Source organism: Kaistia hirudinis (genome assembly GCF_014196455.1).
GTDB lineage: Bacteria > Pseudomonadota > Alphaproteobacteria > Rhizobiales > Kaistiaceae > Kaistia > Kaistia hirudinis.
This window is the reverse complement of the sequence record NZ_JACIDS010000003.1, coordinates 396,207-511,549: the sequence shown is the minus strand read 5'-3', so window position 1 is coordinate 511,549 and position 115,343 is coordinate 396,207. Positions and strand designations below refer to the sequence as shown.

The window sequence follows — 115,343 nt, the reverse complement described above, 5'->3', positions numbered from 1 at the left end:
CTCCGGCGGCACGTCGGGCCTCTCCATCGGCCATGTCGCGCCGGAAGCGGCCTCGGGCGGCGCGATCGCCCTGGTCGAGCCCGGCGACACGATCGAGATCGACATCCCCAATCGCTCGATCCGCATCGTGATCTCGGACGAGGCGCTGGCCGCCCGCCGCGCCGCGATGAACGCCAAGGGCAAGGCGGGCTGGAAGCCGGCGGCGCCGCGCAAGCGCAATGTCTCGGTGGCGCTCCGCGCTTACGCCGCCATGGCGACCAGCGCCGACAAGGGCGCCGTCCGCGACGTGACGCTGCTCGAAGACTGAGCGCCCGATAACGCATCCTGAAAGGGCAGGCTCCGGCCTGCCCTTTTTGTTTGGGTCACAGGCTGCAGTCCCCATGGGCTGCTCCAGACAGACGACGACACAGCGGCCAGCCCGATGCACCCCGCCGGCCTTGGCCGCAGGGTTGTGAACGAAGAGGTCGCGCGGGGCGGCCGAGTGCCTGCGCGCGGGCAGCGCGCCGGCTGAAGATGATGGATGAGGTGCCCGAGCCGCCCGTCTGCGGCAGCCGGCGCCCCGCGCCGACGAGATCTGCGGCCGGTACCGATGGACCGTGGGTGTTTCGTTGCTGGGTCACCCGGCGGCAAGTCCCGCGTCCGGATCTCCCCTTGCGGAAAGCCCGAACGCCCGCCGCTGGCCCGCGTGTACGGACCCGGCGCATCGGAGTTCCGGCCGCCCTTCGGAACGAGGCTCGTGACCCCTCGCCCCCAAGGCCCGCCGAGCCCCACCCGCAAACGGAACGACCGGTTCGCCCTCTTCGGTGGGCGGGGATGAAAGGAGTATGCGCCCGGCGAGAGGGGGCGGGGATAGATTATTTTCCTGGCTCGCCCGGCGCGCACCGGCCTGCCCCCTCTCCCGCTTGCGGGGGAGGGTTGGGGAGGGGGCGTCGAGGCCGAGGCTGTGGGAATTGATAGAGTTCAGGGCTGGCGCCGAAGCTTGCAGCGATCGTGCAGGTTGGCCCCCTCCCTCGCCCTCCCCCGCTTCGCGGGAGAGGGAATGCGCCAACGCCGCCTACCCCTCCCCGAGGAGGAGAAGCGACCCACCGCTATTCCGCGATGATCTTCACCTTCTCGCCGACGGCCGGCAGAGACGCGCCGGGCTTGATGTCGTTGAGGACGCGGAAGAGATCGAGCGGCCGATCGACGCCGCGCATGCGGCCGGCGAGACTCTCGACGGTATCGCCCTGCGCCACCGTGATGACGCGCACGCGGAGCGGCTTCAGCGCCGCGATCTGCTGCGGCGTCAACTGTCGGAAGCTCTGGATCGTCGCATCGGCGGCCGCCTGCAGGCCGGGCGTATCGCTCTCATTGGCGAAGATGAAGCGATAGGTCGCGCTCGGACCGACGCGGATGACGGCGATGCGGAAGACCCAGCCCTTGGCCTGCGCCTTGGCGGATGCGGCCTCCAGCCCGTTCACCTGGAAGGTCTTGATCGACGCGGCGTCGAGCCCGTTGACCCAGCCGGAGGCGATATAGGTCGCGAGCGACGAGCCGGCCGGCAGATTGGCGCCGTCGAAACGCAGCGCCGTGCCATCCGGCCCTGTGGCAAGGACGGCATCGCTCGTATTGTCGAGCACGAAGCCGTCGGGAACCGCGAAACCGATGCCGAGCGTGGGGTGCAGGAAGGTCTTGCCGCGCACGAAGCCCTGCGAGGGATCGTCGCCGAAGACGATGCCGTCGATGCCCTCGAGATAGCGGTTGCGGTCGACCTCGCCGATGCCGGGCGCGCCGAACTGGCGGGCCGCGCGGATGGCGAATTCGACGCGCTGCGGCGTCGCCGGGTGGCTCGCCAGGAAATCGGGACGCTTGTCCTGCACCTGGCCGGCCTGCTTGTACTCGGCATAGCGGCCCATCAGGTCGAGGAAGCGCGCCGCCGCGAAGGGATCGTAGCCGGCCTTGCCGATGGTGCGCACGCCGATCGCATCGGCCTCCAGCTCCTGCTGCTGCGAGAAGGCGGCGAGCGTGCGCTGGCTGGAGGCGAGCGCGAGCTGGCCCGCCTCGCCATCCTGCAGCACATCGGAGACGACGCGGCTGACGATCACGGCCGCGCGCGCCTTGTTCTGGCGCTGCATGGCGTGGTTCGCGGTCACATGGCCCATCTCATGCGAGATGACCGCCGCGACCTCGGACGAATCATTGGCGAGTGCGAGCAGGCCGCGCGTCACATAGAGATAGCCGCCGGGCAGCGCGAAGGCGTTGACCGAGGGGCTGTTCAGGATCGTGATGCGATAGGACTGCGAGGGGTCGTCCGATGCGGCGACGCAGCGGCCGACGATGCGCGCGAGCGTCTTCTCGAGCTTGTCGTCATGATAGACGCCGCCATAGCTCGCGACGATGCGCGGGTGTTCCTCGGCGCCGATCCGCGCCTGGGTGGGATCGACCGCGGGCGGGGTCGTGGCGCCGGCGACGGTCTGCGGCGGCCCGTAGGTTCCTTCGAGCGCAGTCGTGCAGCCGGCGAGGAGCAGCCCCGCCAGCACCACCAATCCCGTGCCGCGCCACCACGGCCTGCCGCTCCGGGGGCTCACCGCACCCGCCGCGCCTTCGCTCATCGTCCACCATCATCCAGCAGTTCGAGCTGTTCGGGATGCGTCACCCGGATGCTCGGACCGCCGCGCTGCTCGATCCATCCTCGCACGCGCACGCGCCGCCCTTGAAAATCGCCTGCCTTCCAGCCGCTCTCGGCAAGCGCGGCCATGGCCTCGCTCGACAGGACCACCGTGAAGTCCGTCGACCAGGTAAGCCCGAAATCGAGATAGACGATAGGACCGCGTTCACCGACGGAAAGAACACGTCCTTCCACCAGATCATAGCTGTCATGCCGACGCGCAAGACCAGGCTCGGTCGCGGCGTAGATCACGTAATACGGATCGGCCCAAAGGCCAAGTGCAGAACGGCGCGCTGTACGCTCCGCCTCGATCAGTGCACCGACGCATTGTCGATTGTCGGCGAAGGAATAGACCCGTGCGAGCCCGGCAGCCACCATCTCGCGCTGCAGCCAGGTCTCGCCGCCATCCTCGGAGATCACGAACAATTGCGCGAGCGCGCGGCCATAGCGGTCGCGGCGCGCGCCGCCATAGCGCAATTCCACCGCCTGGCCGAGCGCGAGGCGCTCCAGCGCGGCCTTGGCCACATCGGCGAGCGGCCAGGCGACGAAGCCGGGGCGGTCCAAGGGCAGTTTCGGCGCTTGCGTGCCCGCGAGGCGCACTTCGAGGCCGCTGTCGAGCTGCACCGTATCGCCATCGATGACGGAGGCGACAACGCCGCCCTCGCCGGCGACGAGCGCACAGCCCGCGCCGCCCAGAAGCCGTTCGCCGCCGGGATCCGCGCTGCCGACCGTCGCGCCCGTCCGCGTGTCGCCCGCCAAGTCTCCGCCGACCGCTGCTTCTCCACTGACCGCCATGGCGACCATGATGCCGAAGAGCATGGCAAAGGCATGGCGGGCACGACCGTTTCCGCCCGCCCCGCGACAGGACGGCCGCGCGGCGCCACGAGCCTGATTCCGGTTCCCCCGAGCCATGCAAACAGGGTGGCACGGGCGCGGGCGAACATGCTAGAGGAGGCACGGCCTCAAAGGCCCTCGCGGCCCATTCGGCTGTCCCGGTAGCTCAGCAGGATAGAGCAACGGTTTCCTAAACCGTAGGTCAGGGGTTCGAATCCCTTCCGGGACACCACCTTCCGATCCAGCATGGTCCGAGGCCGTCATTCTCGGCCGATAGATCGGCGGATCTGAGCCATTCTGCATTCATGTTTGTCCAACCACGTCCGGTGCAGTCCGACGCATTTGTTGGTGTTTTGTTGGATTCGAAGCGGCGCGGCCGAGCGCCATACCGACAGGCACGATAGCTATCCGATCACTGACTTAGCGATCCGTAGCGCAAAGCGGCGAGAGAAGGCCTACAAGGTCTCCGATTCCGGTGGCCTACACCTTCTGATCAATCCAGGCGGCTCGAAGCTGTGGCGCCTCGCATATAAGGTCTCGGCCGGGTTGGTGCCGACCGTCGCCGTCGTCAGATTGCCGGCCGCGTCGTAGCTCCGCGTCGAACCAGCGATCGAGGTCGGCGCGTACGGCCGCACCGCGCTGGCGCGCTGCGCCGGATAGCTATAGCTGCCGATGGCCGAATTTGTCGCGATCGAGCCGGCGGCATTGTCCTGCAGGTCCGGCGGGTACTCGTATCGGCGCTGTTCGTCGCCGTCAGCAGCCGGTCGAGCGTGTCATAGCCATAGCTCCAATTATCGCCCGACGGCGTCGAGACCATGTAGGTGAGGCGCGCCAACCGCGCCCCTTCTGGTGCCTTCGGAACATTTCCAAGGCTCAGGGCTTTGGCTCTCGTGGTCGTGAGCCTCGTCCGATCGCAGGACGCGCCGAGATCCATAGAGGCCTGAGGCACTCGCCATCGTGGCGGGGTGTCAAGAAGGACGGTTCGGTCGGAAGCGCTGCCCGTTGACGCCGCATCCTGCTGCGCCGCGCGAGCGCCGTCCTCAAGGGAAGGCATTTCCTTCCGCGCGCCGGGGCGGACGGCAGACTGTGTCGCCGGCTGAGTCCTTTGCGACGGAGCACAAATTCTCTCATCGCGGACACCCATCCGGGAAATTCGATGTGGTTTTCGATCAATCCGCAGAATCCCGATCGGAGGTGCGGCCGCTGTTCGGAAGAAAGAGCATTTCTCCCGGAAAGCAGGGATCAGAAAATTCTATTTTGTAGATCGATTTGATCGTCTTTAGCCTCCAGCCAGGATGGCGAAGCGCTTTCGCGGCTTCGCAAGGCGACAAGGCGACCCATGGCCGAACGACAAATCTGGTACACACGCTGCCCCGTGCCGACGGCGCTCGGCCTTGCGGTTCAGCGCGGCACGCTGCATGAGGCGATCGCGCCGCTCGGACGGAGCCTCGCCTCGATCCAGCAATCAGGCGACCGGGCGACTCAGGCGTCGCACTTCACCCATCAGCTCGCGAGCTCGATTCGTCATGGCGGCAATACACCCGCCATCTTTGCGCGGTCGGAAGGCGCCGATACCCGCATCGTCGCCCTGTCCTGGACGCCGACGCCGCATCCGATCCTGGTCAGGCCGGGTTCGGGCATCGAGACGGTGCGTGATCTCAAGCGCAAGCGCCTGGCGCTGTCCCTCCGCCAGAACGACGTCATCGATTTCTGGCGCGCGGCGGCGCTCCGTGCCTATGAGGCGGCGCTTGCGAGCGAAGGGCTGACGCTCGACGACGTCACGCTGGTCGATCTGCCGGTCGCGCGCAGCTATCTCGACGACAGCCGGCTCATCCGCAAGCCGCGCGGACCTGCGGGGCTCGCCACCGGCGGTGGCCTGCAGCGCGAGGAAGTCTTCGCGCTCATCCGAGGCGAAGTGGACGCAATCTACTCGCAGTCCTCATTCGCCTCCGAGCTCGCGAGCTTCGTCGGCGTCGAGACGCTCTACGACGTCGGCCAGCACCCCGATCCCCTGGAACGCGCCAACAATGCGCTTCCGGAGGCGTTCACGGTCTCGGCGAGCCTCATCGAGGAGGACTTCGAGGCAGTCGCGACGATCCTCGCGGCCTCGATCCTCGCTGCCGACTGGGCGCGCGATCATCACCGCGAGGCGGTTCGCATCGTCGCTTCCGAGCAGCGTGTGGCTGAGGAAGCCGTCGAGGTCGCCTATGGCCCGACCCTGACCGATCATCTCGACATCGCCCTCTCGCCCTTCCGCGTCGAGGCGCTGGGGCGGCGCAAGGATTTCCTGCTGCGCCACGGCTTCATCCGCGCCGATTTCGACCTCGACGGCTGGATCGATCCGCGGCCGCTGGCGCGGGCCGAGGAGATCGTCGCGGCCTGGAAGGCTGCCGGAACGAGCGGGACGGCGGACATCCGTTCCGTCGCGTGACACGACCCAAGATCGGGAAGATCATCATGAATATCCATGTCGATCCCATCGGCGAACTGGCAGCCGAGGGCTTCGATCCGAACACGGTCCTGCCGGCGGCGTCAGTCGATCCGGCGGCGCCGCTGCGCTTCGCCGAGGCCTTCGGCGCCGCGCTGGCCAAGGTTGCGACGGCACGGGAACAGGCCAATATCCGGCCGACGGCGGAAGTCGCGATCCTGAAGTCTTCGGGTCTCGTCAACCTCCTCATTCCCGAATGGTTCGGCGGGCTCGGCGGCAGCATCACGACGGCGTTGAAGATCCTCGTCGCGCTCTCGCGCGGCGATGCCTCGATCGGCGCGCTGCTCGGCTACCACTATACGAATTCCGGCGTCGCACGCCTCTTCGATGTCGAAGGCGATGCCGAGGCGGTCGAACGTCTTTCTGCCGAAGGCCGCTGGTTCTGGGGCAATGTCAGCCAGCCCGGCGCACGCAGCCTTGCGGCGACCCCGGACGGACAGGGCTTCCGCCTCAATGGCGTCAAGCACTGGAACACCGGTCCCTCGCTCGCCGACGTGACGACCGTGCTCGCCAATCGCGACGACGTCCCCGAGCTTGCCTATGGCTATGTCCCGATCGACCGCAAGGGCCTCGTCTTTTCCGGCACTTGGGATCATCTCGGCCTGCGCCGCGCCGAAACGCTCTCGCTGGAGTTCCACGATGTCGAGCTGAAGGCGGACGAGGTGTTCCGCTCCAGCTTCGGGCCGGTGACGAGCTTTCCGCCGCTCTATGTGCCGATCGGCGAGCTTTATTTCGCGAGCTATTATCTCGGCTCGCTTCTGGGGGCCATCGACGCCGCCGCCCTCTATACCCGCCAGGAAACACGGCCGGCTCCCGGTTCGGGCGTCGCCAGCGCGACGCTCGACCCCTACGTCCTGCACCAGTATGGCGAGTTCTGGACCGAGGCTGAGGCAGCCCTCGCCTTTTTCCTCTCGGTCGGCCGCGAAGTCGAGGACGGCTTCGAACGCCGCCGCAGCATCACGGCGCGCGAGCGCGCCGAACTCGGCGTCAAGGCCAACGCCGTGCGCGCCTTCGTGACGCGCGCCGGGCTTTCCGTCACGCCGCGCATCTACGAAGTCACCGGGGCGCGGGCGACGCGCAACGATTTCGGCTTCGACCGCTTCTGGCGCGATATCCGCACGCACACGCTTCACGACAACCAGCACTACAAGCTGCGCACCATCGGCGATTTCGCGCTGAACGGCGTCGCGCACGAGCCCCCCTCCTTCGCCTGATCAGACCGGAATCATGACCGCCGTCAGCCCCATCAAGATCGCCGCGCGCCCCCAAAAGGCGCCGGCTTCGCTCGACTATCTGCGCGCCCGTTCGCTGTTCGATCGGCCGCATTCCGCTCTCGAGGAGAAGTGGCTCGCCATCGCGCGCGACGTTTCGGCCGAATTCGCGAAGACCGCCGTGGAGGGCTATCGCACGCGACGGCCGCCGCGCGCCGAGATCGCCCGGCTCAAGGAGACGGGCCTTTCGACCTTGCTCATTCCGGAGGAATTCGGTGGCGGCGGCGGCGACTGGCGACTGGTGGTCGAGGTGATCCGCGAGATTGCGGCCGGCAATGCCTCGGTCGGCGTGCTGCTCACGCATCATTATTTCGGCATCGAGGGGATCGGCTCGCTGCCCGAGCCTGAGCGTGTCGGGGCCTGGAAGGACGCCGTCGCGACCAAGCATTTCCGCGGCGTCATCGCCAATCCGCGCGATCCGGAGATCGTCGCGACGCCGATCGGCAACGGCAAGTTCGCGCTCAATGGACGCAAGAGCTTCTGCACCGGCGCCGCCTTCGCCGACCAGATCGGGGCGCAGGTGCGCCGCGCCGATACGCAGCAATATGTCCTCGCCATCCTGCGCCCGCCGCTGGAAGGGCTGACGCATCTTGGCGACTGGGACAATATCGGCCTGCCGCAGGGCGACAGCGGCTCCTTCGTGCTCGAAAACGTCATCGTCGATGAGAAGGATCTGCGCGCCTTCGGGCCGCCGCCGGAGGATGGCAAGCCGAACGAGCCGAATCTGGGGCCGCTCGGCGTGCCTTCCGGCAACCTAGCCTTCTCCAACGTCTATCTCGGCACGGCCATCGGCGCGCTCCGCGCGGCGCGCGACTACATCCAGACCGAGACGCGGCCCTGGATCCTCTCCAAGGCCGAACGCGCCGCCGACGATGATCTCATCATCAATGGTTACGGTGAGCTCTGGCTGCAGCTCGAGCAGGCGCTCGCGGTTGCCAATCATGCGGCGGAAAAGGTGCAGCAGGCCAAGAACCTGCCGCCCGAGGCGCTGACCGAGGATCTTCTGGGAGAGCTCCGGGTTGTCGTGGCGACACTGAAGGTGACGGCGACGCGCGCCAGCGTCGACATCACCTCCACGATCTTCGAGCTGATGGGCGCGCGCTCGACCGCGAACCGCTACGGCTTCGACCGGTTCTGGCGCGACGCACGCACCTACACGCTGCACAGCCCCGTTTTCTACAAGGTGCGGGAACTCGGCGAATGGGGGCTCTCGGGCGCCTATCCGCCGGCGACCTTCTATACCTGAGCGGGGGAAAACATCATGAACGCCCCTGCAGCACCGCTCGCCGCCGCGCGCTCCATCGATGCCGATGAACGGCGCAGCCGTGCGAGCACCTATCGCGGAAGCTTCACGCCCGACGGCGCGACGCCGATCCTCTTCGATGCGGACGAGGCCGTCGCGGTCGCCGAGCGCTTCGCCGAGGAGATTCGCGAAGCCTCCGCCGATCGCGCCATCGAGGCCATTCCCCCGCTCGTGGAACTCGAACGCGCTTCGGCGCTCGGCCTCACCAGCCTCTTCGTTCCGCGCTCGCATGGCGGCCCGGAGGCGAGCTACTGGACGCTGGCGCGTGTCATATCCGCGGTGGCGCGGACCAACCCGAGCGTCGCCCAGATCCTGATCGCGCAATATTCGCTCGGCGACGTGATCACCGACCAGGGCACGGCAGCGCAGAAAGACCATTTCCTGCCGCTGATCCTCGCCGGGGCGCGGGTCGCCAATGCCCTCACCGAGGCCAAGACCCGCTCGGCCGCCGACATCACGACGCGCCTTTCGCGGACCGGCGAGGGCCGCTACCGGCTCGACGGCGAAAAGTTCTACACGACCGGCTCCTATGTCGCGCATTACTTCCCCGTTCTGGCCAGGGACGATGACGGCGCGGTCGTTTACGCCTTCATCGCCCGCGATGCCGAGGGACTGACGATCCTCGACGACTGGCGCGGCATCGGTCAGCGCGCGACGGTCAGCGGCACCGCTCGCTTCGACGGCGTGGCGGTCGAGGAGATCGCCGTCATCCGCCCGTCGGGGCCGCCGCGGCCCCATAGCGGCAACACGTTCGCGCAGCTCCTGCATGCTGCCGTGGATGTCGGCATCGCCGCAGGTGCCCTCGATGAAGCCGTGCGCTTCCTGAACACCAAGGCACGCGCCTGGCCGGAAGCCGCCGTCGAGCGGGCAGCCGAGGAGCCCCACACCATCCGCACCTTCGGCGAACTGAAGGTGCTCGAAGAGGCGGCCGACGCTCTCGTCGAACGGGCAGCCGGCGTGCTCGCTCTTCTGCGCACCGATCCGGATTCGCCGACGCTTCAGACGAAGGCCGTGCTCGCCGTCGCGGCAGCCCGTGCCGCGGCGGATCATGCGGCGCTTACGGCCTCCAACGAGATCATCGCGCTCGGCGGCGCCCGCGCTTCGCTGGAGACATGGAATCTCGACCGCTTCTGGCGCAATGCCCGCGCCCATACCGTGCACGACCCCATCCGCTGGCGGCACCACGCGATCGGCAATTACCACCTCAACGGCGTCATCCCGCCGGACAATGCCCGCTCGGCGGCCGCACGCACCGTTTCCTCCCAGTCCCGTTCGGAGATCGCAACATGAGCCTCGCCCCGCCTGCCGGCGCGCGCGCCGTCGATACCATCTGGTATACGCGTTGCCCGGTCCCGACCGCCTTCAGCCTGGCCATCCATCTCGGGCTGCTGAAGCGCGAATTCGCGCCGGATGGCATCCGCATCGCCTCGCTGCAGCAGGCCGACCGCACCAAGCTGCAATCGCATTTCGACCACAGCCTCGACGACAGCTTCCGCTATGGCGGCAACATCCCGCCGATCTGGGCGCGCTCCGAAGGCGCCGACACGCGGCTGATCGGCCTGTCCTGGATCGACGCACCGCATGTGATCCTCACACTGCCGGAATCGGGTATCCGCAATGTGCGCGATCTCAAGGGAAGGCGGCTCTCGGTGCCGCGCCGCGTCAATGACCAGATCGATTTCTGGCGCGCCGGCGCGATCCGCACCTATGAGGTCGCCCTGGCGAGCGAAGGCCTGACGCTCGACGATGTCGAACTCGTCGATGTCCCGATCGAGGCGGCCTACATCGATCCCGCGAATACATCGGCGCTCACCGGCTCGATCTTCTCGCAGGCGCGCCGGCGCAGTCCCCTGAGCGGCGACCTTGCCGCGCTCGTTCGCAGCGACGTCGACGCCATCTTTTCCGAAAGCTCCTTCTCGGTTCACCTGCAGAGCTTTCTCGGGGCGCATGTCGTCTATGACGCACATACCCATCCCGACCCGCTGGTCCGCCACAACAATGCGATCCCGCAGGCCTTCACTGTGAGCGCCAGCCTGCTGCGCGACCGGCCCGATCTCGTGGCCCGTGTCCTGGCACAGACGATCGCTGCCGCCGAATGGGCGACGACCCATCGTGAGGAGGTCGTCCACATCACGGCGCTCGAGGCCAACGTCTCCGAGGAGATCGCCGACTCCACCTATCCGTTGCTCGAGCAACAGCTCGCGACGGGCTTTTCGGAGCAGGCCCTCGAGGCGCTCAGGCGGCGCAAGCAGTTCCTCCTCAGCCACGGCTTCATCCGCAAGGATTTCGACCTCGGGAGCTGGATCGACCGGACGCCGCTCGAAACAGCCCTCAGCCAGGGCGGTCGCTCGCTCGCCGCCTGAACCCCCAAGCCAATTCTTCGGGCATCGCGCCCGACCATCGTGAAAGCCGGACCATGACCTTCTCGCCGATTACAGCCCTTCGGGTGCCTCGCTTCCTCGCCGCCGCCGCGCTCGCCATCACTCTGCCGCTCGCGGCCTCCTTCGCTCAGGCCGAAGACAATCCGGCCGGTGTCGCCGAGGCCGAGGCGATCGTGAAGGCGCATCTGGGAACGCCGGAATTCTGGGCGCCGCCCAGCTTCGATTCGACGCCGGCGCGCGGCAAGACCGTTTGGTGGATCTCGGACTACAAGACCAACATCCTGAAGCAGTGGGCCCTTCTCGGCGAAAAGGCGGCTGCCGATGGCGGCCTCAAGTGGCACCTCTATGACGGCGGCGGCTCGGTCCCCGAGCAGGTGCGCGGCTTCGAACTCGCCATTGCCGCCAAGGCGGATGCGATCGTCCTCGGCACCGGCTATCCCGCCGCCGCCTTCGCGGCGCAGGTGGCCAAGGCCAAGGCGGCCGGCATTCCCGTCTTCAGCATCAACAGCCATCCGATCGGTCCGGACGCGCCGGCCAAAGTGCCAGGGCATGTCGCCGACATCAGCTACAACTATCCCGATGCCGGCAAGCTGCTCGCCGACTGGTTCGTCGCCGATTCCGCCGGCAAGGGCCATGTCCTCCTTGTCGACATCACCGGCCTTCCGAGCGCCGGCTGGACGCTGGACGGTTTCCGCGCCGAGGTGAAGCGCCTCGGCGTCGATGCGAAGATCTCGGAAGCGGCGACGAGCCTCGGGCCGTCCGTCCAGACGGACCTGGCGAATGTCGCGAGCACCGCGGTGCTCCGCGATCCGTCGATCGGCTACATCATCCCGCCGTTCGACGATTTCGCGCTCTTCGTACAGACCGGGCTGGCGCAGTCCGGCGCACGCGGCGCCAAGGTGAAGACGGCCGGCTTCAACGCCGTTCTGACCCAGGTCACCAATCTGAAGCGGGGCGGCACGCCGCTCAAGATCGATCTCGGCGGCCCGAATGCCTGGTTCTCCTACGCCGTCATCGACGACGTGTTGCGTGTCCTTTCCGGACAGCCGGCAATCCACGATTACAAGATCGGCTACAAGATCTTCGATCACGAGAACACGCAATCGATCGACACGACCAAGGAGGTCGATACCGATTGGTATGGCGTCGACTACCCGGCGAAGTTCAAGGCGATCTGGGGCGTGAAGTGACCGGAACGGCCGCCGCTTCCTCTGCCCCGGCGGCCCTCAGCCTCGGCGATGCCTCCATCGCATTCGCCGGGGTTACGGCCCTGAGGCGGGTCTCGCTGACGGTGGCGCCCGGCGAGATCCGCGCGCTGGTCGGCAAGAACGGCTCGGGGAAGTCGACCCTCATCAAGATCCTCTCCGGCTATCATCGCCCAGCGTCGGGCACGACCCTCGCCATCGGCGGCGAGCATTTCGCCTTTCCCCTTTCGCCCGAGAAGCTGCGGACCGCCGGCCTCGCCTTCGTCCATCAGGATCTCGGCCTCGTCGCCGAGGCGAGCATCCTCGACAATGTCCTGGTCGGGCGCTTTGCCGGCGGTCGTGCGGCGCCCATCGCCTGGCGGCGTGAACGCGAGCGGGTGCGTACGACGCTGGCCCGCTTCGGTCTCGACCTCGATCCGTCGCGCCCGGTCAGCGCGCTCTCGCCTTCCGAGCGGGCCTTCGTCGCCATTGCGCGCGGCTTCATCGACGCCGGGGGACCGGCAGGCCGCGTGATCGTCCTCGACGAGCCCTCCGCCTTTCTTCCCGAAGCCGATGTCGCCCGCCTTTTCGCCGGCATCCGCTCTCTCGCGGCGTCTGGCCGTGGCGTCATCTATGTCAGCCACCGGCTGGACGAGGTGCTTGAGATCGCCCATTCGGTCACCGTGCTGCGCGACGGCGCGCTGGTCCATGAGGGCCCGGTCGCCGGGCTCGGCGAGGACGATCTCGTGCGGCACATCCTCGGCGAGGATGTCCGGACTTTCTATCCCGCCCTGGCGCCGGCCCGCGAGGAACTCGCCCTCTCGGTGCGCGAGCTCGACGGCGAGACGGTCAGCGGCGCCTCGTTCACGGTGCAGCGCGGCGAGATCGTCGGGCTCACCGGGCTCGCCGGCGCCGGCCACGAAGAACTGCCCTATCTCATTGCCGGCGCCAGCCGGGCCGCCGGTGGCGTCGTGCGAATCGGCGAGCGGAAATATGACGCGCGCCTCCTCGACCCGATCGCGACCCGCGCAGCCGGCCTCGCTCTGCTTCCTGCCGACCGGCAGAAGGCAAGCGGCGCGCAGGAGGCGAGCGTGCGCGAGAATGTCAGCCTGCCGGTGCTCGCGCGCTTTGCACGCTTCGGCACGATCCGCGCGGGCCTGGAACGGGTCGCGGCGGAGCGGCTGCTGCATGCCTTCGACGTGCGCCCGGCGCGCGCCGAGGCGCCGCTCCGCACCCTCTCCGGCGGCAATCAGCAGAAAGCGCTGCTCGGCAAGTGGATGCAGACGGCGCCGTCGGTCCTCGTGTTGCACGAACCGACGCAAGGCGTCGATGTCGGCTCGAAGCAGGACATTTTCCGCCGCATCGAGGAGATCGCCGCCTCGGGCGTCGCGGTTCTGATCGCCAGTTCCGAAACCGAGGACCTCGCGCGTCTCTGCCATCGCGTCGCCGTGCTGCGCCGCGGCCGCATCGCCGGCGTGCTGGCCGGCCCCGACCTTACCGAAACGGCGATCGCGGATCTCGGTTTCCGTGATCGCGACGTCCTTTCCGCCGATGAGCGCCAGGGAGCGCACGCCGCATGAGCCAGAATCAGAGCGCCGAAGTCGCCATCGCGATCCCAGAGTCTCGGCCGCGCCTGAACCCGCTCGCGGGCCTTCTCGACATCGAGCGCTTCGGGCTCATCTATGTCTGGCTGCTGCTGATCGCCGGCTACTCGCTGTTCGTCCCCTCGTTCTTCTCGGTCTCGACCTTCCAGATCGTGCTCGGTTCGCAGGCGACGCAGATCGTGATCACGCTTGCCGTCGTCGTCGCGTTGCTGGGCGGCGAGTTCGATCTGTCGGTCGCCAATGTGATGGCGGTAGCGGCCACCGCGGTCGTGACGCTCAACACGGACTATGCCTGGCCGATCGGTTGGACGATCCTCGCCGTCATCGCGGCGGCGCTCGCCTTCGGGGCGCTCAATGCCTTCATCTCTGTCCGGATCGGCGTGCCCTCCATCATCACGACGCTGGGCTCCGGCACGCTGCTGATGGGCGCGGCCAATGGCTGGGCGGGTTCTGCGCCACGGGCGGGCGTCGACCAACGGCTCATCGACCTCGTCTCCCTCGATGTCTTGGGTGCCCCCCTCGCGATCTACGTGACCTTCGCGATCGGCATCGGCATCTACTACGTGCTGGAGCACACGCCGGCCGGCCGCGCCTTCGTATTCAGCGGCCAGAATGCCGAGGTGGCGCGTCTCGCCGGCATCCGCGTCGCGCGCATGCGCTCGGCATCGCTGATCTGGTCATCGCTGCTTTCCTCCGTGGCCGGCATTCTCCTCGTCGGCATCACCGGGGCCTCGGTGCCCGCGGTCGCGAGCGGTTATCTGCTGCCGGCCTTCGCCGGCGCCTTCCTCGGCTCGACGGTGATCCGTCCGGGACGCTTCAACGTGGCCGGCGTCTTCATCGCCATCTATTTCCTCGTCACCGGCGTCACCGGCCTGCAGCTTCTCGGCTATACCGGCTGGGTGAACGACGTCTTCTACGGCTTCTCGCTGGTGCTCGCGGTCGTCCTGACGCAGCTTATTGCCAAAAGCCGCCGCTCATCCGGAGCCCGCGCGCCATAAGGCGCGCTCGCATGCTGGCCTGCCACCGGTCATGCTCGCTGTCGGCGCTCGTTCGCAGCGAAGGGGAGTGTGGCCTGCCGCTTTCGGCCGCTGCCGCTCACTCTCGTCGAAGCCCCGTCATGTCGCGCTTCGCAAAGAGCCGGCCGAGAATTCCGAATCCAACGACGCCGCGATAATCGCAATCTGATTCCTGTTCGGCGGGGTGAGGACCGGATAGCTCATACGTGTCTCCATCCTTCTGGTGCCGCCATGGGTCTTCCCGTCAAATCGCTGATTGCTGCCCTGTTCGCCTCCGCCTTCGCGCTCACTGCGCATGCCGAGGACAAGAAGCCGTTGCTGGTCTATGTGACCGGCCCGATCGGCGTCGACAACTTCCTGAAACAGGGTTGGGAAGGTGCCCAGCGCGCTGCCAAGGAACTGGGCGGCACCGCCCGCCTCTATGAGAGCCCCGACCCGACGACGAAGCGCCAGAACGTGGAGGCGGCAGCGCGTGCCGGTGCCGATCTGGTCGTGACCATCACTTATGAATTCGACGACATCCTCGCCGAAGTGGCCAAGGCCTACCCGAACATCAAGTTCCTCGATGTCGATGCCTGCCCGAAGGACCCGGCGCCCAACGTCACCTGCGTCGGCTTCCGTGAGCAGGAAGTCAATTTCCTCGCCGGCGTCGAGGCTGCGCTGACCTCGAAGACGGGCACGATCGGTGCGATCGGCGCCCTCGACATCCCCTTCATTCACCGCTGGACCGATTCCTTTGCGGACGGGGCGAAATACGCCAAGCCCGACATCAAGGTCCTGAACACGCTCTGGGTCGGCGGCGACAATCCGTTCTCCGATCCAGCCCGCGGCCAGCAGCGCGCGGTTTCGGTCCTTTCAGACGGCGCTGACCGCCTGATGGCGGCGGCATCGGCCAGCAATACCGGCATCTTCGCCTCGCTGCCCGACTTCCCCGGCGTCCTGGCTTTCGGCGTCGACGTCAACCAGTGCCCGGAGGCGGAGGGCTTCATCCTCGACAATGTCGAGAAGAAGACGGATGTGGCGACCCATGCGACGGCCCTCGCCGTGATCAAGGGCGAGGCGAAGCAGCACACGGTGCTGGGCCTCGCGGAGGGCGGGCTCGATCTGACCGGTCTCGGACCGGACGTTGCCGCATCGAAATGCGTGATCGCGGAGTATCCCGACGTCATCGCCAAGGTTCGGCAGGTCAAGCAGGACATCATCGACGGCAAGGTCGCCGTTCGCGATCCATTGACCTCTCCCTGACCGTCCATGGCGGCAGCACTGGAAGTGCGGGGCATCGTCAAGCGTTACGGTGCCCTGGTCGCCAATGCCGGCGTGGATCTCGTCGTCGAGCGCGGCGAGATCCACGGCATCATGGGCGAGAACGGCGCCGGCAAGTCGACGCTGATGAATATCCTCTACGGCGTCACCCAACCTGATGCCGGCGAGATCCGGCTGGGCGGCGCGCTCGTGCGGCTGCGCTCCCCGCTCGACGCGATCCGCAACGGGCTCGGCATGGTCCATCAGGCTTTCCGCCTGTTCGACAGCCTCTCGGTCTGGGAGAACATCGTCTTCGGCCGGGAGCCGGTCCGCGGCTGGGTGGTCGACGGCCGCACGGCGCGGGCCGCTGTCGCGGAACTTGCCGAACGCTTCTCGCTCTCCGTCAATGTCGATGCGCGCGTCGGCGACCTGTCGGTCGGCGTGCGCCAGCGCGTCGAGATCCTGAAGGCGCTCTATCGCGAGGCCCGGATCCTGATCCTCGACGAGCCGACCGCGGTCCTGACGCCCCGGGAGGCGGACGCGCTCGCCGACGTCATGCGCGCGCTCGTCGCCGACGGACGCAGCATCCTGTTCGTCACGCACAAGCTGCGGGAAGTCCTCGACGTCACCGACCGGATCACCGTGATGCGCCACGGCGCGGTTTCCGCCCGTTTGGAAACGGCCCGCACATCGGAACAGGAGGTGGTGCGGGCCATGGTCGGTCGCGCTGTCTCTCTCGATATCCAGCGGCCGGACGTAGCAACCGGCGATGTGGTCCTTGAGGTCGATCACCTGTCCGTCAAGATGGAGCACGGTCACAGCGCCGTGTCGGATGCCGGCCTGACGGTGCACGCCGGCGAGATCGTCGGCATCGCTGGCGTCGCAGGCAATGGGCAGAGCGAACTGATCGAGGCAATCGCGGGCCTCCGCCGCCATGCCGGCGGGACCATCCGTCTTCGAGGCACCGAGATCGGCGGGCTCTCGGTCGGGGCGCGCCGCCGTCTGGGGGTTGCCTATATTCCCGAGGATCGCGCGACAGTGGGGACGGCCGGCCGGGCCTCCGCATCCGAGAACCTCATCCTCGGCTTCCAGCGCCGGCGGGAGTTCCAGCGCTGGGGCCACCTCCTGCACGAGCGCGTTCTGGGCTGGGCGCAAAGGCTGATCGTGCGCTACGACGTCCGCATCCGCGATGCCCAGACGCCGGTCGACACGCTATCCGGCGGCAATCTGCAGAAGGTCGTGGTGGCCCGCGAGCTCGAACACCAGGCCGCGCTGATCATCGCCGAGCAGCCGACGCGTGGCGTCGACATCGGCGCGATCGAATTCATCCACCGCAAGCTCCTGGAAGAGCGCGCTCGCGGCCGGGCGATCCTTCTGGTTTCGGCGGAACTGTCGGAGATCCTGGCGCTCAGCGACCGGATCCTCGTCATCTACGAAGGACGGATCGTTGCAAACCTGCCGAGCCGGGAGGCGAGCGAAGAGCGGATCGGCTCCCTGCTGGCCGGCGGCTCCGGCGATGCGCCGCCCGTTGAGGCCGGCCCGCTCCGGGCACCGAGCCCGGCCCCGTCGCTCTCCGACGCCAAGCTCCGCGATCCATGACATGAGTTTCACCTTCCCCCATCTGAGGCGCGCTCACCGGAGGCTGCCGACCGCGCTCTGGTCCATTCTCGCCTCCTTCGTGGTCGGCGGTCTGGTCCTGCTGTCGACCGGCAACAACCCGCTCACGGCGTATCGGGCCCTGGTCTCCGGGGCGCTCTCGCTGCCCAATCTGCCGGATACGCTGAACTGGGCGATGCCCGTGGTCGGCATGACGCTTGTGGCCGCGATTCCGCTCCGCGCCGGCATGCTCAATCTCGGCGGCGATGGTCAGCTGGTGGTCGGGGGCCTCGTGGCCGCAATCGTCCCGCTCCATCTGCCCTTCACCGGGTTCGCAGCGATCATCATCAGCATGGCGGCGGCTATCATCGCGGCCGGCCTCTATGCCCTGCTCGCCGCCTGGGGCGAGATCAGCCGCGGCATCCCGATGCTGATTTCCAGCCTGCTGCTGAACTATCCGGCCGTCGGCGTGGCGTCCTATCTGGTGCGTTTTCCCCTGCGTGACACGACGTCCAACCTGCCGCAATCGGCGATGATCCCGCTCGACGACCGCCTGCCTGCCCTGGTCGGACCGCTGAATGTCGGCGCGCCTGTGATGATTGCGGTCGCGCTCGCCTATGTCTGGTTCGAACGCCGGACCGTCGGCGGGCTCGAGCTGCGTCTCAGCGGCATCAATGCGCGATTCGCGCGCTATGGCGGCATTCATCTCGCGCGGCAGGCCTATGGCGTCATGTTCGTGAGCGGCGGGATCGCCGGCCTTGTCGGCTCGATCATCGTGCTGGGCTCGCATTTCCGCTTCATCGACGACGGTCTGCTGGCGCCGTCCTTCGGTCCCACGGGCTTCATGGCAGCGCTGCTGGCGGGTGGCCAGCCGCTGGGCAGCGTGGCGGCCGGGCTGTTCTTTGCCGCGATGCAGATCGGCGGCGTAGGCATGCAGCGCGATACCGAGGTGCCGCGCGTCCTGACCATGGTGCTGCAGGCGATCACGATCCTGCTCATCGCCCTTTTCCGTCGCCAGCGGACGGATCGCGAATGAGCAATCTGTTTTCCGTCATCCTGCTGCAGGCAACGCTTCAGGCCATGACCCCCATCCTGCTGGCGTCGCTGGCGGGTGTGCTCTGCGCGCGGGTCGGCGTCTTCAACATGGCGCTGGAAGGACAGATGCTGGTGGGCGCGTTCTTCGCGGTCGTCGGCAGCTATTATGGGGGAAGCGCGCTGGCGGGCGTTGCCGCAGCGCTCGTTGCGGTGCTGGTCTTCACCTTGCCGCTGGCGCTCGGCACCACATGGTTGCGCGGCGACAATATATCGATCTGCATCGCGCTCAATCTTCTGGCCTCGGGCCTGACCAGCTTCCTGCTGCGCATCGTCTTCGGCGTCAGCGGCACCTTCTCCGATCCGGCGATCCTCCCGATCGTCAAGCTGCGCTGGCTCTGGCTGCGGAACATTCCCGTGGCGGGCATCCTCACCTGGGCGCAGACGCCGATCACGTTCCTGTCCTGGGCGCTGATCGGTGTGGTGTGGTTCCTCCTGTTCAGGACACCGATCGGCCTCCGCCTGCGCGGGGTCGGCGAGCGGCCGGATGCTGCGCAGGCGCTCGGCGTCGACGTATCGCGTTACCGCATCGTGACGGTCCTCGGCTCCAGCCTTCTGCTCGGCCTTGCCGGCGCGCAGCTTTCGCTTGGAACGGTCAGCGTCTTTTCCGAGGACATGACCGCGGGCCGGGGCTGGATCGCCCTCGTGGCGGTGATGCTAGCCCGCAGCGATCCGCTCTGGGCGGCTGCCGCGTGCCTCCTCTTCGGCTTCACCGATGCAATCGGGCTACGCCTCCAATCCATCGGCCTGCCCAATCAATTGACCGACATAACGCCCTACGTGATCACGCTCATCGTCATCGTGCTCAATTCCGGCCGATCCAGCATCCGCCTCAGGATGCGCTGAGCCTTGCCTCCAGGAACGAGAAGGTGAAACCCATGACCGAAAAGCGCCGCATCATCCTCGATGTCGACACGGGCGTCGACGACGCGATGGCGATCCTCTACGCGATCAATCGGCCCGGACTGACGCTCGAGGCCTGCACCACGGTCTTCGGCAACACGGAGATCGAGAACGCGACGCGCAATACGCTGCAGATCCTGGAACTCGGTGGACGAGCGGACATTCCGGTCGCCGCCGGTGCCGCGCGCTCGCTGCTTCATCCTTTCATCAAGACCGCCGGCCATGTGCATGGCGACAACGGACTCGGCGAGATCACGCTGCCGCCGCCGCGCAGCAAGCCACTCGAAGAGCATGCCAGCGATCTGATCATCCGGCTCGCGCGCGAGAATCCGGGCGAGATCACGCTGGTGCCGGTCGGGCCGCTGACCAATGTAGCCCTCGCGATCGCGAAGGACCGGGCGATCGCCGGTCTGCTGCGCGAGATCGTGGTGATGGGAAGCACCGTCTTCCACCCCGGCATCGGCGGCACGCCGCGCCCCATGGTCGATGCCAATTTCCTCAATGATCCCGAGGCGGCACATATCGTCATCAACTCGGGTGCACGCATCACGTTGGTCGGCATGGACGTCACCATGCGGACGATGCTGACGGCGGACAGGATCGCGCAGATCACGGCCGAGGGCGGCCCCGCCGGTCGTAAGCTGATGGAGATCACCAAGTTCTATCTGGATTTCTACAATGAATCGGCTGGTTACGAGATCGGCGCGGGCATGCACGATCCCCTGGCCGTCGCCATCGCCGAGGATCCGAGCCTCGTCACGAAAACGCCGATGCTCGCCACGGTCGAACTGAACGGCGAGTGGACTCGCGGCCAGTTCATCGCCGATCGTCGGCGTCAGGCCGAGGGCCGCGAGAATGTCGATGTCTGTACTGACGTACAGGTCGACCGGTTCATCGACCGCTTCGTCGAGACGATCAAGACCGTCGGTCTCTAGAGCGCTTTCAAGCGAAGCAGTACCGGTGCACGTGAAAGACCGTGCGAGCGACTCGTTCAGCGCTTGCATTGCGGCCGACGATCGCGTGCGGCAGCCTATGTTCCGGCTCCCTGCGCAAAGGACGCAGCCGACCGAACGGCCGCGTCCTCTGTGGGGCCGGAACGGGCGAGAAGGACGAGCGGCGGGGTTTGGGGCCGGGCCGCTCGTCGTGTCTGCGTCAGGCTACGCCGCACCAGCGTGCGGCGGAGCGGGCGAGGATGCGTGCGGCGTCGGCGACTTCGGAGAGGTTCACGAACTCGTTCATCGAATGCGCGCAGCGCAGATCGCCCGGCCCGAAGATCACGGACGGAATGCCTTTCTGCTCGATGAAGGCGGCGTCGCAGCAGGCGTTGAAGGCCGCCGTATCCGCGAGGCCGGCCGGCGGCGCTCCCAGAACGTCGGCCCGCGCGCGCACGAGGCTGCGCACCAGCGGATGCTCCGGGTCCGTGTCGGAGACCGGCCAGTTGCTGTCCCAGCGCAGCACGGGCGGGTGCTGGCGCAGCCACGGATCCATCTCGGCGGCGCGGCGGACCTGCGCCTCGATCTCGGCGCGGATCTCGGCGGCGGTGTTCTGCGGCGGATACCAGACGAGGTAGCCGATCGTCGCGCGGTCGGCGAGATAGCCGACGCTCGGCACGCCCGCATCGCCATGCAGAACGGCAGGACACAGCGTGAAGAAGCCCGCCGGAAAGGCCGGATGCACCTTGGTCGTGCCCCATTCCTGCTCGAGCTGCTGCAGCGCCTGGACGACGAGGATCGCCTTCTCGACCGCGTTGACGCCGACCGCCATGCCGCCACCGCCCGCCCGGATCGACGGGCCGCGATTGCCGCCATGGCTGGCGAGGCCCTGGACCTCGATATGCAGGTTGAAATTACCGGCCCCGACCGGCGACACCGTCAGCGGCACCGGCTGCGATGTCGGCTCGACCACGATGCCGCCCTCCGCGACATAGCCGGCTTCGAGAACGGCCGACGTGCCGAATGCATGGCTCATGGTCTCCTCGCCCACCACCGCGTGGATCTGGAGCTCGCCCTTGAGGCGGATGCCGGCGGAAGCGAGCGCGGCGGCCGCCAGCGCCGCCGAGACGAGGCCGCTCTTCATGTCAGTCGATCCGAGACCGTAGAGACGCCCGTCCCGGATCTCGGCGTTCCAGGGGCTGCCGGTGGACCAGAGCTCGGATTTGAACGGCGCGACCGTATCGACATGGCCGTTGATCAGCAGCGAGCGCCCGCCGCCGGCCCCCTTCAGGACCGAGACGCGATTGACCCGTTCGGGGTCCGGCGCGACCGCATGGCTGTCGAGGCCGAAGCCGGACAGAAATTCGGCGAGCATGCCCGTGACCTGCGTCTCGCCGCCGATCACCGCCTCACGCGCGATGCCGGGGAAGAGCGGGTTCACGCTGTTGGTGGCCACCATGCGCTGCAGGAGATCGACGGCCTTCGGCCACAGGGCGTCGATCGCCCGCTCGACGGCCTCCGTCTGAGCGGCAGTGAGAACGGGTTCGCTGGTGGTCATGATCGGCTCCGAAGGCGCTGGACACGGAGCCATAGCAGACGAGTTGTCTTACATCTGTCAAGAGCGCTCACTTGCGCAGGAAGCTGAATGCGTAGCGATCGCCCCTGTGATAGTCGATCGCATGGAGCACCGGCGGACCCGAGTCCCGATAGGCCGTCTCCTCGATCACGAGCGCCGGTCCGAAGTCGCGAAGGTCGTGCCGCGCCGCGACATCATCCGGCAGGAACGTCGCGCGGACGCGCGCCTGGGACATGCTCGGCCGGGCGCCATAGCGGGCGAGCGTCTCGATCAGCGAGCCCGACCAGTCCACATCGAAGACACGGTCGCTGATCGCGTCGCGGCGGATATGGTCGAGGCAGTAGAGGACCGGCTCGCGATCGTTCAGCCGAAGGCGTTCGAGCCGGATCACGGTCTCGCCTTTCGCGAGATTGAGTGCCTTGGCAATGTCGGCCGCCGGACGCTCCTCGGATACGGAAAGTATTTTATTGACAAGATTATAGCCGAAATGGCGGGCCATCTCGGTGACGCTCTCGAACGTCGTGATCGGCCGATCGATGCGGATCGATCCGGCCGCCGTGAGGAAGCGTCCCCGCCCGTGCTCCGCGCGGATGACGCCGTCCTGTTCGAGCAGCTTCAGCGCTTCCCGGATGGTGGGCCTCGCGCCGCCGAGACGCTCCTTGAGCTCCGCTTCGGTCGGGATCTGATCGCCCGGCTTCAGGCCGGATTCCGCCAGAAGGCGCACGATCTCCTCGTGCAGCTGCTTCGTCCCGACACGGCGCGCTTTCGGCTCCGGCTCCATGCATGCTCTCCTGAATGAGGAGCAAATCTGCCACAGGCATTCCCGGTCGACAATGTCAGACCTCTCGCGGCCAAACTGGCGCCGGATGCCTGGCCACCCTTGACAGCGCCGGGCAACATGACGCAAGCCTGTTGTCAGATAAATCCTCGATCCAGGGAAGCATGATGCTGAATTTCGACGAGACCCGATTTCTGGGCATCCAGTCGGGGGCCGTAGCCCTCGCGGGAGACATCGACCAGTTCGTCGGCGAATCGCTCCGGCAGGGCATCACGAACATTCACATCGTCGGAACGGGCGGCGTAGCGATCCTGCTGCAGCCGGCCGTGCAGCTGCTGCGGCGGCTGTCGACCTTTCCCGTGTTCTCCGATTCCGTTTCCGAGACGATGGCCGCCGGCTCGGCCAATCTGAACGCCGGCTCGCTGGTGTTCCTGGTATCGCTGTCCGGCACGACCAAGGAAAGCGTCGCCTTCCTCGACTTCGCCAAGGCGCGGGGCGCGAAGGTCGCGACCCTGGTCGGCCATGCCGACACGCCGCTCGGCCGCGGCGCGGATCGCGCCTTCGTGAACTTTGCCGCCGACGACACGTCGAGCGAGAGCTTCTACATCCAGTCGCTGCTGATCGCGCTCTCGGTGCTCGGCCATCGCGGGGAACTCGGCGCGCTCGGCAGCTTCGCAAGCCTCGTCGACGGCATGCAGGCGCTGCCGCGGTCGCTGCTCGCCATCAAGCAGGCGATCGAGCCGAAGGCCGCCGATTTCGCGCAGATCATCGCCGGGTCGGACTGGCACATTTTCGTCGGTGCCGGAAATGTGTGGCCGCAGGCCTACTACTATGCCATGTGCATTTTGGAAGAGATGCAGTGGATTCGCACGCGTCCCGTCCATGCGTCGGATTTCTTCCACGGCACGCTGGAGCTGGTGGAAAAGGGCGTGAGCGTCATCCTGTTCAAGGGTGAAGACGATTGCCGGGCGCTGGCCGATCGCGTCGAGCGCTTCGTCCCCAAGGTGGAGGGTGATTTGACGGTGCTGGACACGGCCGACTATCCGACGCCGGACCTCTCCCCCACCCTGCGGGCGCTGCTCGCGCCGGCCCTCCTCGCCACGCTGCTCGAGCGCATCTCGGCCCATCTCGAGAAGCTGCGCAATCACCCCCTGACGACGCGCCGGTATTATCGCCGTGTCGAATATTGAGCGTCCTCTCAGGCTTGCTGCCGTGGGCGACAATTGCGTCGACATCCTGCGGCCGGCAGGGCGGCGCTTCATCGGCGGCAACGCCGTCAATGTCGCGGTCCAGTTCGCGTCCCTCGGCGGCGTCTCGGCCTATTTCGGCGCCGTCGGCGAGGATGAGAATGGCGCGCTGACCGAACAGAGCCTCGTTCGCAACCGCGTCGACATATCCCGTCTCGCCCGCCGCGCCCTGCCGACCGCCTATACGCAGATCGATGTCGCAGAGAATGGCGAGCGGAGCATCGGGTTCGAGGATTTCGGCGCCTGCGCCGGCTATGTCCCCGACGATGACGCGATGGCGGCGCTGCTCGGCTTCGACCATGTGCATATCGGCTGGCTCGATGATGGCGGTGCCGTGCGGCGACATCTCGCCGCCGCCGGCATCTCCGTATCGCAGGACACGACGGTGAACGCGCGCCCCGAGAACCTCGGCGTCGACGGACTCTCGATCGCCTTCGCCTCGATCGACGGTTCGCATGACGCCGCCCGCCGTGCGGCCCATGCGCTGTTTGCGCGCGGCGCACGCGGTGTCGTCGTCACTCGCGGATCGCAGGGCAGCTCGGTCTTCGTCGACGGCTTCGACGCGGACATTCCCGCCCGTCCGATCGTTCCCGTCGACACGACGGGCGCGGGCGACAGCTATATCGCCGGTTTCCTTCACGCGCTGCTTTCGGGCGCGTCGCCAGACGTCGCCGGCGAGAAGGCCGCGGCCCTCGCCGCGGCGACCTGCCTGCATGAGGGCGGCTTCCCCCAGCAGCCCGTCGAGACGACAGATTCGTGATGGATCCGCTTCGTCCGGAGTGCCTGGCAGAGGGATCGCGGCGCGACGAAAATTGGCGCGGGCGGCGTTGCGGCGCCGTCGCGGCTATGCTGAGTTAGTCATCTGACAAGGTGAGCGAGCCCATGGCGCCCTATCGCGGACCCGTTATCGACGCCCATCATCACCTGTGGGCCTATGGCCTTGGCAAGCACAGCTGGCTCGACAAGCAGCCGGCGCCGGACGAGGCCGGCCTGCCGATGGGGGACCTTGCCCCGCTGCGGCGCGACTATCTGGTCGAGGACTATCTCGCCGACGCGGCGGGCCAGAACGTCATCGCATCGGTCCATGTCGAAGGCGGATGGGCGCATGATCCGGGCGGCGAGGAGTCTGCCTGGCTCGATACGCTCGACCGCTCGATCGTCGCCGCGCGCCACGTCTTCCATGTCGCGCTCGACGCGCCCGACGCCGCGACGCGCATCGCCCGCGAAGCGGCCCATCCACGCGCGGCCGGGCTCAGGGATATCGTGGCATGGCACCCCGATCCGGCGCGCTCATTCGCGGCGCGTCCCCATCGCATGTCGGACCCATCCTGGCGTCGCGGGTTGGCCGCGCTGACCGAGGCGAAGCTGCCTTTCGATCTGATGCTCTTCCCGCACCAGATGGAGGAGGCCGCTGAACTCGCGCGGGACTTCGGCGATACGGTCTTCGTGCTCAACCATTGCGGCAGCCCGACGGATCGAAGCGAAGCGGGCATGGCGGCCTGGCGCGCCGGCCTTGCCGGCCTCGCGGCCCAGCCCAATGTCTGCATCAAGATTTCCAATCCGGTCGCCTATGACCACGACTGGACCGAAACGAGCCTCGGCTCTGTCATCAGCTATTGCTTCGACTGCTTCGGCCCCGACCGTTCGCTGTTCGGCAGCGATGCCCCGGTCTCGGGTCTGCAGGCAGGGTTCGGTCCATTGCTCGACGTCTATCGCAACATCCTGGCGGATCGACCCGAAGCGGCGCAGCGCGCTTTCTTCCGGGATACCGCCGCGCGCATCTACGGGCTGGAAGGATAGAAGATGACGACGAACGTCACCCTCGCCGATGACTGGACGGGCTGGATCGATGATCGCTGGCGCGGCTTTCCGACCGGCTATGCGCCCTTGCCGATCGCCCAGATCGCGGGGCGCGGCTGGCGGCCGCAGGACGGGCAGATGGCGCTGCCGCTGCTTTCGCTCGATCTCACGACCTTCGATCTCAATATCGAAGCGGTGATGCGCTATCTCGCCACCGAAGGCGCGCTGATCGCGCCGCATGCCAAGACGCCGATGTCGGTGGCCATCGCGCGCCGCCTGGAAGAGGCAGGCGCCTGGGGCGCGACCGTCGCGGATGCGCGGCAGGCTTCCGTCATGCTGGAGGGCGGGCTGAGCCGCCTCATCCTCGCCAATCAGGTTGGCGGACGCGGCGGCGCGAGCCGTCTCGCCGCGCTGCTGTGGCACCATCCATTGGCCGAGGTGCACGTCTTCGTGGATTCGGTGGAGGGCGTCGATGCGCTCGCCGCTGCCTGGCAGGCCGAGAGTACACGGGGCAAGGGCATGCCGCCGCTGGGGCTGATCATCGAGCTCGGAGGCGGGCGCGCCGGCGTCCGGGACGACCAGTCTGCGCTGGATCTCATGGAGCGCATTCTCGCCCTCCCCCCCGATAGCGGCCTGCGCCTCTCCGGCGTCGCCGGCTATGAAGGCGCCGTCGTCGTCGCCGATGCCAAGGAAAGCCGGGACCGCGTCGATGCGCTGATGCTCCGCATGGCGGCGCTGCACGCCGCCATGCGCGATCGCGTTGGCCCGGCGGCGCCGCTGATCCTGACGGCGGGCGGGTCGCTGTGGTTCGACCGCGTGCTGGCAAATCTAGGCCCGGCCGCGGCGGCCGATGGGCGAACGCGCCTCATCCTGCGCAGCGGCGCGCTGTTCTTCTCCGACCATGGCGTCTACAAGCGCGGACTCGCCGCGATGGAAGCGCGGGGCATCGGCCTCGCCGGGCGTATCGCGCCCGCCTTGCGGCTCTGGGCCGAGGTCCTTTCGACGCCCGAACCCGGCCTCATCATCTGCGGCCTCGGCATGCGGGATGCGGCGAGTGACCAGGGCGTTCCCATGCCGCTGCGGATCTGGCGCGACGGCCAGGAGCTCGGCGCCGGCGATCATCTCCTCATCGAGAAGTTCAACGACCAGCACGCCTTCGTCCGCGTCACGGGTGACGGACCGGCCCCCGCAATCGGGGATGTCATCGAATTCGGGCTTTCGCATCCCTGCACGAACATCGACCGGCATCAGTTGATCTGGGGTCTCGACGAGCAGCAGCGGGTGATCTGCGTGCTCCCGACATCGTTCGGATAGCGCCCTCATAACAAAAAAGAACATTATTGATCAAAAGCACACGTTTTGGGCCTGACAAGACGCTGTCGCCGAGGCATGCTGGCGGGGCAATTGGTCGATGGCACCCCGGCTGACGCTCCATTCTCGGGAGCGCGACAAGGGGAGCCGATCGTTCCGCTGATTTCGTGAGTTCATCCCGTGTCTCCCCTGGCCAGTCACCGACCCATCATCGCGCCCTCCATCCTGACGGCCGACTATGCCCATCTCGCGAGAGAGGTTCGCGCCGTTCACGATGCGGGTGCTGAGTGGCTCCATCTTGATGTCATGGACGGCGTCTTCGTTCCCAACATCAGCTTCGGTGCCGACGTCGTCCGCAAGCTCCGCCCGCACAGCGCGGCTGTATTCGACCTACATCTCATGGTCCTCGATCCCGCAGCCATGATCCCCTCGATCGTGGCGGCCGGCGCGGATCGCATCACGATCCATGTCGAGGGAACCATTCACCTCCACCGAATCATCGGGCAGATCCACGATGCCGGGCTCAAAGCCGGCGTGGCGATCAATCCCGGCACGCCCGTCGCCGCGCTCGAGGCCGTCACGGACATCGTGGATCAGGTGCTGGTCATGAGCGTCAATCCCGGCTTCGGCGGCCAGAGCTTCATTGCCAGCAGCCTGGACAAGGTCGCAGCGCTGCGGGAACGACGCGGGGCGCGCCAATACCTCATCTGCGTCGATGGCGGCGTCAAACCCGACAATGCGGCCGCCCTTGTCGAAGCGGGCGCCGACATGCTCGTGGCCGGTTCGGCGGTGTTCCAGGGCGCCGGCACCTATGCGGAGAATATCGCCGCGCTCCGGGGTTGATAATTTCTGTTCGAAATATGTTTGAAAATGTTTTATTCTGATTCTACGATCCGTCGACCACGTGGAGAGCCAGCATGATTTTCGAGTTTTTCGGCAACAAGAAGAAGGCCGTCATCGCGATGGCCCATATCGGCGCCCTGCCGGGAACTCCGCTCTATGACGCGGATGGCGGCATGGAGAAGCTGATCGAGGGCGTTGCCAAGGACGTCGAAGCGCTGCAGGCCGGCGGTGTCGATGCGATCATGTTCGGCAACGAAAATGACCGCCCCTATGTCTTCGACGCGCCCAAGTCCGGCGTTGCGGCGATGACGGCCGTCGTTTCGGCCATCCGCCCGATGCTGAAGGTGCCGTTCGGCGTTAATTATCTCTGGGATCCGGAAGCCTCCGTCTCGATCGCGGCCGCAAGCGGTGCGAGCTTCGTGCGCGAGATCTTCACCGGCCTTTTCGCCTCCGACATGGGCGTCTGGGAGCCGAACGCCGCCAAGGCGCTGCAACTGCGGCGCAATCTCGGCCGGCCGGATCTGAAGCTGCTCTTCAACATCAATGCCGAATTCGCCCATTCGCTCGATCAGCGTCCAATCGCGCTCCGCGCCAAGAGCGCCGTCTTCTCCTCGCTGGCCGACGCAATCCTCGTCTCGGGCCCGCTGACCGGCGAGCCGGCCGAGTCCTCGGCGCTCAAGGCCGTGTGCGAGACGATCCGCGATGTCCCGGTCTTCGCCAATACCGGCGTCAATATCGACAACGTCACCGAGGTCATGAGCCTCGCCTCCGGCTGCATCATCGGGACCCATTTCAAGCATGACGGCATCACCTGGAACGCCGTGGATCCCGCGCGCGTGAAGCGTTTCATGGACAAGGTGAACGGTCTGCGCTGAAGGGCGGGGAAAAGACATGTTTCTCGGCCTCGACATCGGCACGACCTCGACGATCGGCATCCTGATCAAGCTGCCAAATGAGGTGGTGGGTATCATATCGAGGCCGGTGACCTTCTCCGCGCCACGGGTTGGATGGGCGGAAGAGGACCCACGGGAATGGTGGGAGAACGTCCGCGCGATCGTCGCGGCTTTCGCTGAACGCGGCGTCGACCTCGGCGCGATCGAGGGCATCGGCGTCACCGGCATGCTTCCGGCCGTGGTGCTGCTCGACAGCGACGGGGAGCTGATCCGCCCGTCGATCCAGCAAAGCGACGGGCGCTGTTCCGCCGAGGTCGAGTTGCTCAAGAGCGAGGTCGATCCCGACTGGTTCCTGCGCACGGCCGGCAACGGCATCAACCAGCAGCTCGTGACCGCGAAGCTCAGATGGATCGAGCGCAACGAGCCGGAGAACTTCGCGCGCATCGCGACGGTCTTCGGCTCCTATGATTACATCAACTGGCGCCTGACCGGGCGCCGTGCCGTCGAGCAGAACTGGGCGCTGGAAGCCGGCTTCGTCGATCTCGGCAAGATGGAGATCAGTCCGGACCTGGTCGCGCTCGCTCATATCCCGCTGGACGCGCTGCCCCCGCGTTCGGTTTCGCACGCGATCCTCGGAGCTGTCACGGCCGAGGCTGCGGCGGCGACCGGTCTCGTCGAGGGCACGCCGGTCGTCGGCGGTGCGGCGGACCTCATCGCCTCGGCACTCGGCGCCGGTCTCGCCGCCGAAGGCGACGTGCTGCTGAAATTCGGCGGCTCCGTCGACGTCCTCGTCGCAACCGACAAGGTCGCGCCGGATTCGCGCATGTATCTGGACCATCACCTGGTCCCGGGCCTTTGGGTTCCCAATGGCTGCATGGCGACGGGCGGCTCGGGCCTCAACTGGTTCGTGCGCACCTTCGCCGGAGCGGAAGCCGCCATCGCGGCCGAGAAGGGCATGAGCCCGCACGCCTATCTCGATCTGCTCGCGGAAGAGACACCGCCGGGCGCCGACGGGCTCCTCGCCCTCCCCTATTTCCTCGGCGAGAAGACCCCGATCCACGATCCGCTCGCGCGGGGCATCTTCCACGGCATCTCGCTGTCGCATGGCCTGGCGCATTTCTGGCGCGCGCTGCTCGAGGGCTATGCCTATGCCGTCGCGCACCACATTGAGGTCATGCGCGACATGGGCCACCAGCCGGAGCGCTATCTCGTCTCCGACGGCGGCTCCAACAGCCGGCTTTGGATGCAGATCGTGGCCGACGTGATTCAGGCGCCGCTGCAGACGCTGACCGGCCATCCCGGCTCCTGCCTCGGGGCGGCCTGGACTGCGGCGATCGGGACCGGCGCCACAGCCGAGTGGGACGGCGTCGCCGCCTTCGTCCAACGCGGCCCTGTCGTCGAGCCGCGGGCGGAGCAGCGCGAGCTCTATCGCGCCGGCTATGCCCGCTTCCGCAAGCTCTACAGCGACAATTTCGCGAGCGCCTCGTCATGAAGGCGATCCGCGCCGTCGCCTGGGATATCGACGGGACACTGATCGACAGCGAACCGCTGCATGAGGCGGTTCTCGTGGAGGTCTGTGAGCTTCACGGCGCCGATCTCTCGGATCTCCCGCAGAACCATTTCCGCGGCGTCCACATGCCCGACGTCTGGAAAGCCCTGAAATCAAGGCTTCCCGAAGGCCTCGAAGAAGCCGCATGGCTCGACGCCATCGTGGAGCGCTACATCGAGCGGGCGGGAGAACTGCAGCCGCTGCCCGGCGCGATCGAGGTGATAGAGACACTCGCCGACGCCGGTGTCCGGCAGGTCTGCGTCTCCAATTCGAACAGAAGCGTGGTCGACGCCAATCTGCGCGCGCTCGCCATTCTGGACCGGATCGATTTCTCGATCAGCCTCGACGACGTCGTTGCGGGCAAGCCCGAGCCGGAGCCGTATCTCGCCGCAGCGCAGCGCCTCGGCTTCTCGCCGGACGAGATGGCCGCGATCGAGGACAGCGTCGCCGGCGCAACCTCGGCCCGCGCGGCGGGCATGCGGGTCTTCGGCATTGCGCCCCATGGCGACGGTCATCTGGAGCCGGCCGAGACGACGATCCACCGCCTGCTCGATCTGCCCGAACTCATTCTGCGGCCTCTGCCCCTCGGGGCGAGGTGAAAGGACTGGCAATGGTCTACAAGATTACCGCCGAGGCTGACCGACAGTATATCGAGGAATTCCGCGAAGCTCCGATCACGCATCACCGGTCTCCCGGCCTGCAGCGTGTCCTGAACGTCATGCGGCTCTATCGCGGCGGCGACCAGTACATCCTGATCGCGCGCAAGGAATTCCAGGATTATGTGATCGGCCGCATGCCGCCGCTCCGCGACGAACCCATCGTCATCGAGGACGATCTGGTGTTACCGAGCCGGGAAGCTGCGGAATGGGAACTCTTCCGCCGGCGTTGGCACCAGATCACCGGCGAGACCATCGCCTTGAACTACGAAGAAAAGCCGGCTTGACCGGCTGCGCGAGGGACGAGGCATGCTCAAGATCACGGGTTATCCCGACCGCTATTCCGCCGAGCCCGGCGAGACGATCGCTTTCAAGGTGTCACTGGAGGAGAATGACCGCTTCGAAGCGCGGCTCGTGCGCGTCATTCACGGCGACGCCAATCCGCAGGGGCCGGGGCTGAAGTTCCGGCATATTCCCAGCAACGCCGACGGCTCCCATCCCGGCTTCGCGCAGTCCATCGACGCCGGCAGCTATATGAGCGTCGAGAATTTTCCGCCCCTCGACGCCGCTTTCACCTTCTACACGATGATCTGGCCGACGCTGCTGCGCCGCGACGACCAGACGATCCTCGCCCAGTGGGACGACAAAAGCGGGACGGGCGTCCATATCGGACTGAAGGCCGGCGGCTATGTGACCGTCACGCTCGGCGGTCCCGAGGGGGTCACGCAGGCCGTCGCCCCGAAGGCGATGGTCGAGCGGCAATGGTACGCGCTCGCCGTCGCGATCGACCCCGCGCGCGGCACGGTTCGCATCGATCAGGCGCCCATCATCCCCTATGCGATGAGCGACGATCGCGTCGCGGCGGACTTTGCCCTCTCGCCGGCCCATGCGGCTTCGGGCCTCATGCTGGCCGGCACGCGACTCGCGGACGGAACCGTCGGACGGCACTTCGACGGCAAGCTCGACAGCCCGATCCTCCTCAGCGGCCTTCATCCGGCGAGCTTGCAGGACCGTCTGATGCGCACGCCGCGCGACATCGAGCTTGGGCGCTCGCTGATCGCGCACTGGAATTTCTCGCGCAAGATCGACACGGCGGAGACCGTGGATACCGGCCCCTACTGCTTCCACGGCAAGCTCGGCAACCTGCCGACGCGCGGCATGAAGGGTTGGAACTGGACCGGCGAGGACCATGCCTGGACCCGCAAGCCGGAGCATTACGGCGCCATCCATTTCCATTCCGACGATCTCTATGATGCCGCCTGGGAAACCTCGGTGGCCGTGACGCTGCCGGACGACCTTCCCTCAGGCCCCTATGCCCTGCACGTCTCCTGCGGCCCGAGCGATGTCGATGCGACGCGCGAGGACTATATCTCCTTCTTCGTGACGCCGCCGCGCGACGCGGCCAAGCGCGGCACGCGGCCGAAGCTCTGCTTCCTGGCCCCGACCTGCTCCTATATCGCCTACGCGAATCATGCCGAGCACATCACCGCGCGCGGCGTCGAGATCCTCATGAACCGCATGGTCCATTTCGGCCATTCGGACCTTTGGATGTACGAGCATCCCGAGCTCGGCGGCTCGCTCTATGACACCCATGCCGACGGCTCGGGCGTTGCCTATTCCTCGCGGCTGCGGCCGGTGCTCAATTTCAAGGCGCAGTATCATTCCTGGCTCGGCGGCCATGGTTCGGCCGTCTACCAGTACAATGCCGACACCCATCTCTTCGACTGGCTCGAGGAGAAGGGCTTCGACTACGACGTCATCACCGATGAGGACCTGCATCGGGACGGCCTCGCGCTGATCGAGCCGTATGACGTCATCATGACCGGCACGCATCCCGAATATCACTCGACCGCGATGTGGGACGCGATGAAGGCGTGGATCGACCGTGGCGGTCGCCTCATGTATCTCGGCGGTAATGGCTGGTACTGGCGCGTCGGCTTCTCCGATCACTGGCCGGGCGCCATGGAGCTGCGCCGGGCCGAGGACGGCATCCGGCCGTGGATCGCGGAGCCGGGCGAGTACTACCACTCGTTCACCGGCGAATATGGCGGGCTCTGGCGCCGTCTCGGCCGCGCGCCGAACGTCATGGCCGGCGTCGGCTTCATCGCCCAGGGCTTCGATTTCTCGTCCTACTACCAGCGGGCGCTCGATGCGGACAATCCGCGCGCGCGCTTCATCTTCGAGGGCGTGCCGGACCAGATCATCGGCAATTTCGGCCTCGTGGGCGGCGGCGCCGCCGGCATCGAGCTCGACTGCATCACGACGGATCTCGGCTCCCCGACCAACATGCTGCGCCTGGCAAGCTCCGAGGGCCATTCCGGCTTCATGCTGCTGGTCAACGAGGAGTTCGGGCCCGTGCCGCCCAATCTCGGCGGCGACCAGAACGATCGCGTCCGCGCCGATCTCGCCTTTGGCGAAACCGCGGCCGGCGGTGCGCTCTTCGCGACGTCATCGATCGCGTGGTGCGGGTCGCTCTCGCACAATGGCTACGACAACAACGTCTCCCGCATAACCGAGAACGTCCTCAAACGGTTTCTCGATCCCCTGCCCTTCCCCACATCCCCGGATACAGACGGAGCCTGATCATGAGCGTTCTCGACCGCTACGGCCTCAAAGGCCGGACCGCCATCGTCGCGGGCGGTGCCCGGGGCATGGGTCGTGCCATTGCCGAACTCGCAGCGCAGACCGGCGCCGATATCGTGATCCTCGACATCCTCGAGAAGGAAACGAAGGAGACCGCGGACTACATCGCCTCGACCTATGGCCGGAAGACCAAGGGCATCGTCGCGGATCTTTCCGATGCCACGGCCGCACAGGCCGCCGTCGAACAGGCGGTGGCTGAATTCGGCCGGATCGAGGTGCTGTTCAATTGCACCGGCATCGCGCCGAACACCTATGTGCTCGACATTCCCGCGGCGGAATGGGCGCAGGTGATGAACGTCAACGTCAATGCGCAGTTCTTCGTGGCGCAGGCCGCGGCCCGACACATGGCCGAGATCGGCGGCGGCTCGATCGTCTGCATCGGCTCCAATTCGGGCTTCATCGTCGACCGCCCGCAGCCGCAGGCGCACTACAACGCCTCGAAGGCCGCGGTCCACCAGATGGTGAAGTCGCTCGCCTGCGAACTCGGCCCCAAGAATGTCCGCGTCAATGCGGTGGCGCCCGGCTTCATCGTCACCGAAATGACGAAGCGCGGCATGTCCAATCCGGAATGGCTGACGACCTGGACCGACAACACGCCGATGGGGCGCCTCGGCAAGCCGGAGGAGATCGCCAACATCATGCTCTTCCTCGCCTCCGATGCCTCGGCCTTCATGACCGGCTCGATCGTCATCGCCGATGGCGGCTACACCGCCTGGTAAAGGACTGATCGGCGCGCGAGCGCGCGGATCGAGTTTGCGGGTTTGGGTCTCCACGAGGTGAGGATCGAATGAACGGTATCAATCGGGATGCGGCGATCGAGCTTCTGAAGCTCATCGTGTCGGTCCCGTCCGTCAACCCGGCCTTCCAGCGCGAGGGCATGGATCCGACACTCTTCGGCGAGGAACGCCTCGCGCGCGCCCTGGCGCAATGGATCGAAGCACAGGGGCTGTCCTCGGAGCTCGATTTCGTCGAGCCGGGGCGCCCCAATTTGATCATGCGGGTCAAGGGAACGTCCGGCGGGCCGCGCATGCTTTGGGAGGGGCACCTCGACACGGTCCAGGTGACCAATATGGCGGCGCCCTTCTCACCCCGCATCGAGGGTGGCCGCCTCTATGGCCGCGGCGCCGTCGACGATGGCGGCTGCGTGGTGGCGTTCCTGCTGGCGATGCGGGCGCTCGCCGCCGATCCGCCGGCGGGCGACGTGGACTTCGTCGCCGCCATGGACGAGGAGTTCGGCTTCAAGGGCGTCACGCATCATGTCGCCCGCGGCGAGACCTATGCGCTGGGCGTCGCGGGCGAGCCCACGGATCTCGCGGTCGTCCGCGCCTGCAAGGGCACCGTGCGCTGGTTCGTGGAACTCAGAGGCCGGCCGGCCCATACCGCCAAGCCGCATGAGGGCCTCTCCGCGGTGACGGCGGGCTGCAAGCTGCTCGCCGCCTATGAGGCCGAGATGGCGACGCGGACGATGGCCCATCCTCTGCTCGGGCCGCCGACGCTGACCTGCACCGCTTTCGAAGCCGGCGAGGGGCCGAACACCGTTCCCTCGAAATCGCGGCTGCGGTTCGACTATCGCTATCTTCCGACAGAAGACAGCATGGCCGTCCACGCCCATTTCAAGACGGTCGCCGAGCGGCTCGAGTCCGACATTCCCGGGCTTTCCGTGATCGTGGAGCCGCCCTTCGTCGACAGTTCGGCCATGGATGTGCCGGAGGATTCGCGGATCGTCGAAGAGATGTGCGCCGTCCGCGCCGAACGCGGCCTGCCGCGCGAAGTGATCGGCGTTCCCTATGGTTCCGACGCGACGAAGATGGTCAATGTCGGCGCGATCCCGACGATCGTGTTCGGGCCGGGAAATATCGACCAGGCCCACTCGCTCGACGAATATGTCGAGATCGACCAGGTCGTCAGCGCCGCCGAAATGCTCGTGGCTCTTGCGCGCCGGGTTAGGTGACGCGGCGAGACGCACCGTCCTGAGGGTCGATCGGGCTTTCTTCGCCTGAAACGCATGCCGGATCGCGTCGGACATCTCGCGGAAGCGCGAAGACGGTTCCGGGTTGAACCGGACGCCGCGAGGGGGCGGCGCGATCGAACCGCCGATGCCGACCACCGCCGCGGCCCCGGGGCCGCCGACGGGCTGTGCCGGTCGCTGGAACTCGCCCTGGCGTTGCGACGGATGGACCGAGCAAACAATTGCAATCACCGCCTGGGGACCGGCTCAAACAGCGACCGCTCCCGGATCGTTCCCGCGCGAGCCTATTTCCCTGACGACTGCATACAAGGGGCTCGATCCGCGTCGGAAACAAATCCTATCTATTTGTTTTATCGCCATTTTCTGTCCATCGACATCCAACTTATCAGATAACTTGCCATCGGACGGCGATCGGTCGATTATTTTCGGGATGCGGCGCGCAGAATCCGCTTGACCCAAACAGCCAATTCAACACTAATCGAACACAATCGACAAAATTAGAACATTACGGATCCTCGGATCCGGATGCCTAAGCCAACGAAGCCTCAGGCTCGAAAAAGGGAACCAGAGTGATGAGCAGTGACTTTCTGAACATGAGCCGGCGCAGCTTCCTGCGCACCTCGGCGCTGCTGAGCGCCACGGCGATGACGTCGAGCTTCGCCGGCGCGGCGTTCGCTCAGTCCGTCGATTTCAAGCCGACCTCCGGCGAGACCGTCTATTTCCGCGGCTGGCAGTTCCGCACGGACGTCGTCCAGCAGAACGTTGACCTCTACAACAAGACGTTCGGCGGCAAGGTCGACTATGCCACCGTGACCGGCGACTATCCCGCCGTCATGGAGAAGGCGCTGATCGCCAACGAGAACCTGGACGTTCTCTACGCGAACCCCTCGAGCGCCGTGCGCTACAACGGCGGCGGATGGGTCCTGCCGGCGTCCGAGCTGCCGAACGGCGAGGAGATCGCCAACGGTCTTTATCCGAACATCCGCGACGCCTGGTCGGTCGACGGCAAGCTGCTCGGCCTGTCCTATTTCGTGTCGACGCGCGGCTGCCTCGAGGTCTTCACCAAGCCGTTCCTCGCGGCCGGCTTCACCGAAGAGCAGTTGCCCACGACCTGGGACGAACTGTACGACATGGTCTATGTCCTGAAGGACAAGGGCGTGGCGACCCCGTTCCTGCCGCATTGGTTCGGCGAGTATTTCGGCATCTCCTGGGCATTCGTGTTCGAAGTCATGAACCGTGGCGGCGAAGTTGCCGACGCGAAGACGCACGAGCCGAAGCTCACCGTCGACGGACCTGCCGGCAAGACTCTTGCCGCCTGGAAGAAGCTCTGGAAGTCCGGCCTCGTTCCGGAAGAAGTCTTCTCCTACAACGAGGCGGGCTATATCGACGCCTTCCGCTCCGGCCGCTATGTCTTCTCGCCCCAGCAGATCTATGACCTCAAGACGTTCAACGACAAGGCGCAGTCGGGCGACGTCGCGGGTCACGTCACGCTTCTTTCCGGCAAGAACCAGAGCTGGGGCCTGATCGACTCGGCCCTCTATGTGATGACCGCCCGCAAGGGTCGGTCGGAAGCCCTGACGGATGACGTCAAGAAGTTCGTGAACTGGTACGGCTACAAGGATCAGGACGGCAAGTTCTTCGTCGCCGACCGCTGGCTCAAGGAGAACATGCTGTTCTCGGGCTACAAGGAGGTCATGGAGAGCCCGCAGGCTCGCGAGGCCGTTTCCACCTCCCTCATGCGGCCTGAAGACTACGATCGCGTGCTCGAGGTCTATTCCAAGACGCCTTATCCGAAGGGTATCTGGAACGTCGTCTGGTCGGAAGAGTTCAACTTCTGGCTCCGCGAGAAGCTGTTCGCGTTCCTGCAGCAGGACCTCGAAGCCGAAGCCGTGATCAACGAAGCCAACGAGAAGATCGTCGAGCTCAACAAGCGCTACAAGATCTGACGCCGGCCGGTGCCGGCGCGCGCTGCGCCCGCCGGCACCCCTCGTTCCGGCGGGCGGGACACGCGCCCCGCCCTTCCCTAAGTCGCTTCAAGAAGTGAGGGAAGTCGTCAGTTATGGCTCATCCTGACAACTCCGCGCCTGCGCCGCATCGCCGGACGGAGGTAAGTAATCTGAGCTTCGCGCTCATCATCTCCATTCCGGTCCTGGTTTTTCTTCTTATCGTCGTTGCCTATCCCCTCGCTTACGCTTTCTATCTGAGCTTCAACGAGATCCGCTTCTTCGGCGGATATTCGGCGGACTGGGTCGGCCTGACCAACTATGCCAACGTCCTCTACGACCCGAGCTTCTGGAGTTCGCTGGGACGCACCCTTCGCTTTACGGTCGAGACCGTCATCCTCACGCTCGCGATCGGCCTTGGCCTCGCGCTGATCCTCAAGCATCTGCCGCCCGGCTGGCGCTGGCTGCGTGCGCTGATCATCCTGCCCTGGGCCGTCTCTCCCTACGGCGCCGGCATTTTCTTCGCTTATCTCGGACGCGGCCAGACCGGCATCGGCACCTCCGTCGCCGCTGCGCTTGGGTCCGACCAGACCTTCAACCTGATCTCCGCGAACTTCGTGATGGAGTATCTGGCGCTGGGCGCGGCCTGGAACATGGCCCCCCTTGTCGCCTTCTTCCTGCTTGCCAACATGCTGACGACGCCGCCGCGGCTCTACGATCTCGCGAAGATCGACCAGATGTCCCACTTCGAGACCTTCTGGCACGTCACGCTGCCGCCGCTGCGCTTCACGATCTTCGTCTTCAGCTGCATCACCACCGTGCTCGCGATGAAGACGTTCGACTACATCTTCACCGAGACGCAGGGCGGCCCCGGAAGCGCCTCGGCCGTGCTGACCTACACGCTCTACAAGATCAGCTTCGTCAATCTCGACCTCGGCTACGGCGCTGCCATGTCCTTCTTCCTGCTCGCGGTCATCCTGGGTTCGACCGGGATTCTCTACTTCATCTGGGGTCGAAAGGAAGAACGCCAATGAGCCGGCGCGCTGCATTCTGGCTTGTTCTCGCCGTCGTCGTCGCGGTGATCTGGACCTTCCTGCCGATGTACTGGACGGTCAAATACGCCTTCATGACGAAGACGGAGATCGCGCGCTTCCCGCCCATGCTCTATCCGCATGCGCCGAACCTCGCCTCCTTCTTCAACATCTTCGGCTTCGACTACACCGCGGACAACGGCACGGTCTACAAGGCCTCCGGACAGGCGCGGCAGATCATCCTCGGCATACGCAACAGCGTTCTGGTCGCGGTGATCGTGACCGCGGTCACCACGCTTGTCGTCGTTCCGCTGGCCTATGTGTTCGCGCGCCTCGAATTCCCCTTCAAGGGCAAGCTGCTGGCGGCCATCCTGCTGTCGGTTTCGCTGCCGCCGGTCTCCACGCTCATTCCGTTCTACACGCTCTATGTGCAGCTCGGCCTGACGGGCACGCTGATCGGTCTGATCATCGTCACGCTGACGATCACCATCCCGATCGTCGCCTGGATGCTGATCGGCTTCTTCCGCAACCTGCCGCCGGTCGAGCTTCTCGCCCGCGTGGACGGTTTCAGCCGGTTCTATGTCCTGACCCGCATCATCGTGCCGATGGCGCGAAGCGGCATTCTGGTCGCCGCGGTGATCGCGTTCCTCTTCTCCTGGAACGAGTATGTCTATGCGCAGATCCTGGTGACCGGATCGAATGCGGTGACCTTGCCTGCGGCAATGTCCGGCTTCCTCTTCCAGGTGCCCGAACCGTCGCAGCTGGCAGCAAGCCTGCTCCTGAGCCTGCTACCGCCCTTCGTCATCGCATTTTTCCTGCAAAAGCATATCGCGGAAATGCATCTCGCCTGAGACCGCTGAGGAATTAAAGCAACATGGCACGCATTGAACTGCGGAACATCGTCAGGACCTTCGGCGGCCAGCATGCTGTCCAGAACCTCGACATGACGATCGAGGACGGGGAGCTTCTGGTTCTGCTCGGCCCCTCCGGCTGCGGCAAGTCGACGACCATGAACATGATCGCCGGCCTCGACAGCCCGACCTCCGGACAGATCCTGTTCGACGGCGTCGACGTGACCCAGCGCTCGCCGCATGAGCGCAATATCGCGATGGTCTTCCAGTCGTCGCTGCTCTATCCGCACCTTTCGGCGCGCGACAACATCTATATGAGCCTCAAGCGCTCAGGCCTCTCGAAACAACAGATCGAGGCGCGCATCGCCCATGCGGCCGAGACGGTGGATGTAACCCGCCTGCTCGACAAGCGCCCCTCGCAGCTTTCCGGCGGCGAACGCCAGCGCGTCGCGACCGCCAAGGCGATCGTCCGCGAGCCGGCGGGCTTCCTGCTCGACGAGCCGCTCTCCGCGCTCGACGCGGCCTTGCGGCTCTCGCTCCGCGCCGAACTGGTCAATCTGCAGAAGCGCATCCGCACCACGATGATCTTCGTCACGCACGACCAGATCGAGGCGATGACGATGGGCGACCGGATCGGCGTGATGCGGCAGGGCCGGCTCGAGCAGATCGGCACGCCGACCGACATCTACAACCGGCCGGAGACGCTGTTCGTCGCGGGCTTCGTCGGCACGCCGCCGATGAACTTTCTGAAGGGCTCGCTCGAGCAGACCGACGGCAAGCTCTGGCTCGTCAACCCGTCGATCCGGATGGAAATCAAGGGCGAGTTCGCAAGCGCGAAGCCGATGAAGAACGTGGTCCTCGGGATTCGCCCGCATCTCATGCGTCTCAGCGAGGCCGGCAGCTCCGCTCTGCCGCTGACCGTCTACGCCATCGAGCAGCTCGGCAACGAGGCGATCGTGATCTGCGACGGGCCCGCGGGCGAGAAGATCCGCGTCGTGACGCAGGCCGGCTTCACCGCACCGATCGGCGCGCGGCTCGACGCGAACTTCGACAGCGCCGCGGCCCGCCTCTACGACCCGGCCACCGAGCGCGTGGTTGCCACGGACGGAGCGAACTGATGCCCGCGATCGATGCAAGCCGTCCGCTGCGGGTGGCCGTCGCCGGCTTCGGTCAGGCGGGGCGATGCCACGCCGAGACCTGGGCGACCATGCCGGGCGTCACCGTTGTCGGCGTCTACTCCCTGCGGCCTGACGCCGAGGCCGCCGATATCGCGGCGGTCGTCGGATCGCATGTCCCGGTCTTCTCGAATTACGAGCGGATGCTCGACGAGACCGATTGCGACTTCGTGTCGATCTGCACGCTGCACGACACCCATGCCGCGCAGGCGATCGGCGCCGCCGAGCGCGGCAAGCATTTCATCGTCGAGAAGCCGATCTGCCTGACGCCGGAAGAGCTCTTCGCCGTTCGCCGGGCCGTCGACAAGGCGGGCGTCCGCGCTTTTGTCGGCTTCCAGGAGTTCCACTACGGCCAGCTCCAGGCCACGATCGAGGCCGTGAACAGCGGCTGGCTCGGGCGCGTGCACCTCGCCGAAATCGAGTATTTCAATGGCATCGGCCCCTGGGTTCGCCAGCATTGGTGGGCCCGGACGCGCAAGATCGGCGGCTCGTCGATGCTGTTCTGCGGCTGTCACCCGCTGATGATGATGATGCTGGTCATGAAGGGGCTGAAGGTTGCCGAGGTGCAGGCCTTCACCACCATGTCCTCGGCGCCGGACTTCGCGGAGCTCGAATATCCGGCGACGCAGGTCAATCTGATCCGCTTCGAGGATGGCCGCCTCGGCAAGGTCACGTCCTGCCTCGACAGCCTCCATCCCTATTATTGGCGCAACACGCTGATCGGCTCGGAAGGCAGCCTCATCGACACGAAGCTGTTGAGCCGCGTGATGCTTCCAGGCCTCGAGCCGCGCGGCTGGCAGCAACTGGCGACGCGCTCGATCAACGACGCCGGCGACATCACGCCCGAGATGTTCCGTCCGATGTTCGGCCGCATCCTCGCCAATCTGCTGCGGGACGAACCCATGCCCTATTCGGGCTTCGACGAGGCATGGGAGATGCACCGCGTGCTCTTTGCCTGCGACGAGTCGGCCAATACCGGCCGTCCGGTCTCTCCGGATTCCTATCTGCCAACGGCATGACGATGCCTCGACGACCGGCAAGAGAATGACCTCATTGCTCCCATCCGAGCGTTCGGGACCGTCAAGGCGCGACAACGACCTCCACGCCGGCCGCTGCCAGGCTGGACGCCAGGGCGGGTGGCGGCGGGGCTTCGCTGATCAGCACGTCGAACTGCTGCAGATTGGCGACCTGCACCAGCGACATCTCGTCGAACTTCGAGCTGTCGGCGACGACGATGCGACGCGTCGAGCGCTCGATGAGGACGCGCTTGATCTCCGTCTCCTCGATGGAATAGTCGAAGATGCCCTGCGGGGTGATCGACGAGACGCCGATGAACACGACGTCGAACCACAGCCGGCGCACCTGCTCCACGGCGACGGGGCCGCAAAGCGACATCTCCTTCTCGCGCAGGCGCCCGCCGAAGAGATAGATCTCGGCGTTCCGTTCCGCGTGGGTGGCTGCAATCCGCAGATTGTTGGTGAACAGGCGCACCCCGAGCTCCGGGCCGATCAGGCGCGCGAGTTCGAAGGTCGTGGTTCCGACATCGAGCGCGATCGCCTGGGACGGCTTGACGAAAGTGAGCGCCGCCTTCGCGATCCGCACCTTCGCCTCCGCATTGACGAGATGTCGCTCGTCGAAGAACGGCTCGCGCGGGGTCTTGCTGCGCGCGGCAGGGTCTTCCGTCACGGCGCCGCCATGCGTGCGCTGGATTTCCCCGCGCATCTCCAGTTCGGCGAGATCGCGGCGGATCGTCATCTCGGAAACCTGGAACAGTTCGGCGAGGGCGACCGAGGACATGAAGCCCTGCGAACGGATGGTCGCAACGATCCGCTCCTTGCGAACCCGCCCGATCAGGCGCCCCTCGACCGGCGCAACGGATTCCCGCTCATTGTCGCTCATGGATACCTAGCCCCGCCTCGCGATGCCCGACGCCGATCCTGTTCGAATCCAAACATTTCTCGACACAGATTCTCTCTTAGGCATATCGGGCACCGCTGCCAAGGCGGCATTTCGCAAGTAAAAGTCGCATATGACGGCCGATGCCCGCCCCGCAGGCATCCCTCAAGAGCGCCGACAACATAGTTGAACATATCTAATCATTCGATCGAGAAGTACAGCAACAAGAAGGTGGGAAACGTGCGGTTCTTGAAGGGGCTGGAAGTTCATGACCGCCCGGAGGCCGGCGCACGGCTCGGCCAGATGTTCATCAATGGCAGCTGGGAAAGCGGAACCGGCAAGGAGTGGCTGCGCGTCGTCAGCCCGAGCACGGGCCAGGATGTCGGCTGGCTGCCGCTCGGCTCGCGCGATGATGCCCACCGCGCCATTGCCTCGGCCCGTGAGAATGCCTGGAAGCTCGCCTCGATGCCGGTCTGGCAGCGCGCCGCGCTCTGCCAGGCGATCGGCGCGGAGATCGATCGCCGCGCCGACGAGATCGCGACGCTGCTCAGCCTGGAGCAGGGCAAGCCGATCGCCGAGGCGCGGGGCGAGACCGCCGGCGCCGCCAAGGCATTCCGCAATGCCGGCGAGCAGATCAAATGGCTGGAGACCGCGAGCATCCCGCTCGAGGATCCCGCCAAGCGGGCCCTGTCGATCCTTCAGCCCAAGGGCGTCTTCGGCGTGATCACGCCGTGGAACTATCCCGTTGCCCTGCCCTCGATCTATTACCTCGGTCCCGGCATCGCCACCGGCAATGCGCTGGTCTGGACACCGGCGCCGACGACCTCGCTCTGCGCCATGCTGCTCATGGAGTGCATGATCGCGGCCGGGGTACCGGAGGGGACGGTGCAACTCGTCACCGGCGAGGGGCCTGTCGTCGGCGACACGCTCGTGACGTCGCCGGAAACGCAGGGCATCGCCTTCACCGGCTCGTCCGAGACCGGCAAGGTCATCGCAGCCCGCTCGATCGGCAAGGCGCAGCTTCTCGAACTCGGCGGCAACGGGCCGACCATCGTGCTGGACGATGCCGACCTGGACCGGGCAGCCGGCTGCATCGTCAAGAGTGCCCTCGCCAATGCCGGCCAGACCTGCACCGCCACGGAGCGCGTGCTCGTGGATGCGCGGGTGCATGACGCGCTCGTCGAACGGATCGTGGAAGCCGTCGGCCAGATCAAACCGATGGCCTCGACCGATCCGGCTTCGAAGCTCGGCGCCCTCAATAATGAGGAGAATGCCGGCAAGGTCGACAGCCACCTTGCCGAGGCGGTGAGCCTCGGCGCGAAGATCCTGACCGGCGGCAGCCGCGCCAAAAACATGCCGACGAACCTCTATTACGAGCCGACGGTGATCGTCGACGTGCCTCCGGACTCGGCCCTCCACTGCGACGAGACGTTCGGACCGGTCATTCCGATCCTGCGCTTCGGCTCGGACGAGGAACTCTACGCCCTGGCGGCGAAGAGCCCGATGGGGCTCTCGGCGGCGCTGTTCACCCGCGATGTGAGCCGCGCCTTCCGTCATGCGGAGCGGATCCGCTGCGGCGTCGTCAATGTCAACGAGGCCTCCAGCTATTGGGAGACCCATGTCCCGGTCGGCGGCGCGGCCGGCACGTCCTCGGGAACGGGGCGGACGGGCGGGCGGCACACGCTGCTGGAGATGTCCGACCTGAAGACCATCACCTTCCATCTGGAGCCCTGACATGATCGAGGAACAGGGCTCGCCCGCCATCACCGTGGAGGCCATCGAGGCCGCCGCCGCCCGCATTGCGGGTCACATCCGTCGCACGCCCATGATCGAGGTCACGGAAGTGCGCAACCGCCCCGTGGCCAACCCGCTTTTCCTGAAGCTCGAATCGCTTCAGGTGACCGGCGCCTTCAAGGCGCGCGGCGCGATGAACCGCCTCTTGACGACGCCGCGCGAGAAGCTCGCCCACGGCATCGTCACCGCCTCCGGTGGCAATCACGGCATGGCGGTGGCGCGGGCGGGCTTTCTCGCCGGTGTTCCGACGACGATCTATCTGCCGCCCAACGCGTCCCGCGCCAAGATCAAGGCGCTCTCCGAATGGAACGCCACGATCCGCATCGTGGGCGAGAAATGGGACGACGCCGATGCTGCGGCAGCCGAACATGCGGCGCGCGAAGGGGCGATCTATTTCCACCCCTTCAAGGATCCCGATGTCGTAATCGGCCAGGGCACGGTGGCGCTGGAGATGCTCGACGCGGTTCCGGACGCCGATGTCTATCTCGTCGCCATCGGCGGCGGCGGCCTCATCGCCGGCCTCGCCACCGTCGTGCATGCCCGCAATCCCAAGGCGCGCATCATCGGCATCGAGCCGACCGGCAGCCCGACCCTGCATGCGGCGCTGGCGGCCGGCGGACCGGTGCGGCTGGAACGCCAGTGGACGCGGGTCGCGACGATGTCGTGCGGCATGACCGCTCCGCTCATCTACGACATCGTCTCGAAGCATGTCGAAGAGGTCGTCCTGGTCGAGGACGAGCAACTGCTCGCCGCCGCCCGCTGGATCCTCTCCGAATTCGCCATTCGCGCGGATCTCTCGGCAGCGGCGGCGATCGCGGCGCTGAACCTCGGCAAGATCCGGTTGAAGCCGCATGAGCGCATCGCGACGCTCATATGCGGCGCCGACGACACGGCACTCGACATGCCGGAATGACCGGGGCAGCCCCGCGGGGCGCGCCGTCGGCGCCCGCAGCGGCCCCTTCACAAGGCTTGGATAACACAAGCGATCAAGGATCGTGGGAATGAGCACCGCAACGACCATCGAGACGGACTACATCATCGTGGGCGGCGGGTCGTCGGGCTGCGTGCTCGCCTCCCGGCTGACCGAGAACCCGGCCGTCAGGGTCATCCTGCTCGAGGCCGGCATCGACGCGGCGCGGCCGGAAGATTTCCCCGATCTCGCCAGCCCCTATCCGGGCATCGCCTATTCCAACCCCCGCTACACCTGGGACAATCTCAAAGCTTCGCTGCCCTATTCCGGGTCCAATCGTCCCGACCGCAAGACGACGCGCTACGAGCAGGCCCGCGTGCTCGGAGGCGGCTCGGCGATCAACGGCGTCGGCGCCAATCGCGGCTCGCCCCATGATTATGACGAGTGGGGCCAGATGGGCGTCGAAGGCTGGTCCTTCAAGGAATGCCTGCCCTATTTCAAGAAGCTCGAGCGCGACCTCGACATCGACAACGAGCTGCACGGCCAGACCGGTCCGTTTCCGATCCGCCGTCGAGGCGCCGAGATCTGGACGCCGTTCACCGATGCCATGCTGGCGCTCTGCGCCATGCGCGGCATCCCCTTCCTGCCCGACCAGAACGGACGGTGGGATGACGGCATCTTCGAGATGACCGTCAACATGGACGAGCAGAAGCGGCGCGTCAGCACCGCCTGGGCCTATCTGACGCCCGAGGTCCGCCGCCGTCCCAATCTCGAGATCCGCACGGAGACCCGCGTCTCGCGCATCGTCGTCACCGAGGGCCGCGCGCGTGGCGTGCTCGTGCAACGCGGCGGCGAGAAAGAGGAATTGCGCGCCCACCGCATCATCGTCTGCTCCGGTGCGCTCGCCTCGCCGGCGATCCTGATGCGATCGGGCATCGGCCCGGCGCCGCATCTGGCGGATTGCGGCATCGAAACGCTGCATCATCTGCCGGGCGTCGGGCAGAACCTGATGGAACACCCCTCGTCCGGGCTGGTGCCGTTCCTCAAGCCCGGCGCGCGGCAGAAGGGACCGCTCGATTACCACATCCCGATCGGCTACCGCTTCTCCTCGGGCATCGAGGGCTGCCCGCCCGGCGACATGCACATGAATTTCGTGACGCGGGCGGCCTGGCACTCCGTCGGCGGGCAGCTCGGCTCGCTCTTCTTTTGGGTCAACAAGTCCTATTCGCGCGGCCAACTGCTGCTCGACCCCGCCGCGCCGGATGGGCCGCCGCGGATCGATTTCCGCATGCTCTCCGACCGCCGCGATCTGGTGCGCCTAGCGGACGCGTTCGAGCGCGCGGTCGGCCTCGCCACGGATCCGAGCCTCAACGGGGTTATCTCCGGGATCTATGCCGGCGGCATGTCGGAATTCGGCAAGCTCTTCTCGAAGCAGTCGCGGCTCGGCGCGGTCGTCACCGGCGTAGGCGCGATGGGCCTCGACCTGATCGGCCCGCTGCGCGAGAAGGCCTTCCCCTACATGCTCTCGAACTTCAATGACCCGAAGCGGCTCGCCGCCAATCGCGACGAGCTCGAAGCCTATATCGCCGAGACGGTCGGCGGCGTCTGGCACCCGTCCTGCACCTGCCGCATGGGACCCGACGGCGACAGGATGGCCGTGACGGATTCCAACGGCAAGGTGCGCGGCCTGGACGGCCTCTATGTCAGCGACGCCTCGATCATGCCGACGATCCCCTGCGCCAACACCAATCTGCCCACGATCATGATCGCCGAAAAGATCGCCGACCAGTTGAGCCGGCATTGAGACAGGGCCGGGAGGGAATGGACGGGTCTTCGGGGAATGAGCCGATCCCGTCCCGATGCCTTCCGCGGCGCTTGTTGACCTCCTCTTCGGCATCGAAGCGGCGCGACTAGGTCCGATATCAACGGACATTGCCGCCCGGCGCTAGCCTGCTGCCGCCACGCCGTGGCGAGCCGCTGTAGCTGCCCGGGCGGGCCTTGATCGCAGTCCGGTCCAGCCCGTGCGGACGATCCCGCCCAAGGAAGCCTGGGCGCGCCAATCGCGCGCGATCCTGTTGCCGAGGCCGGCCAGGTGCGTGGTCGCTTATGCCCGGCCGGGCTGTATCAGCCGGCATTTGCACGGCGCCCCTTGACGGGCGCGCCGCGCTCGCTCTAGCTTCTTATACAGAATGAATTCGGAATTCACTAGATGAATTCTTCGGAAAACGAGCGCTATGCCGTCCGCTCCATCGACCGGGCCCTGGACATCATCCAGTGCGTGGCGGAGCGAAACGGTGCGCTGGGTGTCGATGACATTACGGCGGCGACCGGGCTGCCCAAGAGCACCGTGTTCCGCGTGCTGGCCACGCTGACGGCGCGACGTTTCGTCGACCGCGATCCGGAGCGGCAGACCTATCGCCTCGGCACGCTCGCCCTGACGATCGGCGCCCGCGCGCTCGGCGATCTCGATCTGCGCCAGATCGCCAAGCCGCACATCGAGCGCCTGATGCAGGCCACCAGCGAGACCGTTCACCTCGCCGTGCTGGCGGAGGATACGGCGCTGTGCATCGACAAGATCGACAGCAACCGTTCGGTGCGCATGTCCTCCTTCGTCGGCTTCCGCGATCCGCTCTATTGCTCGGGCGTCGGCAAGGCGCTGCTCGCCTTCCAGGACGAGCCGACGCGACGCGCGCTCCTGGCCGGCATACGCTTCGGCCGTCTCACGCCGCATACGATCGACGACATCGCGACCCTCGCGGCCCAGATCGAGACGATCCGCCGCCAGGGCTACGCCACCGACATCGAGGAGATGGAGGAGGGCCTCGCCTGCATCGCGGCGCCGATCCGCGACCATTCTGGCAAGGTCATCGCGTCCGTCTCGATTTCCGGACCGACCACGCGCGTCAGCGACGAAACCATGCCGGATCTGATCCGCATCGTCCGCGCCGCGGCCGGCGACATTTCCCACGACCTCGGCTTCGCATCTTCAGAGCAGACGGCATGATCATCGACGTCCACACCCACACCCCGCAGTTTCGCGGCGCGATTCCGAAGGAGAATCGCCGCAGCAATCCGAACTGGCGCCCGGACCGCGTGGTCGAGTCCGTCTACAATTGGGAAGAGCATCTGGCGGCGCAGGCACCGGCGGACAAGTCGATCGTGTTCGGCGTCGCCTGGGCGCCCGGCGAGCGTACCGGCGGCGTCAACGGCTTCAACGAACCGGGCGACGTCGCGGTCGGCGTCAATGATGTCACCGCGACCTTCGTCAAGGCGCATCCCGACCGCCTGATCGGCTTCATGTCGGTGCATCCGCACGACCCGCTCGCGCTCACCGAGATCGAGCGCAGCCGGTCCGATCTCGGTCTGCGCGGCATCAAGATGGGCGCCAACTACCAGGTGTTCGATCCGCTGGAGAGCCGCGCGCTCGCGATCTATCGCGAGGCCGAGCGGCACGGCCTGCCGATCCTGTTTCATATCGGCACCTCGCCGGTCCGCATGGCGCCGATCCGCTACGCCCATCCGCTCGTCGTCGACGAGATCGCGATGCGCTACCCCGATCTGAAGATAATCATGGCGCATATGGGCCATCCCTGGACGGTCGATACCGCCGTCGTCATCCGCAAGCATCCCCATGTCTATGCCGATATTTCGGGCCTCATGTACCGGCCCTGGACCCACTACGAGGCGCTGATGAAGGCCTATGAGTGGAACGTCCTCGGCAAGCTGCTCTTTGCCTCGGACTATCCGATCACCACGCCGGCCGAGACGCTGGCGGCGCTGCGGAACGTCAATGCGATCACCAAGGGGACGGCGCTGCCGCGCATCCCCGAGGAGCAGATCGAGGCCATCATCCATCGCGACAGCCTCGCACTGCTGGGACTGAGCTCATGAACGCGCACCCGAAAATGCCGAACAGCCATTCGCAAGCGCTGGCCAAGCGGGCGGGTCAGGTCATCCCCGGCGGGGTCAATTCCGCCACGCGGCGCCTCGCCAGGCCCTATTCCTGGGATTGGGCCGAGGGCGCCTATATCCGCGATGTCGACGGCAATACCTATCTCGACTATCACGCCGCCTTCGGGCCGATCTTGCTGGGCCACAACCATCCGGGCGTCAACGCCGCCGTCGCCGAGGCGCTCCACGGCGTCGACATGGTCGGCGTCGGCGTCACGGAGGCAGAGATCCGTCTCGCCGAGAAGGTGGTGGAGCATGTCCCCTCGGCGGAGATGGCGCTCACCTTCTCCTCCGGCTCCGAGGCGACCTATATGGCCGTCCGGCTTGCCCGGGGTGTCACCGGCCGCAGCAAGCTGATCAAGTTCCAGGGCACGTTTCACGGCTGGCACGACTATCTGCTGATGAACATCATCAGCTCGCCCGAGAAGATCGGCCAGAAGGATCCCGGCTCGGCAGGACAGCTCCAGGATGCGATCGACAACACGATCGTCGTGCGCTTCAACGATCTCGACGCCGTCGAGGCCGCCATCGCCGCCCATCCGGGCGAGATCGCCGCGATCTTCCTCGAGGCGATCCCGCACAATATCGGCTGCGTCCTGCCGCGGCAGGATTTCGTCGAAGGGCTGCGCCGCCTCTGCGACGAGCACGGCATCGTGCTGGTCTTCGACGAGGTCATCACCGGCTTCCGCCACGGGCTCGGCGGCTATCAGGCCAAACTCGGCGTCAAGCCGGACCTGACCACCATGGCGAAGGCGATCGCCAATGGGTATCCCTGCGCCGTCGTCGCCGGCCGGCGCGATCTGATGATGCAGTTCTCCACGGCGCCCGGCGGCAAGGTGTTCGTCGGCGGCACCTATAACGGTCATCCCGTCGGCACGGCGGCCGCTCTGGCGACCATCGCCGCACTGGAAGATGGCAGCGTCTACGAGCGGACCTTCCGCCTCGGCGAGCGCATGCGCACCGGCCTGCAGGAGATCGCCGACCGGCTCGGCATCGCCATGATCTCCGCCGGCTACGGTTCGGTCTTCACGCCCTATTTCATGGACGGGACCGTCGAGCGCTACGAGGATCTCCTGCGCAACGACACCGCCCGGGATGTCGGGTTCCGGTCAGCGATGATCGAGCACGGCATCTTCATGCTGCCGCTGGCGATCAAACGCAATCATATCAGCGCCGCCCATAGCGAGGCCGATGTCGAGCGCACCCTGGATGTTGCCGAAACCGTCTTGAAGACAATGCGTTAGCCGCCTTCTCGTGCGAGACCGCGCCAGCGGTCTCGTCCAGATGCCTGCCGGTCACAGGCGCGTCTGATTTGTTTCTATTACATACGATATTGCGCGTTGATATTTGAAAATACGCGACTTAGCGTGGTGATCGAGAAGGGCGGCGGACCAAGAGACCGCCCATCGATGAAGTGGCGATGGCGCAGCCCGCAAGGGTGGTGACGTCGCCCATGCCGGAGCGGCCAACCGCGAGGACATGGCGACAGCCATGGCGGATGACAGCCTCGGCGGGTGCAGGGATGGCAGAACCGGACCGTCGGCGCCGCGGGCGCGGGTCGGGGCTTGCCGTGGAATGGGACCGAGTTACTTCCAGAAGGGGTCAGCTATGATGAAGACGAGGAAGGCCGACGGCTCGCTTCAGGGCCGGATGGATCGCAGGACGTTCCTGAAGGCGTCCGGCGCCACGGCGCTGGCGGCGATGACGCCGGGCCTGATGGCCGGCGGCGCCGAGGCGGCTGCCTATACCGGCACGCTCGACATGCTCGCCTGGGACTTCCAGCCCGACACGATCAAGAAGCTCGTCGCCGAATGGACGGCACAGGGGAACCCGGCGGTGAACGTCGCCGTGATCCCGAATCTCGGCTATTCCTCGGCGCTCCAAACGCGTCTGCGCGGCGGCGACAAGATCGATCTCTACTACAACTTTGCCTATAATTCCCAGAAGTTCATCGACCAGGGCTGGGCGAGCAAGCTGAACGGCCTGCCCGGTGTCAACGATATGCTCGGCGAGATGTTCGAGAGCGCGCGCGGCCGGCATGTGAACGCCGCCGGCGACGTGATCAGCGTGCCCTATTTCTCGGCCGTCCACATGCTCCACTACAACAAGGACATGCTGGCCAAGGGGAATATCGCGGCCGTGCCCTCGACGCTGAAGGAAATCTATGACGCGTCCAAGGCGCTGAAGGAGGGCGGCATCGTCGCCTCTCCCTATGTCGCCTATTGGGTGAAGGAGTTCTGCGAGGAATATCTGCACACCTATCTGCTCAACGAGGGCATCACCGCCTTCGACGAGAGCGGCAAGCCGGTCTTTGCCGATGATCCGAAGACCGTCGGCGTCTTCGAATGGTGGCAGGCCATGTATCAGGAAGGGCTCGCGCCGAAGTCGGTTCTGAACGACGACCCCGGCAAGCTTTCGAGCGAGATGGCGCAGGGCAACGCCGCCTTCTTCGTGCTGCACCATTATTTCCTGACGTCGATCCGCAGCCTGAAGGGTCCGCAGTCGGACAACGTCTTCCAGTCGGCGATCGGCGGCAAGAATTTCACGCTGCAGATCGGCGAGGTTCTTCAGATGGGCGCCGCCGCCGATGCCGACCGCAAGGCCGCGACCTGGGATCTGATGAAATACTATGGCTGGAAGGACAAGGCGGGCAAGTTCACCGTCTTCAACCAATGGGCCAAGGCTGCCGGCCTCGCGGCGCCCTATCCCGGCTTCTTCACCGACCCCGATGTGATCGCCGCCTTCCCGACCTATTACGACCTGCCTCTGATCTCGAAGACCTTCGAGACCGGGTCCAAGGTCGTGCCGGCGCGCACCCTGCCCTGGTATCCCGACTTCCAGGCCAAGGTCGGCGACATCATCCACCCGCTGCTGCTCGGCCAGGCGACGCCGCAGAAGACGGTCCAGGACCTGACTGACGCGGCAGCGGCGGCAAGCGGCGGCACCAAGCGCCTCTGATCGGAAGGATTGTCGATCCATCGGGAAGGAAAGGAGCCGCTGTGACGTCGCCGGCTTTATCGAACGAGCTTTCGCGCGCCGATCAGTGGTTCGGCTTCAGGCTCACGGTCCCCGCGGCCGTGATCCTGATCGTCCTGCTCGCCCTGCCGACGGGGCTGACGATCCTCTACAGCCTGCATGACGTGCCGGCGAACGGCGCGAGCCTCGGGCCGTTCGTCGGCTTCGAGAACTTCTCGATCGTGCTGTCGAGCCCGGTCTTCTGGCGTTCGGCGACCGTCACGCTGCTGTTCTCGATCGGCTTCGTCACCCTGTCGACGGCGATCGGCCTCGCCATGGCGATCCTGCTCAATCAGAAGTTCATCGGGCGGGGCCTGGCGCGGGCGCTGCTGATCATTCCCTGGGCGACGCCCTGGCTGGTGATCGGCATCCTGTGGAAGTGGTTCGCCGACGGCAGCGTCGGCGGATTGAACGCGGTGCTGATCGCGCTCGGCATCACCTCCGACTATCACGACTTCCTCGCCGATCCGAACACGGCGCTCCCGGTCACCATCCTGGCCGCGGTGTGGCGACAGGCAAGCTTTGCCGGCATATTATTGCTCGCCGGACTGCAGACACTGCCCGACGAACTCGGCGAGGCGGCGGCGCTGGACGGCGCCGGCGTCTGGCAGCGCTTCCTGCATATCACCCTGCCCTGGCTCCGGCCGGCGCTCGCCACGGTCGCCGTGCTGAACGTCATCTATGCCTTCCTGCAGTTCGACGTGATCTTCGCCATGACGCAGGGCGGTCCGGGCGACGCGACGCAGGTCCTGAGCCTCCTCATCTATCGCCAGCTCTTCGCGGTGACGCAGATCGGCCTCGGTTCGGCGCTCGCCGTGATCCTCGGCCTCGTCGCCCTCGTCGGCGGGCTGATCACCGTCAAGCTGCTGTACAGGGGGCATGTCCAGTGAGCATCGCCAGCGAGCCGGCCCTGCGCCCGGCACGGAGAACGGCATCCGGATCGCGCGACCGCGGCCGCGCCCGCAGCCCCGGCGCGACGATCGCAATCTATGGCGGGCTGCTGGTCTTCGCGATCTGGATCCTGCTGCCGGTCTGGTATCTGGTCGTCTCAAGCCTGATCACTCCGACGCAACTCGGCGTGAAGCCCTTCCCGCTCATCCCCACGAGCATCACCTTCGACAATTATCTCTCGGTCCTGACGGGATCGACGCGCAACCAGGTCTTCGGCAGCACCGATGCCGGCTCGCGGCTGCTACCGGCGATCGGACAGAGCTTCTTCATCGGCGCCGTGCTGGTCGTGCTCGATCTCATCCTCGCCGGTGCCGCAGCCTATGGCCTGTCGCGCTACCCGTTCCGCGGCGCACGCTCCTTCGAACTCGCGATCATCGTGACCCGCGTCGTGCCGGCGATCGCGATCATCGGGCCGTTCTTCGTCGCCTTCCGCATCATCGGCGTGCTGAACACGCCCTTCGCGCTGATCATCAGCTACAACGTCTTCACGCTGCCGCTCGCGATCATGATCCTGAAGAACTATTTCGATCAGCTGCCGCGCGAGATTGAGGAGGCCGCGAAGATCGACGGCGCCTCGCGGCTCCAGACTCTATGGATCATCGTCGTGCCGATCGCCCGACCCGGTCTCGTCGCCGCTGGCGTGCTGATCTTCCTTGAGGCCTGGAGCGAGTTCTTCTATGCGCTCGTGCTCACCAACCAGCTGACCGTGCCGCCGCTCCTCGCCGGCTTCCAGTCGGTGCAGCAGTTCAACTGGAACGCGCTCGCGGCAGCGACCGTCATGTCGATCCTTCCGCCGGTCGTGCTCGTGCTCCTCTTCCAGCGCCACGTCATCGGCGCGCTGACCGCGGGTATCGGCAAATGACAACTTCCGCGCGGATTCGCGCCGCCGTTCTGTCGGCCGGCGCTTGGTCGCAATCGAGCCATCTGCCGACCCTGGCGGGCGATGCGCGGGTCGAGCTCGTCGCGCTGTCGAGCCCGAACGCGGCCATGGCCGAGAAGCTCGCGACCGAATTCGGCGTCAAGCGGGCCTTCGCCGACTGGCGGGACGCGCTTGAGGAGAAGCCTGACATCGTCGTCGTCTCGTCGCCGCCGGTCGCCCATGAGGAACAGGTCGTCGCGGCGCTTCGCGCGGGGGCGCATGTTCTGGTCGAGAAGCCCTTCGCACTCGACGGCGTTGCCGCCTATCGGATGCGCGATGCCGCCCGCGAGGTCGGCCGAACATTGCTGGTCGGCTTCGGCTGGCCGGCCGCACCGATCTTCGCGCTCGCCCGCGCATTGATCGAGGCAGGAGAGGTCGGCCCCGTCGAGCACCTCACCATGCATCTCGCCGTCAACACCCGCGCGCTGCTCTTCGGCGGCTCCGACGGCGGCTGGGGCGGGGCACTCGAATCCGGCGCCGCGACCTATACCGATGCGCGCGTCTCCGGCGGCGGCTCGGCTGCCGTCTCGATGTCGCATCAGCTTGGCCTGATCGAGTGGCTGACCGGCGAGCCGATCGTCGCGGTCAGCGCGAGCACCTGGCCACCGGGTCGGGCGATCGACGTCCATACCAGCGTCAATGCCGATTTCGCCAATGGCGGCTCGGCGGCGATCTCCAGCGCCTCGACCCATCCCTATCTCGCGCGACCGCAATGGCACATGGCGCTCTATGGCGGACGCGGCCAGATCTGGCTGGATTCGGTATCGGATCAGCTCCGCCTGGTGCGCGCCAATGGAGAGGTCGTCACCTTCGGCGACCCTCAAGCCTCCGGCCTCTATGACGCCGGCGCGCCGACCAAGGCGCTCATCGCCTGCGCCTTCGGCGCTTCGCCGCCCGCCGGCCTCTCGGCCGATCTGGCGGCTCATGTCGTTGCCGTCACCGATGCGATCTATGCAAGCGCCCGCGACGGCCGGAAACACGGAATCGAAGCATCATGACGACTGGCAGCACGCTGTTTGCGGGCGGAATCATCGTGGACGGGCTCGGCAATGCGCCGATCCGCGGCGACGTATTGGTCATCGGCGACACGATCGCCCGGGTGACCGACGGCAGCGAAAGCCTCTCCGCCGACCGGACGGTCGCGATCGATGGCATGGTCATCGCGCCCGGCTTCATCGACATGCACACCCATTCGGATCTGCAGATCCTCTGCAATCCCGATCATACGGCGAAGCTCAGTCAAGGCGTGACGACGGAAGTCCTCGGCCAGGACGGCCTCAGCTATGCGCCCGTCGATGCCGAGACGCTGCGCGAGCTTCGCGCCCAGCTCAAGGGCTGGAACGACGACCCGCCCGGATTCGACTGGAACTGGCGCAGCGTCGGCGAATATCTCCAGCGCCTCGACGGCAATACGGCCGTCAACACCGCCTATCTGGTACCGCATGGCAATATCCGCATGCTCGTCATGGGCAACGCGCCGCGCCTCGCGACGCCGGACGAACTCGAACAGATGAAGGCCTTGCTGCGCATCGCGCTGGAGGAAGGCGGTATCGGCCTCTCGACCGGTCTCACCTATGTCCCGGCCATGTATGCCGATACGGACGAGCTGGTCGAACTCTGCAAGGTCGTCGCCGAATATGGCGGCTTCTATTGCCCGCATCATCGCAATTACGGCACGGATGCTCTCGGCGGCTATCGCGAATGCTTCGAGATCGCGCGCCGCTCCGGGGTCGCGCTGCATCTGGCGCATACGCATCTCTCGTTCGAGGCCAATCGCGGCAAGCTTCCGCAATTGCTCGCCATGTTCGACGCCGCGATCGCCGAGGGCATCGCCTTCTCCTATGACGCCTATCCCTATCTCGCCGGCATGACGACGCTGCTGTCGCAATTGCCGAGCTGGGCCTTGGCCGGCACGGGCGCAGAGCAGATGGCCCGTCTTCGGTCTCCGGAAGACCGCGCGCGGATCATCGAGGCGCTCGACGTCATCGGCTCGGATGGCCATCAGGGCCTGACGGTCAAATGGGAGAATGTCTATGTCGTCGGCACGCCCGACGCGCCGCAGCTTGAATGGGTGATGGACGGCAGCCTGGCCGAAGCGGCGACGAAGCTCGGCCTTAGGCCGGCGGAGTTCGCACTGGATCTCCTGATCGCGACCGACCGCGCCGCCCCCTGCGTCTTCTTCATCGGCATTGAGGAGCATGTCCGGGCGCTGATGCAGCGCGAGGAACACACCGTCGGCGGCGACGGCATCCTGGTCGGCGACCGGCCGCATCCGCGCTCCTGGGGCACCTTCCCGCGCATGCTGGAGACCTATGTGCGCGAGGAAAAGGTGCTGAGTCTCGAGGAATGCGTGCGGCATATGACGAGCGCTGCAGCGGACCGGCTGCGCCAGGCCGATCGCGGCCGCATCGTCGAAGGCGCGCGCGCCGACCTTGTCGTGTTCGACGCCAAGAACATCAAGGCCAACGCCACCTACCAGGTGCCGCGGCAGGCCGCTTCCGGCATTCTGCACGTCCTTGTCAACGGCACGTTCGCCGTCGAGAACGGCGTGATCACGGGCAAGCGCGCCGGGCGCGTTCTGCGAACCGACGGCTGAGGGGAACGATCGTGTCTGCAGATCTCGCACTCACACCGGGGCCGGCCAGCTCGCGCTGGGCGGCGCTTCCCGTTACCACGCCGGGCCTCGTGCTCGATCTCGATGCGTTCGATCGCAATCTCGACGAGATGGCCGCGATCGCCCGCGCGGCCGGCGTCGAGCTTTATCCGCATGCCAAGACGCACCGCATGGCCGAGGCCGGCCTCCGGCAGATCGCGCGCGGCGCGAACGGCCTTTGCGTCGCCAAGCTCGGCGAGGCCGAGGCCTTCGCCGATGCCGGCGTTGCGAGCCTGTTCGTCGCCAATCCGATCTATGGCGCCGACAAGGCAAAACGCGCGCTCGACCTCTCCCGGCGCGCCGACCTCCTGCTCGCGACCGACAGTCCCGAGGCGGCGGCCAGCATCGGCACTGTCTTCGCCGCGGCCGGATCGCGGGCCCGCATGTTGCTCGCCATCGATTCCGGCCTGGGACGCGAAGGCGTCTCGCCGGCCCGCGCCCCCGAGGTCGCCAGGGCGATCGCCGCCGTCCCGGGCGTCGAACTCGTCGGGATCTATACGCATGAAGGCACGACCTACGGCGCCGTCGATCGCGCCGATCTCGAAGTGCGATCCGTCGCGGCCGGCCGGGCGATGGTCGCGGTGGCCGAGGCGATCCGCGCCGCGGGCATCGCGCTCCCCATCGTCTCCATGGGCGCCTCGGCATCGGCGCGGGCCGTCGCGCAGGTTCCTGGCGTGACGCAGATCCGTCCCGGCATCTATGCCTTCAACGATGTCGGCCAGATCGCCCTCGGCAATGCGAGCCTCGACACCGCGGCCCTTCGTGTGGTCGCGACTGTCGTCAGCCATCCCGATCCCGACCGCGCCTGCATCGATGCCGGCTCGAAATCGATGAGTTCCGACCTGGTGCCGGCGTCGGCGCATCGCGAGGAATTTCCCGGCCATGGCCTGATCGTCAATGCGCCGGGCTGGATCGTCGAGCGCATGTCGGAGGAACATGGCTGGCTGCGCTGGCGCGGCGAGGGCGTGCCGACGCCGCTTCCCGTCGGCTCGCGGCTTGAGATCGTCCCCAATCACGTCTGCATGGCCTGCGCGGGCCTGCGCCGGGCCACGATCGTCCAGGACGGCATGGTGCGAGGGCATTGGGACGGCTTCGGTCCAGGTGCGTCGGAATAGATACGAACGGAGGAGGACAGCATGTCCAACGTCACGCTTTCAGACGGTGAAGTCCTGCTCGTCGCCTCCCGCGGCGCGGAGGAGCGGCATGGCCTCTGGTCCTGGTCGCGCGGCGATCACGGCTGGGCCGGAAAGCAGCTCGCCACCGTCACGCAGCTTTCCTCGCTCGCCCGCCATCCGCGCTTGCCGGTCATCTATGGCACCTCGCGCGTGGGCCTCGAGGGCGCTATCCATGCCTGGCGGATCGAGGGCGGACGCGCCGCGACGATCGGCGACAAGTCCAGCGAGGGCGCCGAGCCCTGCCATCTCGCCGTCGATCCAGACGGGCGCCTCCTGATCATCACGAACTACACGACCAGCACGCTGGCGATCCAGAATCTCGCAGCCGATGGCAGCTTCGACGGCGCGATCGAGCTCATCAAGCTGGAGGGCGGCGGGCCGGAGACGGATCGGCAGGACGATGCGCATCCGCATCAGGCGCTGTTCCATGACGGCACGCTCTTCATCGTTGATCTCGGGGCGGATCTGCTGCGCGAATTCACGCTCGATCCGAACGCGCGGGGCGCCGCGGCGCTGCGCGCCGGTCCGGTGACGGCGGTCCCGGCCGGCTCGGGGCCGCGCCACGGCGTCGTCCTACCCGACGGCCGCTTCGCACTCAGCGGCGAACTCGGCTCGAACCTCCTGACGGGCTTGCCTCGTTCGCCGGTGGACAGCTGGGCCGACGTGCCGAGCACGCTGCGGACGGGACCGGCGAAGACGCGGCACCTGCGCAATTACCCCGGCGACATCCAGCGCTCCCTGGATGGCCGCCGTGTCTATTTCGCCAATCGCGGCTATGACACCATCAGCACCTTCGACGTATCGGGCTCGACACCCCGGCTTATGAACGAGCTCGATTCAACGGTCGACTGGCCGCAGCATCTCGTGGTCCTGAACGACCATCTGCTGATCGCCGGCTGGGATAGTTCGAAGGTCGTGGCCATGCCGCTTGTCGATGGCGTACCGGACGCGGCCGAAACCCTGTTCGCCTGCGAGGGCGCCGGCTGGCTGCTCGTTTTCCGGGAATAAGCGCGGGATCGGGCCGATCGGGCCGATTCCTCCTAGATAGCCAGAGTATTTGAGCGCGGCATGACGCCCGGTGGCTCCATGCCGATCACTCCGCCGTCGGCGACCGCATCCAAACGGCCGCGGAGCTTGGCTGCGATCGCCCTGAAATAGCCCGCGTGCTCGATGGCAGACAGTGGGCTGGGCCGGACTGCGCCCGGCGCGGTGCAGAGCACGGTGTTTTCGTCGAGCAGGATCCAGATCCTGCGAACGGTGCGACCGCTACGCGGCACGGATTCTGGAACGTCGACATCGACTGAAGGGGTCCGGGCAGCACGCCAGACAGCCGAGCGCGTCGGACGGCTTCGATGCCTTATGCCGCTCTGCCCGTTTCCCTGCCGGGAAATCTCGGCGAAAGGCTTCAGCTTCGAACGATCCGGATTGCAGCGGGCCGAGCGCAGCTCTCGACTGCCGCCGCTCCGCCGGTCGAGCGCTTATTCGGGGACAAGAAGTCAATATTGCCGACGCGGGACGCTTCTGAAAGTACGACACAAACTACATCGATGTCGTTAAACGCGCCGCAACTGAGATCTGGATAATATCCGTAGATCGATGACTTGAGGCTCTCGTGGCTGCGATGAACGAAGCGGTCTGAACGGGCACCGCGCCCGACGTCGCTCCGCGGCCAAAATCAACCCCCTCAAGACCTGGAGGCAGGTATGATTGATAGACGAACGTTCCTCAAGGGCGTCGGATCGGCATTGGCCGCCTCGGCGCTTGACCTGCCCGCCGCGCGGGCAGAGGCGATCGATCCGCTCTGTTATGCTTCGGTCGATGAGCTTGTGGAGCTGTTCAGGACGAAGACGGCTTCGCCCGTGGACCTGCTGAAGGCGCAGATCAGACAGATCGAGGCGTTCAATCCGAAGGTCAATTGCATCACCGACACGCACTTCGACGAGGCGATGCAGGAAGCCAGGCAGTCCGAAGATCGCTACCGCCGCGGCGAAGCACGGCCGCTCGAGGGGATCACGGTCGCGATCAAGGACGAATTCGCCCGGCCGGGCTGGCGCGTCACCCAGGGCTCCCTCCTCTACAAGGATTCGCCGCCGGCCACCGAAAACGCCACCATCATCGACAAACTCGAGGCGGCCGGTGCCGTCATGGCGATTCAGACGACGGTGCCGGAATTCTACCTCTTTGTCGGCGCGTCGACCCGCGCCTGGGGCACGACCCACAATCCGTGGAACCTCGAGTATTCGCCGGGCGGTTCCTCCGCGGGATCGGGCGCTGCTCTCGCCGCGGGTTTCACCACGCTCGCTCTCGGGTCGGACATGGGCGGATCGATCCGACTCCCTGCCTCGCAGAACGGCCTCTACGGCTTCAGGCCGCCATTCGGTCGCGTCGCCAGCGGAGAGGTCCCGATGTCGACGTCGGGTCCGATGGCGCGGCGCTTCGACGACCTCGTGCATCTCCAGAACGCCATCGTCGGCCCGTCCGACAAGATCATGGCCGGGATCCGGCCGGCGCTCGACTATCCCGCCGCATACCCGGATGTTTCGGGATGGCGCATCGCCCTGGACTGGGGCGCCGGCATCGCCCCCGTTACGCCGGCGATGAAGAGCGCGATGGTCAAGGCCGTCGAGGCCCTGCGCGGCGCTGGTTGCGTGGTCGATGAAGTCGACTGCGGCTTCTCGAAGACCGTGATGCCGACCTTCGTGCACGGCCTGATGTCGACCTCCATGGGCAGCTTCATCGAGGAGGCGAGCGCGCATCGCGACCAGCTGTCACCCTATATGACGGACTTCCTCGGGATGGCGGCCGGGACCCTTGGACCGAACGCGGCCGAAGCCGTCGAGGCGCTGATCGAGCGCTGGCACCGGCAGGTTCAGGAGCGTGTCTTCGGGAAGGGCTACCGCATCCTGCTGATGCCGACCATGGCGACGTCGCTGGTTCCTGCCGACATGTTCGAGAGCCAGAAGAAGAACTTGCCGTTCCTGGAGGGTACCGGACTGGCCTACGCGCTGACGTGGCCGTGGAACCTCCTCAATCGCTATCCGGTCGTCGATGTGCCGCTCGGCATCGTCGAGGACCGGATGCCGGCGGGTATGCAGGTGATCGGCCAGACCTTCACCGATCTCGACACCTTCCAGTTCGCTTACAACTGGTCACGCCTCCAGCCTCCGCTCTTCGCCGACGGGCGATTCCCGACCTTCACTTGACGCGGGAAGCGAGTCGGCACCGGGCGGCGCCGACTGATGCTCCGCCCGGAGAGCCGGCATGGAGCAGGCCCGATTGAGAGGCCGCTCGCCGGCCAGCCAGATCGGGGCCTATTCTGCGGCCACCGCAACGAAAGCGGCCCGACAAGCGCGTTGCGCGATCGCCATAATAGTGGAGGTGGATGTCGATCCCCTCCCGATCGGCCCGCCGGATAATGTCGGCGAAAATGTCGGTCGGCGGCAAGGTGTCGCGGCTTGTCACCGGCTTGTCGGAATAGGGAGTGAGCATCGCGGCGGTATACTGCGCGTCGCCGCCATCGATGTTCAGCTTCAGCACCGAGGCTGTGACCAGCCCGGATTGGACCTCGTGCCGCAAGGCCTCGATTGTCGGAGATGGCCCGAATGCGGCGCCGGGCTGCGCGGGGCGACGGCCGCAACCGTGGCCGGGGTCTTGCCAAGGGGCGGACCGGTGGAAGCCGTGGATCCCACGGTCGAGAGGCGACGCTGCGGGGTGAGGCGGTGGATTATTCTGACGAGCGGAGATCTAGAGTGGCGAGCACTGTCAAAGCCAGTCTTTCAGCACTGATGATTGCGTCGGCGATCGGTCCCGCCTTCGCGCAGTCGCCAGCGACTGGCGATTGCCTTGCGGGCAGCGACAAGGTCGCACTGGCGGCGGGTGTCCGGGCGGATTCCGTCAAGGACGCGCCGGAATGCCATCTGACCTGGCAGGAGGCGGGTATCATGGTGGGGTTCCCACCCCCCCTCGACAAGCAGGTCACCCCGGACAATCTGTTCCGCTATCCGTTTGTCCGGTGGACGCTGCAGAACACCAGCCTCTTCACGCGCACCGTCTCGATGCTGAGCGATCGCAAGACCGTCCGCCCGATTCCCGAACAACGCGACGGCGCGCTGCTCGACACCAAGCTGGACATCGGCGGCACCGATCAGAGCGTCGGCGAGTATGCCGGCAAGTCGTTCACCGACGCTCTTGTCGTGACCAAGAACGGCAAGCTCGTTGCCGAGTGGTATGGCAACGGCATGAGCGCGAGCAAGCCGCACTATATCTCGTCGGTGACCAAGGGCGTCACCGGGCTGCTCGCGGAACTGTTGATCGCCGATGGCAGGCTGGACGACAAGCGTCCGGTCAAGTCCTACGTGCCGGAGCTGGCCGGCTCGCCCTTCGGCGACGCGACCGTGCGCGACGTTCTGGACATGAAGGTCAATGTCGGAGCCGGAGAGACGAGCGGCGCGGTCGATGTCGCTGACGCCGCCCTCTGGTCGACCATGGCGCTGAACAGTCGCCAGTCCGCGTATGATACGTTGGCTGCGGTGAAGGCAGACGGCCCGAACGACGGCAACTTCCACTATGCCTCGATGACGACCGAAGTCGCCGGATGGGTGATCACGCGCGCCGCCGGCGAGACCTATCAGAAACTGGCGAGCGACCTGTTGTGGTCGAAGCTCGGCTTGCAGGACGACATCGTCGAGCCGGTCGATCCGACCGGCAAGGTGTATGCGAGCACGGGCCTGACGATCTCAGCCCGTGACCTCGCCAAGCTCGGCGTCATGATCGCCGATCACGGCAAGGTCGATGGCAAGCAGGTTTTCGCGCCGGAGGTTATCGATCGCCTCTATGAATATGGCGATGCGCACGCCTGGCAGAACGGAAATTTCAAGAAGATCAAGGTCTTCCATTCCTACCGCTCCTACTGGTACCAGCTGGCAGGCGACGACCACGCCCTCATGGGGCTCGGGGTGTACGGCCAGGGGCTCTACATCAATCCGACCACGCGCGTCGTCATGGTCCGCTATTCGTCGCTCCCGGTGCACTCGGTGCTCGAATACTCGGACGGCTGGGACAAGATCCGGCTTTGGCTGGATCGGACGGCGACGGCGGCGCCCTGATATTGCCGCGCGAGTCGGCGGGTCGCTGCAGCTCAACTGCGCGGGAACGGCAAAGGGCGCGCGGGTCGCGTCATGGACCCGCGCGCTGCCACTTGGTGTCTCCGTCAAGGCGGAGGTCGGACGTGCCCTGCCCGTCAGACCCGCTCGAGCGCGACCGCGATGCCCTGGCCGACGCCGATGCACATGGTGGAGAGCGAACGGCGGCCGCCGGTGAGTTGAAGTTCCAGCGCCGCCGTGCCGGTGATGCGCGCGCCGGACATGCCGAGCGGATGGCCGAGCGCGATGGCGCCGCCGTTCCGGTTCACGCGGGCGTCGTCATCGGCAATGCCGAGATCGCGCAGCGTGGCGAGACCCTGCGACGCGAAGGCCTCGTTGAGCTCGATCACGTCGAAATCGGCGGGCGTCAGGCCGAGCCGCGCGATCAGCTTCTTGGAGGCCGGCGCCGGCCCGATGCCCATGATACGCGGCGGAACGCCGGCCGCGGCACCGCCGAGGACGCGCGCGATCGGCGTCAGGCCATGCTTCTTCGCCGCAGCCTCGGTGGCGAGGATCAGCGCCGCGGCGCCGTCATTGACGCCCGAGGCGTTGCCGGCCGTCACGCTGCCGCCCTTGCGGAACGGCGTCGGCAGCTTGGCGAGCGCCTCGATCGTGGTGGCGCGCGGGTGCTCGTCCTTGGCGACGACGATCGGATCGCCCTTGCGCTGCGGGATCGTCACCGGCGTGATCTCGCGCGCCAGGCGCCCGTTCTCCTGCGCCGCCGCCGCCTTGGCCTGGCTGCGCACCGCGAAGGCGTCCTGGTCTTCGCGCGAGACAGCGAAATCCTCGGCCACGTTCTCGCCGGTCTCGGGCATCGAATCGACGCCATATTGCGCCTTCATCAGCGGGTTGACGAAGCGCCAGCCGATCGTCGTGTCGTAGATCTCGGCATTGCGCGAGAAGGCGGTCTCGGCCTTGGGCAGCACGAAGGGCGCGCGCGACATGCTCTCGACGCCGCCGGCGATCATCAGCTCAGCCTCGCCGGCCTTGATGGCGCGGGCCGCGGTGATGACCGCGTCCATGCCGGAACCGCAGAGGCGGTTGATCGTCGTGCCGGAAACGCCAACCGGCAGACCGGCGAGCAGCAGCGACATGCGCGCGACATTGCGGTTGTCCTCGCCGGCCTGGTTGGCGCAGCCGAAGATCACATCGTCGACCGCCTCCCAATCGACGCCGCCGTTGCGGGCGAGAAGCGCCTTCAGCGGGATCGCGCCGAGATCGTCGGCCCTGACAGAGGCGAGCGAACCGCCGAAGCGGCCGATCGGCGTGCGGATATAGTCGCAGATGAAGACGTCGGTCATGGTCTCAAAGCTCCGGAACGATCAGATCGGCGACGGGACCCGCGACGAGCAGTTCGGCACCGGTCACGGCCTGCAACTCGTCGAGCGACAGCGTCGGCAGCTTCTCCTTGAGGACGAAGCGACCGCCCTCGATGTCGACCACGGCCAGCGAGGTGTAGACGCGCGTCACGCAGCCGACACCGGTCAGCGGCAACGAGCAGCGCTTCAGAAGCTTCGGCTTGCCGTCCTTGGTCACATGGTCGGTGATGACCGCGACGCGCTTGGCGCCGTGGACGAGGTCCATCGCGCCGCCAACGGCCGGAATGCCCTTCGGGCCGGTCGACCAGTTGGCGAGGTCGCCATTCTCCGCGACCTCATAGGCGCCGAGGATCGCCACATCGAGATGGCCTCCGCGCACCATGGCGAAGCTGTCGGCATGATGGAAGAACGAGGCGCCCGGCTTCAGCGTCACCGCGCGCTTGCCAGCATTGATCAGGTCCCAGTCCTCCTGACCGGCAGGCGGCGCCTCGCCGAAGTTCAGGATGCCGTTCTCGGTATGGAAGATCGCCTCGCGGCCCCGCGGCTGATACTGCGCGACCTTCTCCGGGAAGCCGATGCCGAGATTGACATAGGCGCCGTCATGGATGTCCTGAGCGGCGCGCCAGGCGATCTGGTTGTTGGTGAGCTTCGTGGTCATCTCAGACGGCTCCCGGATAGACGGCGTTGGCGCGGTTCAGGTCTTCCTCCTGCTGTGGATGGGCGACCTCCACCACCTTCTGGACGAAGATGCCGGGCGTCACGACGTTCTCGGGATCGATCACGCCCGCCGGCACGATCCGGGTCGCCTGCACCACCGCCTCCTTCGAGGCCATGCACATCAACGGATTGAAGTTACGCGCCGCCGCGCGGAAGGTGAGGTTGCCATGCGTGTCGGCCGTCTCGGCCTTCACCAGCGCGACATCGGCCTTCAGCCAGCGCTCCTGCACATAGGAGCGGCCGTCGAACTCGGCGACCGGCTTGCCCTTGGCGAGATCCGTGCCATAGGAGCTCGGCGTATAGAAGGCCGGAATGCCGGCGCCGCCCGCGCGGATGCGCTCGGCGAGCGTGCCCTGCGGCACCAGCTCGAGCTCGATCTTGCCGGCGAGATAGAGATCGGTGAACACGACCGGATCGGCCGAGCGCGGGAAGGAGCAGATCAGCTTCCTGACCATGCCCGTCTCGATCAGCGCGGCGAGGCCGACATGGCCGTTGCCGGCATTATTGTTGACGATCGTCAGGTCCTTGGGATGACCGCTCGCACGATAGCGATCGATGAGCGCGTGGATCAGCTCGATCGGCGCGCCCGCGCCGCCGAAGCCGCCGATCATCACCGTCATGCCGTCCTCGATGCCGGCCACCGCGGTGGCGAGGTCTGCGACTGATTTGTCCATGCAAGTTCCTCTCGGATCCCGTGGCGCAGAACCGCCCGGCTCAGCCTGACCGATAGGACCCACCCGCGCTTCCGTCCATCCGATTTGTGCGATATGATGCATTTGTTCGCATATCGCTCAAACTCGAAATCGAACGGGCATGACAGTCACCGAACGCGACCTCATGGGCGGTCTCGCCAAGGGCCTCGCCGTCATCGAGAGCTTCAGCATCGACCAGCCGCGCCAGTCGATCTCGGAAGTCGCCGCGGCCACCGGGCTCGACCGGGCGACGGCGCGGCGCTGCCTGCTGACGCTCGCGCATCTCGGCTATGCCGATTATGACGGCAAGTTCTTCACGCTCACCCCGCGCGTGCTGCGGCTTGGTACGGCGTGCCTCGCCACCATGCCGCTGCCGCAACTGGTGCAGCCGCTGCTCGACGAACTCTCCGAGCGGATCGACGAGAGTTCCTCCGTCTCGATCCTCGACGGCGCCGAGATCGTCTATGTCGCCCGCGCAGCGCAGCGAAAGGTCATGTCGATCACGCTGATGCCGGGCTCGCGGCTACCGGCCTATTGCACCTCGATGGGCCGCGTCCTGCTCGCCGCCCTGCCCGAGGCGGAGGCGCGCGAACGGCTCGGCGCGGCGCCGCTGCCCCGCCGCACGCCCTACACATTGACCGATCCCGACGCGATCCTCGCCGAACTCGCCCGCATACGCACCGACGGCTACGCCGTTATCGACCAGGAAGTGGAGATCGGGCTGCGCTCCATCGCCGTGCCGCTGGTGTCGTCGCGACGGCAGACCGTTGCCGCGCTCAATCTCGGCCTGCCCGCCCGAGGCGAACCGATCGCGGAACTGGTCGAGCGCTACCTGCCGGCGCTCAGGGACGTCAGCGCGCGCATGCGCGAGATCCTGCGGTGAACGCCGGCTAACCACCGCTTCGGGTTGTGCTTGCGGCGGATGGGTTCGCGTCTATCATCGTCTGCGAGCAGCCGCCGCGCACGGCGCTGATCGGCCTGGGGAGGCAGAATTGACCGAGCTTCGATGGAACCGCCGCCAGGTGCTGGGCTTCGGCGCCGCAGCGACTGCCTTCACCGCGCTTCGCTTGCCAGCCAAAGCAGCGACGCCCGTGCCGATCACGATCGCGACGGGCGGCAAGGGCGGCGTCTTCTATCCCTATGGCGAGGGGCTGGCGGCGATCCTGTCGAAATCCGGACCGGGCTTGAAGGCATCGGCGGAAATCACCGGCGGCTCGGTCGACAATGCCCGATTGCTGCAGTCCGGCAAGGCGCAGCTCGGCTTCACCACGATCGATTCCGCCTTCGATGCGATCCAAGGCACCGGCGCCTTCGCCAAGGACGGCAAGCAGGACATCCGCGTCCTCGCGCTCCTCTATGATTCCTACCTGCATGTCGTCGCGAGCGACGCCTCGGGCGTCACCGGCATTGCAGGATTGAAAGACAAGCGCGTCTCGATCGGTTCGGCGGGCTCCTCGACGGAAGCGATCGCCGACCGCGTGCTGGCAGCGGCGGGGCTCGATCCGAAGACGGATGTGCAGCGCTCCAATCTCGGCGTCGCCGAGTCCGCCGCCGCGTTGAAAAACGGCAAGATCGACGCCTTCTTCTGGATCGGCGGCGTGCCGACCGCAGCCGTCGCCGAACTCGCGAAGGGCGGTCATCCGCCGATCGTCTTCCTGCCGACGCGCGACGAACAGATCGCGATCGACAAGAAATTTCCCGGCCTCTATGTGCCGCTGACTCTGCCGAAGACCGCCTATGCCGGCATGACCGCCGATACCCCGTGCCTCGGCGTCGCCAATGCGCTGATCGTCTCCTCAAAGGCCGAGGACAGTCTGGTCGAGGCGCTGCTCACGGCCATCTTCGACAATCTGGATGCGATCCACAAAATCCATCCCGAGGCCGCCCGGCTGACGCTGGCGACGGCCGCCGGGCCGAGCGCGGTTCCGTTCCATCCGGCGGCGCTGGCCTTCTACAAGGCCAAGGGCGCGGTGAAATAGAGGCTATGGCGGTTCAGGCTTTTCGGAATCGGGCGTCGATTACGAACCCACCCGCATAGAGCTCCGTCATCCCGGGCTCTTGACCCGGGGTCCATCCAGCCGTGCTGCCAATTATTTGAACTCCCGACGATCCGGCTGGATGGATCCCGGCTTTCGCCGGGATGACGGCAGTTCTGGTTGCAGCGCCTTCGCTTCAAGCACGACGTGAAGAGCTCTGTGTACAGCGACGCTGTCATGGCTCCAAACCGACGCTTACACCTTCCCGGCGGCGATGATCATCTCGGCGGCCTTCTCGCCGATCATGACGGCCGGGGCGTGCGTGTTGCCGGAGACGATCGTCGGCATGATCGAGCAGTCGGCGATGCGCAGTCCCGCGAGCCCGTGCACACGGAGCTGGGGATCGACGACCGCCGCCTCGTCGGTGCCCATTTTCGCCGTGCCGACCGGATGAAAGATCGTCGTGCCGATCTCGCCCGCGAGCCGCGCCAGCGCTGCATCATCGTCGGGGCCCGGGCCTGGCTTGATCTCCGTCGGCGCGTAGCGGGCCAGATGCGGCTGCGCCATCAGGCGGCGGGCATGGCGAATGCTGTCGGCGGCCACCTGCTTGTCCGCGTCGGTCGAGAGATAGTTCGGCTGGATCTCGGGCGAAGCCAGCGGGTCCGCACTCGCGGCATGGGAGGCGCCGACGCTGGTCGGGCGGAGGTTGCAGACCGAGACCGTCAAAGCGGGGGTCCGGTGCAGCGGCTGGCCGAAGGCATCGAGCGACAGCGGCTGGACGTGGTATTCGATATTGGCCCGGTTATGGGCGGGACCGGAGCGGGTGAAGATGCCGAGCTGGCTCGGCGCCATCGCCATCGGCCCGCTCTGCGTCATAGCATATTGCAATGCGATACCCGCCTTGCCCCAGGGCGTCGCAGCGCGGTCGTTCAGCGTGTGCGCGCCGCGGATCGAGAAGATCGTGCGCAGCTGCAGATGATCCTGCAAATTCTCGCCGACGCCTGCGAGGGCATGCAGCGCCGGGACGCCGATCCGCGCCAGAACCTCCGGCCGTCCGATCCCCGAGAGCTCGAGAAGCTGCGGCGAGCCGATCGATCCGGCCGCAAGCACGACCTCCTGATTGGCCTTCGCCTCGAACAGCGCGTCGCCGCGCGTGAAGACGACGCCTGTGACGCGCTTCCCGTCGAGCCGCAGCCGCCGGACGTGGCACTCGGTGAGGATCGCCAGATTGGGCCGCCGGCGCGCCGGGTAGAGAAAGGCCTTGCGCGCATTCCAGCGTATGCCGCGCTTCTGGTTGACGGGGAAATAGCCGACGCCCTCATTGTCGCCGGCGTTGAAATCCTCGGCGAGCGGGATGCCCATTTCCTGCGCCGCCTTGGCAACTTCGTCGAGGATCGGCCAGTTCAGTCGCTGGCGCTCGACGCGCAACTCGCCCTCCGTGCCATGCGCCGCGTCGGCGGCGCCGAAGTGATGCTCCGAGCGACGGAAGAGCGGCAGCACGTCGTCCCAGCCCCAGCCCGGATTGCCGGCGTCGCGCCAGCCATCATAGTCCTGGGCCTGGCCGCGCATATAGATCATGCCGTTGATCGACGAGCAGCCGCCGACCACCTTGCCGCGCGGATAAAGCAGGCTGCGGCCGTTGAGCCCCGGGACGGGCGCGGTCCTGAAGCCCCAGTCGAGGCGGGGATTGCCGATCGCGAACAGATAGCCGACGGGGATGTGCACCCAGGGGTGATTGTCGCTCTTGCCTGCCTCGATGAGCAGCACGCGCCGCGACGGATCGGCCGACAGGCGGTTGGCGAGAACACAGCCTGCCGATCCGGCACCGACGATGATGACGTCGAAGGTACCGAAATCCGTCGGTGCACGGGCGGTATCAGGCATCTCGGCTTTCCGCGGATCGCTGCAGGCGTGTCGTCCGTTCGTTGGACAGGTCGATATCCTCAGACGAAATGCGAGGAATCGAACAGCGAGATGACGCCTTCCAACTCCTTATGCAGGCGATGCCAGCGCCGGTCGAGATAGACGAGCGAATGCGTCTCCGGCGCGTCGTCGCCCGGCCTGACCTCGCCGTCGAGCAGCTCCGCCGCCACCAGCGTCGCCCCCTCGATCGGCAGGACGCCGAGCTTCTTGGCGCGGAACCAGGTCGCGACGCCGGTATAGCGCGGCTCGCCGGTCGGCAGCCGCTCCCAGGCGACGTCCGGCCCGAAACGGTCGGCGCCGCTCGAGGCGCAGAGCTGCGCCAGATCGATATCGGTGAAGCGCAGCAGATGGATCACCATGGTCTCGGCGCGCAGAAGCGGTTCCGAGGAACCTGACTTCATCGACAGCGAGAAGGCGACGATGGGCGGCGCCGCGCTGACTGAGATCAGCGAGGACACCGTCATCGCGACGGGCCGGTCGCCCGGATCGGCCGTGATGACGGCAACGCCCGCCGGATGGCGGCGAAACGCTTCGCGGAAGGCGTCGGTCATCGGGTTCGACTGGCTCATGGACATGACTCGGCTGCGCTGGGGAGGAGCGGACGGACGACCACAAGGCCGCCCGTCCCTTCAGATTACTTCTTCTCGATCAGATCATAGAACTGCCAGACCCGATCGCTCCACAGACCGCCGAGATCGCGGCCGGCCGAGGTGACGATCGACGGCGCGATCGTGAAGTGGTTGGCGGCGACCATCATCTCGCGGAAGGTGCGCTGGATCACGCCGGCGCGCAGCGAAGCGCCGCCACCTGCCCGGTAGGCGAAGTTGCAGACTTCGACGCCCACTTCGTGGATCTCGGACTTCGCCAGATGCACGAGGCTGATCTGCTGCGTCGACACGGGATTGCCGGCCTCGACGGTGGCCTCGATGTCGCTCCAGACCTCGAACACGAACGCGCGGGCAGCGCGATAGCGGGCCTCTGCGCGGCCATAGTCGTACCAGAACTTCTCGCTCTCGCCGATCAGCCCGGCGCGGCCGGACTTCGAGCGCGCGAACTTGGCGATCTCGTCCAGCATGCGGCGGCCGGTGCCGAGCGCCCAGCCGGTATGGCCGATGGCCGCGAGGCCGACCACGCCGAGGCTGAACAGCTCCTTGAGGCGCATGGGCGGCGCGGTCAGGATCGGGAAGACGAGATCGTCGGGGATGAAGACGTCCTCGGCCGAATAGTCGATCGAGCCGGTGCCGCCGAGGCCGAGCACGTCCCAGTTGCCGAGCTGCTTGTGCTCGGGGATGGGCGCGTGCGCGCACATCACGATCACATTGCCCTTCTCGTCCTTGGCCGGCTTGCCGTTGCCGTCATCGACGAAGGCGGCGCTATGCGAATAGGTGGCGTGGCTGAAGCCGCTGCCATAGCTCCACTTGCCGGTGAGGCGATAGCCGCCTTCGACCTTCTTCAGCATGCCGAGCGGCGCGCCCTGGCCGGAGAAGCGGTTGTCGGTGCCGGGTCCGAACAGGCGTTCGACCGCGCTGTCGGGCAGGAAGGCGGCGGACATGGCGCCGATGCAGGCATGGACCATGGAAACCCAGCCGGCCGAGCCGGACCACCAGGTGATCGCCGAGAGCAGTTCGAGAACCTGCGTCGGGGGAAGCTGGGCGCCGCCGAGCCCCTCGGTCGCCAGCACATGCGACATGCGCAGCGGCTTCAGCGCCTCGAAGCTTTCAGGCGTCAGCTCGCGGTTCTTTTCGTCGGCATCGGCATTGGCTTCGAGGATCGGTCCGATCTCCTCGATCTTCTTCAGCATGTCGCGATAGTCGACCGTGCTGCCCCAATAGCCGTGCTTGATAGGCTTGTTCATGATGTCATCCTCCTCAAAAATTGCGTTCAGCCGGCCAGAAAATCGCCGATCCTGGTCAGCGTCTCGGGCTTCTCCTGCATGACGAAGTGGCCTGCATCCTCGACGAGGAGCAGCCGGGCATCGGGCAAGGCCTCGACCCAGAGCGGCGCCTGGCTGGCGGGCAGGAGGCGGTCCTCCGTCCCCCAGACGACGAGCGCCGGGTTGGTGATGCGCGCCAGGAAGCGGCGGAGATTGGGATGGCCCATGCCGAACGGCGCCAGCAGGCGGCCCAGCGTCTCGCCTTCGCGCGCCCGATCGGCGCCGAATGTCTCGGCGAAGACGATGTCGGTCCCGTCGGGGAAATAACGCAGCGCGACGGTCACGTCGTGGGCGAGATATCCGGGCAGGTCCTGCGGCGCCAGCGCCCCGAGATTGGTCGCGGGATGGGCCGGATCATTGAGGCCTGCCGGCGCGACCAGCACCACCTTGTCGAAGCGCTCGCGGGCGAGCCCGGCGAGTTCGCTCGCCATCCACCCGCCCATGGAGAAGCCCATCAGATGCGGCTTCTCGGCAAGATCCAGCGCATCGAGCAGGTTCAGATAGTGCAGCACCATGTCGGCCATGCCGGCAATGTGCGGCGCGTCGCCCGAATAGCCCCAGCCGGGATGGCTGGCGGCCAGCACGCGGAAGCGATCGGCGAGGCCTTCGGCGAAATCGAAGCCCTCCAGCGTGGAAGCGCCGTGCAGGAACAGGATCGGCTTGCCGGAGCCGATCGCCTTCACGACCGTCTTCACCCCGTCGATATCGAATTCGAGCGTCTCGAACGCTACGGCCATGGGTCTTTCCTCCTCAAACGAGTTCTGGCTGGATCAGCACCTTGCACTGCGTCGTGCGGCGCCGAAGGCTTTCGAAGATCTGGGGGACCGGCGACAGGTCGATCCGGTCGGTGATCAGCGCCTGCGGCGCGAACGGCCCGCCGCGGAGCGCGTCGAGCGCGACGCCGAACTCGTTTCTCTGATGGAAGAAGACCGAGAACAGCAGGTTCACTTCCTTCGAGAGCGCCACGAAGGGGTCCCATTCGTCACCGCCGATGCAGAGCCCCACGCCGACGACCGTGCCCTGCAGACGCACGGCCTCGACGGCAGCACCGAGCAGCCTCCGCTTGCCGACGCATTCGAAGACGATGTCCGGCGCGCCGTCGCAATCCTCGGCCAGATTCGCGGCCAGCTTCTCGCCCGACAGGGCAAAGCCCGTGGCGCCGAGCGCGAGGGCACGCTCCTTCTGGTGGGTGTGGATGTCCGCAACGACGACGCGCGCGGCGCCCATGCGCCGGGCCCAGAATGCGACCAGCAGCCCGATCGGCCCCGCGCCGAGGATCGCGACCCGGTCGCCCGGCTTCATGCCGGAGCGCACGACGCAATGAAGGGCCACGGAAAGCGGCTCGGCGAGCGCGCCATCCTCAAGCGCGACGCCCTCGGGCAGGATATGGCACTGGCGGGCGGCGACCGTCGCGTACTCGGCATAGCCGCCGCCGATCAGGGTCATCTCCGGGCAGCGGCCGGGGTCACCGCGCAGGCACGCGGCGCAATGGCCGCAGCCGCGCATCGGCACCACCGCGACGCGATCGCCCAGCGCGAAGCCCGTCACATCGGCACCGAGGGCGACGATCTCGCCGGCGAATTCATGCCCGAGCACGAAACCCGCGCCGATGCCGAACGGCACCGGATCCTCGGTGATGTGCAGGTCGCTGCCGCAGATGCCGCAGGCGGCGACGCGCAGCACGACCTCGTCCGGCGCAGGCGACGGTTCCGGCACGGAACCGATCCTGAGCGGGCTCCCGACGGCGTCGAAAATGGCGGCCTTCATGGCTTTCTCCTTTCAGCGATCGGGATCGACGAGCGTGCGGCGGATCGGGAACCAGGGCGCGTCCCAGCGCTTCGAGATCATTCCCCAGATGCCGGTGCGGGCGTAGAGCGCGACCAGCAGCGTCATCAGGCCGAGCACGACGAAATAGGTCGCGCCATATTCCCCGAACCAGCGATCGGCGATGAAGAAGATGAGCGAGCCGATCAGCACGCCCTCGATCGAGCCGATGCCGCCGATCATCACGATGAAGATCGCGACATTGGCCCACATGGGGTCGAAGGCCGAGGGTGGATTGATGCGCAGCTGCGCCATGAAATAGACCGCGCCGGCGAGGCCGCAGCCGACCGCGGCGGCGACATAGATCAGGAAGCGGAGCTTCGCGACATTGACGCCCTGGCTGGCCGCGGCGACGGGATTGTCGCGCATTGCGATCAGCGCCAGGCCGAAGCGTGAGCGCAGCAGCCAGTAGCTGCCGCCGAGCGTGACGAGCAGCATCAAGGCGCAGAGGAACGACATGGCGACGTTGCGCTCGAAGGCGGAATACTGGCTCATCACGCGCAGCGACATGCCGGCGCCGGAATTGACGAGCGGCAGGTTCGAGGCGACGAGGCGGAAGACCTCCGCCACCACCCAGGTGCCGATCGAGAAATACGGGCCGTCGAGACGGTGCAGCAGGAAATAGAGCGGCACGGCCAGGATCGCGGGAACGAGCAGCGACAGGAACACGGCGACGAAGGGATTGATGCCGAGCGTCTGCGCGAACACGAACAGCGCATAGCCCGCCGCGCCCATGAAGGCCTGCTGGCCGACGGAGACGAGACCGGCATAGCCGGCGAGCAGGTTCCACATCTGCGCGACCGCGATGTAGCAGCAGAGCACCAGCACGGAGCGGATCGTGCCGGTCGAAGCCCACCAGGGCATGGCGGCGAGCGCGATCAGGCCGAGCACGGCCAGCGTCATCGCGATGCGGCCCGACGGGGTCTGGCGGCGAACCGTGACGGCCGGCGGTTCGACCGGGGCTTGGGAGATCACGGTCATGCTCATGCCTTTCCGAACAGGCCCTGCGGGCGGGTCGCCAGCACGATCAGGAAGACGATATGGCCGGCGAGGACGCCGAAGCCGGGGTCGATGCGGAAGCCGATGCCCTGCGAGATGCCGAGAACCATCGAGCCGATGAAGGCGCCCCAGACGGAGCCCATGCCGCCGATGATCACGGCCTCGAAGGCATAGATCAGCTGGGCCGCACCATCGGCCGGCGCTACGGTCGAGCGCAGCGCCTGGAACACAGCGGCGAAGCCGAGAATGCCGACGGCGATCGCGGTCGCCAGCGCATAGACGGCGCGCGGATTGATGCCCGTCATCGCCGCCGCCTCGACATCGGCGGCCGCGGCGCGCAGCGCCCGGCCGAAACGCGTGCGCTTCAGCGTCAGGTCGAGACCCCAGGTCAGCCCGGTCGCCACGACCAGCACGATCACCGGCAGCAGGCCGATATAGATGCCGCCGATATCGATCGAGCGGCTTTCGATGCCTTCGCCGGGAAGCGAGCGGCTGTTGGCCGACCAGATCTGCAGCATGAGATTCTGCAGCGCGATCGAGAGGCCGAAGGTCGCGATCAGCGAGGGGAGCGGATCGCTGCCGACGACCTTGTTGAGGATCGCCTTCTGCAGCAGCCAGCCCATGAACACGCCGAGCGGCACCAGGATGATCAGCACGGTGAACGGCCCGAGACCCCAGGCCATCGCCATCGAGATGCCGATCAGCGACAGCAGGATGACGAGGTCGCCATGGCTGATGTTCACGATCCGCATGACGCCGAACATCAGCGCCATGCCGAGAGCGTACTGCGCATACATCCCGCCCAGCAGGACGCCCTGCACCAATGCGTCAAACCACTGCATGGCCAGCTCCGAAATAGGCTTCGCCGATCTGTTCGCGCGTGACCTCGGCAGAGTTGCCGGTGAGCGTCACGCGACCCTCCAGCATGCAGTAGAGGCGGTCGGAGGCAGACTTCGCGAGGCCGACATCCTGTTCGACGACGATCATGGCGGTGCCGGCGGCGCGGATTTCCGGCAGCGCGGCATAGATCTCGCGGATCACCTTCGGCGCGAGGCCGAGGCTGATTTCGTCGCAGAGCAGGACGCGCGGCTGACAGAGCAGCGCGCGACCGATCGCGACCATCTGCTGCTGGCCGCCGGAGAGGCTCTGCACCGGCGTGCGCGCCTTCTCGGCGAGGATTGGAAACAACTGATGCAGGCGCTGCAGCGTCCAGCCGCCCTTGGCGCCCATGCGCGCGGCCTGGTCGATCGCGACACGCAGATTGTCCTCGACCGACATGCCGCTGAAGAGGCGCCGCCCTTCCGGGACGATCGCGATTCCCTTGCGCACCATGCGGTCCGTCGGCGTACCGCCGACCGGCTCGCCGTCGAGACGCACCATCTCGCGCGCCACGGGCAGGAGCCCCATGATCGCGCGCAGGAAGGTGGACTTGCCGGCGCCATTGGCGCCGATCAGCGCCACGGCCTCGCCCGCATGCAGCTCGGTGTCGACGCCGTAGAGCGCCTGAAAATCCCCATAGCGGGCGACGAGCCCATGGGTCGAAAGAACCGCGCTCATGCCTCGATCCCCATATAGACGCGCTGGACCTCGGGCATGGCGATCACCTCAGACGGCACGCCTTCGGCGATCTTCTCGCCGAAATTCAGCACCATCAGCCGGTCGGCCACCGCGAGCAGCGCGTGCAGCACATGCTCGATCCAGACGATCGTGACGCCGCGATCGCGGATGCGCCGGACCAGCGCGACGAGATCCTTCGATTCCTCGTCGGTGAGGCCGCCGGCGATCTCGTCGAGCAGCAGCAGCTTCGGATCGGAGGCGAGCGCGCGCGCCAGCTCCAGCCGCTTGCGGTCGAGCAGCGTCAGCGCACCGGCCTGCTTGTTCGCCTTGTCGGCGAGCTCGCAATCGCGCAGCACCTGGGCGCAGAAGGCATAGCTGTCCCGCTCCGACCGGCCGCCGCCGAATGCGGCGGCGACCAGCAGGTTCTCGAAGGTGGTCATGCCGGAATAGGGACGCGGGATCTGATAGGTCCGCCCGATCCCCATCTTGCAGCGCCGGAACGGCGGCTCGCTGCGCAAGGCAGTGCCGCCGAGATGGATCTCGCCACCCGACGTCTTCAGATCGCCGCTGATCATATTGAACAGCGTCGTCTTGCCGGCTCCATTCGGGCCGAGGATGCCGAGCACCTCACCCCGATGGACCTCGAAGCTCACTTCATGCAGGACGCGGACGGCGCCGAAGGACTTCGACACGTCACGCGCTTTCAGCAGGATTTCCCTGTCCATCAAAACTCCTCCCGCGTCCTGCACCTCACATCACGGCCACTGGATCGGCTGGATTTTCTGCTGGGGCTGGAACAGCTGGTTCACGGAGTTGTCGACGATCTTGAGGTCATAGGGCCACTTCTCGCCCTTCACCCACTGACCGCCGAAGATCGGCGTCTTGCAGACGTTCTTGTGCACGGCACCGTCGAACTTGATGTGCCCGACCAGGGACTCCAGATCCGTCGCAGCCAGCGCGTCACGGACGGATTCGCGGTTGGTCGGATCGGAGGCACGCTTGAGCACGTCGATCGCGACCTCGAGCAGGGCATGCGAATAGCCGAGCGGCTGCGTCCACTGCTTCTTGGTATCGGCTTCCCACTGCTCGGCGAGCTGCCGGCTGGTCTCGCCGGTGAGCGACGACTTGAACGGGAAGGCCGGCGTCCACCAGACTTCGGACGACATTCCGTTGCCGAGCGGACCCATTGCCTCGACACTGCTCGGGAAGAGCAGAGCCGCCGCCACCGTCACCGCCTTCGGCTTGAAGCCCTGCTGGTTGCACTGGGTGACGAACGTCTTGAGATCGTCCGGATAGGTGATGCCGCCGATGATCTCGCAGTTGTTCTTCTTGAACTCGGCGATCTGGGCCGAGAAATCATTGGTGCGCGGCTGGAAATATCCGGGAACGAAGACTTCGTAACCGGCCTTCTTGGTCGGGACCGGCAGGCCGTAGCTGTCGTTGCCCCAGGTCTCGCCGTCGATGTTCTGCGGGAACAGCATGCCGACCTTCTTGTTGGTCTCCAGCCCGTTCCACAGACCCACGAAGGTGTTGAGCGCCTCGTCAAGACCCCAGAAGAAATGATAGGTCCAGTTGAAGCTCTGCTTGTCGCCGCCGCGCGGCATGATCACCGCCTGCCAAGGCGCGCCGGACGAAAGGCACGGCGTCTCGTAGAGCTCGGCCTGCTCGGCCGCCGGCAGGATCGTATCGGTCGTCGAGGCCGGGAGCAGCAGCTGGATCTCGTCGTTGAGGATGAGATTGCCCGCGATTTCGGCCGACTTGTTCGGGTTCGACTGGCTGTCGCGATCGAGGATTTCGATCTCGTAGGTATTGCCGTTGTTGGCGGTCAACTTGCCGCCGAGCACGGCCCGGATCTTCTGCAGCGTATAGCCGTCCGTCTCGCCGAACGAGGCGAGCGGGCCGGTGGTCGGGCTGATATAGCCGAGCTTGATCTTGCCCGCGGTCTGCGCGCGGACATAGGTCGGCATGGCGAGCGCGCCAGCCGCCGCGCTGGCGGCCAGTCCCTTCAGCACCGAGCGACGGCTCGGCTTCAGGCCGGACTTCACGATCCTGTTGTAGTAGGTCATCTGAGACTCCTCCTTCTGGATGGCTTCTTCCTGCGTGGGGACAGCCCGCATCGCGGGCTGCAGGCATGGATCCGATCAGGTCATGCGCGTCAGCGACCCGCCGTCGATCACGATCAGCGAGCCCGTGAAATAGGAACCGGCTGGCGAGGCGAGCAGCAGCGCCACTCCCTTGATGTCCTCGACGTCGCCGATGCGCCCGATCAGCGACTGGCTCTCGAAGGCGGCGCGGTCTTCCTTGTTGCGCAGCCGTCCGCCGGCGATGTTGGTGATGAAAGGGCCGGGCAGGATGGCGTTGACGCGGATGCCGTAGGCACCGAGCTCCATCGCCATGTGGCGGACGAAATGGTTCACCGCCGCCTTGGCCGGCATATAGGACGTGCCGACGATGCTCTCATTGATCATCGAGGCGATCGACGAGGTGACGATGATCTCGCCGCCGCCGTTCGGCTTCATATGGCGGACGGCGTTCTTCACCGTCGTGTAGACCGAAGTCAGGTTGATCTCGATCCCCCGATCCCATTGCTCGTCGGGAATGTTCTCGATCGCTCCGTCCGGGTTGCGCTCGCCGGTCGGCGTGTTGAAGCCGGGACCGGGATCGATGCCGGCATTGGCGAAGACCGTGTCGATGCGGCCATGCTTCGCGGCCACGGCGTCGAAGGCGGCGGCCATGGCGGGCCGGTCGCCCACATCCACGACCTGGCCCCAGACATCCCATCCCTTGGCCGTCATCTCGCCGACGACCCGGTCCAGCCCGGCCGGGTCGATGTCGAAGATGCAGACCCTGGCGCCATGCTCGGCCAGGATCTCGGCATAGGCCCGCCCGATGCCGCTGGCACCGCCGGTGACGATCACCGACTTGCCGGCGACATCGAACATTGTCTCGAGTGCGGCCATCTGTTCCTCCCGTTACCGCAATTCACTGCTGCGCCCCCCTCCGGGCGCAGGCCTTCAGGCCGTCTTCGCCCGCGACAGGACGAAGTCGAACTCCACGTCGTAGTAGGGCGCCTTGAGACCGACCGTGGTCGCCGCCGTCGCGTCGTCGATCTTCACGAACTCGGCGAGCAGGCTCTTCTTCACGCCGAAGACGGCGTCCGAATTGATGTAGGGATCATCCGGATCGAAGATGTGCGTGGTGAGCGGCTCATAGCCGTCCGCCGAGATGATGTAGTGCAGGTGCGCCGGGCGGTTGGGATGGCGTCCGAGCGCGCCGAGCAGCTTGCCGACCGGGCCGTCGTCGGGGATCGGGTAGTATTTCGGTTTCACGCCGCGGAACCAGTAGCGGCCGTCCGGGCCGGTGCGGAAGACGCCGCGCAGGTTGAAGTCGGGCTGGATGCCCTTCTGCTGCACGTCGTAGAAGCCCTCGTCATTGGCCTGCCAGACGTCGATCTTGGCGCCCTCGACCGGGTTGCCCTTCGTGTCGAGGATATGGCCATGGACGAACATCGGCTCGCCCTTCTGGTCGAGGCAGATGTCGGCGCCCATCGGCAGTTCGGGTGCGCCGGCGACGTGGAACGGCCCCAGCACGGTCGACTCCGAAGCGCCCGAGGGCTTGCGATTGTTGATCGCGTCGACCAGCATCGAGACGCCGAGGATATCGGACAGCAGGATGTATTCCTGCCGCCACTCGTTGCAGATCTGCCCCGTCTCGGTCAGGAACATGATCGCGCGGAACCACTCATCCTGGGTCGGCTCGATCTCCTTGACCGCCTCGTGCAGCTTGCGGGTGATCACCTCCATGATCTGCTTGAGGCGCTCATCCTTCGCGTTCTTGTTGCGCGCCACGACCACATCCGCCGAGTCCGCCTCGGTGAAGTAGCCATATTCGTGATCCGCGTTCATCGCCGTCTCCTCAGCGCGCGAGAATGGATGTGAGCACGCGGCGCAGTTCGGCCGCCGGATCGGCGGCGAGCGTTTCCGAGCGCCAGGCCACGTGATGATCGGGACGCACGATCAGGCAGCCGGCGTCGCGAATCTCGCTCGCCCGCGCCCAGTCGCCGGTGTGGTCCTCGATGGCGCGGCGCGGACCGATGACATGGGTGCGGATCGGCAGGCCAAGTTCGGCGCTGACGGTCTCCGCAGCCTTGACCCAGGCCTCGCCGCCGATGCCGGTCAGCAGCGTGAACTCCCCGCGACCGCACAGGTCGAGCGTCGAGACCTTGGCACCCGCACGATCGAACACCCACACATGCGGTAGCCGCGCGCCCGGCCAGGTGGTCGGCGCGTAGTGCAGCTCGCGATCCTTCTCAAAGGCCGGCTCCGCCTGCCCATCCGTCGCGATCGCCTCCGAGCGATAGCGCTGGTTCATCTCGACGCCATGCGCATCGAACTCGTACTTCTTGAACGCGATCGCCTTGCGGAGCGCCTCACGCTGCGCCTCGGCGGCCGGCGTCGCGTCGGCACGCGCCTCCATGTTCTTCTGGATCTTCTCGTGGTCGACGCCGCCATCCATGCCGAGCGCCTCGAAGATCGGACCGAACTCGGCGATCGACTGATTGGCGCGCGTCACGATCTGGCGGGCGACCGGCGCACGCTCGGCGGAATAGCTGTCGAGCAGGCCGAGGCCGGCCTGGCCCTTCACGACCTTGGCGAGCTTCCAGGCGAGGTTGAACGAATCCTGGATCGAAGTGTTGGAGCCGAGGCCGTTGGACGGGGGATGGCGATGGGCGGCGTCGCCCATGATGAAGGCGCGCCCTTTCTGCATATGCGTGGCGAAGCAGTTGTTCACCGTCCAGGTGTTGGCGCGCAGCAGCTCGATTTCGAGGTTCGGATCACCGACCAGCTGGCGCGCGACTTCGGTCGCCAGCGCCGGCGTCACCTCGGGCGGCGGCTGGTTGATGTCGTAGCCCCAGACGATCAGCCATTCGTTCCACGGCCGGACCATGCGCACGAGGCCCATGCCGATGCCGCCGACATCCGCGCCCGGCTGCATGACCCAGTAGAGAACGCTCGGGCGATGGGCGACGTATTTGGAGAGATCGGCCCGGAACAGGATGTTCATCGAGCCGCCGACGCCCATCTTGCCCTCGAAGGGCAGGCCAAGATGCTCGGCGACGAGCGAATTGCCGCCATCGGCGCCGACCAGGAACTTGGAGCGGACCGTGAATTCCTTGCCCGACAGGCGGTCGCGGCAGGTCGTCGTGACGCCCTCGTCGTCCTGGATGTGGGAGAGATATTCCGTGCTCATCCGGGCCTGCGTGCCGCGTGAGCAGGCCGTCTTGAACAGGATCGGCTCCATGAAGGTCTGCGGCAGATCGTTCATGAAGCAGGGCGAGGAGAGCAGATGTTCGGCCTTGGAGAGCGGGTGCGTGCCCCAGCTCTTCATGCGGCCGATTTCTTCGCCGGCGAGGCTCTCGCAGAAGACGTTCTCGCCCATGATCTCCTGGGGCGAAGCATGCATCACCGCCTCGCCCTCGACGTCGGGGCCGAGGTCGCGCAGCACTTCCATGGCGCGCTGGTTGGTGATGTGGGCGCGCGGGGTGTCGGCCAGCCAGCGATAGCGGTTAATGACCATGTTCGCGACGCCATAGCTCGAAAGCAGCGCCGCCGTGGCCGAGCCGGCAGGGCCCGTTCCCACGATCAGCACGTCGGTTTCGATATCGGCCATCAGTGTCCTCCCTCGATCTTCGGACCGGCCAGCCTGCGGCGGACCGGGAACAGGTGCAGGCCGCTGCGGGAGGAGATCAGCCCCCACAGGCCCCGTGGTGCGAAAAGCATGACGACGATGGCGATGATGCCGAGGCTCAGCAGGTACCAGCTGCCGTAGTCGGCGAGCGCCGAGCGAAGGATGAAGAAGACGATCACGCCCAGGATCGGGCCCTCGATCGTGCCGATGCCGCCGATGACGACGATGAAGACGACATAAGCGGTCCAGTCGGTCAGCGCGAAGGCAGCATCGGGCGAGATGCGGGCGGTCTGCAGGAAGATGAGCGCGCCGGTCAGGCCCGTCGCGACGGATGCGAGCAGGAAGACCGCCCATTTGAGCCGGCCGGCATCGACGCCGACGGATTTCGCCGCCTCGGTATTGTCGCGCACGGCCGCGAGCGCCAGGCCGAGCCGGTTGCGCAGCAGCCAGTAGATGCCGCCCGTCACGGCAACGACGAGGACCAGCGCCAGCCAATAGGCGAGGATGTCGCGCGCAGCCGCCTCGCGCACGGAGAAAAGCGCACGGATCGCGTCGACGCCCAGGATGCTGCCGGTCGCCTCACGCGGCAGCGACGTGCCCGTGCCGCCGCCGAGCGTCTTCCACTGCGCGACAAGCAGGCGGGTGACTTCTGCGATCACCCAGGTGCCGATGGCGAAATAGGCGCCCTGCAGGCGGAAGACGAAGAAGGCCGTCGGAATGGCCAAGATGAGCGCAGCGACACCGCCGAGTAGGATTGCGAAGACCGGATTCCAGCCGGCCAGGATGACGCCCGCGAACATCGCATAGGCGCCGATGCCGACGAAGGCCTGCTGGCCGACCGAGACGAGGCCGCCATAGCCGGCGAGCAGGTTCCAGAGCTGCGCCAGCGTCAGCATGGTCAGGATGTAGAAGAGATCCTGGATCACGCTGCGCGAGACGAAAGCCGGCAACACGATGCCGACGGCGATCAGCACGAGCGCGGCAAGGCCAGCGGCCGTGCCGGTCCGGGTGCGGGTGGTGAGGCGATAGGAGGCGAGCTGGGTCATGGTTCTTTGCCGCCCTCAATCCACCGCACGCGGGAACAGACCCCGCGGCTTGACCAGGAGCACCAGCAGGAAGGCGATATGGCCGGCGAGGATCTGCCATTCGGGATTGATCGCGGCGCCGAAGGTCTGCGCGACACCGATGATGATGCCGCCGGCGAGCGTGCCCCACAGACTGCCGAGCCCGCCGATGATCACCGCCTCGAACGCATAGAGCAGGCGCGCCGGACCGACCGAGGGATCGAAATTGGCGCGCATGCCGAGATAGAGCGCCGCGACGGTGACCACGACCATGGCGAGCCCGGTCGCGATCGCGAAGATCCGCTTGGGCTCGATGCCCATGAGGCCGGCGGTGACGGTGTCGTCCGATGTCGCGCGGAAGGCGCGGCCGAGCGCTGTCTGATAGAAGATCGCGTTCAGCGCCACGATCACGGCGATGGCCGAGGCGAAGGTGAGGAGCGGCATCACGCCGACCGTGACGATCCCCAGATTGATCGACGCGCCCTCGAGCGCTCCGGCGGGGATGCGGCGGCTATCGGCCGAGAAGGCCTCGAGCAGGCCGTTCTGGATGGCGATCGAGAGACCGAAGGTGACGAGGAGCGGCGGCAGGATGTCCTTGCCGAGGACGCGGTTGAGCACCGCGCTCTGCAGCAGCCAGCCGAGGACGAACATGATCGGCGCCGCGAGCAGGGCCGCGACGAAAGGCGAAAGGCCGAGCAGGGAGACGCCGAGCAGCACCAGATAGGCGGCGAACACGATCAGATCGCCATGGGCGAGATTGACCAGCCGCATGATGCCGAAGACGAGCGAGAGCCCCGCGGCGAACAGCGCATAGAGTCCGCCGAGCAAAATTCCCTGAACGAGTGTGTCGACGAGGATCATGCCGCCTCCCCGAAATAGGCGGCGTGGATCGCCTCGCGCGTCACGTCGCCGGCCTTGGCGGCGAGCGTCACATGCCCCTCCATCATGCAATAGACGCGGTCGGCGACGGCGAGCGCCTTGCCGATATCCTGTTCGACGACGACGATCGCCGCCCCGCCTTCGCGGATCTTCGGCAGCGCGGCATAGATGTCGCGGATGACGACGGGCGCGAGACCGAGGCTGATCTCGTCGCAGAGCAGCAGTTCCGGGTTCGACATCAGCGCGCGGCCGATGGCCACCATCTGCTGCTGTCCGCCGGACAGCGCCGTGCCCGGGTTCCGGCGCCGCTCGCGCAGGATCGGAAAGAGGTCGTAGATCGCGGCGAGGTTCCAGGGACCCGGCGCCTTGCGCATCTGCCCGCCGATCAGGAGATTTTCCTCGACCGTGAGCGAGGGAAACAGACGGCGGCCTTCGGGAACCATCGCGATGCCGCGCTTCATGACCTCGGCGGACGAGAGCGCGCCGATCGACTCGCCCCGATGCAGCACCATGCCGGGCTCGTTGCGCAGCACCCCGGTGATCGAGCGCATCAACGTCGATTTGCCGGCGCCATTCGCGCCGATGATGGCGACGCACTCGCCGGCATCGACGGTGACGTCGACACCGAACAGGGCGCGGAACTGGCCGTAATTGGCGGTGAGGGCGCGGGTCTCGAGCAACATCACACTTCGAGCCCCAGATAGATCTCGCGCACCTCTTTCGAGGCCATGATCGCGTCCGGCGCGCCGAGGCCGATCACGCGTCCGAAATCGAGAACCAGCAGCCGCTCGACTACCGAGTTCAGGGCGTGCAGCACATGCTCGATCCAGATGATCGTCGTGCCCTTGGCGTGGATCGAGCGGATCGTCGCGACGAGCGCCTTGCATTCGCCCTCGGTCAGGCCACCCGCGATCTCGTCCAGCAGCAGGAGCTGGGGATCGGTCGCCAGGGCACGCGCGAGCTCCAGCCGCTTGCGGTCGAGCAGGCTGAGCGTTCCCGCCACGACATTGGCCTTCTTCAGAAGCTCCGTCTCGTCGAGGATGCGGGCGCAATCCTCGACCATCTCGGCCTCGCGCCCGCCACGCCCGAAGGCGGCGGCGGTCAGGAGGTTCTCGAAGACGGTCAGCCCCTCGAAGGGCTGCGGAATCTGGAACGAGCGGCCAACGCCCATGCGCACCCGCTCCATCGCCGGAGCCCGCGTCACGTCCCGGCCCAGGAATTCGATCCGCCCGGCATTGGCGAGCAGATTGCCGGTGATGAGGTTGAACAGCGTCGACTTGCCGGCGCCGTTCGGGCCAATGATCCCGAGCGCCTCGCCGCGCGGCACGGCAAAGGTCACGGAATCCGCGACCTTCAACGCGCCGAACGACTTGGAGACGTTTTCAAGCTTCAGGATCATCGTATCCCTCTTGCGACCGCGCGCGGCGGACGGCCTCGCTGGCCGGCCGCCGCCGCCGATCATCAGCCGAGCGCTTCCATCTTGCCGGCTGCCGGAATCTCGGGAGCGTTCGAGTTGTCGACGATCACGAGATCGAAGCCGCCGCCGTCCTTCATCCGCCACTGGCCGCCGACGAGCGGCGTCTTGGTGACGTTCTTGGCCGCGAAGGGCGGAACGCCCGCACCGTTCCAGGCGACCTTGCCGACGATGGTGGGAAGATCGGTCGCCGCAATCGCGGCGGCCACAGCCTCGGCGTCGCCGACATCCTTCACACGGCCCATCACATTGGCCGCCATCTCGAACAGCGAATGGACGAAGCCGATCGGCTGCGTCCAGGGGCGGCCGGTCTTGGCGGTGAAGGCTGCCGCGAGTTCGGCCGAGCTCTGCCCCGTCAGCGAGGACTTGAACGGGTGCGAGGCCGACCACCACACCTCGGACGAGAGGTTGTTGCCGGCGGCGCCCAGCGTCTCGACGGATTGCGGGAACAGCAGCGCCTTGGCAACCGTGACGGCCTTGGGCTTGAAGCCCTGCTGGCGGGCCTGGTTCCAGAAGGTCGTGAAGTCGGGCGGAATCACCACGCCGGTCACGATCTCGACGCCACCCGATTTGAAGGCGTTGATCTGCGCCGTGAAATCGTCCGAGAGATTCTGGTAGCGGCCGGGGTCCGTCAGCGTGAAGCCCGCGGCTTCGAGGCCGGGCTTCAGGCCATTCTTCGCGTCACCCCAGGCATTGCCGTCGGCATCGTTCGGGAACAGCCCGCCGACCTTGCCGTTGGTGGAAAGCTGCTTCCACATCGACGTGTAGGTCGCGATGATGTCTTCGAGACCCCAGAAATAGTGATAGGCGAAGTTGAACGGCTTCCAGGATGCCGGATCGCCCGGATTGCCCTGCTGGCCGATGAACCAGGGCTGCCACGGAGCCATGGTCGAGATGACCGGAACGCCCTCGGCCTCGCAGGTCGTCGCGACCGGGTTGGTGTTCTCAGGCGTCGAGCCGACCAGCATCAGGTCGATCTCGCTGTCGACGATGAGCTCCTTCGCCACCTCCGCAGCCCGGTTCGGGTTGGACTGGCTGTCCTTGACGATGACTTCGAAGTTCTTGCCGGCGTCGGAGGCCAGGAAGGCCTGGATGTTGAACGCGTCGCTCTCGGCGAAGCCGGCGAGCGGCCCCGTCTGCGGCGACACATAGCCGAGCTTGATCTTCGCGCCCTGCGCGATGGCCGGGGCGGCGAGCCCAGGCACGGCAAGCGCGGCACCCGTGGCAGCGGATGCCTTCAGGAAATTGCGTCTCGTAATCATGTGCTTCTCCTCCCTCTTGTTCCCTCAGCCCCCCGGACGGCGTCCCTCCCACGCCGTCTGGAGGAGTTCCCTGATCGATCCCGGGTCTATCGGCCGCGGGTTCGAATAGGCGTTTTTCACCGCGATCGCCGTCGCTCGGTCGAGGTCGCCTTCGGCGATACCAATGTCCTTGAGGCTAAGCGGCGAGCCTACGCTCTTGGCGAAATCCCAAAGGCCGCCACCGGCCGAGCCGCCGCCAAAAACGTCGGCGAGGGGCGCGAGCAGCTCAGGTACGGCGACTTCGTTGAAGGCCGTGGTGTAGGGCAGCAGGATGGCGTGGGTCTCGGCATGGGGCGTTTCGAACGAGCCGCCGAAGACATGCGCCAGCTTGTGGTGCAGCGCCATCTGGACATAGCCGAGTGCCGTCGAGCAGCACCACGCCGCATAGAGCGCCTGCGCGCGCGCCTTCTCGTCTTTCGGATCGGCGATCAGCGTCGGGATGCCGTCGCGGAACGCGACCATCGCATCCCTGCACATCAGCTCGATCACCGGATTGCGGTCCGGGGCGTAGAACGCCTCCATCGCATGGGCGATCGCGTTCATCGCCGAGGTCACGGTGAGCGAGACCGGCAGGCTGAGCGTCAGATCGACGTCATAGATCACCGTCTCGGGCCGGATGTCCGGCGAGCGCCGCGTGGCCTTCTCGCCCGCTGCCGTCTCGCCCAGAATGTCGGTCATCTCCGAACCGGCATAGGTGGTCGGAATCACGACCTGATCGGCGCCGGTGCGCACCGCGATCGCCTTGCCGAGCCCGGTGGTCGAACCGCCGCCGAGGCTCACGACCGCGCTCGCGCCGCTTTCCCGGAAGGCCGCCACGGCCTGCTCCGTCACCTCGACCGGCGTGTGCATCGTCGCGCCGGAGAACACGCCGGCCGCGAGATCACCGAGGCTCGCCGCGAGCGTCTCGGCTTCGCCCTTCTGATGCGGCGTGGAGAGCACCAACGCCTTCGCGTGGCCGAGCCGGCTCACTTCCTCGGCGGCCTGCGCCATGGTGCCGGACCCGAAGACGACCCGGGTGGTGAGGCCCGGGAAGACGAAGCTGTCCATCATCGTGGCGCCTCCATGCGCGGACGCCTGCCCGCGGAAAGATCGGAGAGGATCGCCTCGAGCATTGCGATCTCGGCGTCGGAAACTTCGTGAGCGCGGCCGGGAAAGACGTCGGCGCGGACATGCGCGCCCATCTTGCCGAGCGAGCCGAGCGCTTCCGTGAACGCGCCGAGCGGAATCCAGGGATCCGCATCGGCACCGGTCAGGTAGATCGGCAGGCCAGCCGGAGCAGCCTCAGCCCGCCCGTCGGCCGGAACGCCGACGCGGCAGCCGGTCAGCGCGACGAGCGCCTCGGGCGGCGGCAATCCGGCGCAGACATATTCCATTGAAAGGCAGGCGCCCTGCGAGAAGCCCGCCAGCAGCAGCGGCAATCCCGGCAGTTCCGCCCTCGCCGCCACGATGGCGGCGGCGAGATGATCGAGGGCAGCGGAAAGCTGAGCCCGGGCGACCGAGGTCAGCGGGTCGACGGCACGCGCTTCGTACCACGCACCCGTCGGGGCGCGCGGCAGGACGAAGGCCACGCCTGGCGCGGCAAGCCGCGCCAGGACATGGGACTGCATCTCCTCGGGGGACTGGCCGCGGCCATGGACGAAGACGCAGACCGCCTTCGCCGCCGAACCGCGGGCCCCGAGCCGAAGTGGGCCGCCGCCTGCGTTCATGCGAACGTCGCCTCCTCGAGACCGGCGCGCAGCTCGTCCTCGCGATCCTTGAACCACGGCGGGAACACCAGCGTCTTGCCGATCGCGCCCGGGGGCTCGTCCTTGGCCCAGCCCTCCGGCGTGGTCCAGGCGAGTTCGAACAGCGCGCCGCCGGGCGAGCGGACATAGCAGGACTTGAAGTAGTTGCGGTCCTTCTGCTCCGAGATGTCCGTGAAGCCGAGGCCCTCGATATGGGCGCGCAGCTTCATCTGGTTCTCTTCGTCGCCCGTATTGAGAGCGAGGTGATGGATGGTGCCGCCGGCGAGCGTCCAGGTGCCCTGCGCGCTGTCGCGGTCGACGATGACCTCGACACGCTGATTGACGCCGTTCGCATCGGGAACGCGATAGACGAGGCCCTCATGCGTGTCGGCCTCCTTCTCCAGCGGCAGGGCGATGGTCAAGAAGTCGTCCATGGCCGTGCGATCGGTCACGGCGACGACACCGCCATAGATGCCCTTGATGCCGTGTTCCTTGCCGATGCCCTGCGCGGCATTGGTGATCGGCTCGCGCGGGTCGCTGTCGCTCTCGACGAGTTCATGCAGGATGCCGCAGGGATGCGCGAAGGCGGCGCGATCGGCGCCGAAGCGGGTGATCTTGGTCGCCTCGATGCCGCGCTCGTTCAGGCGGTCGACCCAGAAGCCGGCGGCGCCCTTGGGGATCGCCTGCATGATGGTGCGCGACTGGTTCGTGCCGCGACGGCCATAAACGCCGGGCTTGCGGAACGGGAACGTCGTGATGATCGTCGACGCGTCGCCGTTCGGCGAGCCGTAATAGAGGTGGTAGACGGGGATCACGCCGTCGAACAACACCGTGCGCTTCACCGAGTGAAGGCCGAGCGCCTTGGTATAGAAGTCGAAATCCTCCTGCGCGCCGTCTGTCGACATCGTCAGGTGGTGGTAGCCACTGACACGAGCCATCGGTCATTTCCTCCCAGCATGTGCAGATTCGCCCTGCCGCTCAGGGCAGAGCACGAGATTGAGGTCGAGCGCGTGCCTCCGCCTTCCTCCATTGAGAGGAAGCGCGCGGAACTCGGCCATGAGTTCGGGTTTGACCCCGAAGATCGCATCCCGGCCGATGGCAGGATCGGACCGGTCGAAGACGTGCGTGGTCAGCGTCTCGAAGCCGTTGGCGGTGATGCGAAAATGGATATGGGCGGGACGCTCGAGGCTGATGCCGAGCATCGCCATCAGCCGACCGACGGGCCCGTCCGCGGGCAGCATGTAGCCCTTCGGCTTCACCGACAGGAAGTGGAAGCGGCCCTGCGGATCGGTGCGGAAGCGGCCGCGCAGATTGAACTCCGGCTGGAGATCGGGCTCCTGGTTCTCATAGAGCCCCTCCGCATTGGCCTGCCAGACCTCGACGATTGCGCCGGCGAGCGGCTGACCGTCGAGACCCGCGACCCGGCCCGTCACGGCCAGCGGCTCACCCTTTCCGTCACGCGAGATGCTGGCGCCGAGCGCCGTCTCGGGGACATCGGCCCGGTAGAAGGGACCGGCCACGGTGTTGGGCGTCGCGCCGCGGGGCCGCGCGCTGTTCTGATCCTCGATGAGGGACGACACGCCGAGGACATCGGCGAGAAGCACCCATTCCTGGCGCCGGGAATCCGCGTAGTGGCCGACCTCGGTGATGAAATCGATCGCGATGCGGAACTCTTCGCCGGTCGGGCGCAGCGCCGCGATCAGGGCATGCAGGCTGCCAACGGTCGCAAGCGCCGCCTCGGCGAGGCGGGATGGGTCGGCTGTGGCGAGACGGCGCGCGAACTCCTCCGTCTGCGCCGAGATCGCTGCGGGGATTTCCTCCCTCCGCGGACCGTCGTGCTGGCCGTCCATTCATCCGGGGCCTCCCTTCCCCTTGCTGAACGGGATAGCACGGCAATCGCCCCGCCTTGATGAGTTGTGGGATCACCTATATAGCATTTTGCTATGAAGCTGAATGAGCGTCACCTGATGCAGCTCGCCGCGGTGCTCGATGCCGGCGGCGTCTCGGAAGGAGCCGCCATGCTGGGCCTGACCCAGCCGGCGGTCAGCCGTTCGCTTGCCATGCTCGAGGCGCGTGTCGGAGAGCCGCTGTTTCTCAAGGGTCGCCGCCCGCTCCAGGCGACCCCGCTCGGCGCCCAGCTCGCCGCGCAAGGGCGCACCATCATCACGGCGTCGCGCAAGGCATCCGACGCCGTGCAGGGCTTCATGAAGGGCACCAAGGGCGTGGTGCGCGTCGGCGGCGTGCCCTTCTTCATGGACGCCATGATCAGCCGCATGATCGGCGAATTCCAGAACCTGGAACCCGAGGTCACCGTCCAGCAGAGCTATCTCAACCTGCCCGAAATGGTGGCTGCGCTCGAAGCCAATCAGATCGACCTCGGCATCGTGCCGATCGGCGTGGTCGATCTCGGGCCGAGCTTCGAGTTCACCGAGATCCTGCCCGGCCGCAACATCGTCGCCTGCCGGCCGAGCCACCCGCTACTGCGCAATCGCCGCCTCAGGGCTCACGACCTGACGCGCTTTCCCTGGGTCGCGCCGCTGCCCGGCTCGCCGCTGATGTCGGATCTGCAGATGATCCTGATGAGCATCGGCATGTCCGAGCTGAACGTGCGCTATTCGGGCGGCTCGCTGATGAGCGTGATCAACTTCCTTGCCGAGACGGATGCGCTCGCCGTGCTGCCCTTCTCCGTCGTTTTCGCACAGCGCAAGGAGAACCGGGTCACGGTCCTGCCCTACGAGATTCCGCAGCCCAACCGCTCGCTCGGCATCCTGCGGCGGGTCGGCGGACCGCGCTCACCGGCGGCCGAGCGCTTCGCCGGCCATGTCACGACGGCCTTCGAAGAGCTGAAGCACATCATCAAGCGGCATGAGAACGCCGTCGTCTGGGGACGGTAGACGAGCGGCACCCAACCGAACCGATCGCTCAGCTCGCGTCCAGAAGTCCCGTCTGCCGCGCGACCGAGATCGCCAGGCTGCGGCGGCTGACGCCGAGCTTGGCGTAGAGGTTCTTCAGGTGGAACTTGACCGTCGCCTCGCTGAGCCCGAGGTCGCGCGCGATCTCCTTGTTGGTGGCATCGCGGGCCAGCAGTTCCAGCACCTCGTTCTCGCGCCCGCTCAGGATCTCGCCGCGCCCTGTGGTCGGCTTGCTCGGCCCGCCATGCTGCAGCGCGCCGACGATGCGGCTGACGAATTCCGACGTCTTGGGGCTGAAGGCCGAAAGGCCGAAGCGCCGGACGATGCCGCGCACGGCCTGGGCGAGCGGCTGGCCCTCGTCGAGGAAGACCTGCAGCCAATCCTGCGGCCGGGCGAGGGCGAGCGCCTGCTGCAGCGCCGCGCGGGCCTCTTCGAGCCGGCCCGCGGCCCAGTGAGCCTCGATGACGACGACGGTCGCGAGCAGGAGATGAAAGCCATGGCCGCGCGCGTGGGCGCGGAGCGCCAGACGCTCGAGCAGTTCGATCGCCCGTTCCGGCCGCTCCGTGCGGATGCAGACCCGGGCAACGCCGATCACCGCATCGCTCCATTCGCGCCATGACGGCCAGGCGCTCTCCTCGTCGATCGGCGGCAACCGGTCGACGATGTGCTGCGCCGACTCGATGAGCCCGGCCCGCGCGAGCAGTTCGATACGGATGATGTCGACGGCGAGGCGGAGGCGCGGCAGCTCGCGCTCGACCGCGACCTCCTCGGCCCGGTCCATCACCGCCAAAGCCGCCTCGATGCCGCCATGGGCGATCCGGCAGCGTGCGAGCGTGCCATAACCACGCACGAACAGATCGACCCACCCTTCGCCGCGCGCGAGATAGGGCATGCCCTCCTGCATCAGCCGCTCGGCGGCGGCGAGCTCGCCCTGATGATAGAGCGCCTCGGCGAGCGGGATATGCGCGATGGCGAGCAGATTGCGGTCGGTCCATTGATGGCGCTGGCACAGCTCCTCCGCCTCGCGCCCGAACAGGATCGCGGTGCTCAGCCGCCCGGACAGGATCGAGAGCAGGCCCATATGGATGAGCATGAAGATCTGGCCGTAGGACGCCTTCTCCTCGCGATAGCAGGTCAGTGATTTGAGGGCGTTGGTCCGCGCCGCCTCGAGATCGCCCTTCACCGTGTAGGCGATACAGAGATGATTGTAGATCCAGCCACGGCTCCAGGTCTCGCCCGGCCCCATCATCCGCGCGGTCCGCTCCAGCCACTCGATCTCCTCGTCGCCGGGATTGCGGTCATTGTAGACGGCGATGAGGCCCTCGATATGGTCGAGCGCGGTCACGGGAATGGCTGGAAACGGCGACGGCTCGTCCGCGCGGCGCAGGTCCACGATCAGTTCGCGCGCCATCTGCACGCGGCCCTGCTTCCCGAGCACCAGCGCATAGGAGATCATGAGGCTCGGCGAGCGGTAGATGACGTCGGTCGGGATGTTCTCGATGACGCGGGCGAGCACGCTGTGGCCCGCGCGGATGAAAATGCTGACGCCCCCGGCCTGCCGGATCGCCTCGGCCGCAAGCGCGAAATCGCCGCCGCGCGAGGCGTGGCTCACCGCCTTTTCGAGATGGCCGCGCTCGGCGAACCAGGCAGCGGCACGCCCGTGCAACGCCGCCACGCGCTCGGGCGGCAGTAACTGGAGATGCGCCGCGAAGGTGGCGCGGACCGCCGGGTGAAGGCGAAGCCAGCCGGGGCGCGAGGTCACCGGGACCAGGATCGGCGCGAAATCCTCCAGATCGCGCAGCTAGCGCGGCGCGACGTCGACGCCCGAGAGATGGGCGGCGAGATCGAGCGGGAACTCCGCCAGGATCGAGCACACCGTCAGCGCCTCGCGCATGTCCGGCGGGATCTGCGGCACGACCTCCTCGACCACGAAATCGCGGAAGACGCGGTGGTCGCCTGCCACAAGGGCAGCGCGGGTTTCCTTCTCGCCCGCATCGGCGAGCAGCGAGGCGGCGAGATTCACCAGCGCGGGCCAGCCTCCCGTCACCTCGGCAAAGGCCTCGAACTCCTCCGCCGACAGCCGCTTGCCGACCAATTGCTTCATTTCGGTGCGGGTGAAGGCGAGCTCGTCGGCGAGGATCTCGGTCAGCAGCCCCTTCAGACGAAAGCGCGACAGCGGCAGGTCGGGACGGCGATGCGATGAGACGATGACGCGCAGATTGTCGGGCAACTGGCGGAACAGCGCATTGCAAAATGCCGCGAAAGCCTCGCCGGCGGCCGCCTGGAACTCGTCCATGACCAGGATGATGCGACTGCCCTCGCCGGCGATCCGCGCGACGAGCATCTGGCGGGCGCGTTCGAGCCCGAGCCGCTGCGCCGGCGCGACGTCGAGACCGAGGGCGCCGGCGAGATTGTCGAGAAAGACCGCCGGATCGGAATCCTCCGGCGAAAGGGTGAGCCAGGCAAAGCGATCCTTCGGCTCGGCGAGACGCGACGATGCCGTCGCAAGCAGCTCGCTCTTGCCGAAGCCGGGCGGCGCCAGCAGCATCACGACTTGCCCGGCGAGGCCGTTGCGGATCCGGTCGAGCAGGAAGGGCCGCTCGATGGCATCGGCCGAGCCGCGCGGCACAGAGAAGCGCGGCGTCAGCGAACCGACCCGTTCAACGAAGGGCAATACTGACATCCCTTCCGCCGGCCTCCCTGTTGGTCAGACGCCCGAACCTATACCCCTCCGCATGGCGCGCAAGTTCCGGAGCTCGCGTTCGTCGCGCCGGCTCACGCGACGAGACCGAGCGGCCGGTAGGGCTGGTCGAGACCGAACGCCTTCGGGCCGAACACTGCGAGGGCCTCGGGCGTGCGCATGATCGGCGGCACGCGGACCGCGAGGACATTCACGCGCTGGCCGTAGCGCAGCCTCTCGGTGGTGATCGCCTCGCCGGTGTCGAGATCGAGGATGCAGATCAGGTCCGGGACGATGGCGAGCACCTCGTCGCCCTGCTCGGCGACCAGATTCTCGTTCTGGATCTGGATGCGCACCGGCTCCGCGCCGCGCTGGAACGGATGGATCGTCACCGTGCCCACCGACCAGCCATTCTTCACGCCGCGCGCGACGTCGACGATCTTGCCGGAGGCGACGATGCGCGCCTCCTCGTAATGCGTGCCGGCGAAGAAATCGATCAGGCTGGTCAGCACGTCGCGATGCTGCGCCTTGGCCTCCCGCACCGTACGCCCTATGCCGAACGCCAGCGACATGGTGCCGGGGACGGAGACGCGCCGGCAGGTGGCGCCGTCCATGCCGTAATTGGCGATATAGGCCTGGCCGCCCATGCGGATGGTGAGGCCGCGCGCCAGCCATTCCGACTTCGCCGCCGACTTGACCTCGATGATGCCGGTATTGCCGCGCTCGTCGGCGATCGCCACCGGGCCGGCCGGGACGCCATAGACGTTGAACGTCTCCATCTCGAGCTGCGGAAAGGCCCGGCCCATCCCGTCCGCATCGATCACCGGCAGGCCGAGCTTCGCGGCGGCCATGATCGGAATGGTCGAATTGATCCCGCCGGCCTCGAAAGGAATGAGCGCGTCGAGCGTGCGGCCCGTGTAGCGGACATAGAGATCGAGCGCGCGACCCATTTCCTCGCCGCTCGGGATCTTCTCGATCAGGATGGTCGGCGCGCCCATGGCGCCGCACGCGACGATGCCGAAATCGTCGGGCAGTTCGTCGAGCGCCATCAGCGTAACCGGGCCATGCGCCTCGATGGCGGCGCGGGCCATCAGCTTGCCGATATAGGGATCGCCGCCGCCGCCCGTGCCGAGAATGGCCGCGCCGACTGCGAGATCGTCGAGATCGTCGGTCGTGATGAGCTTGGACATGTCAGGGCATCGTCTCGATGGGCGTGAAGGGTTCGTCGAGGCCGAAGCAGCGCGGCCCGAACACGGCGAGCGCCTCCGGCGTGCGCATGATCTCAGGCACCGCGACGGCGACGACCGTGACGCGCTGGCCGTAGCGCAGGCTCTCCGTCGTGATCGGCTCGGCGCTCTCGCTGTCCATGATGCAGATGAGATCCGGCACGATCGCCTTCACCTTGCCATCGACGCGGGCAATCAGGTTCTCGTTCTGGATCTCGATCTCCATCGTGCCTGCAAAGGCGCCGAGCGCGTCGATGCGCGCGCGGCCGAGCGAGAAGCCGTTCCGCGTCTCGCGTGCGACGTCGACGATCTTGCCGGTGAAGATGATCCGGCCGTAGTTGTAGAGCGTCTGCGGCAAGAGCCGCAGCAGCGCGTCGAACGGGCTCTCATGGTGCGATTTCGCCTCGCGGAGGCACCGTCCGATCCGCATGGCGAGCGTCATGGTGTTCGGTACCGCGGTTCGTTTCACATCGGCGCCGGTCATCGAATACTCAGCGATATAGGCGCAGCCGCCCATGCGGATCGCCGCCATGCGAGAGAGCCATTCCATCTGCTTGTTGTCGGCGCCGTTCAGCAGAGTCGAGTCGCCATATTCGTCGCTGACGACCATCGGGCTGCCCGAGATGCCGTAGACGCCGAAGGTCTCCATCTGCAGCTCAGGGAACGCCCGCCCCATGCCGTCCGCGTCGACGATCGGCAGGCCGAGCCGTGCGCCGACGACGAGGGGGATGGTCGAGTTGATGCCGCCGATCTCGATCGGCATCGTCGCATCAGCCTTGCGGCCGAGATAGCGCTCCAGCAGATGCAGCGAGTCGATCGCCTCCTGCCCGCTCGGCAGCTTCTCGACCAGCACGGTCGGCGCGCCCATCATGGCCGTGGGGATGACGAAGGCGTCGTCGGCCAACTCGGTCGGGTCGATGAGTTCGACGGTCAGCCCCTCGTCGAGACAGCGCTGCACCATGAGGCGGCCGACATAGGGGTTGCCGCCGCCGCCCGTACCGAGGAAGGCGGCGCCGATGGCGAGGTCTTGCAGGTCGTCGGAGGTGAGTTTCATGACCTGCCTCACGCCATCACGAGATCGCCGACAGCCTTGACGCGGATGCGCGTCGCATTGCCGGGCAGATAGGAGAGCGGGACTTCCTCGATATCGACGATCTTGACCGTCGCGGGATCGGCGCCCGCCTTGGTGGCGCGCTCGGACGCCTCCGCCTTGGCGCCGTCCAGCACCACGTCGCGCGAGGTGCCCTCCAGCGAGAAGATGCGGTCGACCTCGCCGCCGACCTGCGCGATCGCCGCGCCGATGGCATTGGCGACGGACGCGTTTTCCGGCCGGATGACTTCGGAGGCCGAGGGCAGCGGGCGCGAGACGAGGATGGAGCCGCCGCCGACCAGGATGACGGGCAGAGGCTCGGCGCTGGTCTTCATCCGGTCGACCGCCTCGTCGACCATGCGGTGGATCGTATCGAGCGCGGCTTCGACGGTCCTGGCCGGGATATGGGCGACGCGGGACCGGTCGCCGATATCCTCAAGACCCGCCGCGACGACGATGTCCGTCGTCGTCAGCGTATCGCCGCCGAAGACGAGAGCCTTCGAGGTGATTTCGTAGCCGACCGAGTCCGGGCCGATCCGGGCGCCTTCATCGCGCACGATCGAGCCGCCGCCGAGGCCGACCGCGAGCACGTCGGGCATGCGGAAGTTAGTCCGGACGCCGCCAATGTCGACGGCGACGGCCGACTCGCGCGGGAAGCCCTGCATCAGCATGCCGACATCGGAGGTGGTGCCGCCGATATCGACGACCATCGCCTCCTTGCGCCCGGCGAGCAGCGCAGCGCCGCGCATCGAATTGGTCGGACCCGAGGCGAAGGTAAGGACCGGATAGCGCTCGACATAGTCAGGCGTCATCAGCGTGCCGTCGTTCTGGCTGATGAAGAAGGGCGCCTCGATCGCGAGTTCGCGCAGCGCCGCACGGAACGAGCTCACGACCTTCGCCGAGAGATCGGCGAGGCAGGCGTTCATGATCGACGCGTTCTCGCGCTCCAGGAAGCCGACGCGGCCGATCTCGTGGCTGAGCGACAGGGCGAGATCGGGAATCTCGTTCTTCAGGATCTCGGCGGCGCGCTGCTCCATGACCGGCGTCACCGGCGAGAACACCGAGGTGATCGACGCCGTCCTGAGGCCGCGCGCCTTGATCTCGCCGGCGATGCGCAGGATCTCCTTCTCGTCGAGCGGCGCGATCTCGCGCCCGTCGAACTCATGCCCGCCATGCACCATGAAGGTGTGACGGCCGAGCGTGGTGGCGAGGTCGTTCGGCCAGTCGGTCATGGGCGGCAGCGCCCTGGTCGCCGGCAGGCCGAGGCGGATGGCGGCGACTTCGAGCAGGCGCTTGCGCTCGACCACGGCATTGGTGAAATGCGTCGTGCCGATCATCACCGCCTGAATCTCGGACGCCGCCACGCCGGTCATGCGCAGCACCTCCTTCAGCACGGCGGTGATGCCGGAGCTGACGTCGGCGGTGGTTGGTGTCTTGCAGGCGCCCTTGACGGTCATGCCGTCCATGAGAGCGGCGTCGGTATTGGTGCCGCCGACGTCGATGCCGATGCGCATGGCTGATGGACCTTCGTTCTTTTCGTGTTGTGTCTTGTGTTCCGGGCCCGTGCCCTGCCGTCAGGCGACGAGCGCCTCCGACCATTCCGGATCCCAGCCGATCGTGACTTCTGCGCCCGGCGGGAAGCGCTCGACATGCGCCTGGTTCTGCCGCTCGGCGACGATCTCCTGGTCGCCGACCTTCAAACGGTAGCGGACCAGCGCGCCCTGATAGATCTCGCTGATGACGCTCGCCTCGAGGCGGGCATCGGTGGGGCCGAGCGCGCTGCCCATCAGGATGTTCTCCGGACGGACGACGAGCTTCGCCGCCGCCCCGGGCGAGAGACCGCCCCCATTGCGCGTGCGCAGTTCCTGCCCGGCGAGCGAGACGAGCGCGCTGCCCTCCTCCGCGCGCAGCACCCGCACATCGAGCACGTTGGAATGGCCGATGAAGGAGGTGACGAAGAGAGTCTTCGGGCGCTCGTAGATCTCCTGCGGCGTGCCGACCTGCACGACGCGCGACTTCGACATGACGCCGATGCGGTCGGACATGGTCAGCGCCTCGTCCTGGTCGTGCGTCACATAGATCGTCGTGATGCGGAGCTTCTTCTGCAGATCCTTGATCCAGAACTTCATCTCCTCGCGCAGGCCCTTGTCGAGCGCGGAGAGCGGCTCGTCGAGGAGCAGGATGCGCGGCTCGGTGACGAGCACGCGGGCGAGCGCGACGCGCTGCTGCTCGCCGCCGGAGAGCTGGCGCTGGTAGCGTTCGTCATAGCCGGCGAGGCCGACCTGCTTGAGCGACTCCGTGACGCGGCGCGCGATCTCGGCCTTGGGCAGCTTGCGGAGCTTCAGGCCGAAGGCGATGTTCTCCGCGACATTCATATGCGGAAAGATCGCGTAGTTCTGGAAGACGATGCCGATGTCGCGCTTCTCGGGCGGCAGGGCGGTGATGTCGTCGCGGCCGACCAGGATCTGGCCCGAGGTCGGGCGGATGAAGCCCGCGATCATGCGCAGCGTCGTCGACTTGCCGCAGCCGGACGGGCCGAGGAGGGAGAAGAACTCCCCCTCCCCGATCTGCAGATTGACGTCGGAGACGGCATTCCCCTCGCCATAGCTCTTGGTGAGGTTCACCAGGCGGATGTCGGACATTGGTTCCCTTCCGGCTCCGTATCGATGATGATTAGCCGGCGAAGATGCCGTTCACCGTCTCGACGATGTCCGCCTCGTTCTCGTTGTAGCTCTTCCAGTCCGGCGTCCAGTAGCCGGCGATCGCGTCCGCCGAATTGGTGACGCCCTTCGAGGCGAGGTTCTCGGAGACGACGGCCTCCTTGGCGACCGGGCGCTGGTAGAAATTCGTGCCCATGACGGTCTGGAACTTCGGATCGAGCGTGCGATTCAGCAGCGCATAAGCGAGCTTCTTCTGCGTCGGCTCCAGATATTTGCTGATGGTCTTGGTCTGGGTGAGGATCGGCTTGATCTCTTCCCAGATGTAGGGCGCGATTTTGATGCCCTTGTCCATCATCTGGTAGACCTCGGCGTCATGCTGGACCGCGAGGACGACCTCGCCGCGCTCCAGCAGGGTCTGCATGTTGCCGGTGAAGTCCGAGATCTTCATCGGCATGGCCTTCTTCATGGCCTCGTAGCCGGCGTCGAGATCGAACTGATCCTTGCCGAAGATCACGCAGGACGCGATGAAGAAATCCATCTGCAGGCCGTTCGACGTCACATAGGTGCCGCGCTTGCCCGCGAACTTCTCCTCCCAGAAGTCCTTGAAGGTCTTGGGGGCGGGATCGACGAGATCGGTGCGGTAGGCGTAGCAGTAGCGCGTATAGCTCCAGGTGACGCCGACGCCGTTCTCGGTCGCGAACGGCCAGATGTTCTTGGCGTTCGGGACGTTCTCGACCACTTCGGCGAGCGGGGTGAAGAAATCACCGGCCGCGGCCGTCTTGAACATCTCGCCATAGTTCCAGTTGGCAATCGCGAAGGGCGGCTTCTCCGGGCCGCCGGCCACGAATTTCGGGAACCAGGGAAAGGAGCTCTCGTAGACGATCTTGCAGTTGAAGTCCTTCTCGAAGGCGTTGAGAAGTTCCTTGCGGATGATCTCCTCCCAGAAGCCGCCCCATTCGGCGATGTTCAGCGTCGCGCCGCCGGCATCAAACACCCCGCCGTCATAGACGGCGTCGGCCGACCAGGCGTGGTTGATATTGAACATGTTCACGCCGGCACCGAGCGCGGCGAAGCCGGCTGTGCCCTTGAGGAAACCGCGACGCGTGGCGCCGCCCTTACCGATCTTGCTGGTCATCGATTGTCCCTGTCGTTGCATGTGAAAACGCCTGCCCTTCTGCGGGGCATGGCGGATGGAGTCGTTTCAGGCTCGGAAGACACGCCGCAGGCTCACGAGACGCGCCGAGACGACGGTCGAGAGGGCGACGAGAGCGATGGCGAAGATGCCGGCCGCGGCGGCCGTGGGCTCGAACTTGTAGCGAAGCGATATGTACATCGCCATCGGCAGCGGCTCGTGGTTCGGCACCGTGAGGAACAGCGTGGTCTCGAACTGGCCGAAGGAGATGATGAAGGCGAAGATCGATCCGGCCGAGATGCCCGGCGCGATCAGGCGCAGCGTGATCTTGCGGAAGGCCGTCCAGGGCGAGGCGCCGAGGCTGCGCGCCGCCTCCTCCAGCGAGAGGTCGAAGCCGACCATCGAGGCCGTCACGGTCGCGACGACGAAGGGGAAGGTCACCAGGACGTGGCCGATCAGCAGGCCCGGGAAGGAGCGCGCCAGGCCGATATCGGTCGAGACATAGAAGACGTAAAGCGCCAGCCCCAGCACCACGCCGGGCAGCACGATCGGCAGCATGAAGAAGCCGCGCAGCGCCGCGGCGGCCCGGCCCCGGGACCGCGACAGATAGATGGAGGCCAGCGTGCCAAGCGCGGTCGAGATCAGCGTCGTCACCAGCGCGAGCACGAAGCTGTAGAGATAGGCGCCCATGAAGGTCGGCGACGACAGGAAGGCCCAGACCCAGCGCAGCGACAGGCCCTGCGGCGGGAAGGTCAGATATTCGCCCGCATTGAGGCCAGCCAGGACGACGATCGCGACCGGCAGCAGCAGGACCACGAGGGCGAGGATCGCGATCGCCTTCATCAGCGGGGAGACGGCGGCCTCGTCGCGCATCAGGTTCGCCCTCCCGAGGTGAAGACGGCGGCGCGGTGATAGACGAAGACGGCGATCAGGCTGGTCACGAACAGGACCGCGGCCACGGCGGCGCCGAACTGCCAGCGACCGGCTTCGGCGATCTGCTGGTAGATGTGGATCGGCAGGACGACGACCTTCCAGCCGCCCATCAGTGCCGGCACCACATAGGAACTGATCGACAGGGCGAAGACGAGCAGCGAGCCGGCGAGAATGCCGGGCATCGACAGCGGCAGCACGACCTTGCGGAACGCTTCGCCTCGCGTCGCTCCGAGGCTGCGCGCCGCCTCTTCCAGCGACGGATGGATCGCGCGAATGATGCCGATGAGCGAGAGCACCATGAAGGGCAGCGTCACCTGCACCAGCCCGACCACCACGCCGAAGGTGTTGTACATGAGCGGCAGCGGCGCACTGGTGATGCCGAGCCACATCAGGGCGCTGTTGATGAGCCCGGTATCGCCCATGAGCACCATCAGCCCGTACATGCGGATGACCATGTCGAGCTGCATGGCCGACAGCACCAGGACCATCAGGATGGTGTTGCGGGTCGGGTGCTCGGTCTTGGCGATGAGGAAGGCGAGCGGATAGCCAAGCGCGAGGGCGACGGCCGCGACCACGACGCCGATGACGATCGAGCGGATGATCGCCTCGTAATAGATCGCCCGGGTGAAGATGCGGACGAAATTGTCGAGCGTGAGGTTGCTCGTCAGCGTCACGACGCCGGGCACGGTCTTGTTGAGCGAGATCGCCAGCAGCGAAATGACCGGCACGAGGAAGAAGGCGAGAAAGAAGAGGAAGGCCGGCAGCACCAGCCACCACAGGCGAAAGCCGCCGAACGCCTCGGAGACGGAGAACCCGGCCTTGCGCGTCAGGATCCGTCCTTCGGAGATGCTCATGGCTGTGCCGGCCTCCCGATCGTCTCGGTTGCGCTCACTCGGCCGCGATCGCGGCGGGGAGCATGTCGGCGTAGCCGACCATCTCCTTCTCGGGCGGCGCCGGATAGGTCAGCTTGCTCTGGCTGAGGCCGACGCGAGCGAGCGCGGCGGCGATCGAGACCGCCGTCGGGATCGGGTCGATGACGGGAATGTCGATGCCCTTGGCGAGCAGCCCGGCGCGCACGGCGCTCGCGCAGCCGAGCAGACCGGTGCAGCCGAAGATCACCGCCTCCGCTCCGTCGTGATCGACCGCGATCACCGCCTGCTCGACCAGGCGAGCCTGCGTGACCGGAAGATCGTCCTCGAGCTCGAGAACCGGGATGTCGACATGGCGGACAGACACCATTTTGGTCGAGAGGCCATAGACCGCCGCCTCGTTCTCGAACTGGGCGCGCAGCCGGCGCATGACGGTGACGACGCTGAAGCGGTGGCCGAGCATCGCGGCGATATGCATCGCCGTTTCCGCCGGGCCGAGCACCGGGATCGAGACGACCTCGCGCACGGCGCGCAGCCCCGGATCGCCCATGCAGTCGATGACGATGGCGTCGGCGCCCTCGCGTTCGGCCTCGATCGCCTTGGCGATCGTGCCCGGAACGGACATGGCGATCTCATATTCGCTTTCGATCGACGCCGGCCCGTGTTCGATCTGGCTGTGGCTCACCACGACGCCGTCATATTCCAGCGCCTTCAGGTCCGACGGACGACGGAACCCCTTGGTTGTAATGGGAGAAAGCACCCGGACGTCGATCGGAGCACGCATCTTGACCTCGCTCGCCTTCGCTGCTGGCCAAACGCTCGCACCCCAGCCGCCGAGGACCAAGGGGACAAAAGAGGTAGGTGGGAAACTGATTCGGGGGGTAGGTTCGCGTAAGGATATTTCGTCGACCTATCCATAAGAATAGGGTCCTGGCCCGGTGGCATTTGATTGAATTGCGTTTTTGGGCCTGACCATCGCCTTCGAATGAGGCACGGTTCAAATCCTGGGCAGCTCCGGCTGTTCGCCGTCGTTTGACAGGGGAGGGCCGGCGGGGAAACCTCGGTCCGGCAAGGCGGCCCGAGCGGTCGCTGCCGATCGCCCTCATGAACTTGCGCAGCCATGAACACGAGACAGCCCGCCCCGATCGCCCGTGCCTGGCGCGCCGCCCGCCATCGGGCCCTGCTCGTCCGCAACTTCGTCTATGACTATCGCCGTTTCGTCCGCGCCTCCTATCTGAACGGCGCGGTGAGCCGGGAGAGCCGCAAGGCGCAGATCCATCTGCTCGCCCACACGCTGGAACATGGGCTATCACTGCGCGATCCGCGCCCGGCCTTCGGCCTCGCCAAGGTCGCCGAGCTGATTGCCGGCACGGAGCGCTACATCGCCGATTTCGGGCTCGATGCGAGCGCCGAGATCGCCGTGAAGGCGCTCGGCGCCTATGCCGCGTTCAGCCGTTCGGCCGGCGGCGATATCGGCACGCTCGCCGGAGCGATCGCGGCGCTGGAGCAGCAGGCCGCCGATGCGCGGGCCGGGCTCGCCGGCGGCACCGAGGATGTCAGCGCCGACGGCATCCGCCAGCGGGCCATGATGGATTTCGCGAGCTTCATGGATGCCCGCCACAGCGTGCGCCAATATACCGACCGTCCGGTCGATCCGGCCCAGATCGAGCGCGCCGTCGCCGCGGCGCAGCAGACGCCGTCGAGCTGCAACCGCCAGACGTGCCGCGTCTATGTCTTCACGGCGAAGGCCGACATCGCCCGCGTGCTCGCCTTCCAGCAGGGCCATCGCGGCTTCGGCGACCAGCTCGGCGGGCTCGCCGTGATCACGAGCGATCTCGCGCATTGGTGCGCCGTGGGCGAGCGCTACCAAGGCTGGGTGGATGGCGGCATGTTCGCGATGACGCTGACGCTCGCCCTCCATGCCGAGGGGCTCGGCGCCTGCATGCTCAACTGGAGCACGACGGCGGATGTCGACCGCGCCATGCGCGGCTTCGTCGGCATTCCCGACAATGAACTCGTCATCACCATGCTCGGCTTCGGCCACATGCCCGAGCACTTCAAGGTGCCCCGCTCGCAGCGCAAACCGCTCGGCGAGGTGCTGCGCCTTTCCCCAACCCTGCCTGGATAGATTTCCGCCATGCCCACCGCCCCCGTCGCCGTCTTCGACGGCCATAACGACGTGCTGCTCCGCCTCTACAATGAGGGCGGCGAATCGGGCATCCAGGCCTTCCTCGCCGGAACCGAGGCCGGGCATATCGACTTGCCGCGCGCCCGCGCCGGCGGCTTCGCCGGCGGGATGTTCGCGATCTTTCCGCCCTCGCCGATGTCGGCGGCCTTCATGGATGCCATGCTGGGCGACGGCTACGACCTGCCGCTGCCGGATCCGCTGACGCTCGCCGAGGGCCAGGCGTCGACGCTCGCCATGGCCGCGATCCTGTTCCGTCTCGAACAGGCGTCCGCCGGCGCGCTCGCCGTCTGCCGGAGCGTTGCGGACATCCGTGCGGCGATGCGGCGCGGCGCCATCGCCGCCGTGATGCATATCGAGGGGGCCGAGGCGATCGGCGCCGATCTCGACATGCTCGACGTTCTCTACGCGGCGGGCCTGCGCTCGATCGGTCCGGTCTGGAGCCGGCACAATCGCTTCGGCCATGGCGTGCCGATGCGGTTTCCTTCTTCTCCGGACACTGGGCCGGGCCTCACCGACGCCGGCCGCGCGCTGGTGCGCGCCTGCAACCGGCTCGGCATGGTGATCGACCTCTCGCACATCACCGAGCAGGGCTTCTGGGACGTCGCGGAACTGTCCGACGCGCCGCTGGTCGCGACCCATTCCAACGTGCACCGCCTCTGCCCGGTCTCGCGCAATCTGACGGACCGCCAGCTCGACGCCATCGCCGAGCGCCGCGGCGTCGTCGGCCTCAATTTCGCGACGGCCTTCCTGCGACCCGACGGCAAGATGCTGGCGACCCCCGCGCTCGACATCGTCATGCGCCATCTCGACGCCCTCATCGAAAAGCTCGGCGAGGGCGGTGTCGCGATCGGCTCGGACTATGACGGCGCGGTGGTGCCGTCCGAGCTTCACGACGCGGCGCATCTGCCGGCGCTCATCGAGAAGATGCGCGCCAGCGGCTATGGCGAGGCGCTCATCGCCCGCATCGCGCGCGAGAACTGGCTCGACCTGCTGGAGCGGACCTGGAAGCGCTGAACGCCGTCAGACGAGGATCAGCGAACCGCTGGTCGCGCGCGATTCGAGCAGGCGGTGCGCCTCGGCGGCGTCGGCGAGCGGGATGCGGCGCGGCGGCGCGACGCGGACGGCGCCGGAGCGGAGCGCCGCGAAGATGCGCTCCGCATGGCGCGCGATCTTGGCACCCGTATCGGTGTAGTGCCCGTAATTGGGGCGCGACAGGGTGATCGACTTCGACGCGAGGCGGCCAACATCCATTTCGCCGACCGGGCCCGACGCCTGGCCGAAACTGACGAGATGGCCGGGCGCGGCCAGCGCGCGGATCGAGCCGGCGATCGTATCGCGGCCGACTGCGTCATAGACGACATCGGCGCCCGCCCCGCCGGTGATGTCGAGCACGGCCGCCGCGAAATCGGTGCGCGAATAGACGATCACATGGTGGGCGCCGAGCGCCTCGACCGTCGCGGCCTTGTCGTCGTTCGAAACCGTCGCGATCACCGTAGCACCGAGATGGCGCGCCCATTGGACGAGGAGCTGACCGATCCCGCCGGCGGCCGCATGGATCAGCACCACATCGCCAGCGCCGACCCGCTCCACATCATGCAGCAGGAACGAGGCCGAGACGCCCTTGAGCAGGCCGGCGGCGGCCGTCTCCTCGTCAATGTCGGGCGGGAGCGGCACGACGAGCTCGGCGGACATGGTGCGGAGCCGGCAATAGGCGCCGACCGGCGGACAGGCATAGGCGACGCGGTCGCCGACCGCGAAGGCCGTAACACCCGGCCCGACCGCATCCACCACGCCGGCCGCCTCCATGCCGGGCACGCCGGGCGGCTGCAGCAGGTCGAAATAGCCGGTGCGGCAGTAGATATCGATGAAATTGACGCCGATCGCCCGGTGCCGGATCCGGATCTCGCCCGGCTCCGGCGGCTGCACGGCCACCTCGCCCCAGCGCAGCACCTCCGGCCCGCCATAGCGGTCGACGATGATCGCCTGGGTGCGTTCGGTGCCGGGCGAGGCCGCCCGGTCGGCAACAGGGACAGGCTGCGGCGCGGCGGCCGGCGGCGCAGCGGGCGCGGCGGGACGCATCCGGCCGGAGCGCGCGGCGATGAGCTTGCGGATCGCCTCGAAGCCGGCGCTGTAGATCTGGTCGGCAACCAGTGCCGTCAGTTCGCGCTTGCGGTTCTCCGGCGGATGGAAGGTGGAGCGCCATTCCCAGAAGGTGGCGTCGCCATCCGTGACCGGCTTCAGGCGGACGGTGGCGACATAGCCCATCAGCGGGATCGGCGCTTCCAGGATGCAATAGGAGAAGCTCCAATCCTTGTCCGACAGGGAGAGGAGCTGTTCGCGCAGTTCGCTGCCATCGGAGAGGCGGAAGCGGCGGACGGCGCCGATCATGTCGACCGGCGCGCTGTGTTCGATCGCACTCGTCGCCACGGCCGGATGCCAGCTTTCATGGCCGTTGAAGTCGCGCAGGATCGCCCAGACCTCGTCGACCGGCGCGTCGATGATGGTGGAGCGGCGGACCTCGACCATGGTCAGCGCTGGAACCGCTTCTGGAGGGCGGTGAACGCCGCCTGGAACACGCCATTGGCGATATCGCGGGCGAGCTGACCTTCCCGCTCGGGCGCGCAGTCGAATTCCGCCTGCCAGGCGGCGAAGGTCCGGTTGCCGTCGGTGATCGGCGTCAGCGACAGCGTCGCGATATAGTTCTCGACGCCCATCGGGCTCTCCAGCATCGAATAGGTGCAGGAGAGATCGTAGTCGGAGAGCGCCAGAAGCCGCTCGCGGATGCGACCGCCATCCTTCAGCGCGAAGTTTCGGATGCAGCCGATCTGGTCGGGCAGCATGTGCTGCTCGATCCGGCTCTCCGCGACGAACGGCGTCCAGGCGGGGAGCGCGTTGAAATCGCGGATCACCGCCCAGACGGACGCCGCGGGCGCGGGAATGACCGAGGAGACATAGACCTTGGTCATTCCGATGCTCCCTGAAGCTCCCCAACGGCTTTAGCGGTCGCGGTCATTGTCGTCCTTGGCGCGATCCTCCTTGCGAGCCAGGCTCGAAATGTCCTTGGCGTCGCGCAGCACGTCGGTCATGCGGCCGAGCGAGCCGCCCTCGATGCCGATCTCCTTCATCAGCTTGTCGATCATCGGCGCCTGGACGCGGTAGCGCAGGGCGGAGTCGATCACCTCGTCGGTGACGTTGCGGTTCGAACCCGCGCCGCCATTCATGCCGTCGACATGGAGGATCTTGATGCCCTCGATCTTCTCCATCGGCTTCACGCTCTCGCGGATGATGCCTTCCATATGCTCGAGCAGCTTGCCGCGCAGGCGGCCGGAGCGCGCCTCCTCGGAGAGAAGGTTGTCGGCCTCGTTGAGCTTCGACTGGCCGGCGGCGTCGACGGCATAGCGCTCGGCTGCGGCCAGCGCCGCGATCTTCTCGGCCTCCGCATTGGCGAGCGCCGCGATCTTCTGGGCCTCGGCGAGGCTCTTCGCCGCCTTCATCTCCGCATCCGCCGCCGCGGTGATGCGCAGCGCCTCGCGCTCCGCCTCGCGGGCGGCCGCGATCAGGTCGGTGAGCTTGCGCCGCTCGGCGACCTCGCGCTCGCGCGCCGTCAGAGCCTGCTCCTCGGCCTGGATCGCCTTGGCGCGCACGGCCTCGGAGGCCGCGATCGCCGCCGAGCGTTCCTGCGTCTTCTTGGCGATGTCGATCGCCTTCTGGATCTCGGCGATCTCGACCTGCTGGTCGCGGGCGACGGCGAGCTGGCGCAGTTCGCGCTCCTTGATCAGCTTCGCCTCCTCGATGCCGCGCTCTGTGGTGATCCGCGCGCGCTCGACCTCCTCGGCCGCCGCGATCTCGGCCTCCTCGAAGGCCTGCCGCTTGGCGATCTGCAGTGCCTCCAGATGACGCTCGCGCGCCACCCGAACCTCGTCCAGCGCCCGCTCCTGCGCGACGCGGGTCACCTCGGTCTCCTGGTTCGCCACGATCTCGGCGCGACGCTTCTCGGCCTCGGCGCGGGTCACTTCGAGCGACTTCTCGGCCAGCGCGACCTGCCGTTCGAGTTCCACGATCTCCAGCGCTCTCCGCCGGGCGATCTCCAGCTCTTCCTGCGCCCGCTCGCGCTCGATCCGCGCGCTTTCGAGCGAAAGCTGCAGCGCGATCTGCTCGCGCTCGGTCAGCTCGCGCGTCTTCAGCTCCGCCTCGTCGAGGGCACGGCGGCGCGCGATCTCGCGGCGCTGCGTCTCTTCCTCATTGCGGATCCGCTCGTCGGTGATCGCGCGGTCCTGCGCCAGGCGGGACTTTTCGACGGCCTCGCGCGCCGACAGCTGCGCCTGCTCGGCCTCCTGCTCGCGCACGGCCCGCTCGCGCACCAGATCGGCACGCTGCGCCGCCCGGCGGATCTCGACCTCGCGCTCCTGTTCGAGGCGGGCATATTCGCTCTCGCGATCGATCTCGAGCACGCGGCGCTGCGTATCGAGGTTCTGGTTGCGGATATCGACCAGCGTCTTCTGCTCGATCTCGTTGCGCATGCGCCGCCGGATCTCGATCGTCTCGGTCAGCTGCGTCAGGCCTTCGGCATCGAACGCGTTGGAGGGATCGAAGAATTCGAGGCTCGTCTGGTCGAGATCGACGATCGCGACATTTTCGAGCTCCAGCCCGTTGGCGGCGAGCGAGTCCGAGGCGAGCGCATGCACGGCGGCCGCATAGTCGGCCCGGCGCTCATGCATCTCTTCGAGAGTCATCTGTGCGGCGACCGTGCGAAGCGCCGAGGTAAACTTGCCTTCGAGCAGTTCGCGCAGGCCATCCTCGCGCAGCGTGCGCCGGCCGAGCGTCTGCGCGGCGGCGGCCACCAGCGACTTGCTGGCACCGACGCGCACGAAGAACTCGGCGACCAGATCGACGCGCATGCGGTTGCGCGTGATCAGGCCCATGGCGTCCTCGCGCCGCACCTCGATGCGCATGACGTTCATGTTCACCGGCGTGATCTCGTGCAGCACGGGGATCACGAAGGCGCCGCCATTGACGACCACCTTTTCGCCGAGGAAGCCGGTGCGGACGAACGCCGTTTCCTTGGTCGAGCGCCGGTACAGCCAGCGCAGGACATAGACGGCGACCACGACGACGATCGCCAGAATGATCAGCCAGATCAGCAACGCGCCGAAAGCCTGCGCAGCCATGATGCCTCCTCCCAATTCCAATCCGGTCAGCCGAAGGCGACCGACTTGAACTTCTTCGTCTGTTCCGTCAGAGCCCGCTCGGCGGGCAGGCGCTCCATGGAGGAGGCGCCGTAGAATCCGTGGCAGTTCGCCGTGTTGCGGAGCACATATTCCGCGTCCTCCGGCTCGGCGACCGGGCCGCCATGGACGAGGATGATCACGTCCTTGTTGACGCGGAGCGCCGCTTCCGACCAAGCGTCGACCTTCGCCGGCACGTCTTCGAGCTTCAGCGCCGTCTCGGCGCCGATCGCCCCGCCCGTGGTCAGCCCGAGATGGCAGACGACGATGTCCGCGCCGGCCCGCGCCATGGCGGCGGCCTCGTCCTCGTTGAAGACGTAGGGCGTCGTCAGCAGGTCCTTCTCATGGGCGAGGCGGATCATGTCGATCTCGAGAGCATAGGACATGCCGGTCTCCTCGAGATTCGCCCGGAACGTCCCGTCGATCAGGCCGACCGTCGGGAAGTTCTGCACGCCGGCAAAGCCGACCGCCTTCACCCGGTCGAGGAAATGATCGAAGGAGCAGAAGGGATCGGTGCCGTTGACGCCGGCCAGCACCGGCGTCTTGCGGACGACCGGAAGAATCTCCTTCGCCATGTCCATGACGATCTCGTTGGCATTGCCATAGGCGAGCAGGCCGGAGAGCGAGCCGCGGCCGGCCATGCGATAGCGGCCGGAATTGTAGATGACGATCAGGTCGATGCCGCCCGCTTCCTCGCATTTGGCTGAGAGCCCCGTGCCGGCACCGCCGCCGACGATGGGAATCCGGCGGCGCTTCATCTCCTGGAAGCGCTCCATCAACTGGGATCGATCAAGACGCGGCACTCAGGCGCTCCTCGGCAGCTTTGGCGTGATGGACTGGAAGGCAGCGACGGCCGCCTCGACGAAGCTCTCGTCATTGATATTGCCGCGAACGCGCTCGATGCGACGCTGCGGCGTCTGGCGCACCGTGCGCTCCAGCGCCTCGAAAAGCGCATTGTCGGCCTCGGGATCGTGGAACGGCTTGCCGGGCGCATCGAGCAGGGAAACGCCACCCTCGGGCAGCAGGAAACGCACCGGCCCGTTCATGGCGTTCAGCCGTTCGCCGATCCATTCGCCGAATGCGCGGTTCTCGTCGCGCGTCGTGCGCATCAGGGTGACGTTCGGATTGTGGACGACGAAGTTCCGGCCGCGGAACTTCTCCGGCACGCTCTCGCGCGGGCCGAAATTGACCATGTCGAGCGCCCCGACCGAGCCGACATAGGGGATGCCGGTGCGGATCGCGGCGCCGAAACGATCCGCCGTCGCCGGGAAGACGCCGCCGACCAGCATGTCGGCGACCTCGGTGGTGGTGAGATCGAGGAAGGCGGTGAGGAGGCGGGAATCGCCGAGGCTCTCCATCGCCCGGCCGCCGGTGCCCGTCGCGTGGAAGACGAGGCAGTCATAGGAGGCTTCGAGCCGGCGCGTCACCGCCTGCACCGCCGGCGTCGTGACGCCGAACATGGTGATGCCGATGGCGGGTCGAGCCGTCCGCCGCTTCTGCTCCCAGGCGTCGCCCGAGGGAAGCTGCGCCACCATGCCGGCCATGGCATGCGCGGCATTGCCGAGCACCGCCTCGGTGATCGCGTTCAGCCCCTGCACATCGGCGACCGAGTGCAGCATGAGGATGTCGGCGCCGCCGACATATTGCCCGACATCGCCCGCCGCGACGGTCGAGACCATGAGCTTGGGAATGCCGACGGGAAGCGCCCGCATGCCGGCCGTCGCCAGCGTGGTGCCGCCGGAGCCGCCGGCCGAGACGACGCCGCCGATGCCGCGCTCGCGCGCCACCCAGCGGGCGAAGGCGTCGGCCATCGCCGTGACCGAGGCGCCGCGATCGCCGGAAAACACGGCCGACGTGCCGCCCGGATGCATCGCCGCCACCTGCGAGGCCGGCACATCGACGGCGGCCGGCTTGCCGGAGGTTGAGAGATCGACGGTGCGGACCGGAATGCGCAACGCCTTCAGTTTGTCGGCGAGGAAGCGCAGCTCCCTGCCCTTCGTATCGAAGGTGCCGACGACCAGGACCGTGCGGCCGATCCGCTCCGCAAAGGGCATATGGAAGACGGCCGAGAGGTCTTCCGCCGGGCGCGCCTTTTCGACCGCCGCCTGTCGCATCGCCGTGACCGGGACGTTCCAGCGATTGGGCAGCTCGGTCACCGGCCGATACATGCCGGTTGCGCTTGCGACCGGCTCGCCGGGGACGCCACCGGCCTCCTCGCCGCGCGCGATCCGGTAGACCTCGGCGAGTTGTTCACGCGCCTCGCTCACCTCCGCGGCGCTGACCGCCTCGACCTCCTCGCCATGCCGGCCGACGCCGAGCAGGCGCTGCTGCAGGTCGCGGTCGGCCGCCAGCGCCTTCGCATCCATGATGCGATTGACGCGGCCATTGACCATGATCGCGACCTGATCGGAGATCGCCGTCGCGACGCCGATATTCTGCTCGATGACGAGGATCGCCATCTCGCCTTCCACGCCGAGCGTGACCAGCATGCGCTCGACCTGGTCGACGATGACCGGCGCGAGGCCCTCGGTCGGCTCGTCCATGACGAGCAGCTTCGGATCGGAGAGCAGGGCGCGCGAAATCGCCAGCATCTGCTGTTCGCCGCCCGAAAGCTGCGAACCGCCATTGCCGCGCCGTTCGGCGAGGCGCGGGAAGGTCTGGTAGACGCGCTCGACGGTCCAGGACGCGTCGCGCCGTCCGCCGGCAGCGAGGCGCAGATGCTCGTCCACCGTGAGGCTCGGCCAGACGCGGCGGCCCTGCGGCACATAGCCGATGCCGAGCCGATGGATCTCGTGCGGTTCGAGCGAGGAGATCTCGCGCCCGTTCAGCCGGATCGAGCCGGAGCGCGCACGCTTCAAGCCCGTGATCGTATTGCAGAGCGTCGTCTTGCCCATGCCGTTGCGGCCGACGACCGACAGCACGCCGCTCTTGAGCGTCAGCGACACGCCCTGCAGCGCATGGCTCTCGCCGTAATAGACCTGGAGATCGTCGATCCGCAGCACCGCCTTCGCGGCCGGCTGCGCGCGCTCGGCCATCCTCTGCTCAGCCATGGCGCCCTCCCAGATAGATCTCCTGGACCTCGGGATCGTTCTCGATCTCCTCGGGCGTCCCCTCCTTGAACAGGCGGCCATTGTGCATCATCGACACGCGCTCGGAGACGCGCAGCGCCACGTCGAGATCGTGCTCGATGATGACGTAGCCGATATGCTTCGGCAGCGCGTTCAGGATCGCGACGAGATCGCGCCGTTCGGTCGGCGACAGGCCGGCGGCCGGCTCGTCGAACAGGATGAAGCGCGGCGCGCCGGCGAGCGCGAGTGCGATTTCGAGCTGGCGCTGCTGGCCATGCGAGAGCGTCGCGACGAGGATGTCGCGCTCGGCCTCCAGATGCACGGCATGCAGGATCGACTGCGCCTGGACCATGTTGACGTCGGTGGCGGCGGGCCGCAGCAGCGAGAAGCGCCGCCGCGACACGCCGCGGCAGGCGAGGAAGATCGAATCGATCACGCTCAGCCCCTTGAAGAGCTGCGAGATCTGATAGGTGCGGCGCAGCCCGCGCCGGATGCGCTCATGCGCCGGCAGCGTGGTGATATCCTCGCCGAAGAAGCGAATGCGGCCACTGGTCGGCAGAAAGTCGCCGGTGATCGTATTGAACAGCGTCGTCTTGCCGGCGCCGTTGGAGCCGAGGACCGCGCGCCGTTCGCCGGCCGCGATCCTCATATCGATGCCGGCCAGCGCCACCAGGGCTCCGAACTGGCGCCCGACGCCCTCGAGCTCCAGCGCGAAGGCGCCGGTTCCCTGGAGACGTGAGGCGACTGAATTCTCGGCCATGGTGGCGTGACCCGTCACAAAGCTCAGGAGCAGCTGGGATTGTCGCGGCTGACCGCACCGAGCGCACGGAACTGATCCTCGGGAATGCCGAGGGTCTGGTTGACCTGCGGCACGACCTTGATCAGCTTGTTCAGCAGCGTTCCGTCCGCCCCTTCCGAGACTTCGGTCAGGAAGATGTCGGCGATGCCGTTGCGGTTGGCGTCGAGCGACACCTTGCCGGTGGGCGAATCGAACGAGACCTTGGCGAGCGCCTCGCGGAACGCCTTGCCGCCGTCGGAGAGGTCATCCTTGACTTCGTCGAGGGCGATGAGCGCGGCCTTGGTGTTGACGTAGTAGGCATGCGCGAAGAGCGAGGGCGAGGGGAACGCGCCCGGCTGCTTCTTGTATTCCTCCACGAAGGCCTTCCAGGCCGGTGCATCATTGGTATCGGCCGTCGGGCCGGCCGAAGGCGTGCCGACGAGCACGTCACGGAGCTTGCCCTGCGCCGTCAGCACGGTCTGGTCGACGGTGATCGAGCCGCCGATCAGCGGCGCGCTGCCCCCCGACTGCTGGTACTGCGTCAGGAAGTTGACCGCGTCGGCACCGCCCAGCGCGACATAGATCGCGTCGACATTGTCGGGGATCGCGGCGATGACCGAGGAATAATCCTTGTTGCCGATCGGCACCCAGGACTTGGACGGAACCTTGCCGCCGGCCTTGCAGAACTCGGCCATGAAGCCGAACACCTGCGTATAGGGGAAGGAATAGTCCTCGGCGACCGTCGCGACGGTCTTGTAGCCCTTGTCGTTGTAGGCGTAGGTGCCGAGACCGGCCATCCACTGCGCGCCGTCGGTCGAGAAGCGGAAGAAGTTCTCCGCCGGATCGCGGAAGGTCGTGTCCTGCGCGGCCGACGAGCCGTTGATGAAGGTCACGCCCGGCTGGGTCTTGGCATAGTCCTTGACCGCGATGCCCTCGTCGCCCGAGAGCGGTCCGATCAGCACCTTGACGCCGTCCTGCTCGACCAGCTTGCGCGCAGCGCGCACGGCGCTGTCGGGCGAGGCGTCGGACGAGCCCTTCACGATCTCGATCTTCTTGCCACCGACCATGCCGCCGGCCTCGCCGATCGCGGTCATCGCGCCGCGCTCGCCATCCTCGCCGAGCACGGTGAACGGCCCTTCGAAGGTTGCGAGCAGGCCGATCTTGATGGTGTCGTCGGCAGCGAATGCGAAGCCCGGCGCCGTGAATGCGGTCGCCACGGCCAGGGCGAGCAGGGCCCTGCGATGGATCTTCATGTTCTTCCTCCCTCGGTTATCGTTGGATGTCCGTTCGTCCGATCAGCCGCCCGGACGCAACCCCTCCTGGGCCAGATGCGGCTTGATCCTCTCCCAAAGCCCAAGAATCCCATCCGGCGAAAAGAAGACGATCGCCAGAAATACCAGTCCGATCAGTGTGTTGAAGCGCTGCGCGCCGACGATGTCGATCGCGAAGGTCTGCATCAAGACGACGACCACCGCGCCGATGAACGGTCCGATCGGGTGGCGCATGCCGCCGATCACCGCGATGATCAGGATGTTGATCGCCGCGCCGACGCCGATCGTTCCGGGCGAGATCCGGCCATTGAACCAGACCATCAGCACGCCCGCGAGCCCGGCCACGATGCCGGCGATGAACCAGGCAAACACCTTGTGCGCCGTGACGTCATAGCCGATCGCGCGCATGCGCCGGGGGTTGTCGCGCACGGCCTGCAACGTCAGCCCGAAGGTCGAGCGCGCGCCATAGAGCACGGCGACATAGGCGAGCACGGCGATGCCGAGGCAGAGATAGTAGAAGGGCAGCGGCGCGCGCCAGTCGACGCCCCAGAACTGCGGCGCCCGCACGCCGGCAAAGCCCGAGAAGCCGTTGAAGATGGCGTAGTTCTGCTGCGCGAAATAGAATATGGCCGTCGCGATCGCGAGCGTGATCATGATCGTGTAGATGCCCTGCGTGCGCACGGCGATCCAGCCGATCAGCGCCGAGGCGATCGAGGCGAGCAGCACGGCCCAGGGCACCACGATCCACCACGGCCAGCCGAAGCCGAGCACATTGGCGCCGTTCTCGCCGAAGATCGCCACCGCATAGCCGGCGACGCCCGCGACGGTGATCTGGGCGAGGCTGACCATGCCGCCATAGCCGGCCAGCATCATCAGCGACAGCGCCAGCATGCCGAGCACCAGCGAATAGCCGCCGATCTGCGTCAGGAAGAAATCAGATGCGACGGCGGGATAGACGAGCAGGGCGACGGCGAGCAGGAAATGCCCGGCGCCGATGCGCTCGAACCAGTTTCCCTTCGCGGCCGAGGCGGCAGGGAGATCGGTCGTCGCCATCAGCCCCTCCCCATGATGCCCTGCG

At 66.7% G+C, this 115,343-nt stretch carries 102 protein-coding genes and 1 tRNA gene (2 of these 103 cut by a window edge); 53 read left to right on the top strand and 50 right to left on the bottom strand.

Annotation, left to right across the window (positions count from 1 at the left end):
* Positions 1-307, top strand: partial view of a dihydroxy-acid dehydratase gene (gene ilvD / locus GGR25_RS12400; protein WP_183399092.1) — the final stretch only. Its footprint begins 1,547 nt before the window's first position; the window shows 307 of its 1,854 coding nt (coding positions 1,548-1,854); its start codon lies beyond the left edge, outside the window; the stop codon is at positions 305-307.
* Between the two features lie 781 nt (positions 308-1,088).
* Here the strand turns inward: ilvD and GGR25_RS12395 are convergent.
* Positions 1,089-2,591, bottom strand: coding sequence for a M48 family metalloprotease (locus GGR25_RS12395; protein ID WP_183399091.1), 1,503 nt, complete (start codon positions 2,589-2,591; stop codon positions 1,089-1,091).
* Positions 2,588-3,466, bottom strand: a complete 879-nt coding sequence (locus GGR25_RS12390) for a thermonuclease family protein (RefSeq protein WP_246409600.1) — start codon at positions 3,464-3,466, stop codon at positions 2,588-2,590. Before GGR25_RS12390 ends, GGR25_RS12395 begins: the two co-directional genes overlap by 4 nt.
* Positions 3,467-3,636: 170 nt before the next feature.
* On the opposite strand from GGR25_RS12390, the gene GGR25_RS12385 reads away from it, so the two are divergent.
* The 15 genes from GGR25_RS12385 (at position 3,637) to GGR25_RS12320 (ending at position 20,496) form a co-directional block, all read left to right on the top strand.
* Positions 3,637-3,713: transfer RNA gene (locus tag GGR25_RS12385), tRNA-Arg, on the top strand.
* A 116-nt stretch (positions 3,714-3,829) separates the two neighbouring features.
* Positions 3,830-4,072, top strand: coding sequence for an Arm DNA-binding domain-containing protein (locus GGR25_RS25015; protein ID WP_343068073.1), 243 nt, complete (start codon positions 3,830-3,832; stop codon positions 4,070-4,072).
* A gap of 748 nt (positions 4,073-4,820) precedes the next feature.
* Positions 4,821-5,912 (top strand): ABC transporter substrate-binding protein, encoded by a 1,092-nt coding sequence (locus tag GGR25_RS12380; RefSeq protein ID WP_183399090.1) that lies wholly within the window; start codon positions 4,821-4,823, stop codon positions 5,910-5,912.
* A gap of 26 nt (positions 5,913-5,938) precedes the next feature.
* A complete protein-coding gene (locus GGR25_RS12375; RefSeq protein ID WP_183399089.1) occupies positions 5,939-7,183 on the top strand; it encodes an acyl-CoA dehydrogenase family protein in 1,245 nt (414 codons plus the stop codon).
* Positions 7,184-7,196: 13 nt separating this feature from the next.
* Positions 7,197-8,486: an acyl-CoA dehydrogenase family protein gene (locus tag GGR25_RS12370; RefSeq protein ID WP_183399088.1), complete on the top strand. Its 1,290-nt coding sequence runs from the start codon at positions 7,197-7,199 to the stop codon at positions 8,484-8,486.
* 15 nt (positions 8,487-8,501) lie between these two features.
* Complete coding sequence (locus GGR25_RS12365) at positions 8,502-9,833, top strand: acyl-CoA dehydrogenase family protein (RefSeq protein ID WP_183399087.1); 1,332 nt, start codon at positions 8,502-8,504, stop codon at positions 9,831-9,833.
* Positions 9,830-10,906 (top strand): ABC transporter substrate-binding protein, encoded by a 1,077-nt coding sequence (locus GGR25_RS12360; RefSeq protein WP_183399086.1) that lies wholly within the window; start codon positions 9,830-9,832, stop codon positions 10,904-10,906. Before GGR25_RS12365 ends, GGR25_RS12360 begins: the two co-directional genes overlap by 4 nt.
* Before the next feature lie 53 nt (positions 10,907-10,959).
* Positions 10,960-12,114, top strand: coding sequence for a sugar ABC transporter substrate-binding protein (locus GGR25_RS12355; protein WP_183399085.1), 1,155 nt, complete (start codon positions 10,960-10,962; stop codon positions 12,112-12,114).
* Positions 12,111-13,688, top strand: a complete 1,578-nt coding sequence (locus GGR25_RS12350; RefSeq protein WP_183399084.1) for an ATP-binding cassette domain-containing protein — start codon at positions 12,111-12,113, stop codon at positions 13,686-13,688. Before GGR25_RS12355 ends, GGR25_RS12350 begins: the two co-directional genes overlap by 4 nt.
* The gene (locus tag GGR25_RS12345; RefSeq protein ID WP_183399083.1) at positions 13,685-14,710 is read left to right on the top strand and encodes an ABC transporter permease; all 1,026 of its coding nucleotides are present in this window, start codon (positions 13,685-13,687) and stop codon (positions 14,708-14,710) included. Before GGR25_RS12350 ends, GGR25_RS12345 begins: the two co-directional genes overlap by 4 nt.
* A 249-nt stretch (positions 14,711-14,959) precedes the next feature.
* The gene (locus GGR25_RS12340; protein WP_183399082.1) at positions 14,960-15,973 is read left to right on the top strand and encodes a BMP family ABC transporter substrate-binding protein; all 1,014 of its coding nucleotides are present in this window, start codon (positions 14,960-14,962) and stop codon (positions 15,971-15,973) included.
* Between the two features lie 6 nt (positions 15,974-15,979).
* Entirely contained in the window at positions 15,980-17,569 is a 1,590-nt protein-coding gene (locus GGR25_RS12335; RefSeq protein WP_183399081.1) for an ABC transporter ATP-binding protein, read from the top strand.
* 1 nt (position 17,570) lies between these two features.
* Positions 17,571-18,602 (top strand): ABC transporter permease, encoded by a 1,032-nt coding sequence (locus GGR25_RS12330; RefSeq protein ID WP_183399080.1) that lies wholly within the window; start codon positions 17,571-17,573, stop codon positions 18,600-18,602.
* A complete protein-coding gene (locus GGR25_RS12325; RefSeq protein ID WP_183399079.1) occupies positions 18,599-19,504 on the top strand; it encodes an ABC transporter permease in 906 nt (301 codons plus the stop codon). The genes GGR25_RS12330 and GGR25_RS12325 overlap by 4 nt, the downstream gene beginning before the upstream one ends.
* Positions 19,505-19,536: 32 nt before the next feature.
* Positions 19,537-20,496: a nucleoside hydrolase gene (locus tag GGR25_RS12320; protein WP_183399078.1), complete on the top strand. Its 960-nt coding sequence runs from the start codon at positions 19,537-19,539 to the stop codon at positions 20,494-20,496.
* Between the two features lie 217 nt (positions 20,497-20,713).
* Here GGR25_RS12320 and GGR25_RS12315 read toward each other — a convergent pair whose 3' ends face one another.
* Both GGR25_RS12315 and GGR25_RS12310 read right to left on the bottom strand, forming a co-directional pair.
* Entirely contained in the window at positions 20,714-22,051 is a 1,338-nt protein-coding gene (locus GGR25_RS12315) for a M20/M25/M40 family metallo-hydrolase (RefSeq protein WP_246409596.1), read from the bottom strand.
* Positions 22,052-22,118: 67 nt separating this feature from the next.
* A complete protein-coding gene (locus GGR25_RS12310) occupies positions 22,119-22,850 on the bottom strand; it encodes a GntR family transcriptional regulator (RefSeq protein ID WP_183399077.1) in 732 nt (243 codons plus the stop codon).
* A 164-nt stretch (positions 22,851-23,014) separates the two neighbouring features.
* On the opposite strand from GGR25_RS12310, the gene GGR25_RS12305 reads away from it, so the two are divergent.
* The 17 genes from GGR25_RS12305 to GGR25_RS12225 all read left to right on the top strand — a co-directional run bounded on the left by GGR25_RS12305 (position 23,015) and on the right by GGR25_RS12225 (position 41,777).
* Positions 23,015-24,037, top strand: coding sequence for an SIS domain-containing protein (locus GGR25_RS12305; RefSeq protein ID WP_183399571.1), 1,023 nt, complete (start codon positions 23,015-23,017; stop codon positions 24,035-24,037).
* A gap of 22 nt (positions 24,038-24,059) precedes the next feature.
* Positions 24,060-24,854: a PfkB family carbohydrate kinase gene (locus GGR25_RS12300; RefSeq protein ID WP_343068048.1), complete on the top strand. Its 795-nt coding sequence runs from the start codon at positions 24,060-24,062 to the stop codon at positions 24,852-24,854.
* A gap of 122 nt (positions 24,855-24,976) precedes the next feature.
* Complete coding sequence (locus tag GGR25_RS12295) at positions 24,977-25,894, top strand: amidohydrolase family protein (RefSeq protein ID WP_183399076.1); 918 nt, start codon at positions 24,977-24,979, stop codon at positions 25,892-25,894.
* 3 nt (positions 25,895-25,897) lie between these two features.
* Entirely contained in the window at positions 25,898-27,208 is a 1,311-nt protein-coding gene (locus tag GGR25_RS12290) for an alanine racemase (protein WP_183399075.1), read from the top strand.
* A gap of 177 nt (positions 27,209-27,385) precedes the next feature.
* Positions 27,386-28,048 (top strand): ribulose-phosphate 3-epimerase, encoded by a 663-nt coding sequence (gene rpe / locus GGR25_RS12285; protein ID WP_183399074.1) that lies wholly within the window; start codon positions 27,386-27,388, stop codon positions 28,046-28,048.
* A gap of 74 nt (positions 28,049-28,122) precedes the next feature.
* Positions 28,123-28,923 (top strand): BtpA/SgcQ family protein, encoded by an 801-nt coding sequence (locus tag GGR25_RS12280; protein ID WP_183399073.1) that lies wholly within the window; start codon positions 28,123-28,125, stop codon positions 28,921-28,923.
* Positions 28,924-28,939: 16 nt separating this feature from the next.
* A complete protein-coding gene (locus GGR25_RS12275) occupies positions 28,940-30,433 on the top strand; it encodes an FGGY-family carbohydrate kinase (RefSeq protein ID WP_183399072.1) in 1,494 nt (497 codons plus the stop codon).
* Positions 30,430-31,089 (top strand): HAD family hydrolase, encoded by a 660-nt coding sequence (locus GGR25_RS12270; RefSeq protein WP_183399071.1) that lies wholly within the window; start codon positions 30,430-30,432, stop codon positions 31,087-31,089. The genes GGR25_RS12275 and GGR25_RS12270 overlap by 4 nt, the downstream gene beginning before the upstream one ends.
* 11 nt (positions 31,090-31,100) lie before the next feature.
* Positions 31,101-31,433, top strand: a complete 333-nt coding sequence (locus tag GGR25_RS12265; RefSeq protein ID WP_183399070.1) for a N,N-dimethylformamidase alpha subunit family protein — start codon at positions 31,101-31,103, stop codon at positions 31,431-31,433.
* A 22-nt stretch (positions 31,434-31,455) separates the two neighbouring features.
* Positions 31,456-33,729 carry a N,N-dimethylformamidase beta subunit family domain-containing protein gene (locus GGR25_RS12260; RefSeq protein ID WP_183399069.1) on the top strand — a complete coding sequence of 758 codons (2,274 nt, stop codon included), beginning with the start codon at positions 31,456-31,458 and terminating at the stop codon, positions 33,727-33,729.
* 2 nt (positions 33,730-33,731) lie between these two features.
* Entirely contained in the window at positions 33,732-34,508 is a 777-nt protein-coding gene (locus GGR25_RS12255) for an SDR family NAD(P)-dependent oxidoreductase (protein ID WP_183399068.1), read from the top strand.
* 68 nt (positions 34,509-34,576) lie between these two features.
* Complete coding sequence (locus GGR25_RS12250; RefSeq protein ID WP_183399067.1) at positions 34,577-35,740, top strand: M20 family metallopeptidase; 1,164 nt, start codon at positions 34,577-34,579, stop codon at positions 35,738-35,740.
* Between the two features lie 590 nt (positions 35,741-36,330).
* A complete protein-coding gene (locus tag GGR25_RS12245) occupies positions 36,331-37,704 on the top strand; it encodes an ABC transporter substrate-binding protein (protein ID WP_183399066.1) in 1,374 nt (457 codons plus the stop codon).
* Positions 37,705-37,817: 113 nt separating this feature from the next.
* Positions 37,818-38,735 (top strand): carbohydrate ABC transporter permease, encoded by a 918-nt coding sequence (locus tag GGR25_RS12240; RefSeq protein ID WP_183399065.1) that lies wholly within the window; start codon positions 37,818-37,820, stop codon positions 38,733-38,735.
* Complete coding sequence (locus tag GGR25_RS12235) at positions 38,732-39,583, top strand: carbohydrate ABC transporter permease (RefSeq protein ID WP_183399064.1); 852 nt, start codon at positions 38,732-38,734, stop codon at positions 39,581-39,583. Before GGR25_RS12240 ends, GGR25_RS12235 begins: the two co-directional genes overlap by 4 nt.
* Positions 39,584-39,606: 23 nt before the next feature.
* Positions 39,607-40,701, top strand: coding sequence for an ABC transporter ATP-binding protein (locus GGR25_RS12230; RefSeq protein ID WP_183399063.1), 1,095 nt, complete (start codon positions 39,607-39,609; stop codon positions 40,699-40,701).
* A complete protein-coding gene (locus tag GGR25_RS12225) occupies positions 40,701-41,777 on the top strand; it encodes a Gfo/Idh/MocA family protein (protein WP_183399062.1) in 1,077 nt (358 codons plus the stop codon). Before GGR25_RS12230 ends, GGR25_RS12225 begins: the two co-directional genes overlap by 1 nt.
* A 61-nt stretch (positions 41,778-41,838) precedes the next feature.
* Here the strand turns inward: GGR25_RS12225 and GGR25_RS12220 are convergent, their stop codons facing one another.
* The gene (locus GGR25_RS12220) at positions 41,839-42,657 is read right to left on the bottom strand and encodes a DeoR/GlpR family DNA-binding transcription regulator (RefSeq protein ID WP_183399061.1); all 819 of its coding nucleotides are present in this window, start codon (positions 42,655-42,657) and stop codon (positions 41,839-41,841) included.
* Between the two features lie 237 nt (positions 42,658-42,894).
* Here GGR25_RS12220 and GGR25_RS12215 point away from each other — a divergent pair, with 237 nt between their 5' ends.
* The 14 genes from GGR25_RS12215 (at position 42,895) to GGR25_RS12150 (ending at position 61,225) form a co-directional block, all read left to right on the top strand.
* Positions 42,895-44,388, top strand: coding sequence for an aldehyde dehydrogenase family protein (locus tag GGR25_RS12215; RefSeq protein WP_343068046.1), 1,494 nt, complete (start codon positions 42,895-42,897; stop codon positions 44,386-44,388).
* A gap of 1 nt (position 44,389) precedes the next feature.
* A complete protein-coding gene (locus tag GGR25_RS12210; RefSeq protein ID WP_210299917.1) occupies positions 44,390-45,361 on the top strand; it encodes a threonine ammonia-lyase in 972 nt (323 codons plus the stop codon).
* Positions 45,362-45,449: 88 nt separating this feature from the next.
* Positions 45,450-47,162, top strand: coding sequence for a GMC family oxidoreductase (locus tag GGR25_RS12205; protein WP_183399060.1), 1,713 nt, complete (start codon positions 45,450-45,452; stop codon positions 47,160-47,162).
* Positions 47,163-47,567: 405 nt separating this feature from the next.
* Positions 47,568-48,362 carry an IclR family transcriptional regulator gene (locus GGR25_RS12200; RefSeq protein ID WP_183399059.1) on the top strand — a complete coding sequence of 265 codons (795 nt, stop codon included), beginning with the start codon at positions 47,568-47,570 and terminating at the stop codon, positions 48,360-48,362.
* The gene (locus GGR25_RS12195; protein WP_183399058.1) at positions 48,359-49,249 is read left to right on the top strand and encodes an amidohydrolase family protein; all 891 of its coding nucleotides are present in this window, start codon (positions 48,359-48,361) and stop codon (positions 49,247-49,249) included. Before GGR25_RS12200 ends, GGR25_RS12195 begins: the two co-directional genes overlap by 4 nt.
* The gene (locus tag GGR25_RS12190) at positions 49,246-50,553 is read left to right on the top strand and encodes an aspartate aminotransferase family protein (RefSeq protein ID WP_246409594.1); all 1,308 of its coding nucleotides are present in this window, start codon (positions 49,246-49,248) and stop codon (positions 50,551-50,553) included. The genes GGR25_RS12195 and GGR25_RS12190 overlap by 4 nt, the downstream gene beginning before the upstream one ends.
* 364 nt (positions 50,554-50,917) lie before the next feature.
* Complete coding sequence (locus GGR25_RS12185; RefSeq protein ID WP_246409591.1) at positions 50,918-52,267, top strand: ABC transporter substrate-binding protein; 1,350 nt, start codon at positions 50,918-50,920, stop codon at positions 52,265-52,267.
* 41 nt (positions 52,268-52,308) lie between these two features.
* A complete protein-coding gene (locus GGR25_RS12180; RefSeq protein ID WP_183399057.1) occupies positions 52,309-53,214 on the top strand; it encodes an ABC transporter permease subunit in 906 nt (301 codons plus the stop codon).
* Positions 53,211-54,137 carry an ABC transporter permease subunit gene (locus GGR25_RS12175; protein ID WP_183399056.1) on the top strand — a complete coding sequence of 309 codons (927 nt, stop codon included), beginning with the start codon at positions 53,211-53,213 and terminating at the stop codon, positions 54,135-54,137. The genes GGR25_RS12180 and GGR25_RS12175 overlap by 4 nt, the downstream gene beginning before the upstream one ends.
* The gene (locus tag GGR25_RS12170) at positions 54,134-55,192 is read left to right on the top strand and encodes a Gfo/Idh/MocA family protein (protein WP_183399055.1); all 1,059 of its coding nucleotides are present in this window, start codon (positions 54,134-54,136) and stop codon (positions 55,190-55,192) included. Before GGR25_RS12175 ends, GGR25_RS12170 begins: the two co-directional genes overlap by 4 nt.
* On the top strand, positions 55,189-56,790 hold the full coding sequence (locus GGR25_RS12165) for an N-acyl-D-amino-acid deacylase family protein (protein WP_183399054.1): 1,602 nt from the start codon (positions 55,189-55,191) through the stop codon (positions 56,788-56,790). The genes GGR25_RS12170 and GGR25_RS12165 overlap by 4 nt, the downstream gene beginning before the upstream one ends.
* 11 nt (positions 56,791-56,801) lie before the next feature.
* On the top strand, positions 56,802-57,962 hold the full coding sequence (locus tag GGR25_RS12160; RefSeq protein ID WP_183399053.1) for an alanine racemase: 1,161 nt from the start codon (positions 56,802-56,804) through the stop codon (positions 57,960-57,962).
* 21 nt (positions 57,963-57,983) lie between these two features.
* Entirely contained in the window at positions 57,984-59,030 is a 1,047-nt protein-coding gene (locus GGR25_RS12155) for a lactonase family protein (RefSeq protein WP_183399052.1), read from the top strand.
* A gap of 695 nt (positions 59,031-59,725) precedes the next feature.
* On the top strand, positions 59,726-61,225 hold the full coding sequence (locus GGR25_RS12150; protein WP_183399051.1) for an amidase: 1,500 nt from the start codon (positions 59,726-59,728) through the stop codon (positions 61,223-61,225).
* Here GGR25_RS12150 and GGR25_RS12145 read toward each other — a convergent pair.
* Entirely contained in the window at positions 61,218-61,598 is a 381-nt protein-coding gene (locus GGR25_RS12145) for a hypothetical protein (RefSeq protein ID WP_183399050.1), read from the bottom strand. The genes GGR25_RS12150 and GGR25_RS12145 overlap by 8 nt on opposite strands.
* 26 nt (positions 61,599-61,624) lie before the next feature.
* Between GGR25_RS12145 and GGR25_RS12140 the strand changes: the two genes are divergently transcribed.
* A complete protein-coding gene (locus tag GGR25_RS12140) occupies positions 61,625-63,127 on the top strand; it encodes a serine hydrolase domain-containing protein (RefSeq protein WP_210299916.1) in 1,503 nt (500 codons plus the stop codon).
* 134 nt (positions 63,128-63,261) lie between these two features.
* Here GGR25_RS12140 and pcaF read toward each other — a convergent pair whose 3' ends face one another.
* The 3 genes from pcaF to GGR25_RS12125 are packed head-to-tail and all read right to left on the bottom strand — an operon-like array spanning position 63,262 to position 65,873.
* Positions 63,262-64,464, bottom strand: a complete 1,203-nt coding sequence (gene pcaF, locus GGR25_RS12135; protein ID WP_183399048.1) for a 3-oxoadipyl-CoA thiolase — start codon at positions 64,462-64,464, stop codon at positions 63,262-63,264.
* A gap of 4 nt (positions 64,465-64,468) precedes the next feature.
* On the bottom strand, positions 64,469-65,140 hold the full coding sequence (locus tag GGR25_RS12130) for a 3-oxoacid CoA-transferase subunit B (RefSeq protein WP_183399047.1): 672 nt from the start codon (positions 65,138-65,140) through the stop codon (positions 64,469-64,471).
* A gap of 1 nt (position 65,141) precedes the next feature.
* On the bottom strand, positions 65,142-65,873 hold the full coding sequence (locus GGR25_RS12125; protein WP_183399046.1) for a 3-oxoacid CoA-transferase subunit A: 732 nt from the start codon (positions 65,871-65,873) through the stop codon (positions 65,142-65,144).
* Positions 65,874-66,012: 139 nt separating this feature from the next.
* Here GGR25_RS12125 and GGR25_RS12120 point away from each other — a divergent pair, with 139 nt between their 5' ends.
* Positions 66,013-66,774 (top strand): IclR family transcriptional regulator, encoded by a 762-nt coding sequence (locus GGR25_RS12120; RefSeq protein WP_183399045.1) that lies wholly within the window; start codon positions 66,013-66,015, stop codon positions 66,772-66,774.
* A 109-nt stretch (positions 66,775-66,883) separates the two neighbouring features.
* Positions 66,884-67,870, top strand: a complete 987-nt coding sequence (locus GGR25_RS12115; RefSeq protein WP_183399044.1) for a TAXI family TRAP transporter solute-binding subunit — start codon at positions 66,884-66,886, stop codon at positions 67,868-67,870.
* A 252-nt stretch (positions 67,871-68,122) separates the two neighbouring features.
* Here the strand turns inward: GGR25_RS12115 and GGR25_RS12110 are convergent, their stop codons facing one another.
* From GGR25_RS12110 to GGR25_RS12005, 22 genes are all read right to left on the bottom strand, one after another.
* A complete protein-coding gene (locus GGR25_RS12110; protein ID WP_183399043.1) occupies positions 68,123-69,751 on the bottom strand; it encodes a GMC family oxidoreductase in 1,629 nt (542 codons plus the stop codon).
* A 59-nt stretch (positions 69,752-69,810) separates the two neighbouring features.
* A complete protein-coding gene (locus GGR25_RS12105; RefSeq protein WP_183399042.1) occupies positions 69,811-70,359 on the bottom strand; it encodes a flavin reductase family protein in 549 nt (182 codons plus the stop codon).
* Positions 70,360-70,424: 65 nt separating this feature from the next.
* The gene (locus tag GGR25_RS12100; RefSeq protein WP_183399041.1) at positions 70,425-71,645 is read right to left on the bottom strand and encodes an acyl-CoA dehydrogenase family protein; all 1,221 of its coding nucleotides are present in this window, start codon (positions 71,643-71,645) and stop codon (positions 70,425-70,427) included.
* Between the two features lie 26 nt (positions 71,646-71,671).
* The gene (locus tag GGR25_RS12095) at positions 71,672-72,460 is read right to left on the bottom strand and encodes an alpha/beta fold hydrolase (protein WP_183399040.1); all 789 of its coding nucleotides are present in this window, start codon (positions 72,458-72,460) and stop codon (positions 71,672-71,674) included.
* A gap of 13 nt (positions 72,461-72,473) precedes the next feature.
* Positions 72,474-73,490 carry a zinc-dependent alcohol dehydrogenase gene (locus GGR25_RS12090; protein ID WP_183399039.1) on the bottom strand — a complete coding sequence of 339 codons (1,017 nt, stop codon included), beginning with the start codon at positions 73,488-73,490 and terminating at the stop codon, positions 72,474-72,476.
* Positions 73,491-73,502: 12 nt separating this feature from the next.
* On the bottom strand, positions 73,503-74,528 hold the full coding sequence (locus GGR25_RS12085) for a branched-chain amino acid ABC transporter permease (RefSeq protein WP_246409588.1): 1,026 nt from the start codon (positions 74,526-74,528) through the stop codon (positions 73,503-73,505).
* Between the two features lie 2 nt (positions 74,529-74,530).
* Positions 74,531-75,388 carry a branched-chain amino acid ABC transporter permease gene (locus tag GGR25_RS12080; protein WP_183399037.1) on the bottom strand — a complete coding sequence of 286 codons (858 nt, stop codon included), beginning with the start codon at positions 75,386-75,388 and terminating at the stop codon, positions 74,531-74,533.
* The gene (locus GGR25_RS12075) at positions 75,375-76,103 is read right to left on the bottom strand and encodes an ABC transporter ATP-binding protein (RefSeq protein ID WP_183399036.1); all 729 of its coding nucleotides are present in this window, start codon (positions 76,101-76,103) and stop codon (positions 75,375-75,377) included. The genes GGR25_RS12080 and GGR25_RS12075 overlap by 14 nt, the downstream gene beginning before the upstream one ends.
* Complete coding sequence (locus tag GGR25_RS12070; protein ID WP_183399035.1) at positions 76,100-76,828, bottom strand: ABC transporter ATP-binding protein; 729 nt, start codon at positions 76,826-76,828, stop codon at positions 76,100-76,102. The genes GGR25_RS12075 and GGR25_RS12070 overlap by 4 nt, the downstream gene beginning before the upstream one ends.
* A gap of 30 nt (positions 76,829-76,858) precedes the next feature.
* Positions 76,859-78,169 (bottom strand): ABC transporter substrate-binding protein, encoded by a 1,311-nt coding sequence (locus tag GGR25_RS12065; RefSeq protein WP_183399034.1) that lies wholly within the window; start codon positions 78,167-78,169, stop codon positions 76,859-76,861.
* Between the two features lie 75 nt (positions 78,170-78,244).
* On the bottom strand, positions 78,245-79,063 hold the full coding sequence (locus GGR25_RS12060; RefSeq protein WP_183399033.1) for an SDR family NAD(P)-dependent oxidoreductase: 819 nt from the start codon (positions 79,061-79,063) through the stop codon (positions 78,245-78,247).
* Between the two features lie 54 nt (positions 79,064-79,117).
* Positions 79,118-80,008 (bottom strand): intradiol ring-cleavage dioxygenase, encoded by an 891-nt coding sequence (locus GGR25_RS12055; RefSeq protein ID WP_183399032.1) that lies wholly within the window; start codon positions 80,006-80,008, stop codon positions 79,118-79,120.
* A 10-nt stretch (positions 80,009-80,018) separates the two neighbouring features.
* Entirely contained in the window at positions 80,019-81,773 is a 1,755-nt protein-coding gene (locus tag GGR25_RS12050) for an FAD-dependent oxidoreductase (protein WP_183399031.1), read from the bottom strand.
* On the bottom strand, positions 81,773-82,837 hold the full coding sequence (locus GGR25_RS12045) for a branched-chain amino acid ABC transporter permease (protein WP_183399030.1): 1,065 nt from the start codon (positions 82,835-82,837) through the stop codon (positions 81,773-81,775). Before GGR25_RS12045 ends, GGR25_RS12050 begins: the two co-directional genes overlap by 1 nt.
* Before the next feature lie 15 nt (positions 82,838-82,852).
* Positions 82,853-83,716: a branched-chain amino acid ABC transporter permease gene (locus GGR25_RS12040; protein ID WP_183399029.1), complete on the bottom strand. Its 864-nt coding sequence runs from the start codon at positions 83,714-83,716 to the stop codon at positions 82,853-82,855.
* On the bottom strand, positions 83,713-84,420 hold the full coding sequence (locus tag GGR25_RS12035; protein ID WP_183399028.1) for an ATP-binding cassette domain-containing protein: 708 nt from the start codon (positions 84,418-84,420) through the stop codon (positions 83,713-83,715). The genes GGR25_RS12040 and GGR25_RS12035 overlap by 4 nt, the downstream gene beginning before the upstream one ends.
* Positions 84,417-85,133, bottom strand: coding sequence for an ABC transporter ATP-binding protein (locus tag GGR25_RS12030; protein ID WP_183399027.1), 717 nt, complete (start codon positions 85,131-85,133; stop codon positions 84,417-84,419). The genes GGR25_RS12035 and GGR25_RS12030 overlap by 4 nt, the downstream gene beginning before the upstream one ends.
* 62 nt (positions 85,134-85,195) lie before the next feature.
* Entirely contained in the window at positions 85,196-86,470 is a 1,275-nt protein-coding gene (locus tag GGR25_RS12025; protein WP_183399026.1) for an ABC transporter substrate-binding protein, read from the bottom strand.
* Positions 86,471-86,494: 24 nt separating this feature from the next.
* Positions 86,495-87,559, bottom strand: coding sequence for a maleylacetate reductase (locus GGR25_RS12020; RefSeq protein WP_183399025.1), 1,065 nt, complete (start codon positions 87,557-87,559; stop codon positions 86,495-86,497).
* Complete coding sequence (locus tag GGR25_RS12015; RefSeq protein WP_183399024.1) at positions 87,556-88,215, bottom strand: alpha/beta hydrolase; 660 nt, start codon at positions 88,213-88,215, stop codon at positions 87,556-87,558. Before GGR25_RS12015 ends, GGR25_RS12020 begins: the two co-directional genes overlap by 4 nt.
* On the bottom strand, positions 88,212-89,171 hold the full coding sequence (locus GGR25_RS12010; protein ID WP_183399023.1) for a VOC family protein: 960 nt from the start codon (positions 89,169-89,171) through the stop codon (positions 88,212-88,214). The genes GGR25_RS12015 and GGR25_RS12010 overlap by 4 nt, the downstream gene beginning before the upstream one ends.
* 3 nt (positions 89,172-89,174) lie before the next feature.
* Positions 89,175-90,083, bottom strand: coding sequence for a dioxygenase family protein (locus GGR25_RS12005; protein ID WP_183399022.1), 909 nt, complete (start codon positions 90,081-90,083; stop codon positions 89,175-89,177).
* 93 nt (positions 90,084-90,176) lie between these two features.
* Between GGR25_RS12005 and GGR25_RS12000 the strand changes: the two genes are divergently transcribed.
* On the top strand, positions 90,177-91,127 hold the full coding sequence (locus GGR25_RS12000) for a LysR family transcriptional regulator (protein WP_183399021.1): 951 nt from the start codon (positions 90,177-90,179) through the stop codon (positions 91,125-91,127).
* Positions 91,128-91,155: 28 nt separating this feature from the next.
* On the opposite strand, the gene GGR25_RS11995 is transcribed toward GGR25_RS12000, so the two are convergent.
* From GGR25_RS11995 to GGR25_RS11950, 10 genes are all read right to left on the bottom strand, one after another.
* On the bottom strand, positions 91,156-92,907 hold the full coding sequence (locus GGR25_RS11995) for a LuxR C-terminal-related transcriptional regulator (protein ID WP_183399020.1): 1,752 nt from the start codon (positions 92,905-92,907) through the stop codon (positions 91,156-91,158).
* Between the two features lie 39 nt (positions 92,908-92,946).
* The gene (locus GGR25_RS11990; protein ID WP_183399019.1) at positions 92,947-93,819 is read right to left on the bottom strand and encodes an AAA family ATPase; all 873 of its coding nucleotides are present in this window, start codon (positions 93,817-93,819) and stop codon (positions 92,947-92,949) included.
* A 101-nt stretch (positions 93,820-93,920) separates the two neighbouring features.
* Positions 93,921-95,015 (bottom strand): S-methyl thiohydantoin desulfurase family protein, encoded by a 1,095-nt coding sequence (locus GGR25_RS11985; RefSeq protein ID WP_183399018.1) that lies wholly within the window; start codon positions 95,013-95,015, stop codon positions 93,921-93,923.
* Position 95,016: 1 nt separating this feature from the next.
* Positions 95,017-96,105, bottom strand: coding sequence for an S-methyl thiohydantoin desulfurase family protein (locus GGR25_RS11980; protein WP_183399017.1), 1,089 nt, complete (start codon positions 96,103-96,105; stop codon positions 95,017-95,019).
* 8 nt (positions 96,106-96,113) lie between these two features.
* Entirely contained in the window at positions 96,114-97,655 is a 1,542-nt protein-coding gene (locus GGR25_RS11975; protein ID WP_183399016.1) for a hydantoinase/oxoprolinase N-terminal domain-containing protein, read from the bottom strand.
* A 60-nt stretch (positions 97,656-97,715) separates the two neighbouring features.
* On the bottom strand, positions 97,716-98,783 hold the full coding sequence (locus GGR25_RS11970; protein ID WP_183399015.1) for an ABC transporter ATP-binding protein: 1,068 nt from the start codon (positions 98,781-98,783) through the stop codon (positions 97,716-97,718).
* Between the two features lie 31 nt (positions 98,784-98,814).
* Positions 98,815-99,936, bottom strand: coding sequence for an ABC transporter substrate-binding protein (locus GGR25_RS11965; RefSeq protein ID WP_183399014.1), 1,122 nt, complete (start codon positions 99,934-99,936; stop codon positions 98,815-98,817).
* 66 nt (positions 99,937-100,002) lie between these two features.
* A complete protein-coding gene (locus GGR25_RS11960) occupies positions 100,003-100,806 on the bottom strand; it encodes an ABC transporter permease (RefSeq protein WP_183399013.1) in 804 nt (267 codons plus the stop codon).
* A complete protein-coding gene (locus GGR25_RS11955; RefSeq protein ID WP_183399012.1) occupies positions 100,806-101,720 on the bottom strand; it encodes an ABC transporter permease in 915 nt (304 codons plus the stop codon). The genes GGR25_RS11960 and GGR25_RS11955 overlap by 1 nt, the downstream gene beginning before the upstream one ends.
* A gap of 34 nt (positions 101,721-101,754) precedes the next feature.
* Entirely contained in the window at positions 101,755-102,519 is a 765-nt protein-coding gene (locus GGR25_RS11950; protein WP_183399011.1) for an aspartate/glutamate racemase family protein, read from the bottom strand.
* A 336-nt stretch (positions 102,520-102,855) separates the two neighbouring features.
* Here GGR25_RS11950 and GGR25_RS11945 point away from each other — a divergent pair, with 336 nt between their 5' ends.
* Both GGR25_RS11945 and GGR25_RS11940 read left to right on the top strand, forming a co-directional pair.
* Positions 102,856-103,863 carry a nitroreductase family protein gene (locus GGR25_RS11945; RefSeq protein ID WP_183399010.1) on the top strand — a complete coding sequence of 336 codons (1,008 nt, stop codon included), beginning with the start codon at positions 102,856-102,858 and terminating at the stop codon, positions 103,861-103,863.
* A 9-nt stretch (positions 103,864-103,872) separates the two neighbouring features.
* On the top strand, positions 103,873-104,937 hold the full coding sequence (locus GGR25_RS11940) for a dipeptidase (RefSeq protein ID WP_183399009.1): 1,065 nt from the start codon (positions 103,873-103,875) through the stop codon (positions 104,935-104,937).
* Between the two features lie 6 nt (positions 104,938-104,943).
* Here the strand turns inward: GGR25_RS11940 and GGR25_RS11935 are convergent, their stop codons facing one another.
* The 9 genes in view from GGR25_RS11935 to GGR25_RS11895 are tightly spaced (at most 42 nt apart) and all read right to left on the bottom strand, a layout consistent with a single transcriptional unit that may run on beyond the window.
* A complete protein-coding gene (locus GGR25_RS11935) occupies positions 104,944-106,449 on the bottom strand; it encodes a zinc-binding dehydrogenase (protein ID WP_183399008.1) in 1,506 nt (501 codons plus the stop codon).
* 2 nt (positions 106,450-106,451) lie between these two features.
* Positions 106,452-106,889, bottom strand: a complete 438-nt coding sequence (locus GGR25_RS11930; RefSeq protein ID WP_183399007.1) for an SRPBCC family protein — start codon at positions 106,887-106,889, stop codon at positions 106,452-106,454.
* Positions 106,890-106,919: 30 nt separating this feature from the next.
* Positions 106,920-109,091: a flotillin domain-containing protein gene (locus GGR25_RS11925; RefSeq protein ID WP_183399006.1), complete on the bottom strand. Its 2,172-nt coding sequence runs from the start codon at positions 109,089-109,091 to the stop codon at positions 106,920-106,922.
* Between the two features lie 26 nt (positions 109,092-109,117).
* A complete protein-coding gene (locus tag GGR25_RS11920; protein WP_210299951.1) occupies positions 109,118-109,924 on the bottom strand; it encodes a phosphoenolpyruvate hydrolase family protein in 807 nt (268 codons plus the stop codon).
* Between the two features lie 27 nt (positions 109,925-109,951).
* A complete protein-coding gene (locus GGR25_RS11915; RefSeq protein WP_183399565.1) occupies positions 109,952-112,183 on the bottom strand; it encodes an ABC transporter permease in 2,232 nt (743 codons plus the stop codon).
* A 7-nt stretch (positions 112,184-112,190) separates the two neighbouring features.
* Positions 112,191-112,976: an ABC transporter ATP-binding protein gene (locus tag GGR25_RS11910; RefSeq protein ID WP_183399004.1), complete on the bottom strand. Its 786-nt coding sequence runs from the start codon at positions 112,974-112,976 to the stop codon at positions 112,191-112,193.
* Between the two features lie 23 nt (positions 112,977-112,999).
* Entirely contained in the window at positions 113,000-114,247 is a 1,248-nt protein-coding gene (locus GGR25_RS11905; protein ID WP_183399003.1) for an ABC transporter substrate-binding protein, read from the bottom strand.
* A 42-nt stretch (positions 114,248-114,289) separates the two neighbouring features.
* On the bottom strand, positions 114,290-115,318 hold the full coding sequence (locus GGR25_RS11900) for a branched-chain amino acid ABC transporter permease (protein ID WP_183399002.1): 1,029 nt from the start codon (positions 115,316-115,318) through the stop codon (positions 114,290-114,292).
* Positions 115,318-115,343 carry the 3' portion of a branched-chain amino acid ABC transporter permease gene (locus tag GGR25_RS11895; RefSeq protein ID WP_183399001.1) on the bottom strand. Its footprint extends 1,018 nt past the window's final position, so 26 of the gene's 1,044 nt are visible here — the last part of the coding sequence; its start codon lies beyond the right edge, outside the window — the gene reads right to left on this strand; the stop codon is at positions 115,318-115,320. The genes GGR25_RS11900 and GGR25_RS11895 overlap by 1 nt, the downstream gene beginning before the upstream one ends.

Bases quoted from the DNA above. Each gene is read 5' to 3' on its own strand.
- GGR25_RS12395 (WP_183399091.1), bottom strand. From the start codon at position 2,591: ATGAGCGAAGGCGCGGCGGGTGCGGTGAGCCCCCGGAGCGGCAGGCCG.
- GGR25_RS12390 (WP_246409600.1), bottom strand. From the start codon at position 3,466: ATGCTCTTCGGCATCATGGTCGCCATGGCGGTCAGTGGAGAAGCAGCG.
- GGR25_RS12380 (WP_183399090.1), top strand. From the start codon at position 4,821: ATGGCCGAACGACAAATCTGGTACACACGCTGCCCCGTGCCGACGGCG.
- GGR25_RS12375 (WP_183399089.1), top strand. From the start codon at position 5,939: ATGAATATCCATGTCGATCCCATCGGCGAACTGGCAGCCGAGGGCTTC.
- GGR25_RS12370 (WP_183399088.1), top strand. From the start codon at position 7,197: ATGACCGCCGTCAGCCCCATCAAGATCGCCGCGCGCCCCCAAAAGGCG.
- GGR25_RS12365 (WP_183399087.1), top strand. From the start codon at position 8,502: ATGAACGCCCCTGCAGCACCGCTCGCCGCCGCGCGCTCCATCGATGCC.
- GGR25_RS12360 (WP_183399086.1), top strand. From the start codon at position 9,830: ATGAGCCTCGCCCCGCCTGCCGGCGCGCGCGCCGTCGATACCATCTGG.
- GGR25_RS12355 (WP_183399085.1), top strand. From the start codon at position 10,960: ATGACCTTCTCGCCGATTACAGCCCTTCGGGTGCCTCGCTTCCTCGCC.
- GGR25_RS12345 (WP_183399083.1), top strand. From the start codon at position 13,685: ATGAGCCAGAATCAGAGCGCCGAAGTCGCCATCGCGATCCCAGAGTCT.
- GGR25_RS12340 (WP_183399082.1), top strand. From the start codon at position 14,960: ATGGGTCTTCCCGTCAAATCGCTGATTGCTGCCCTGTTCGCCTCCGCC.
- GGR25_RS12335 (WP_183399081.1), top strand. From the start codon at position 15,980: ATGGCGGCAGCACTGGAAGTGCGGGGCATCGTCAAGCGTTACGGTGCC.
- GGR25_RS12330 (WP_183399080.1), top strand. From the start codon at position 17,571: ATGAGTTTCACCTTCCCCCATCTGAGGCGCGCTCACCGGAGGCTGCCG.
- GGR25_RS12325 (WP_183399079.1), top strand. From the start codon at position 18,599: ATGAGCAATCTGTTTTCCGTCATCCTGCTGCAGGCAACGCTTCAGGCC.
- GGR25_RS12320 (WP_183399078.1), top strand. From the start codon at position 19,537: ATGACCGAAAAGCGCCGCATCATCCTCGATGTCGACACGGGCGTCGAC.
- GGR25_RS12315 (WP_246409596.1), bottom strand. From the start codon at position 22,051: ATGACCACCAGCGAACCCGTTCTCACTGCCGCTCAGACGGAGGCCGTC.
- GGR25_RS12310 (WP_183399077.1), bottom strand. From the start codon at position 22,850: ATGGAGCCGGAGCCGAAAGCGCGCCGTGTCGGGACGAAGCAGCTGCAC.
- GGR25_RS12305 (WP_183399571.1), top strand. From the start codon at position 23,015: ATGCTGAATTTCGACGAGACCCGATTTCTGGGCATCCAGTCGGGGGCC.
- GGR25_RS12295 (WP_183399076.1), top strand. From the start codon at position 24,977: ATGGCGCCCTATCGCGGACCCGTTATCGACGCCCATCATCACCTGTGG.
- GGR25_RS12290 (WP_183399075.1), top strand. From the start codon at position 25,898: ATGACGACGAACGTCACCCTCGCCGATGACTGGACGGGCTGGATCGAT.
- GGR25_RS12280 (WP_183399073.1), top strand. From the start codon at position 28,123: ATGATTTTCGAGTTTTTCGGCAACAAGAAGAAGGCCGTCATCGCGATG.
- GGR25_RS12275 (WP_183399072.1), top strand. From the start codon at position 28,940: ATGTTTCTCGGCCTCGACATCGGCACGACCTCGACGATCGGCATCCTG.
- GGR25_RS12270 (WP_183399071.1), top strand. From the start codon at position 30,430: ATGAAGGCGATCCGCGCCGTCGCCTGGGATATCGACGGGACACTGATC.
- GGR25_RS12265 (WP_183399070.1), top strand. From the start codon at position 31,101: ATGGTCTACAAGATTACCGCCGAGGCTGACCGACAGTATATCGAGGAA.
- GGR25_RS12260 (WP_183399069.1), top strand. From the start codon at position 31,456: ATGCTCAAGATCACGGGTTATCCCGACCGCTATTCCGCCGAGCCCGGC.
- GGR25_RS12255 (WP_183399068.1), top strand. From the start codon at position 33,732: ATGAGCGTTCTCGACCGCTACGGCCTCAAAGGCCGGACCGCCATCGTC.
- GGR25_RS12250 (WP_183399067.1), top strand. From the start codon at position 34,577: ATGAACGGTATCAATCGGGATGCGGCGATCGAGCTTCTGAAGCTCATC.
- GGR25_RS12245 (WP_183399066.1), top strand. From the start codon at position 36,331: ATGAGCAGTGACTTTCTGAACATGAGCCGGCGCAGCTTCCTGCGCACC.
- GGR25_RS12240 (WP_183399065.1), top strand. From the start codon at position 37,818: ATGGCTCATCCTGACAACTCCGCGCCTGCGCCGCATCGCCGGACGGAG.
- GGR25_RS12235 (WP_183399064.1), top strand. From the start codon at position 38,732: ATGAGCCGGCGCGCTGCATTCTGGCTTGTTCTCGCCGTCGTCGTCGCG.
- GGR25_RS12230 (WP_183399063.1), top strand. From the start codon at position 39,607: ATGGCACGCATTGAACTGCGGAACATCGTCAGGACCTTCGGCGGCCAG.
- GGR25_RS12225 (WP_183399062.1), top strand. From the start codon at position 40,701: ATGCCCGCGATCGATGCAAGCCGTCCGCTGCGGGTGGCCGTCGCCGGC.
- GGR25_RS12220 (WP_183399061.1), bottom strand. From the start codon at position 42,657: ATGAGCGACAATGAGCGGGAATCCGTTGCGCCGGTCGAGGGGCGCCTG.
- GGR25_RS12210 (WP_210299917.1), top strand. From the start codon at position 44,390: ATGATCGAGGAACAGGGCTCGCCCGCCATCACCGTGGAGGCCATCGAG.
- GGR25_RS12205 (WP_183399060.1), top strand. From the start codon at position 45,450: ATGAGCACCGCAACGACCATCGAGACGGACTACATCATCGTGGGCGGC.
- GGR25_RS12200 (WP_183399059.1), top strand. From the start codon at position 47,568: ATGAATTCTTCGGAAAACGAGCGCTATGCCGTCCGCTCCATCGACCGG.
- GGR25_RS12195 (WP_183399058.1), top strand. From the start codon at position 48,359: ATGATCATCGACGTCCACACCCACACCCCGCAGTTTCGCGGCGCGATT.
- GGR25_RS12190 (WP_246409594.1), top strand. From the start codon at position 49,246: ATGAACGCGCACCCGAAAATGCCGAACAGCCATTCGCAAGCGCTGGCC.
- GGR25_RS12185 (WP_246409591.1), top strand. From the start codon at position 50,918: ATGATGAAGACGAGGAAGGCCGACGGCTCGCTTCAGGGCCGGATGGAT.
- GGR25_RS12170 (WP_183399055.1), top strand. From the start codon at position 54,134: ATGACAACTTCCGCGCGGATTCGCGCCGCCGTTCTGTCGGCCGGCGCT.
- GGR25_RS12165 (WP_183399054.1), top strand. From the start codon at position 55,189: ATGACGACTGGCAGCACGCTGTTTGCGGGCGGAATCATCGTGGACGGG.
- GGR25_RS12155 (WP_183399052.1), top strand. From the start codon at position 57,984: ATGTCCAACGTCACGCTTTCAGACGGTGAAGTCCTGCTCGTCGCCTCC.
- GGR25_RS12150 (WP_183399051.1), top strand. From the start codon at position 59,726: ATGATTGATAGACGAACGTTCCTCAAGGGCGTCGGATCGGCATTGGCC.
- GGR25_RS12140 (WP_210299916.1), top strand. From the start codon at position 61,625: ATGCGGCGCCGGGCTGCGCGGGGCGACGGCCGCAACCGTGGCCGGGGT.
- pcaF (WP_183399048.1), bottom strand. From the start codon at position 64,464: ATGACCGACGTCTTCATCTGCGACTATATCCGCACGCCGATCGGCCGC.
- GGR25_RS12130 (WP_183399047.1), bottom strand. From the start codon at position 65,140: ATGACCACGAAGCTCACCAACAACCAGATCGCCTGGCGCGCCGCTCAG.
- GGR25_RS12125 (WP_183399046.1), bottom strand. From the start codon at position 65,873: ATGGACAAATCAGTCGCAGACCTCGCCACCGCGGTGGCCGGCATCGAG.
- GGR25_RS12120 (WP_183399045.1), top strand. From the start codon at position 66,013: ATGACAGTCACCGAACGCGACCTCATGGGCGGTCTCGCCAAGGGCCTC.
- GGR25_RS12110 (WP_183399043.1), bottom strand. From the start codon at position 69,751: ATGCCTGATACCGCCCGTGCACCGACGGATTTCGGTACCTTCGACGTC.
- GGR25_RS12105 (WP_183399042.1), bottom strand. From the start codon at position 70,359: ATGAGCCAGTCGAACCCGATGACCGACGCCTTCCGCGAAGCGTTTCGC.
- GGR25_RS12100 (WP_183399041.1), bottom strand. From the start codon at position 71,645: ATGAACAAGCCTATCAAGCACGGCTATTGGGGCAGCACGGTCGACTAT.
- GGR25_RS12095 (WP_183399040.1), bottom strand. From the start codon at position 72,460: ATGGCCGTAGCGTTCGAGACGCTCGAATTCGATATCGACGGGGTGAAG.
- GGR25_RS12090 (WP_183399039.1), bottom strand. From the start codon at position 73,490: ATGAAGGCCGCCATTTTCGACGCCGTCGGGAGCCCGCTCAGGATCGGT.
- GGR25_RS12085 (WP_246409588.1), bottom strand. From the start codon at position 74,528: ATGACCGTGATCTCCCAAGCCCCGGTCGAACCGCCGGCCGTCACGGTT.
- GGR25_RS12080 (WP_183399037.1), bottom strand. From the start codon at position 75,388: ATGCAGTGGTTTGACGCATTGGTGCAGGGCGTCCTGCTGGGCGGGATG.
- GGR25_RS12075 (WP_183399036.1), bottom strand. From the start codon at position 76,103: ATGAGCGCGGTTCTTTCGACCCATGGGCTCGTCGCCCGCTATGGGGAT.
- GGR25_RS12070 (WP_183399035.1), bottom strand. From the start codon at position 76,828: ATGGACAGGGAAATCCTGCTGAAAGCGCGTGACGTGTCGAAGTCCTTC.
- GGR25_RS12065 (WP_183399034.1), bottom strand. From the start codon at position 78,169: ATGACCTACTACAACAGGATCGTGAAGTCCGGCCTGAAGCCGAGCCGT.
- GGR25_RS12060 (WP_183399033.1), bottom strand. From the start codon at position 79,063: ATGGCCGCACTCGAGACAATGTTCGATGTCGCCGGCAAGTCGGTGATC.
- GGR25_RS12055 (WP_183399032.1), bottom strand. From the start codon at position 80,008: ATGAACGCGGATCACGAATATGGCTACTTCACCGAGGCGGACTCGGCG.
- GGR25_RS12050 (WP_183399031.1), bottom strand. From the start codon at position 81,773: ATGGCCGATATCGAAACCGACGTGCTGATCGTGGGAACGGGCCCTGCC.
- GGR25_RS12045 (WP_183399030.1), bottom strand. From the start codon at position 82,837: ATGACCCAGCTCGCCTCCTATCGCCTCACCACCCGCACCCGGACCGGC.
- GGR25_RS12040 (WP_183399029.1), bottom strand. From the start codon at position 83,716: ATGATCCTCGTCGACACACTCGTTCAGGGAATTTTGCTCGGCGGACTC.
- GGR25_RS12030 (WP_183399027.1), bottom strand. From the start codon at position 85,133: ATGATCCTGAAGCTTGAAAACGTCTCCAAGTCGTTCGGCGCGTTGAAG.
- GGR25_RS12025 (WP_183399026.1), bottom strand. From the start codon at position 86,470: ATGATTACGAGACGCAATTTCCTGAAGGCATCCGCTGCCACGGGTGCC.
- GGR25_RS12020 (WP_183399025.1), bottom strand. From the start codon at position 87,559: ATGATGGACAGCTTCGTCTTCCCGGGCCTCACCACCCGGGTCGTCTTC.
- GGR25_RS12015 (WP_183399024.1), bottom strand. From the start codon at position 88,215: ATGAACGCAGGCGGCGGCCCACTTCGGCTCGGGGCCCGCGGTTCGGCG.
- GGR25_RS12010 (WP_183399023.1), bottom strand. From the start codon at position 89,171: ATGGCTCGTGTCAGTGGCTACCACCACCTGACGATGTCGACAGACGGC.
- GGR25_RS12005 (WP_183399022.1), bottom strand. From the start codon at position 90,083: ATGGACGGCCAGCACGACGGTCCGCGGAGGGAGGAAATCCCCGCAGCG.
- GGR25_RS12000 (WP_183399021.1), top strand. From the start codon at position 90,177: ATGAAGCTGAATGAGCGTCACCTGATGCAGCTCGCCGCGGTGCTCGAT.
- GGR25_RS11985 (WP_183399018.1), bottom strand. From the start codon at position 95,015: ATGTCCAAGCTCATCACGACCGACGATCTCGACGATCTCGCAGTCGGC.
- GGR25_RS11980 (WP_183399017.1), bottom strand. From the start codon at position 96,105: ATGAAACTCACCTCCGACGACCTGCAAGACCTCGCCATCGGCGCCGCC.
- GGR25_RS11975 (WP_183399016.1), bottom strand. From the start codon at position 97,655: ATGCGCATCGGCATCGACGTCGGCGGCACCAATACCGACGCCGCTCTC.
- GGR25_RS11970 (WP_183399015.1), bottom strand. From the start codon at position 98,783: ATGTCCGACATCCGCCTGGTGAACCTCACCAAGAGCTATGGCGAGGGG.
- GGR25_RS11965 (WP_183399014.1), bottom strand. From the start codon at position 99,936: ATGACCAGCAAGATCGGTAAGGGCGGCGCCACGCGTCGCGGTTTCCTC.
- GGR25_RS11960 (WP_183399013.1), bottom strand. From the start codon at position 100,806: ATGCGCGACGAGGCCGCCGTCTCCCCGCTGATGAAGGCGATCGCGATC.
- GGR25_RS11955 (WP_183399012.1), bottom strand. From the start codon at position 101,720: ATGAGCATCTCCGAAGGACGGATCCTGACGCGCAAGGCCGGGTTCTCC.
- GGR25_RS11950 (WP_183399011.1), bottom strand. From the start codon at position 102,519: ATGCGTGCTCCGATCGACGTCCGGGTGCTTTCTCCCATTACAACCAAG.
- GGR25_RS11945 (WP_183399010.1), top strand. From the start codon at position 102,856: ATGAACACGAGACAGCCCGCCCCGATCGCCCGTGCCTGGCGCGCCGCC.
- GGR25_RS11940 (WP_183399009.1), top strand. From the start codon at position 103,873: ATGCCCACCGCCCCCGTCGCCGTCTTCGACGGCCATAACGACGTGCTG.
- GGR25_RS11935 (WP_183399008.1), bottom strand. From the start codon at position 106,449: ATGGTCGAGGTCCGCCGCTCCACCATCATCGACGCGCCGGTCGACGAG.
- GGR25_RS11930 (WP_183399007.1), bottom strand. From the start codon at position 106,889: ATGACCAAGGTCTATGTCTCCTCGGTCATTCCCGCGCCCGCGGCGTCC.
- GGR25_RS11925 (WP_183399006.1), bottom strand. From the start codon at position 109,091: ATGGCTGCGCAGGCTTTCGGCGCGTTGCTGATCTGGCTGATCATTCTG.
- GGR25_RS11920 (WP_210299951.1), bottom strand. From the start codon at position 109,924: ATGGAGCGCTTCCAGGAGATGAAGCGCCGCCGGATTCCCATCGTCGGC.
- GGR25_RS11915 (WP_183399565.1), bottom strand. From the start codon at position 112,183: ATGGCCGAGCGCGCGCAGCCGGCCGCGAAGGCGGTGCTGCGGATCGAC.
- GGR25_RS11910 (WP_183399004.1), bottom strand. From the start codon at position 112,976: ATGGCCGAGAATTCAGTCGCCTCACGTCTCCAGGGAACCGGCGCCTTC.
- GGR25_RS11905 (WP_183399003.1), bottom strand. From the start codon at position 114,247: ATGAAGATCCATCGCAGGGCCCTGCTCGCCCTGGCCGTGGCGACCGCA.
- GGR25_RS11900 (WP_183399002.1), bottom strand. From the start codon at position 115,318: ATGGCGACGACCGATCTCCCTGCCGCCTCGGCCGCGAAGGGAAACTGG.